The sequence below is a fragment of the Paenibacillus sp. V4I9 genome, assembly GCF_030817295.1.
In the GTDB taxonomy this organism is placed as follows: Bacteria; Bacillota; Bacilli; order Paenibacillales; family NBRC-103111; genus Paenibacillus_E.
Genome location: NZ_JAUSZE010000001.1, coordinates 1,267,001 through 1,382,343, shown reverse-complemented (window position 1 = coordinate 1,382,343; position 115,343 = coordinate 1,267,001). Strand labels below are relative to the sequence as shown.

At 45.0% G+C, this 115,343-nt stretch carries 108 protein-coding genes, 1 tRNA gene, 1 pseudogene, 2 riboswitches and 2 other annotated features (2 of these 114 running past the window's edge); of the genes and pseudogenes, 20 read left to right on the top strand and 90 right to left on the bottom strand.

All coding sequences use genetic code 11. The annotated features are described in order from the left end of the window. From QFZ81_RS06695 to QFZ81_RS06675, 5 genes are all read right to left on the bottom strand, one after another. Positions 1 to 490, bottom strand: the 5' portion of a protein-coding gene (locus QFZ81_RS06695; protein ID WP_057306112.1) for a PadR family transcriptional regulator. Its footprint begins 65 nt before the window's first position; 490 of the gene's 555 nt are visible here — the first part of the coding sequence; it begins with the start codon at positions 488 to 490; its stop codon lies beyond the left edge, outside the window. A gap of 518 nt (positions 491 to 1,008) precedes the next feature. Then, entirely contained in the window at positions 1,009 to 1,764 is a 756-nt protein-coding gene (locus QFZ81_RS06690; protein ID WP_307446488.1) for a tRNA threonylcarbamoyladenosine dehydratase, read from the bottom strand. Positions 1,765 to 1,788: 24 nt separating this feature from the next. Then, positions 1,789 to 3,570 carry an aspartate--tRNA ligase gene (gene aspS, locus QFZ81_RS06685; protein ID WP_307446491.1) on the bottom strand — a complete coding sequence of 594 codons (1,782 nt, stop codon included), beginning with the start codon at positions 3,568 to 3,570 and terminating at the stop codon, positions 1,789 to 1,791. Between the two features lie 76 nt (positions 3,571 to 3,646). Next, positions 3,647 to 4,912 carry a histidine--tRNA ligase gene (gene hisS / locus QFZ81_RS06680; protein ID WP_307602000.1) on the bottom strand — a complete coding sequence of 422 codons (1,266 nt, stop codon included), beginning with the start codon at positions 4,910 to 4,912 and terminating at the stop codon, positions 3,647 to 3,649. A gap of 448 nt (positions 4,913 to 5,360) precedes the next feature. Beyond that, positions 5,361 to 5,666 carry a winged helix-turn-helix transcriptional regulator gene (locus QFZ81_RS06675; protein ID WP_029196913.1) on the bottom strand — a complete coding sequence of 102 codons (306 nt, stop codon included), beginning with the start codon at positions 5,664 to 5,666 and terminating at the stop codon, positions 5,361 to 5,363. Positions 5,667 to 5,788: 122 nt separating this feature from the next. Here QFZ81_RS06675 and QFZ81_RS06670 point away from each other — a divergent pair, with 122 nt between their 5' ends. Then, complete coding sequence (locus QFZ81_RS06670; protein ID WP_307446503.1) at positions 5,789 to 6,181, top strand: DoxX family protein; 393 nt, start codon at positions 5,789 to 5,791, stop codon at positions 6,179 to 6,181. Between the two features lie 290 nt (positions 6,182 to 6,471). After that, the gene (locus QFZ81_RS06665) at positions 6,472 to 6,765 is read left to right on the top strand and encodes a hypothetical protein (RefSeq protein WP_307446506.1); all 294 of its coding nucleotides are present in this window, start codon (positions 6,472 to 6,474) and stop codon (positions 6,763 to 6,765) included. Positions 6,766 to 6,870: 105 nt separating this feature from the next. On the opposite strand, the gene QFZ81_RS06660 is transcribed toward QFZ81_RS06665, so the two are convergent. The 10 genes from QFZ81_RS06660 to QFZ81_RS06615 form a co-directional block, all read right to left on the bottom strand. Next, positions 6,871 to 8,817, bottom strand: coding sequence for an FAD-dependent oxidoreductase (locus tag QFZ81_RS06660; RefSeq protein WP_307446509.1), 1,947 nt, complete (start codon positions 8,815 to 8,817; stop codon positions 6,871 to 6,873). A gap of 205 nt (positions 8,818 to 9,022) precedes the next feature. Continuing rightward, the gene (locus QFZ81_RS06655) at positions 9,023 to 9,196 is read right to left on the bottom strand and encodes a hypothetical protein (protein WP_154669611.1); all 174 of its coding nucleotides are present in this window, start codon (positions 9,194 to 9,196) and stop codon (positions 9,023 to 9,025) included. Positions 9,197 to 9,270: 74 nt separating this feature from the next. Beyond that, positions 9,271 to 9,711, bottom strand: a complete 441-nt coding sequence (gene dtd / locus QFZ81_RS06650) for a D-aminoacyl-tRNA deacylase (RefSeq protein ID WP_307601998.1) — start codon at positions 9,709 to 9,711, stop codon at positions 9,271 to 9,273. A 34-nt stretch (positions 9,712 to 9,745) separates the two neighbouring features. Beyond that, positions 9,746 to 11,932, bottom strand: coding sequence for a RelA/SpoT family protein (locus QFZ81_RS06645; RefSeq protein ID WP_307446517.1), 2,187 nt, complete (start codon positions 11,930 to 11,932; stop codon positions 9,746 to 9,748). A 193-nt stretch (positions 11,933 to 12,125) separates the two neighbouring features. Further along, the gene (locus QFZ81_RS06640) at positions 12,126 to 12,638 is read right to left on the bottom strand and encodes an adenine phosphoribosyltransferase (protein WP_307446522.1); all 513 of its coding nucleotides are present in this window, start codon (positions 12,636 to 12,638) and stop codon (positions 12,126 to 12,128) included. Beyond that, a complete protein-coding gene (recJ, locus tag QFZ81_RS06635; RefSeq protein WP_307446525.1) occupies positions 12,635 to 15,082 on the bottom strand; it encodes a single-stranded-DNA-specific exonuclease RecJ in 2,448 nt (815 codons plus the stop codon). The genes QFZ81_RS06640 and recJ overlap by 4 nt, the downstream gene beginning before the upstream one ends. Before the next feature lie 109 nt (positions 15,083 to 15,191). After that, on the bottom strand, positions 15,192 to 16,145 hold the full coding sequence (locus QFZ81_RS06630) for a cation diffusion facilitator family transporter (RefSeq protein WP_307446528.1): 954 nt from the start codon (positions 16,143 to 16,145) through the stop codon (positions 15,192 to 15,194). 65 nt (positions 16,146 to 16,210) lie between these two features. Next, on the bottom strand, positions 16,211 to 17,137 hold the full coding sequence (gene secF, locus QFZ81_RS06625; protein ID WP_307446533.1) for a protein translocase subunit SecF: 927 nt from the start codon (positions 17,135 to 17,137) through the stop codon (positions 16,211 to 16,213). Further along, positions 17,127 to 18,359: a protein translocase subunit SecD gene (gene secD / locus QFZ81_RS06620; protein WP_307450032.1), complete on the bottom strand. Its 1,233-nt coding sequence runs from the start codon at positions 18,357 to 18,359 to the stop codon at positions 17,127 to 17,129. The genes secF and secD overlap by 11 nt, the downstream gene beginning before the upstream one ends. A gap of 99 nt (positions 18,360 to 18,458) precedes the next feature. Further along, a complete protein-coding gene (locus tag QFZ81_RS06615; protein WP_307601996.1) occupies positions 18,459 to 18,809 on the bottom strand; it encodes a post-transcriptional regulator in 351 nt (116 codons plus the stop codon). 165 nt (positions 18,810 to 18,974) lie between these two features. On the opposite strand from QFZ81_RS06615, the gene spoVB reads away from it, so the two are divergent. Further along, entirely contained in the window at positions 18,975 to 20,540 is a 1,566-nt protein-coding gene (spoVB, locus tag QFZ81_RS06610) for a stage V sporulation protein B (protein WP_307446541.1), read from the top strand. An 8-nt stretch (positions 20,541 to 20,548) separates the two neighbouring features. Here the strand turns inward: spoVB and QFZ81_RS06605 are convergent, their stop codons facing one another. Then, the gene (locus QFZ81_RS06605; protein ID WP_307446544.1) at positions 20,549 to 21,229 is read right to left on the bottom strand and encodes a DUF421 domain-containing protein; all 681 of its coding nucleotides are present in this window, start codon (positions 21,227 to 21,229) and stop codon (positions 20,549 to 20,551) included. Between the two features lie 109 nt (positions 21,230 to 21,338). Beyond that, complete coding sequence (locus QFZ81_RS06600; RefSeq protein ID WP_307446547.1) at positions 21,339 to 22,679, bottom strand: ArsB/NhaD family transporter; 1,341 nt, start codon at positions 22,677 to 22,679, stop codon at positions 21,339 to 21,341. A gap of 109 nt (positions 22,680 to 22,788) precedes the next feature. On the opposite strand from QFZ81_RS06600, the gene QFZ81_RS06595 reads away from it, so the two are divergent. Beyond that, entirely contained in the window at positions 22,789 to 23,169 is a 381-nt protein-coding gene (locus QFZ81_RS06595; protein WP_307446552.1) for a TIGR04086 family membrane protein, read from the top strand. A gap of 95 nt (positions 23,170 to 23,264) precedes the next feature. Beyond that, positions 23,265 to 24,101 (top strand): phosphatase PAP2 family protein, encoded by an 837-nt coding sequence (locus QFZ81_RS06590; RefSeq protein ID WP_307446555.1) that lies wholly within the window; start codon positions 23,265 to 23,267, stop codon positions 24,099 to 24,101. Between the two features lie 71 nt (positions 24,102 to 24,172). Here the strand turns inward: QFZ81_RS06590 and yajC are convergent, their stop codons facing one another. The 8 genes from yajC to QFZ81_RS06550 all read right to left on the bottom strand — a co-directional run bounded on the left by yajC (position 24,173) and on the right by QFZ81_RS06550 (position 32,706). After that, complete coding sequence (gene yajC, locus QFZ81_RS06585; protein WP_307446558.1) at positions 24,173 to 24,481, bottom strand: preprotein translocase subunit YajC; 309 nt, start codon at positions 24,479 to 24,481, stop codon at positions 24,173 to 24,175. Positions 24,482 to 24,496: 15 nt separating this feature from the next. After that, entirely contained in the window at positions 24,497 to 25,636 is a 1,140-nt protein-coding gene (tgt, locus tag QFZ81_RS06580) for a tRNA guanosine(34) transglycosylase Tgt (RefSeq protein WP_307446561.1), read from the bottom strand. A 42-nt stretch (positions 25,637 to 25,678) separates the two neighbouring features. Further along, a complete protein-coding gene (gene queA / locus QFZ81_RS06575; protein WP_307446564.1) occupies positions 25,679 to 26,764 on the bottom strand; it encodes a tRNA preQ1(34) S-adenosylmethionine ribosyltransferase-isomerase QueA in 1,086 nt (361 codons plus the stop codon). A 9-nt stretch (positions 26,765 to 26,773) separates the two neighbouring features. After that, a complete protein-coding gene (locus tag QFZ81_RS06570; protein WP_307601995.1) occupies positions 26,774 to 28,972 on the bottom strand; it encodes a SpoIID/LytB domain-containing protein in 2,199 nt (732 codons plus the stop codon). Between the two features lie 683 nt (positions 28,973 to 29,655). Beyond that, on the bottom strand, positions 29,656 to 30,663 hold the full coding sequence (gene ruvB, locus QFZ81_RS06565) for a Holliday junction branch migration DNA helicase RuvB (protein WP_307446573.1): 1,008 nt from the start codon (positions 30,661 to 30,663) through the stop codon (positions 29,656 to 29,658). Between the two features lie 110 nt (positions 30,664 to 30,773). Then, positions 30,774 to 31,403 (bottom strand): Holliday junction branch migration protein RuvA, encoded by a 630-nt coding sequence (gene ruvA, locus QFZ81_RS06560; protein ID WP_307446575.1) that lies wholly within the window; start codon positions 31,401 to 31,403, stop codon positions 30,774 to 30,776. Next, a complete protein-coding gene (gene ruvC, locus QFZ81_RS06555) occupies positions 31,400 to 31,903 on the bottom strand; it encodes a crossover junction endodeoxyribonuclease RuvC (RefSeq protein WP_307446577.1) in 504 nt (167 codons plus the stop codon). Before ruvC ends, ruvA begins: the two co-directional genes overlap by 4 nt. A gap of 122 nt (positions 31,904 to 32,025) precedes the next feature. After that, positions 32,026 to 32,706: a BofC C-terminal domain-containing protein gene (locus QFZ81_RS06550; protein WP_307446581.1), complete on the bottom strand. Its 681-nt coding sequence runs from the start codon at positions 32,704 to 32,706 to the stop codon at positions 32,026 to 32,028. Between the two features lie 596 nt (positions 32,707 to 33,302). Between QFZ81_RS06550 and sigW the strand changes: the two genes are divergently transcribed. Next, entirely contained in the window at positions 33,303 to 33,914 is a 612-nt protein-coding gene (gene sigW, locus QFZ81_RS06545; RefSeq protein WP_060648579.1) for an RNA polymerase sigma factor SigW, read from the top strand. A gap of 72 nt (positions 33,915 to 33,986) precedes the next feature. Here the strand turns inward: sigW and QFZ81_RS06540 are convergent, their stop codons facing one another. The 5 genes from QFZ81_RS06540 to QFZ81_RS06520 all read right to left on the bottom strand — a co-directional run bounded on the left by QFZ81_RS06540 (position 33,987) and on the right by QFZ81_RS06520 (position 39,144). Further along, positions 33,987 to 35,249 carry a LysM peptidoglycan-binding domain-containing protein gene (locus QFZ81_RS06540; RefSeq protein WP_307601994.1) on the bottom strand — a complete coding sequence of 421 codons (1,263 nt, stop codon included), beginning with the start codon at positions 35,247 to 35,249 and terminating at the stop codon, positions 33,987 to 33,989. A gap of 229 nt (positions 35,250 to 35,478) precedes the next feature. Continuing rightward, the gene (pheA, locus tag QFZ81_RS06535; RefSeq protein WP_307446589.1) at positions 35,479 to 36,342 is read right to left on the bottom strand and encodes a prephenate dehydratase; all 864 of its coding nucleotides are present in this window, start codon (positions 36,340 to 36,342) and stop codon (positions 35,479 to 35,481) included. After that, positions 36,339 to 37,316: a homoserine kinase gene (thrB, locus tag QFZ81_RS06530; RefSeq protein WP_307446593.1), complete on the bottom strand. Its 978-nt coding sequence runs from the start codon at positions 37,314 to 37,316 to the stop codon at positions 36,339 to 36,341. Before thrB ends, pheA begins: the two co-directional genes overlap by 4 nt. A 27-nt stretch (positions 37,317 to 37,343) precedes the next feature. After that, on the bottom strand, positions 37,344 to 38,630 hold the full coding sequence (locus tag QFZ81_RS06525) for a homoserine dehydrogenase (protein WP_307601991.1): 1,287 nt from the start codon (positions 38,628 to 38,630) through the stop codon (positions 37,344 to 37,346). A gap of 31 nt (positions 38,631 to 38,661) precedes the next feature. Beyond that, the gene (locus QFZ81_RS06520) at positions 38,662 to 39,144 is read right to left on the bottom strand and encodes an ACT domain-containing protein (RefSeq protein WP_307446599.1); all 483 of its coding nucleotides are present in this window, start codon (positions 39,142 to 39,144) and stop codon (positions 38,662 to 38,664) included. Positions 39,145 to 39,311: 167 nt separating this feature from the next. Between QFZ81_RS06520 and QFZ81_RS06515 the strand changes: the two genes are divergently transcribed. After that, positions 39,312 to 39,821, top strand: a complete 510-nt coding sequence (locus tag QFZ81_RS06515) for an NUDIX domain-containing protein (RefSeq protein ID WP_307601989.1) — start codon at positions 39,312 to 39,314, stop codon at positions 39,819 to 39,821. Between the two features lie 60 nt (positions 39,822 to 39,881). Here QFZ81_RS06515 and QFZ81_RS06510 read toward each other — a convergent pair whose 3' ends face one another. From QFZ81_RS06510 to QFZ81_RS06415, 20 genes are all read right to left on the bottom strand, one after another. Continuing rightward, the gene (locus QFZ81_RS06510; RefSeq protein WP_307446605.1) at positions 39,882 to 40,670 is read right to left on the bottom strand and encodes a C40 family peptidase; all 789 of its coding nucleotides are present in this window, start codon (positions 40,668 to 40,670) and stop codon (positions 39,882 to 39,884) included. A gap of 229 nt (positions 40,671 to 40,899) precedes the next feature. Next, a complete protein-coding gene (locus QFZ81_RS06505; RefSeq protein WP_307446608.1) occupies positions 40,900 to 41,973 on the bottom strand; it encodes an anthranilate phosphoribosyltransferase in 1,074 nt (357 codons plus the stop codon). Between the two features lie 419 nt (positions 41,974 to 42,392). Next, complete coding sequence (gene obgE / locus QFZ81_RS06500) at positions 42,393 to 43,694, bottom strand: GTPase ObgE (protein ID WP_307446612.1); 1,302 nt, start codon at positions 43,692 to 43,694, stop codon at positions 42,393 to 42,395. Positions 43,695 to 43,746: 52 nt separating this feature from the next. Further along, positions 43,747 to 44,346 carry a Spo0B domain-containing protein gene (locus tag QFZ81_RS06495; RefSeq protein WP_307601986.1) on the bottom strand — a complete coding sequence of 200 codons (600 nt, stop codon included), beginning with the start codon at positions 44,344 to 44,346 and terminating at the stop codon, positions 43,747 to 43,749. Between the two features lie 345 nt (positions 44,347 to 44,691). Then, the gene (rpmA, locus tag QFZ81_RS06490) at positions 44,692 to 45,003 is read right to left on the bottom strand and encodes a 50S ribosomal protein L27 (RefSeq protein WP_029194675.1); all 312 of its coding nucleotides are present in this window, start codon (positions 45,001 to 45,003) and stop codon (positions 44,692 to 44,694) included. Positions 45,004 to 45,007: 4 nt separating this feature from the next. Beyond that, positions 45,008 to 45,361 (bottom strand): ribosomal-processing cysteine protease Prp, encoded by a 354-nt coding sequence (locus QFZ81_RS06485; protein WP_029194674.1) that lies wholly within the window; start codon positions 45,359 to 45,361, stop codon positions 45,008 to 45,010. 11 nt (positions 45,362 to 45,372) lie between these two features. After that, positions 45,373 to 45,684 carry a 50S ribosomal protein L21 gene (gene rplU / locus QFZ81_RS06480; RefSeq protein ID WP_307446622.1) on the bottom strand — a complete coding sequence of 104 codons (312 nt, stop codon included), beginning with the start codon at positions 45,682 to 45,684 and terminating at the stop codon, positions 45,373 to 45,375. Between the two features lie 12 nt (positions 45,685 to 45,696). Next, positions 45,697 to 45,785, bottom strand: a sequence feature (ribosomal protein L21 leader region). A gap of 52 nt (positions 45,786 to 45,837) precedes the next feature. Continuing rightward, entirely contained in the window at positions 45,838 to 47,001 is a 1,164-nt protein-coding gene (locus tag QFZ81_RS06475) for an Rne/Rng family ribonuclease (RefSeq protein ID WP_307601983.1), read from the bottom strand. A gap of 23 nt (positions 47,002 to 47,024) precedes the next feature. Then, a complete protein-coding gene (locus tag QFZ81_RS06470; protein WP_307601981.1) occupies positions 47,025 to 47,900 on the bottom strand; it encodes a M50 family metallopeptidase in 876 nt (291 codons plus the stop codon). Then, on the bottom strand, positions 47,893 to 48,786 hold the full coding sequence (locus tag QFZ81_RS06465) for a M23 family metallopeptidase (protein ID WP_307601979.1): 894 nt from the start codon (positions 48,784 to 48,786) through the stop codon (positions 47,893 to 47,895). The genes QFZ81_RS06470 and QFZ81_RS06465 overlap by 8 nt, the downstream gene beginning before the upstream one ends. A gap of 111 nt (positions 48,787 to 48,897) precedes the next feature. Further along, positions 48,898 to 50,046, bottom strand: coding sequence for an FtsW/RodA/SpoVE family cell cycle protein (locus QFZ81_RS06460; RefSeq protein ID WP_307446634.1), 1,149 nt, complete (start codon positions 50,044 to 50,046; stop codon positions 48,898 to 48,900). A gap of 7 nt (positions 50,047 to 50,053) precedes the next feature. Then, positions 50,054 to 50,848 carry a septum site-determining protein MinD gene (gene minD, locus QFZ81_RS06455; protein ID WP_057306153.1) on the bottom strand — a complete coding sequence of 265 codons (795 nt, stop codon included), beginning with the start codon at positions 50,846 to 50,848 and terminating at the stop codon, positions 50,054 to 50,056. 40 nt (positions 50,849 to 50,888) lie between these two features. Beyond that, on the bottom strand, positions 50,889 to 51,548 hold the full coding sequence (minC, locus tag QFZ81_RS06450; RefSeq protein ID WP_307446638.1) for a septum site-determining protein MinC: 660 nt from the start codon (positions 51,546 to 51,548) through the stop codon (positions 50,889 to 50,891). Between the two features lie 72 nt (positions 51,549 to 51,620). Continuing rightward, complete coding sequence (gene mreD / locus QFZ81_RS06445) at positions 51,621 to 52,148, bottom strand: rod shape-determining protein MreD (RefSeq protein WP_307446641.1); 528 nt, start codon at positions 52,146 to 52,148, stop codon at positions 51,621 to 51,623. 13 nt (positions 52,149 to 52,161) lie between these two features. After that, a complete protein-coding gene (gene mreC / locus QFZ81_RS06440) occupies positions 52,162 to 53,022 on the bottom strand; it encodes a rod shape-determining protein MreC (protein ID WP_307446644.1) in 861 nt (286 codons plus the stop codon). 21 nt (positions 53,023 to 53,043) lie between these two features. Then, positions 53,044 to 54,078, bottom strand: coding sequence for a rod shape-determining protein (locus QFZ81_RS06435; protein WP_307601977.1), 1,035 nt, complete (start codon positions 54,076 to 54,078; stop codon positions 53,044 to 53,046). Between the two features lie 36 nt (positions 54,079 to 54,114). Further along, positions 54,115 to 54,804 (bottom strand): RadC family protein, encoded by a 690-nt coding sequence (radC, locus tag QFZ81_RS06430; RefSeq protein WP_047675978.1) that lies wholly within the window; start codon positions 54,802 to 54,804, stop codon positions 54,115 to 54,117. A gap of 111 nt (positions 54,805 to 54,915) precedes the next feature. Then, positions 54,916 to 55,365 (bottom strand): RrF2 family transcriptional regulator, encoded by a 450-nt coding sequence (locus QFZ81_RS06425; protein WP_307446648.1) that lies wholly within the window; start codon positions 55,363 to 55,365, stop codon positions 54,916 to 54,918. 120 nt (positions 55,366 to 55,485) lie between these two features. Beyond that, entirely contained in the window at positions 55,486 to 56,088 is a 603-nt protein-coding gene (locus QFZ81_RS06420; RefSeq protein WP_307601976.1) for a Maf family protein, read from the bottom strand. A 57-nt stretch (positions 56,089 to 56,145) separates the two neighbouring features. Beyond that, entirely contained in the window at positions 56,146 to 56,388 is a 243-nt protein-coding gene (locus QFZ81_RS06415) for a DUF4321 domain-containing protein (protein ID WP_047675969.1), read from the bottom strand. A gap of 146 nt (positions 56,389 to 56,534) precedes the next feature. Here QFZ81_RS06415 and QFZ81_RS06410 point away from each other — a divergent pair, with 146 nt between their 5' ends. After that, positions 56,535 to 57,779 carry an N-acetylmuramoyl-L-alanine amidase gene (locus QFZ81_RS06410; RefSeq protein ID WP_307601973.1) on the top strand — a complete coding sequence of 415 codons (1,245 nt, stop codon included), beginning with the start codon at positions 56,535 to 56,537 and terminating at the stop codon, positions 57,777 to 57,779. Positions 57,780 to 57,828: 49 nt separating this feature from the next. Here the strand turns inward: QFZ81_RS06410 and QFZ81_RS06405 are convergent, their stop codons facing one another. From QFZ81_RS06405 to QFZ81_RS06380, 6 genes are all read right to left on the bottom strand, one after another. After that, positions 57,829 to 59,178 (bottom strand): SPOR domain-containing protein, encoded by a 1,350-nt coding sequence (locus QFZ81_RS06405; RefSeq protein WP_307601971.1) that lies wholly within the window; start codon positions 59,176 to 59,178, stop codon positions 57,829 to 57,831. Between the two features lie 160 nt (positions 59,179 to 59,338). After that, on the bottom strand, positions 59,339 to 60,727 hold the full coding sequence (gene murC / locus QFZ81_RS06400) for a UDP-N-acetylmuramate--L-alanine ligase (RefSeq protein ID WP_307446668.1): 1,389 nt from the start codon (positions 60,725 to 60,727) through the stop codon (positions 59,339 to 59,341). Between the two features lie 7 nt (positions 60,728 to 60,734). Continuing rightward, positions 60,735 to 62,111, bottom strand: coding sequence for a bifunctional folylpolyglutamate synthase/dihydrofolate synthase (locus tag QFZ81_RS06395; RefSeq protein ID WP_373463646.1), 1,377 nt, complete (start codon positions 62,109 to 62,111; stop codon positions 60,735 to 60,737). Positions 62,112 to 62,181: 70 nt separating this feature from the next. Continuing rightward, the gene (locus QFZ81_RS06390; protein ID WP_307601967.1) at positions 62,182 to 64,851 is read right to left on the bottom strand and encodes a valine--tRNA ligase; all 2,670 of its coding nucleotides are present in this window, start codon (positions 64,849 to 64,851) and stop codon (positions 62,182 to 62,184) included. Positions 64,852 to 64,950: 99 nt separating this feature from the next. Next, positions 64,951 to 65,203: a binding site (T-box leader), on the bottom strand. Positions 65,204 to 65,380: 177 nt separating this feature from the next. Beyond that, the gene (locus QFZ81_RS06385; protein ID WP_307601965.1) at positions 65,381 to 66,403 is read right to left on the bottom strand and encodes a LysM peptidoglycan-binding domain-containing protein; all 1,023 of its coding nucleotides are present in this window, start codon (positions 66,401 to 66,403) and stop codon (positions 65,381 to 65,383) included. Between the two features lie 117 nt (positions 66,404 to 66,520). Further along, entirely contained in the window at positions 66,521 to 67,408 is an 888-nt protein-coding gene (locus QFZ81_RS06380; protein WP_307601963.1) for an RluA family pseudouridine synthase, read from the bottom strand. A gap of 281 nt (positions 67,409 to 67,689) precedes the next feature. Between QFZ81_RS06380 and QFZ81_RS06375 the strand changes: the two genes are divergently transcribed. Then, complete coding sequence (locus QFZ81_RS06375; RefSeq protein WP_307446682.1) at positions 67,690 to 69,168, top strand: phosphodiester glycosidase family protein; 1,479 nt, start codon at positions 67,690 to 67,692, stop codon at positions 69,166 to 69,168. Positions 69,169 to 69,228: 60 nt separating this feature from the next. Here QFZ81_RS06375 and hemL read toward each other — a convergent pair whose 3' ends face one another. The 16 genes from hemL to lonB all read right to left on the bottom strand — a co-directional run bounded on the left by hemL (position 69,229) and on the right by lonB (position 88,259). After that, complete coding sequence (gene hemL, locus QFZ81_RS06370) at positions 69,229 to 70,527, bottom strand: glutamate-1-semialdehyde 2,1-aminomutase (protein WP_307601961.1); 1,299 nt, start codon at positions 70,525 to 70,527, stop codon at positions 69,229 to 69,231. Between the two features lie 130 nt (positions 70,528 to 70,657). Further along, positions 70,658 to 72,124, bottom strand: coding sequence for a protoporphyrinogen oxidase (gene hemG, locus QFZ81_RS06365; RefSeq protein WP_307446687.1), 1,467 nt, complete (start codon positions 72,122 to 72,124; stop codon positions 70,658 to 70,660). After that, positions 72,121 to 73,068 carry a ferrochelatase gene (gene hemH, locus QFZ81_RS06360; protein WP_307446690.1) on the bottom strand — a complete coding sequence of 316 codons (948 nt, stop codon included), beginning with the start codon at positions 73,066 to 73,068 and terminating at the stop codon, positions 72,121 to 72,123. Before hemH ends, hemG begins: the two co-directional genes overlap by 4 nt. A 1-nt stretch (position 73,069) precedes the next feature. Beyond that, positions 73,070 to 74,134 carry a uroporphyrinogen decarboxylase gene (hemE, locus tag QFZ81_RS06355; RefSeq protein ID WP_307446694.1) on the bottom strand — a complete coding sequence of 355 codons (1,065 nt, stop codon included), beginning with the start codon at positions 74,132 to 74,134 and terminating at the stop codon, positions 73,070 to 73,072. A 197-nt stretch (positions 74,135 to 74,331) separates the two neighbouring features. Then, entirely contained in the window at positions 74,332 to 75,324 is a 993-nt protein-coding gene (gene hemB / locus QFZ81_RS06350; RefSeq protein ID WP_307601959.1) for a porphobilinogen synthase, read from the bottom strand. 68 nt (positions 75,325 to 75,392) lie between these two features. Next, a complete protein-coding gene (gene cobA / locus QFZ81_RS06345; protein WP_307446701.1) occupies positions 75,393 to 76,925 on the bottom strand; it encodes a uroporphyrinogen-III C-methyltransferase in 1,533 nt (510 codons plus the stop codon). Positions 76,926 to 76,930: 5 nt separating this feature from the next. Then, positions 76,931 to 77,878: a hydroxymethylbilane synthase gene (gene hemC, locus QFZ81_RS06340; RefSeq protein ID WP_307446704.1), complete on the bottom strand. Its 948-nt coding sequence runs from the start codon at positions 77,876 to 77,878 to the stop codon at positions 76,931 to 76,933. Positions 77,879 to 77,880: 2 nt separating this feature from the next. Then, positions 77,881 to 78,648, bottom strand: coding sequence for a precorrin-2 dehydrogenase/sirohydrochlorin ferrochelatase family protein (locus tag QFZ81_RS06335; RefSeq protein ID WP_307446708.1), 768 nt, complete (start codon positions 78,646 to 78,648; stop codon positions 77,881 to 77,883). Next, on the bottom strand, positions 78,639 to 79,469 hold the full coding sequence (locus QFZ81_RS06330; RefSeq protein WP_307446710.1) for a cytochrome C assembly family protein: 831 nt from the start codon (positions 79,467 to 79,469) through the stop codon (positions 78,639 to 78,641). The genes QFZ81_RS06335 and QFZ81_RS06330 overlap by 10 nt, the downstream gene beginning before the upstream one ends. 33 nt (positions 79,470 to 79,502) lie before the next feature. Next, on the bottom strand, positions 79,503 to 80,906 hold the full coding sequence (hemA, locus tag QFZ81_RS06325) for a glutamyl-tRNA reductase (RefSeq protein WP_307446713.1): 1,404 nt from the start codon (positions 80,904 to 80,906) through the stop codon (positions 79,503 to 79,505). A 190-nt stretch (positions 80,907 to 81,096) separates the two neighbouring features. Further along, entirely contained in the window at positions 81,097 to 81,633 is a 537-nt protein-coding gene (locus QFZ81_RS06320) for an S-adenosylmethionine decarboxylase (RefSeq protein ID WP_307601957.1), read from the bottom strand. A gap of 126 nt (positions 81,634 to 81,759) precedes the next feature. Then, complete coding sequence (speD, locus tag QFZ81_RS06315; RefSeq protein ID WP_056836369.1) at positions 81,760 to 82,167, bottom strand: adenosylmethionine decarboxylase; 408 nt, start codon at positions 82,165 to 82,167, stop codon at positions 81,760 to 81,762. Positions 82,168 to 82,422: 255 nt separating this feature from the next. Then, positions 82,423 to 83,010 (bottom strand): non-ribosomal peptide synthetase module, encoded by a 588-nt coding sequence (locus QFZ81_RS06310; RefSeq protein WP_307446720.1) that lies wholly within the window; start codon positions 83,008 to 83,010, stop codon positions 82,423 to 82,425. A 244-nt stretch (positions 83,011 to 83,254) separates the two neighbouring features. After that, entirely contained in the window at positions 83,255 to 83,914 is a 660-nt protein-coding gene (yihA, locus tag QFZ81_RS06305) for a ribosome biogenesis GTP-binding protein YihA/YsxC (protein WP_307446722.1), read from the bottom strand. Between the two features lie 23 nt (positions 83,915 to 83,937). Beyond that, a complete protein-coding gene (gene lon, locus QFZ81_RS06300; protein WP_307446726.1) occupies positions 83,938 to 86,283 on the bottom strand; it encodes an endopeptidase La in 2,346 nt (781 codons plus the stop codon). Between the two features lie 257 nt (positions 86,284 to 86,540). Beyond that, on the bottom strand, positions 86,541 to 88,259 hold the full coding sequence (lonB, locus tag QFZ81_RS06295; RefSeq protein WP_307446729.1) for an ATP-dependent protease LonB: 1,719 nt from the start codon (positions 88,257 to 88,259) through the stop codon (positions 86,541 to 86,543). Positions 88,260 to 88,460: 201 nt separating this feature from the next. Here lonB and QFZ81_RS06290 point away from each other — a divergent pair, with 201 nt between their 5' ends. Continuing rightward, positions 88,461 to 89,156 carry an N-acetylmuramoyl-L-alanine amidase family protein gene (locus QFZ81_RS06290; protein WP_307601955.1) on the top strand — a complete coding sequence of 232 codons (696 nt, stop codon included), beginning with the start codon at positions 88,461 to 88,463 and terminating at the stop codon, positions 89,154 to 89,156. Here QFZ81_RS06290 and QFZ81_RS06285 read toward each other — a convergent pair. The 6 genes from QFZ81_RS06285 to QFZ81_RS06260 all read right to left on the bottom strand — a co-directional run bounded on the left by QFZ81_RS06285 (position 89,149) and on the right by QFZ81_RS06260 (position 95,854). Then, the gene (locus QFZ81_RS06285) at positions 89,149 to 89,967 is read right to left on the bottom strand and encodes a divergent polysaccharide deacetylase family protein (RefSeq protein WP_373462697.1); all 819 of its coding nucleotides are present in this window, start codon (positions 89,965 to 89,967) and stop codon (positions 89,149 to 89,151) included. The genes QFZ81_RS06290 and QFZ81_RS06285 overlap by 8 nt on opposite strands. Before the next feature lie 291 nt (positions 89,968 to 90,258). Then, positions 90,259 to 91,356: a flavodoxin-dependent (E)-4-hydroxy-3-methylbut-2-enyl-diphosphate synthase gene (gene ispG / locus QFZ81_RS06280; protein ID WP_307446734.1), complete on the bottom strand. Its 1,098-nt coding sequence runs from the start codon at positions 91,354 to 91,356 to the stop codon at positions 90,259 to 90,261. A gap of 97 nt (positions 91,357 to 91,453) precedes the next feature. After that, positions 91,454 to 92,722, bottom strand: coding sequence for an ATP-dependent protease ATP-binding subunit ClpX (gene clpX, locus QFZ81_RS06275; protein WP_057306183.1), 1,269 nt, complete (start codon positions 92,720 to 92,722; stop codon positions 91,454 to 91,456). Positions 92,723 to 92,734: 12 nt separating this feature from the next. After that, positions 92,735 to 93,325, bottom strand: a complete 591-nt coding sequence (gene clpP / locus QFZ81_RS06270; protein WP_307446742.1) for an ATP-dependent Clp endopeptidase proteolytic subunit ClpP — start codon at positions 93,323 to 93,325, stop codon at positions 92,735 to 92,737. 199 nt (positions 93,326 to 93,524) lie between these two features. Next, positions 93,525 to 94,826, bottom strand: a complete 1,302-nt coding sequence (tig, locus tag QFZ81_RS06265; protein WP_307446745.1) for a trigger factor — start codon at positions 94,824 to 94,826, stop codon at positions 93,525 to 93,527. 110 nt (positions 94,827 to 94,936) lie between these two features. Continuing rightward, positions 94,937 to 95,854, bottom strand: a complete 918-nt coding sequence (locus QFZ81_RS06260) for a hypothetical protein (protein ID WP_307446747.1) — start codon at positions 95,852 to 95,854, stop codon at positions 94,937 to 94,939. A gap of 157 nt (positions 95,855 to 96,011) precedes the next feature. Here QFZ81_RS06260 and QFZ81_RS06255 point away from each other — a divergent pair. The 5 genes and pseudogenes from QFZ81_RS06255 to QFZ81_RS06235 all read left to right on the top strand — a co-directional run bounded on the left by QFZ81_RS06255 (position 96,012) and on the right by QFZ81_RS06235 (position 98,784). After that, a tRNA-Arg gene (locus tag QFZ81_RS06255) sits at positions 96,012 to 96,085 on the top strand. A 122-nt stretch (positions 96,086 to 96,207) separates the two neighbouring features. After that, positions 96,208 to 96,401, top strand: a riboswitch (cobalamin riboswitch). Between the two features lie 149 nt (positions 96,402 to 96,550). Then, a pseudogene (locus tag QFZ81_RS06250) lies at positions 96,551 to 97,272 on the top strand (energy-coupling factor ABC transporter permease). 53 nt (positions 97,273 to 97,325) lie between these two features. Next, positions 97,326 to 97,610 carry an energy-coupling factor ABC transporter substrate-binding protein gene (locus QFZ81_RS06245; RefSeq protein WP_307446751.1) on the top strand — a complete coding sequence of 95 codons (285 nt, stop codon included), beginning with the start codon at positions 97,326 to 97,328 and terminating at the stop codon, positions 97,608 to 97,610. Next, positions 97,607 to 98,410, top strand: a complete 804-nt coding sequence (cbiQ, locus tag QFZ81_RS06240; protein ID WP_307601953.1) for a cobalt ECF transporter T component CbiQ — start codon at positions 97,607 to 97,609, stop codon at positions 98,408 to 98,410. The genes QFZ81_RS06245 and cbiQ overlap by 4 nt, the downstream gene beginning before the upstream one ends. After that, on the top strand, positions 98,407 to 98,784 hold the full coding sequence (locus QFZ81_RS06235; RefSeq protein WP_307601951.1) for an ATP-binding cassette domain-containing protein: 378 nt from the start codon (positions 98,407 to 98,409) through the stop codon (positions 98,782 to 98,784). Before cbiQ ends, QFZ81_RS06235 begins: the two co-directional genes overlap by 4 nt. 128 nt (positions 98,785 to 98,912) lie before the next feature. Here QFZ81_RS06235 and QFZ81_RS06230 read toward each other — a convergent pair whose 3' ends face one another. From QFZ81_RS06230 to QFZ81_RS06215, 4 genes are all read right to left on the bottom strand, one after another. Continuing rightward, complete coding sequence (locus tag QFZ81_RS06230) at positions 98,913 to 99,284, bottom strand: (2Fe-2S) ferredoxin domain-containing protein (RefSeq protein ID WP_307601949.1); 372 nt, start codon at positions 99,282 to 99,284, stop codon at positions 98,913 to 98,915. A gap of 32 nt (positions 99,285 to 99,316) precedes the next feature. Further along, positions 99,317 to 99,525: riboswitch (cobalamin riboswitch) on the bottom strand. A 133-nt stretch (positions 99,526 to 99,658) separates the two neighbouring features. Beyond that, on the bottom strand, positions 99,659 to 99,790 hold the full coding sequence (locus QFZ81_RS06225; protein ID WP_307446760.1) for a hypothetical protein: 132 nt from the start codon (positions 99,788 to 99,790) through the stop codon (positions 99,659 to 99,661). Between the two features lie 165 nt (positions 99,791 to 99,955). Then, a complete protein-coding gene (locus tag QFZ81_RS06220; RefSeq protein ID WP_307446763.1) occupies positions 99,956 to 100,069 on the bottom strand; it encodes a DUF4023 family protein in 114 nt (37 codons plus the stop codon). Between the two features lie 46 nt (positions 100,070 to 100,115). Continuing rightward, on the bottom strand, positions 100,116 to 100,472 hold the full coding sequence (locus QFZ81_RS06215; RefSeq protein ID WP_056836396.1) for a hypothetical protein: 357 nt from the start codon (positions 100,470 to 100,472) through the stop codon (positions 100,116 to 100,118). A 177-nt stretch (positions 100,473 to 100,649) separates the two neighbouring features. Between QFZ81_RS06215 and asnB the strand changes: the two genes are divergently transcribed. Then, entirely contained in the window at positions 100,650 to 102,494 is a 1,845-nt protein-coding gene (gene asnB, locus QFZ81_RS06210; RefSeq protein WP_307446766.1) for an asparagine synthase (glutamine-hydrolyzing), read from the top strand. Between the two features lie 53 nt (positions 102,495 to 102,547). On the opposite strand, the gene QFZ81_RS06205 is transcribed toward asnB, so the two are convergent. The 3 genes from QFZ81_RS06205 to QFZ81_RS06195 all read right to left on the bottom strand — a co-directional run bounded on the left by QFZ81_RS06205 (position 102,548) and on the right by QFZ81_RS06195 (position 105,148). Continuing rightward, positions 102,548 to 103,195 (bottom strand): XTP/dITP diphosphatase, encoded by a 648-nt coding sequence (locus tag QFZ81_RS06205; RefSeq protein WP_307446769.1) that lies wholly within the window; start codon positions 103,193 to 103,195, stop codon positions 102,548 to 102,550. Continuing rightward, positions 103,179 to 103,937 (bottom strand): ribonuclease PH, encoded by a 759-nt coding sequence (gene rph, locus QFZ81_RS06200; RefSeq protein ID WP_171644825.1) that lies wholly within the window; start codon positions 103,935 to 103,937, stop codon positions 103,179 to 103,181. The genes QFZ81_RS06205 and rph overlap by 17 nt, the downstream gene beginning before the upstream one ends. Before the next feature lie 197 nt (positions 103,938 to 104,134). Further along, the gene (locus QFZ81_RS06195; protein WP_057306195.1) at positions 104,135 to 105,148 is read right to left on the bottom strand and encodes a GerMN domain-containing protein; all 1,014 of its coding nucleotides are present in this window, start codon (positions 105,146 to 105,148) and stop codon (positions 104,135 to 104,137) included. 292 nt (positions 105,149 to 105,440) lie between these two features. Here QFZ81_RS06195 and QFZ81_RS06190 point away from each other — a divergent pair, with 292 nt between their 5' ends. Then, the gene (locus QFZ81_RS06190; RefSeq protein WP_171644827.1) at positions 105,441 to 106,403 is read left to right on the top strand and encodes a phosphatidylglycerophosphatase A family protein; all 963 of its coding nucleotides are present in this window, start codon (positions 105,441 to 105,443) and stop codon (positions 106,401 to 106,403) included. A 450-nt stretch (positions 106,404 to 106,853) separates the two neighbouring features. Here QFZ81_RS06190 and QFZ81_RS06185 read toward each other — a convergent pair whose 3' ends face one another. From QFZ81_RS06185 to QFZ81_RS06175, 3 genes are read right to left on the bottom strand one after another with little or no spacing between them, the layout of a single operon-like run. After that, entirely contained in the window at positions 106,854 to 107,834 is a 981-nt protein-coding gene (locus QFZ81_RS06185) for an MBL fold metallo-hydrolase (protein WP_307446778.1), read from the bottom strand. Between the two features lie 10 nt (positions 107,835 to 107,844). Further along, the gene (locus QFZ81_RS06180; RefSeq protein ID WP_307446781.1) at positions 107,845 to 108,576 is read right to left on the bottom strand and encodes a class I SAM-dependent methyltransferase; all 732 of its coding nucleotides are present in this window, start codon (positions 108,574 to 108,576) and stop codon (positions 107,845 to 107,847) included. 19 nt (positions 108,577 to 108,595) lie between these two features. Continuing rightward, the gene (locus tag QFZ81_RS06175; RefSeq protein WP_307446783.1) at positions 108,596 to 109,297 is read right to left on the bottom strand and encodes a DUF6483 family protein; all 702 of its coding nucleotides are present in this window, start codon (positions 109,295 to 109,297) and stop codon (positions 108,596 to 108,598) included. A 194-nt stretch (positions 109,298 to 109,491) separates the two neighbouring features. Between QFZ81_RS06175 and QFZ81_RS06170 the strand changes: the two genes are divergently transcribed. Both QFZ81_RS06170 and QFZ81_RS06165 read left to right on the top strand, forming a co-directional pair. Beyond that, complete coding sequence (locus QFZ81_RS06170; protein ID WP_028556998.1) at positions 109,492 to 109,713, top strand: helix-turn-helix domain-containing protein; 222 nt, start codon at positions 109,492 to 109,494, stop codon at positions 109,711 to 109,713. Positions 109,714 to 109,914: 201 nt separating this feature from the next. After that, positions 109,915 to 110,100, top strand: coding sequence for a hypothetical protein (locus QFZ81_RS06165; RefSeq protein WP_307446793.1), 186 nt, complete (start codon positions 109,915 to 109,917; stop codon positions 110,098 to 110,100). Positions 110,101 to 110,742: 642 nt separating this feature from the next. Here the strand turns inward: QFZ81_RS06165 and QFZ81_RS06160 are convergent. Further along, positions 110,743 to 112,764, bottom strand: coding sequence for an S-layer homology domain-containing protein (locus QFZ81_RS06160; protein WP_307601946.1), 2,022 nt, complete (start codon positions 112,762 to 112,764; stop codon positions 110,743 to 110,745). A gap of 161 nt (positions 112,765 to 112,925) precedes the next feature. Beyond that, entirely contained in the window at positions 112,926 to 113,702 is a 777-nt protein-coding gene (locus tag QFZ81_RS06155; RefSeq protein WP_307446801.1) for a hypothetical protein, read from the bottom strand. Positions 113,703 to 113,876: 174 nt separating this feature from the next. Here QFZ81_RS06155 and QFZ81_RS06150 point away from each other — a divergent pair, with 174 nt between their 5' ends. Further along, positions 113,877 to 115,343, top strand: the 5' end (the start) of a protein-coding gene (locus QFZ81_RS06150) for a DEAD/DEAH box helicase (RefSeq protein WP_307601944.1). Its footprint extends 2,907 nt past the window's final position; 1,467 of the gene's 4,374 nt are visible here — the first part of the coding sequence; it begins with the start codon at positions 113,877 to 113,879; the stop codon falls past the right edge of the window.

Here is a 115,343-nt window from a genome sequence, read left to right as displayed (position 1 = left end):
ATGTTCGCAGCGTACTTTCCATATTTTCGATACCAATCTGAATACAAATTTCCTGTGTCTGAGACATTAATGAATTTGACTTACCGTTCTCATACATTTTCCTCAAACGTTCAAGATCATCTTTCGTACTCGATACGCCATATTCCAAATATTCAATAATGACCTCGACCTCAATAAATTCACCAAAAAACAAGCGAGTCATCGCATCAGACTTGAACTCATTGGCTTGCATGGGACTATACATGTAGGCTTTGAAATGCTTTTGGCCTTCCTCCGTTATGGAATAGACATTCTTATTCGGTCTTCCCTCCTGAATCACACTTTCTTTCGTGATGAGACCTTCCTTCTCCATCTTGCTAAGCGTAGGATAAATCGTGCCAAAACTTGCATTGTAAAAATAAGAAAATACCGTCTCAAACATATGCTTGATGTCGTATCCCGATAGACTGCGCTTCATTAAAATACCTAAAATGACATCCTGACTAGTCATGCTGTAAATCCTCCTTTTTCTTGATTGTGCTTCTTAATTAACAATTTATCAAATTATATATATCGAGTCTACATATAAATAAACGATATATACTTTTTCGATATATGGACAGGTTCATCGTGTTTGATTAACCCTCATAAACAAGGACTTTATAAGGTGTGGGTTTCTTACCAACCATCTAGAAGCCTGAAAGGGAACAACGATGCCTTATTTCCTCTAAAACTGCATATTTCACGTTTTCGCTGAACGTGGATCCTCTATTTCCCAGTTTCGAGGTCTATAAACTGCCAAAACACCCAAATAGCGCACACATGTTCCGCATACTGGCCCAACACTGACATATTAGCCGAAATAGCGAATCCTCGTTCCCTCTAGCCTTAAATTAGCAGCAAATTTTGCCGATTCCACTCCTGTGAATCCTTTTGCTTCGTCCGTACTCGTAGGAAGTGCATAAATAGGATGCTCCAACCATTAGGCAAATAAAAAACGGATGCCCGCTTTCGAGGGCATCCGTTGTTCTATTTCTTCTTCAAACCAATTTCCAATAGTTCTTTCACAGCCACACTCACCATGATCAATCCTGCCACAGGCGGAACGAAGGCATTGCTCGCCGGTGGTTGTTTTGCCTTGCGAATTTCAGGTGCGTTCGCGGGAACGATTTGCTGCGTTACATCTTCGCGTGGTTTCATCGGCTCTTCGGTCGAAAATACGACCTTCACGCCTTTTTTGATCCCTTCCTTGCGCAGTTTTTGACGCACTACACGTGCAATAGGATCCATGCTCGTTTTGGAGATATCCGCTACTTTGAACTGTGACGGATCCATTTTGTTGGCTGCTCCCATGCTGGAAACGATTGGAATCTTCCGTTCTAGACACTGCTTGATCAGATGGATTTTATAGGAGATGGTATCACTTGCATCCAACACGTAATCAATTGGATATGAGAATACTTCCTCGTACGTTTCCTCTGTGTAAAACATCCGGAGGGCGATGACATCGCATTCTGGATTAATTAATTTGATTCGATCGCGCATCAGATCAGCCTTTGGCTGACCAACCGTTGTCGTGAGCGCATGAATCTGACGGTTAATATTCGTGATGTCGACAACATCTTTGTCGATCAGAATAAGACGTCCAACCCCTGTACGTGCTAGTGCTTCAGCAGCGATTGAACCTACACCGCCGATGCCTAGTACGGCAACCGTGCTATTCTTCATGATTTCAAGCCCCTCAGGGCCAATCGCTAGTTCAGTTCGTGAAAATTGGTGAAGCATAGAAACACTTCCTCTTCTATGTTCTTAGGCTTTAGCAGCGGGCTGCTTAAGCGCTAAGCGAATCGACAGTTGTTCAAGCTGTTTGTCATCTACGGTACCCGGTGCGTCGGTTAACAAGTCTGTTGCACTTGCCGTTTTCGGGAATGCAATCGTTTCTCTGAGGTTCGTGCGGCCTGTGATCAGCATCACCAAACGGTCGAAACCAAAAGCGAATCCGCCATGCGGAGGTGTTCCATATTCAAAGGCTTCAAGTAGGAAGCCGAATTTCTCAGCAGCTTCTTCTTTGGAGAAGCCAAGCGCACCGAACATTTTCTCCTGTACTTCACGTTGGTAAATACGCATCGAGCCGCCGCCCACTTCATATCCGTTCAAGACAAGATCGTATGCTTGTGCACGAATTTGACCTGGGTCTGTATCGAAGTAATGAACATCTTCTTCATTAGGACGCGTGAACGGATGATGCTCAGCTACATAACGTTTGGCTTCTTCGTCGTACCCAAGAAGTGGGAAGTCCACAACCCAAGCATATTTGAACTTCGAGTCATCGATAAGGCCAAGCTCACGACCGATTTTCAGACGAAGGTTACCAAGTACATCAGCAACAACTTTTTTCTTATCAGCAGAGAATAGAAGCAAATCCCCTTCTTCTGCGCCTAAACGCTCTGTTAATGCAGCGATTTCGGCCTCATTGAAGAATTTCACGATAGGCCCTTTGAATTCGCCGTCTTTCACTTGAATCCAAGCTAAGCCTTTGGCGCCGTAACGTGCTGCGAACGGTAAGAGGTCATCGATCTCTTTACGACTCCATGTGCCGCAACCTTTAGCATTCAAAGCTTTTACTTGACCGCCGCCTTTAACGACGTTTGCAAACACTTGAACACCAGAAGTTTCAACGATATCAGAAACATCTTCGAGTTCTAGACCAAAACGTAGATCCGGTTTATCCGAACCATATTTCGCCATGGCATCCGCATACGTAATACGTTGGAATGGACGCGGGATTTCAACTTGAGCTGTTTCTTGCATTAATTTGACTACGAGTTCTTCCAAGATTTCAAGCAGTTGATCCTGAGAAATGAAAGAAGTCTCAATGTCGACTTGTGTAAATTCAGGCTGACGGTCTGCACGAAGATCCTCATCCCGGAAACAGCGTGCTATTTGGTAGTAACGCTCTAAACCACTAACCATCAACAATTGTTTAAAGATTTGCGGGGACTGCGGAAGCGCAAAAAATTCGCCCGGATGCACGCGGCTTGGCACCAAGTAATCGCGAGCGCCTTCCGGTGTGCTTTTCGTCAAAATCGGTGTTTCAACTTCAACAAATCCTTGATCATCTAAGAAATTACGGAATACTTTGGACGCTTTGGAGCGAAGCATTAATGTTTTTTGCATTTCCGGACGACGCAGGTCCAGATAACGATATTTCAAACGAACGGCTTCATCCACATCCACGCCGTCTTCGATGAAGAACGGAGGTGTTTTGGCTGCATTCATAATTTCGATTTCAGTCACCTGAATCTCAATCTCACCCGTTGTAATATTTTTGTTAACCGTTTCGGCATCACGTTCTACAACTTTCCCTTTAACAGCAAGCACGTACTCATTACGAGCGCGGTCAGCAATAGCAAGTGCATCCCCTGAGAAGTCTGGGTTAAATACGGTCTGGACAAGCCCGCTGCGATCGCGTAGATCGATGAATAGAACGCCACCTAAATCACGTCTTCTTTGCACCCAACCGTTTAGTGTAACTGTCTGTCCTACCTGAGCTTTAGTAAGCTGCCCACAATGATGTGTTTTGAGCATCATGATTATATTTCCTCCTAATATAGGGATCTTTGAGCGGAGCTCAAAATCTCTCCTTGTTATATGTTTCCTAAGTTTTCTATTCGAAAAGTGTCTTTGCAGCGTTTGAGGCAAGATCGGCTAAACTCACAGTCAATTGACTGCCTGTATCCATGTTCTTCAAAGTAATTTCGCCACGCACCAATTCGTCATCTCCAAGAATCGCCACACAGGTGGCCTGAAAGCGGTCAGCTGATTTCATTTGAGCTTTCATTTTACGGCCTTGGTAATCCTTCTCCGCCTTCAACCCTTGAACTCTAAGCTGGTGCAGCAGCTTCGTTACTTCCTTCTCCGCCGCGTCTCCTAGACCGATCAAATATACATCGAGCGGCTCTGGCTTCGGAATTTCGACACCTTGTGCCTGCAATACGAGCAGAATACGCTCAAGGCCAAGCCCCAAACCAACTCCCGGCTGATCGGTGCCACGGCCGCCAATCTGCTCAACTAGACCATTGTACCGTCCGCCTCCGCCAATCGTATCAATAGCGCCGATTCCGGCTGCTTTGTACTCAAAAGCAGTATGCGTGTAGTAATCAAGACCGCGAACGAGGCGCGGATTAATCCGATACGGGATTTCCATCGCTGTTAAATGCTCTTGAACTAGAGCGAAATGCGATGTACACTCCTCATCCAAGTAATCTAAAATTTCTGGAGCTCCTTCGCCATACTTTTGATCCACTTTGCAATCAAGAATACGCATCGGATTACGATCAAATCGGGACTGACAATCCTTACAAAGCAAATGCTTCACAGGTGCGAAAAACTCCTGCAGTTTCTCACGGTAAACCGTTCTAACCGCTGGTGTACCAACGGAATTAATTTCAACGGTTACTTCCTTAAGACCAATTTCTTTATAAAACGTATAACCAAGCGCAATCACTTCAGCATCAATGCTTGGATCAACGGACCCGAAAGCTTCAATACCGAATTGATGGAACTGGCGATATCTCCCAGCTTGCGGCTGCTCATAGCGGAACATTGGTCCTACGTAATAAAGCTTCGTTAAATCGGGAATCCCGTAAAGCTTATTCTCTACATAAGCCCTAACAACACCGGCTGTGCCTTCGGGACGAAGCGTCATGCTGCGGTCACCTTTGTCGAGAAAGGTGTACATTTCTTTACCCACGATATCTGTCGTTTCACCGACGCCTCTAATGAACAGATCGGTTTCCTCAAATATCGGCGTACGAATCTCTTTGTAATTAAACCTTTGGCACAAGTCTCTCGCTTTGCTCTCTAGGTACTGCCACTTCTCCACCTCACCGGGAAGAAGATCTTGTGTGCCTTTTGGCTTTTGTATGCTCATGCGCTCAACCTCCTATTATCTGTCGTTCCAGTCAAATAACAACAAAAAAATCTCTCACCCCCGACTGACGTCAGGGACGAGAGATTTGATTAACAAATTCACCCGTGGTACCACCCACATTTCAGAAATGCTGCTATCGTTTGCCAGTGGCAACGAAACAGAATTCTGCTCTTTACGGATAACGCCCGCTACACGCACAGCTGCTACTAGGCAAGTTGACATCAGCCAATATGCATTTCCCAGCCGGTCCTCGGGGAGGTCTTTTCGTTCGCTCATCATTAGGAAGCTTGCAGCCTAGACTTCCTTCTCTGCTTATGTGGGGGCGACTTACTTTGTCCCTTCAACGGATCACAAAAGTATCGAATTACATTATTGTTTATTGTAAACATTGGTAGATACAAAGTCAAGAGACAGAGGTACTAATCCTCCTATATCTCCACTATATTAGTTAATGTAAGTCCGCCCATTTTTGCAACTCGTCCATAACGGGTTTTAGCCCTTTTCCTTTGGGGGTTAATTCATACTCAATCCGAACTGGCGTTTCTGGGTATACATGACGGATGATGATCTCTGCAGCCTCGAGCTCCTTGAATCTCTCCGAAAGCATGCGATCACTCATACTCGGGATGAGAACTGATATATCTTTAAAGCGCTTCGGTCCAGAAAGCAAGACATGAACAATAAGTCCTGTCCAACGCTTTCCTAGAAGTTCAAAAGCATTCTCGAATTTGGGACACAGTTGATAGTCTTCCATATAAATCATCTCCTTATAAACAATTTTAGCATAGTCGCTTGACAAAAGTAAGTGCTTCGTAATAATATACTAACATAAAGTAAGTTATTAAACAAAATATATTAAAAGAGGAGTTATTAGTAATGGCATTGGGTCTACTTATTATTCGTTTAGTGATCGGTTTATCATTCGCTGCGCACGGTTCACAAAAAGTATTTGGATGGTTCGGTGGCTATGGTCCCAAAGGTACGGGAGGTTTCTTCGATTCTATTGGAATCAAACCAGGTGTGCTCATGGCTGTTCTTGCAGGTTTAGCGGAAATTGTAGGTGGCCTGCTCTTCGCCGCGGGTCTTTGGACACCATTTGGTGCTGCTCTTATCGCACTGATTATGCTTGGTGCTATTATTAAAGTTCATGGCAAAAATGGTTACTGGGTAACTTCCAATGGTTATGAATACAATTTAACGCTGCTCGCTATCGCTGTTGGTGTTGCACTTATCGGAGCCGGTGAATTTTCCTTAGATGCTTTGATGTAAAAATGATGTTAAGCCGTCCAGCCCAAGCTGAGACGGTTTTTTTGTGTAAAGAAAATAGCCTGCAGCACAATGGCTGCAGGCCTCAAGTAAATATATTTTAAAGGGGGTCGACTATTATTATATCCGCTCTTGATTAAAGGGATATGAAAAATAAATTACAATTTCATTACAGCATTTTCTCCGTATTTTCAATCATTTTCATTTATTTTCACCGTATATTCAGACCATTTTCACATATACATGTACAACAAGGCAAATGGCCTTGAATTTATCATCAGGAGGCTGTAACAATGACAATACAAAACGAGTTTCAAGAGGAACGGCAAGATCTAGTGGTGCTCTTCTCTGAAGATTCCGAAACCGAAGCCGAAGTTGAAGATGAAGTAGCTGAAGAAACAGCCGAAGAAGAGGCCATTGAAGAGTCGGACGAAGCTGACGAAGCGGAAGAAGAAGCATCTGAGGAGGAAGAAATAGAAGCTGAGGATGTGTCCGAGGAGGATGCCGAAGCGGAAAGTGAAGAATCAGCCGAAGAAGATTCGGAAGATTCCGTGCAAGCAGAAGAGGATGCTGCTGACGCAGACTGATCCAAGTAAGAATGTAAGCGTAGTCACAAAAACTTCTTTAGCTTCGAAAAGTTAAGAGCCTTAATGCCACATCTACAAGCGGCACTAAGGCTCTTATTTGTTGTTCTATGGCTTACCTGTAACGCCAACTTTTAAATCTTTAATAAGCAAATACGTGTCGGCATTCGTTAACTTTTGCTTGTCGGCAATAAGTTTAACGGTCGTTTCTGTGAGCAGCTTATTCTCCAATAATTTGGATTGCGCTTCCGCAGATGCAGCTTTCAACCCTAAAGCTTGTGTGATTGTATAACTGGCCTGTTCTAGTGTCAGCGGTATTTTATCTGCGTTTTGCAGATTCGCAATAGCCTGATTGACATCGCCAACCCAGGCATCAGGTTTCATCTTCTTCGCTCCACCGACTAGATTAACCATCCGCTTGGGATTAGCCGCGTCATCCAAGTGAAAGTTATTGTCATAAGCACCTGAAGCTAAGCCCAGCATCAGAGCGGATTTCAAACCTTCATAGGATTTATGCTCCATAAAAGGTTGAGGCTTGAGCGCAATAGGCTGAAGCTCCATGCCTTGTTTAATCAAATGATCCTGCAATTTAGCAATAACTTCTTTTGATCCAGCTAACTGACGATATGTCATTTTTTCTTGCTTAGCGAACATAGCAGCAGCCCCTGCCGCTTCGCCTTCCGCCATCCCAGTTGGCATTACTCGAGCACTTCCATGCGGAAGCGTATCGTAACTAGCCGCTCTCCCGACAACAAGTAATCCATCCACTTTTTGTGGGACGATACTGCGGAAAGGAATAGCGTACTGCTTCGGTTTACAGACCACATTACCAGAGTCCGTAGGCGCTATCCTTTGAATATCTACGGGATAAGAACCAAATCCAATGCGGTCCCACTGATCATTGTTCGTACAAACATCAACAATGTTCAAGCGGTACTCCCCTTGCATATGGCGCGTTTCTCTCACATATAGTTCTGGTGCTGTTCCAGCAAGTTCGAGGCTCGCGAACTCTGGAAACGTCTTTTGCATATAGGCAACGACGTTGGGCAGTTCCTTTTTGCCGATCTCAAATGCTTCTTTCACAGATTCAGGATCAAACGTATCCACACCAAAAATTTGCAAGGAATTTATAAGTACCGTATTATCATTTTCTCTTCCCATATTGAGGCCTCTCATTTTGGCTCTATCTTTGTTCAGAGGTGGATAATTGCTCATTTCTTTATACCCGTACACGCTTACTTCGGTGACACCTGAACCATCATCATTATCGCCATTCAATCTTTTGGCCATTAAGTTCCACACTTCTGGTGTTACGTTTTTAAGACGAAACGCGAGTGTCACAGCCATTTTAGATTTTGGATCACCAATATCTTCATGCCCCATTGTGAACGGAACGCCCGCTGCTGCTGCGAAGTCTCCATCCTGAGTAGCGTCTATCACAGAGGTAGCCTTGACCACTTGCGTGCTGCCATTTTCAAGTGTAATCGTGGCACCTTGTACAACATTTTGACCTTGTGCAAGTAGTGGATCTATCTTTTTAGTTTTAAGCAATACGTCAATATTCTTCTCATTTTTAACTAGGTCATTGAAAACATTCGCAGCCGTATTGACATCGAACGAATCACCTTCAACTTTGGCATACCACTCTGAGAAAATTCCTTTATTAAACACATCGTCTTTCCCTAGGAGGTTTTTATTTGGCGAATAGTTCATATCAAGGGAATTAATCCAACCAAGCGTCATCAGCCCCCCTAGGATCTGACGATTCCGGCCGTCAACGAGCAACGTACTGAGTCCATTACGAGCAGCCGAAACAGCAGCAGCAACCCCTTCAGGGTCCGTACCCACTACAATGACATCGTATGCCTCTTTGGCTTTCTTTACTGATTTCACTTCTTGAATAGCTTGCTTAACTAAGCTATGTTCACCATGTGAAAGGTGTTTATATTGATAATACAGGGATGCTGCAGCTGCCAGCACCGCGAGTAGAATCAAAGTCACCATCAACCAAATCCATCCTTTGGATGTGGAGTTGTTACGATTCAAATTTGCCATTAGAACGAAAGCACCCACCTTGTCTTCTACTTTTCATACGGCTTACCGAATACAGGTTTTGATAAGCTTCTTTGAACCGATAATTAATTTCTAGCCAAAAAACATCACTTGTTAGTTTATCACATTTTAAACGTGTAGAGAAATATTGCGGCATTAACAAATAAAGCCGCGCATGGCTGAACGAACAGCACGCGTGGCTTTATGGTTACCGATAGGATTTTTTGGGAATGCTTTTCATCTTTTCTTGTTCGGATGTGAATTCTGCACTAATTTCTACATCAGCGAGCGCAGGTGCTTGACTCATCCGCTCAGCAAGTGTGGTATGGAGCAGTTGCTGCTCCGGTGCCGTCATGGCTCTGTGTTTGATCGATTGACGCATCTGGGTGCTCCTAACCGCTAGTATATACGCAATTAGTATAACCAGACAGCTAGTTTATTATCCTTCAGAGCAACCTATTTGCTGTCGATAACCAACGTAACAGGTCCCCAATTCGTCAAAGATACATCCATCATTTCACCAAAAGCACCCGTTTCCACATGTATGCCTCGAGACCTTAGCAGCTCATTAAACTTATCATATAGCGGCTCAGCAAGTTCTGGTCTTGCCGCTGACATGAAATTGGGGCGCTTCCCTTTACGGCAATCGCCATATAAAGTAAACTGCGAAACGGATAAAATTTGTCCTGCCGTCTCCAGGACGGAAAGATTCATTTTACCGGTTTCATCTTCAAAAATACGCAGCCCAGCCACTTTATCCGCCAAATACTTCGCATCCTGCTCTGTATCGTCATGGGTAATCCCGACTAGGAGCATCAACCCATGTTCAATACGACCAATGGTTACATCATTCACAGTTACATCGGAACGTTTACAACGTTGAACAACTACTCTCATTGCCTTCTGGATCTCCTTAGCATTGTAACATTGGCTAGCTTTGCATAATGCGCTGAACGGAATAAACATCTTTGACACGTTTAATTTTCTCAACAACGGACTGCAGATGGTCTATATTTTTGATTAAAATGGTCATATGAATCGTAGCCATCTTGTTCTTATCAGATCGCCCGGATACAGCTGAAATCATCGTTTTGCTTTCTGAAACAGCCTGGAGTACTTCGTTTAAGAATCCACGGCGGTCATGACCTGTGATTTCAATCTCTACATTGAAATTGGATTCTACAGCTTCTGCCCAATCGACCTCAATGACCCGTTCCTCTTCGCCCATACTCGAAGGAATGTTCGTGCAATCAGAACGATGCACAGACACGCCGCGCCCTCTCGTGATGTACCCAATAATCAGATCGCCTGGTACCGGATTACAGCAGCGTGCGAAGCGGACAAGCAGATTGTCGACGCCTTTAACACGGACACCGTTGGTTGGACGGCTTTTGCGCTCGGATGATGTCGGAGCTTTGACCTCCTTGACCTCACTAGTAAGCTTCAGCACCTGAGCTTCTTCGGCTTCCTTACGCAGCTTCTCTGTTAACTTCGTACATATTTGTGCAGCTGTAATACCGCCAAATCCGACGGCTGACAGCATATCTTCTATATCGCTAAAATTAAATTTCTTCGCGGCTTCAAGCATTTTATCGTCACTCATCAATGTCGGTGGATCGATCGCCAATCGTTTGAGCTCGCGCTCAATCATGTCTTTCCCTTTTTCGACGTTTTCTTCGCGCTTCTCTTTCTTAAACCACTGCTTGATCTTACTTCGAGCATGGGAGGACTGTGCGATTTTAATCCAATCCTGACTAGGTCCGTAAGAATGTTTAGAAGTCAGAATTTCAATAATATCCCCTGTTTTCAACTTGTGGTCCAAGGGAACGATCCGGGAATTTACTTTGGCACCAATTGTGCGATTACCGACTTCAGTGTGAATCCGATAAGCAAAATCTAGAGGCACAGAACCGGCAGGAAGCTCGATAACTTCCCCTTTTGGCGTAAAGACGAAAACAAGGTCTGAGAAGAAATCCATCTTCATGGATTCCATAAATTCTGAAGCGTCATTGGTCTCGTGCTGAAGCTCCAGAATTTCCCGGAACCAGCTCATTTTGTCCTCGAAAGTGCCTGAAGGTACAACAGAACCGCCTTCTTTGTAGGCCCAATGCGCAGCGATACCAAACTCTGACGTCCTGTGCATCTCCCATGTACGAATCTGTACTTCTAACGGCTCTCCCTTAGGACCTATTACCGTCGTGTGCAAAGACTGATACATATTCGGCTTCGGCATCGCAATATAATCTTTGAAACGTCCAGGCATTGGTTTCCACAAGGTATGAATAATACCTAAAGAAGCGTAACAGTCCTTGATGCCATCGACAATAACACGAAGCGCCATGAGATCGTAAATCTCATTGAATTGCTTACCGCGGGAGCTCATTTTTTTATAAATACTGTATAGGTGCTTAGGTCTTCCGGAAATATCTCCCTGAATGCCCATTTCATCCAGTTTTTCTTTAATGCTGTGAATAACGTCTTCAATATATTGCTCACGCTCTGTACGCTTCTTCTGCATGAGGTTAACGATCCGGTAATACTGCTGCGGATTCAAATAACGGAGAGCAATATCCTCCATTTCCCACTTAATCGTGGAAATACCGAGCCGGTGCGCAATAGGACAGAAAATCTCCAGCGTTTCCTCCGCAATACGGCGCTGGCTCTCTTCGGATTGGTACTTTAATGTACGCATATTGTGCAACCGGTCCGCCAGTTTAATGAGAATAACGCGAATATCCTGCGCCATCGCCACAAACATTTTGCGGTAATTCTCGTTCTGCTGCTCCTCTTTGGACTTGAACTTGATCCGTTCCAGCTTCGTCAAGCCATCCACAAGCATCGCGCAAGTTTTCCCGAATTTATCTAGAACAGTTTCCAGTGAAACTGTTGTATCTTCAACGACATCATGCAGAAGCGCAGCAATGATGGATGTGACATCCATCTGCATATTCACCAATATATCTGCAACAGCGAGTGGATGCAGAATATAGGGCTCACCCGATTTGCGTACTTGGCCATGATGGGCTTCATCCGCGAATTCATAGGCCTCCCGAATCCTCTGCAAATCATTCTCTTTCAGATAGGTGGCGGCCTTCTCCAGCAGCTGCTCTATACCCATGCATCTACCCATTCCCTTTAATCGATTTTTATTCATTATGCCTGCAAGGCAGGCTCCACGTCAACTGTTCGCTCCATGCATTCGACAAAAAGCAGCATTTTCTCTCAATTCACTTGAAAGTATTCCTGAAATTGTTAGCTTTCATTGTATAAAAAAGAATCGAACACTAACATTCGATTCTGGGTTTTTAATTTTAATATTGAACTAAGGAAACCACGTCAATCCCATTAAACTTACTTCTACCGTCTAAGTAGGATAACTCAATCAAGAATGCAGCCCCTACAACTTCTCCACCAAGCTGCGTAATCAAGTCAATCGATGTTTGTATCGTTCCGCCTGTTGCAAGTAAATCATCCGCAATCAGTACCTTTTGACCTGGTTTAATAGCATCTTTATGCATAGCTAACTTATCCTTGCCATATTCAAGAGCATAGTCAGCCTCAATCGTCTCACCAGGCAATTTGCCACTTTTACGAATTGGAATAAAGCCTACTCCAAGTGAATAAGCGAGCGGAGCGCCAATTACGAAGCCACGTGCTTCAGGACCCGCAATAACATCGATTTGTTTCTCTTTTATTAATGCTTTCATCTGATCGATAGCTTCTCTATAAACCGGCCCATTTTGTAATAACGTTGTGATGTCCTTGAAACGAATGCCTGGTTGTGGAAAGTCCGGGATGACGCGAATGTGTTCTTTGAAATTCATATAATTTCCTCCATAATGTGATTTTCTTGTTTTATTTGATCGGAAATCCATTCCTCCAGCTCTTTGGCCGAGGAGTACATGACAATGGATTCAACTTCCTGACGATGCAATCTATGTTGATACAAGCGGGATGCTGTTAGATCTCTCTTTGCCGGTGATGCATGCAGTTTAACGAGGCCGCCTTGTTTCTCAACAAAACCTAGCTCCTCAAAAACAGATAAAATAAATTGAATCATTGCAGGAGAAAGACCCGATCTTTTACTAAAAGAGGTCATTAATCGTACATCCTGAACATTCAGCGATCCTTCTTTTTGCAAAGTGCCATACAGCATTTTAAACATGTCTCGAGATGGCAGAGTACTGCCGCTGTCAGGCCCTAGCTCTGCAAATACTGGATAACAGCGCATCATTCCACTGGCTTGATGTAGCACACTCTGCAAGCTCGCAACGCTGCGTGGAATCGTGTACAAGATAATGTCCTGCATGTTAGCAAATTCCAATTGCTTGGCTGATTCATTACCCGGCCGTAATTGTTCACTATCTTGAATAACCCAGTAAGGCACTGAGCCACCTAACTGAAACGCTGTTGAAGTGAACAAGGCTGCATCTGCTTCGTCGAACAGAACGATAGCAGGAGTGAGTGTGCGGTTTCCATTCCCCGCAGCAATCGTGTTCTGAAGTACGCTAAGCTTAGTGCTCAATTGTCCCGCTCCACGCCAATCAAACAGCTGCATATGCGTTATACGAAGATCCTGCATCATGATTTGAGGCTTCCTTACACCGTTCCACTCGTTAATTGAAAGCTCTCCTAGCACATCTACCTTAGCGGCAGGCGCGATCAGACCAGCCAAGCTTCCTTTGCCGAAACCGACAGCTTCCACGGAGCAGCTTACTTCTTCTTTCATCTGGGAAAGGGCTAGCTTGAGATGCTGTTTATCCTTGCCCATCGTCCGGATATCGCCGAGCGATAAGTCGGTGAACATGAACCTCGGCGCAGGATTACCCATACCGAAGGGCGCGAGCTTCTCTAACTGCTCAATACTTGCAATCGGAACATCTGATAAGCTGCACGCCGCATCGGCTTTCAGAAGAGGAATGAAATCCTGTTCCGTTAGTGCAGCAGCTGCTAGTTCGTTCAGCTTATGAGCGAATGCCTCTAAATGACTGCTATTCAAACTCATACCCGCAGCCGCTTGATGGCCACCATAGTGGTCGAGCATCTCTTCACAAGCCGTCAGAGCTTTGTGTAAATCAAAGCCGGTAATCGAGCGAGCAGAACCTTTGGCCATACCCGTCTGTGGATCTATGCTTAACACTAAGGTCGGTCGGTAAAATTTCTCTACGATCTTAGATGCAACAATACCGACAACACCGACGTTCCATTGTTCCTTAGCGACAACTATCACTTTATCTAGACCTTTGGCTTGCTGCTGTTCGGCTAGAACAAAAGCTTCTTTCACCATGTCTTCTACGATAAGTTGACGTTCTTTATTCAGCATATCCAGTTCAAAGGCAATTTGCTCCGCTTCTTTTTCATCCGATGTTGTGAGCAGCTTCACCGCAATATCCGCAGCTTCCAATCGCCCGCTTGCATTAATTCTGGGTGCTAACGAGAAACCAATATGAGATGCGGTCACTTCCTTATTTTCAATACCGGATACACCAATGAGTGAACGAAATCCTGCGTAAGTAGAATCCTGCATTCGCAGCAGCCCCTGCTTCACGATTAAACGATTCTCCCCCGTGAGAGGCATTAAATCAGCAACCGTACCGAGCGCTGCAAACTCTAACAGTTCTTCAGGTAATCGATCAAGTATTGCATGTGCCAATTTAAAAGCAACGCCAACGCCTGCAAGATGTTTATAAGGGTAATGGCAACCTGGCTTCTTCGGATTAATGACGGCTAAAGCTTGAGGCAGTATCTCAGGAGGCTCATGATGATCCGTTACGATAACATCTAGGCCTAATTCCTGACAATAGGCTACTTCTTGAACGGCACTAATGCCTGTATCAACGGTGATTAATAGCGTGACGCCTTGCTCTTTGGCTAATTTGATCGCAGAGCGATTCAGCCCATAGCCTTCTCGAATGCGATGAGGGATATACGTATCGAAACGAGCGCCTAGGCCTTTTAACAAATGAGCCATCAATGAAGTGCTGCTTACACCATCTGCATCGTAATCACCATATACACGAATTAATTCATCGTTCTGAAGAGCCTTTCGGATGCGTTCTACAGCTGGGAGCATACCGTCAAGCAGATACGGGTCATTATAATAGTGGACTCCGCCATGCAAGAATTGTTCAGCATCTGGCACGGTGCGTATATCTCGAAGAACAAGCATCCTAGCAACGAGCGGGTCGATCTGCAGCTCGCGCACAAACGTTTCAACGAGCATTTCATCCGCATTTCCTATGCTCCATCTTGCCTTCGGTGCTAGCACTCGGTGTGTCCTCCTTAGAGTTTTGCTGTGCAAAACTTTCTTCGTAAGCATAGTCTTAGAGTTTTCCGTAGGGAAAACTTTCTTCGTAAGCATAGTTATTGCGGCTTATTTAATGAATAACGGATGGAAATTCATTTAACTCGGTATCCGTATTATTTTTGTAAGGATATCCTGCATCATAAGGGTTTACTTGAACAAAAACATCGGAAACATGATGGAATCGTTTCATCAACTGCTGCTTGATCTTTTTAGAGACTTCATGCCCTTCCCATACAGATACCCTTGGATTCACGCTAATTTTGATATCAACAACGACATAATGGCCATGTTCCCTTGCCTGCAAGTCATCGACGGTAATTACACCTTTTATCATCTGTACGGCAGCAATCAATTCAGCGGCATCTTCCTGCAGCAGGACATAATCCATTTTCGTATGTAAGGTTTCCTTAAGTAACGAATACCCCATCTTCAGCACCATTAGAGATATAAATAATCCCGCAAGTGAATCCAAATAATAAAGAAAAGATAGGTTTAGGTAATTGCCCATTAAAGCTCCTAGCACACCAAAAAGAGCTACAATAGAAGAGTATATATCGGAACGGTGTCCCCAGCTATTGGAAATTAATTCCTGTGATCCTAAACGCTTGCCCATCCTGTATGTATATTGAAACATAATCTCTTTTACCAAGAGAGAAATCACAATTGCAACAAGTGCGTACACCTTAGGAGCATGCTCGACGTCAACCCATATGGATTTGATGGTAGAGATGCCCAATTCAACACCTATGACTAGAATAACAATCGACAACAGAATAGATGTAATAGATACCTTCTTATCTTGACGATTGGGATAAGCTTCTTGAGGCGCTGCTTCAGCTGTTCTTAGTTTAATTAATGCATTAGCAGAACTTACTGCCTCAGATGCTGAATGTACCGCGTCAGCGAGAAGTGCTTTACTCTGCGACAGAAACCCAACAATAACCTTGAGACAGGCAAGAGCTACATTGCCGGCAATACCTACCCAGACAGTGAGTTCTGTCTTTTGAAAACGCTCATCATTCACGTTGACACTCCCCCTGAACGGATACAAAGGCCGCGCAACATTCACGCGGCCGGTTATTATGGTTATTACGCTGCAGCTTTCTTTTTAGAACTACGTAAAGATTTTCTTTTCAATAAATACCAGAGTGAACATGCAATGAAAATAGACGAATAAGCTCCACTTGTTAAACCGATTAATTTCGCAAGAGCGAAAAGTTTAATGGACTCACTACCGAAAATATACAAACAACCTGCGGCTAACAATACCACTAATACGGTATTGATATTACGCGCCATTGTCTGCCAGATACTATCGTTGACCAATGCAACGAGATCTTCGTCCGTTTTGAGTTTAGCAAATCGCAGATTTTCACGAATTCGGTCAAAAATAACGATTTTATCATTGATAGAATAACCGATTGTCGTCAAAACTGCCGCTAGAAACGGTAAGTTTACTTCAAAGCGGAAAATCGCAAACATAGCAATAACCATAAAAGCATCATGAAGTATAGCAATAATCGCTGCTAAGGCAAAGCGCCACTCGAAACGAATACTGACATACAAACAAATCAACACGCTGGAAATGGCAACAGCATATACCGCTTTCAGCAACAATTCCTTCGCTAATTGTGGATCAACTGTGTTGATTTCTTTGGAAACCTCAGTACCATAAGCGGTTGCGAATGCTTTTTGGATCTTATTTACCGTATCATCATTAAGAACATCATCGAATCGAATGGAGACACGATCACTGTTATTGCCGCCGATTGTTGGATCCGCAAAGTTCGATTTTACATCGCCATTCGTTGTAAGAGTATGCAATATCTCTTCAACCTTGGCCTTGTCTAGCTGTTTGCCAACGACAAGATCAATATTCGTTCCTGCTTTGAAATCAACACCGAAATTCATGCCAGAAAACAGCATAACGGACAGACCAATAACAAGAAGAGCAATCGAAATAATGAAAAACTTATTGCGATTTTTCACAAAATCATACTGTTTCTTAAAGCCCACGGATATCTGCCTCCTTCACACCGAAATAACTTGGCTTTTTCAGCAAGTTGCCCCGTATGATAAGATGCAGCAGCCATCTGGAGAACAATACGTTCGTTAAGATACTGATAATAATACTCATCATCGTAATAACCGCGAATCCGCGAATAGCGCCGTTTCCGACGTAGTACAGAACAATACCAGCAATTAAATTCGTTACGTTAGCATCCATAATCGTACGGAAAGAATGTTTCGAGCCTGATTTCAAAGATGAAAGAATGCTCTTACCGGCACGTATTTCCTCACGGATTCTTTCATAAGTAATAATGTTCGCATCGACCGCCATACCTGCTCCTAAGACGAGGGCCGCAATACCTGGCAGCGTAAGTGTTGCATTCATAAAGTCGAATATGGCCAACAATACCCATACATAAGTAATCAGTGTAAAGGCAGCCACAAGACCCGGTGCGCGGTAGTATAGTACCATGAAGATAAAGATTAAGATCGAAGCAATCAAACCAGCTCTAGCTGTTTGGTGCAGCGATGCTTTACCTAAAGTGGCATCCACACGCTGAATATATTTCTCTGTTAATTTCAATGGCATTGCACCCAAGTTAATCATCTTGGCTACTTTAGTTGCTTCCGTTACACTTGTTTGTGTAATGATTGCTGAATCACTGTCAATTGGGAAATTAACCGATGCTGTCGACTGCACTTCATCATCTAAGAAAATGGACAAGGTACTGCCAACTAGCTTAGTCGTAACTTCTTTAAATTTCTCTCTGCTTTTCATCTTGATTTCGACAATCGGTTGCTTCGTATTCGGATCGTAGCTTAATTTAGCCGCGTTTTCTACGAAATCTGTTCCGTTCATATAAACCGTTCCATCCGGACCTCTAAAGGTAAGAACTGAAGGCTTAGACATTAAGGCCCTAACTTCTTCCTCATTTTCCACACCCGCAAGTCGCACACGAATGCGATCAGATCCTTCTGTATAAACCTCAGGTTCGGTTACACCAAGGGAGTCAGCTCGTTTCGCAAGACTTTCTGCTGCTTGCGTAAGCGTTTCCTTCGTCAATGGTTGACCTGCTGCCAAGGGCTCTGCGGTGTACAAAATTTCAAACCCGCCTTTTAAATCCAATCCAAGCTTAATTCGTTCTACAAGACTAGGGCTTGTTGCTCCGATTGCTCCGAGAACAATAACTACCGTTAGAAAAAAGAACGATATTCTTTTCCAATCCACCATCTCTTGCTTGTCTCCCTTCCATACTCAATATGCCTATTATACTCAGGTCTGAAAATCGAGTCAATTTAAGTCGTTTCATGAAAAATAAGCCCATTCTTAGAATTGGGCTCCTTTATACATACTAATCGTCATCCAGTTCATGAATGCCGTTGATTTGAGCGACAAAATGTCATTTACAATTTGATGAAGCGAAGGGACACCCGTTTTGCGGTATTTGTCGCTAACACAATCCCATATATCTTTACCACTCACGTGTTCGTAGCCAAGCATAACAAATTCTTCAACTTTGCTTAAACATAAACTTTCGATAAGCTCGTTAAGTTCTATATCCGTAAGGGAAACCTCTTCTTCCTCAGAGTCTATGGATGCTGTCTCGCTAGCCTCTGCCTGTTCATTCTTCTTGTCCTCAGGATGATGAGGTACTTGATCGTTATCTTCTCCGTTCATTGGGAGAACCTCCTAAGGTGTGATTTACCTTTACTCATTAGAATAATTCGATGTACATCCACCATTTTCCTGCCAAACTGTGACCTGTCCACAAAATGTTAGCATGAGCTTGGCCAGCCTTCGCATAGTCATAGGATATGACACGTATCGGAAGAGGGAATGGCAGTGACCAAGCAGTCGTTTATTAGAGGCACGATGATCCTGTTAGCCGCAGGCATTTTGAACCGTATTCTTGGCTTCATACCTAGAATTACTTTACCGCGTGTCATCGGTGCTGAAGGTATCGGTATTTATCATATGGGCTGGCCATTCTTGTCCGTCATCTTAACCATTATAACAGGCGGAATACCTGTCGCCATTGCCAAGTTGATAGCAGAAGCAGAAGCTGAACACAACGAAACGAGAATCCGCAGCATTCTAAAAATTTCGTTAGCCATTACCATCTGTCTCAGTGTCGTATTTACGATCGCTTGTGTCGTAGGAGCTTCGTGGATTACATCACATTTATTAACAGACTCACGAGTTTACTACACTTTTCTGTGTATGAGTCCAATGATCCCGATCATCGGAATCTCTGCTGTTTATCGCGGCTATTTTCAAGGAAGACAGAATATGATCCCTACCGCTACATCTCAAATTATGGAGACACTCATCCGAATTGTCATGGTTCTCGTTTGTTCGTATGTAATGATCCCTTATGGGATCGAATATGCAGCAGCCGGTGCAATGATGGGTGTCCTAGCGGGAGAAATTGGCGGCCTGGTCGTCTTAGCCATTCATTTTAAGTACGACAAAAAAACATCTCCAAAAGCCCCTATCGCACAAATTGGTACGAATAAAACGAATGGCAGACTTTCTAATTTTCGTAGAATTATGCGAATAGCAATCCCTATAACAGGAAGTAAATTGATTGGGGCAAGCTCCTACCTGCTGGAATCCATTCTGATTGCACAAAGTCTAGCGATAGCGGGTATCTCAACTTCATTGGCTACAGCCCAATACGGCGCCTTACAAGGGATGATTATCCCCATCATACTTCTGCCTAGTGCTCTTACGATGTCATTGTCGGTCTCGCTCGTACCCTCCTTAAGCGAAGCCCTTGCCCGCAAAGATATCAAAACGATTCACATGCGGCTGCATCAATCCTTGAAGTTGGCTTTAGTAACCGGTGCTCCGTTCGCTGTCCTTATGTTCGTTCTTGCTGAACCGATTTGTACTTACATGTACAATCAACCAGATGTAGGGGTCATGCTGAAAATGATGGCTCCTATCGCCATATTTATTTACTTTCAAGCTCCGTTGCAGTCCGCCTTGCAGGCTTTGAATAAACCAGGAGCCGCTTTAATCAATACCTTGATTGGCTCATCTGTTAAGCTTATTCTCATATATTGGCTAGCCAGCAAGCCGGAAATGGGTATTCACGGAGCTGTTTTCGCAATCAATGTGAACATCGTCTTAGTAACGCTTCTGCATTGGAATAGTGTTGTACGCCTGCTAAAATTCCGTATGGAAGGCAGTGATTTTGGTAAAATAGGAGCGGCTATGGCGCTTTCCGGGCTTTGCAGTTATTTCGTCATGTATACGTCTTGGACTTCAACCGATTGGCTTCGTTTTGTAACCTCTTTTCTCATTGGATTTATTGTATATTTATTGTTCATTACTGTATTTCGTCTGATTAGCTTAAAGGATATAACCCGGCTTATGAACATGGGCAAAAAAATCATACGCTGATGAGCAGCTTATCTTTTACGATCCAAAAACATTCGCCCTCTATGATCAATAGAGCAATAAAACACCTCTTTAAAATCGCGGGCTCCTTTAACTTGAAGTTGATTTTTCAGCCAAAATCTAGTTTTTCCTATTTTCTCCAAATTCTCATCCTGTACTTTACCATCCATAATGAGAGGCAGCGGAAGACCTTCATAGCGAATCGTCCCCTTCATTCCATCATTGACTTCGGCTGTCTCTTTGACTTCTCTCTCCACTACACTTAATTTCCCTGAAGGTTCTAACACTGCGAACTCCACGTCTGCCACATTCATAATCTTATTTTGTCTCAGCTGCAGCATCAAATCATCTAAATTATATCGATGTTTCTTCATTTCCTCTCGGTCAATCATTCCCTTGTTGATTAAGACGCTCGGCTTTCCGTCAAAGAGAATTCGAACCGCTCTACTTTTTAACGTAATAAACGCAATGAAGATTTGGATCAATACCAGCGTTACCATCGGGACAAGCCCATCCATAAGTGGTTTGTTGGAATCCTCAAGAACAAAGACCGCAATTTCTGCAATCATAATTGAGATCACAAGATCAAACAGCGAAAGTTTACCAATTTCACGTTTCCCCATGATCCTTAACATGAGAAAAACGACAAAGTAGATCAGCACAGTACGTAAAAAAATGGTCAGAATATCCATTGTTAGCCTCCCCTGATCTAAGCTCTTGCTTGTTCTCGGAGTTCAATGGTATTCTGACCGCTCATGCACTTCATCATGCAGAATTTACGTATTCAATTGTTGCCAATTCCTACAGAAATAACTTGAAATAAATTGTAGCTGCTATGAATAAAAGCAGGGATATCGGAGCTGCCACGATAATATATCCACGTTGAGTTAGCCCTCCCCCCTCCTGATCAGAAAGGCCAGCTGCATACATGCTAGTCATAGAACTAAGTAGAGTTACCCCGCTGCCAATGGCAGTTCCAACGATTAAGGACCACCATAATGTAGAAACTGTTGAGATACCGGCTGTATTTTGCAGCGTGCTACCCATATGCTCTACGACTGGAATCATGGCAGCTGTATAAGGAATGTAGTCCATCATGGCAGAGCCAAAGCCAGTAAGCCATAGCAGAAGAATGGATAAGAAAGGGATGTTTCCTTGACTGATTTCTAAACCTTTGACTGCAATAAATCCGCTAATCCCGGCATATGTTAAACCACCAGTCATGATGAATAATCCAAAGAAAAATAGCAATTGTGTTTCTCTTACGCCTTGCCATACAGAAAGATAGTCTCTTCGTTTCACCAGTTGGACTAGTTCTTTGTAGTTTATTGCCAATAATGTCACTGCCCCACATACAGCAATATACGAGGCTTTCCATCCAAGAACACCTTGAAGCAACAACGCCAACAGCGTAAGTCCGGTGATTAAACAGCTCCCAGTAAGAAATCCTCGATCTGAAGCTAAATAGGAGGCGGGTTGTAAAGTAAGCAGCTCTCTTTTATACGATTCTGCTACGATCATCTTCTTCCCGTAAATTAACCATATCACGAGATATACAATGACCAGCAAGATGATTACAAGAGGCCCAAGCTTTATTAGCATTTCCCCAATTGATATGTTCTCTGCAACTCCAATCATTCGGTTAGGCAAATTCCCCATGAGCGTTGCAGCTCCGCCAATATTCACGGATAAGAGAATGCTAATCAGAAAAGGAACTGGAGATAATTTCATCATTTTTGTCGTCTTCAGCAAGATGGGTACCAGCACAGCTATTGCTAGCAAACCGTCCAGAAGCGCTGATACTATCGCTGCAAGGACTGACAAACTAAGTAGAATCGTAATTGGTTGTATTCGAAATTTCCGAAGGATATGAGCAGCCGAATAAGCGATAATTCCTGTTTTCTGAAAAACGCCAGAAATAACAAATAAGCTAGTGATTAGTAAAAGAACATGCCAGTTCGCGTAACTTGTAACTGCCTTGCCAAGAGGAACAATCCCCATAATGATCATCAGAAGGGCTCCACCTAATGCTGTATATATCCGATCCCATTTCTCAATCAAGATACAAACATAAGCCGCGGCAAAAATGATCAAGGCAACGATAGCTTGCCATAAAGCTGGACCTTGAGAAAATTCCGTCATAATTATCCCCTTCCCTTTGAACAGTCTGTACTAATTCTATGTGCTTGGCCATACAATGATGTTAATGAAAAGAACGAATATACGAAAGGATTGGTGGCCTGTGAACCCTATGAAAACGGTCAGTCAGGTTCGAATAACGTCTCCTTTATTTTCCGGACTTGTTTATTCATTAAGTATGATGACAATTGGAACAATAGTGACGTCATTATTTCTTCTTTTAACCAGCACACAAGAAAGCTCTCTGCATATGTTAACTACGATTATTCATGCAGTTTCTCTATTTATTGGAGGCTGGGTTTCAGGCAAGAGAGCTGGAAACCGCGGCTGGTATCACGGGGGTATTGTAGGCTTAGTCTATTTTATCCTCATTTTTTTGGTTGGTTTTCTTGCTTTCGATGCAGGTTTGAATCTTCAATCCCTTCAATTACTTAGCATTCTATTCGTGTCAGGAGCATTGGGCGGAATACTCGGCGTTAACACGCAAAAATAAGACGTTTCCGTGAAGATATCACTTTCCCCCTTTGATTGTGGTATAATATCATAGTTATTGCCGCAAATAATTTCCAATATTAGGGGGAAAACACCATGAGCCCTTTTCATTCTATGACACATGCAACGGTCTATATAGTCATTACTGTTTTATTTTTTCTGATCGCTGCGACACGTAAAAGTCCATTTAATATTGCTGGAAGCTTTGTTCAAGAAATATTTACTTCTCGTAAGTATCTCCTTCACTTTGTGGCACTGATTACCATCCTATTTTTTAATAAAGTCGAAATGTGGGTTGAAAAAGGGATCGATATCAAAACCGATTTCACCAAGTCAATCTATGGCATTGAAGGCAACTTTGTTTCAGCCATTCAGCACTTTTTCCATAATGATACTTTGACTTTAGTTAGCAGTTATTTTTATGTGGTCGTTTTTCCTGCTGTAATGATAACATCGATTGCGCTTTATACGTACCAGAAAAATTATAGACTCTTTTACGCCATTTGCTACGCACTCATGTTCAACTATATGATCGCTATTCCATTCTATCTGTTTTTCCCAGTTAACGAGGTTTGGTCGTTTCATCCTAATGTTAAGCTTTTGATACTAGATGTGTTCCCAACCTTTGAGCAAGATTATCGACCACTTTCCGGACTTGATAATTGTTTCCCAAGCTTGCATACATCGATCTCGGTTTCGATGGCTGTAATTGCAGTGAAGAGCCGCAGTACGTTTTGGAAAATATTTGTACCCTGTTCTTCGGCCTTCATCATCTTCACGATCTTTTATCTGGGCATCCACTGGTTATCTGACATGTGCGCAGGTGTTGTGCTTGGTGTAGTAGCAGCCAGAGTGGGCTTACGTATTTCCGATGGCCGTCTCGTTCTTGGCGAACAAGTTCTGCTGAAACGGTTAAAGAATAATGAACTATAATCCTAGCTTTATCTCCTTGTAGAAAACCAAATAAAAAGCGAGAACCTGATTGAAGGATCTCGCTTTTTTATTTATTCTTTTGCTGTAGTTTGAGAAACAGCATTGATAGCAGAACGATCAAATGTCATTTTCGTCGCATCGTTGACACGAAGTACACAAATGTCATCTGTGATTTCCATAATCGTTCCGTGAAGCCCACCAATCGTAACGACCTTATCCCCTTTTTTCAATCCTCCAAGCATTTGATTACGGTTTTTCTGTCTTTTCTGCTGTGGACGAATAAGTAGGAAGTAAAGAACGACAAACATGAGCACTAAAGGTCCGTATGTATACAAATACCCAACTGCACCTGTATTCGTAGTGTCTGCTGATAGTAACATAGGTATCCTCCTTTCTTAAAATCCTCTTTCATTATCATTCAGCCCATAAGCGGCAAAGAATTCATCACGGAAATCAAGTAAACGATCTTCCTGGATGGCTCCTCTTACATCACGCATGAGCTGTAGTAGAAAGTGAAGGTTATGAATCGTAGTCAATCTGATTCCGAAGGTCTCATCCGCTTTTATTAAATGACGAATATAAGCCCGGCTGTAGTTTGTACAAGTATAACAGGTACATTTGGGATCCAGCGGACCAAAGTCGGTCGCATGCTTAGCATTACGAATAACAAGCCGGCCTTCGCTAGTCATACATGTCCCATTCCTGGCTATCCTTGTTGGTAGTACGCAATCGAACATATCGATACCGCGGATAGAACCTTCAATTAGAGCATCCGGGGAACCTACACCCATCAAATAGCGAGGTTTGTTCGCAGGCATCAGAGGTGTTGTGTAATCAAGCACATCATACATCAAATGCTTAGGCTCTCCAACACTCAGTCCACCAATAGCATACCCCGGGAAATCCATGGAAGTCAACTGCTCGGCACTCAACCTCCGAAGATCTTCATGCATGCCTCCTTGAATAATGGCGAACAATCCTTGATCATTCGGTCTACTATGACTTTGCAGACAGCGCTCAGCCCAGCGCGTCGTACGCTCCAGTGATTTCTTCACATAATCGTACTCTGCCGGGAAAGGCGGACATTCGTCAAAAGCCATCATAATATCAGAACCAAGCGCATTCTGAATCTCCATTGCCTTCTCTGGGGAGAGAAACAGCTTGTCCCCATTCAAGTGGGATTTAAACTGGACGCCTTCTTCTGTAATCTTACGCATGTTACTTAGACTGAATACTTGAAACCCGCCGCTGTCTGTCAAAATAGGTCGGTCCCAATTCATGAATTTGTGCAAACCGCCAGCGGCTTTCACAATATCATGACCCGGCCTGATGAAGAGATGATAAGTATTACTTAAAATAATATGAGCATCCATCGTTTTTAATTCTTCAGGGCTCATCGTCTTCACTGTCGCTTGTGTGCCAACTGGCATAAAGGCAGGCGTCTCAATGACACCGTGAGGTGTGTGAACGCGTCCAAGACGTGCTCCGGATTGTTTACATGTTTTGATTGGTTCGTAAGTAACTGCTGCTGCCAATACATCCACTTCCTATTCTAAGCGTCTTTCTGACTACTGATCTTAGTAAATTAACATAGCATCTCCAAAACTAAAAAAGCGATATTGCTCTCGAACAGCTTCTTCATAAGCTTGCAACACATTCGTTCGCCCAGCCATTGCGCTTATGAGCATAAGCAGGGTTGACTTAGGTAAGTGGAAATTGGTTAACAAGGAATCCACCACACCAAACGTATACCCCGGATAAATAAAAATTGAAGTCCAGCCCTGGGAAGGCTGAATAACTAATTTTTCGTTAGCGTCGTTACCTGCGTGCTTACGGCTCAAGCCCGCTGCCGTTTCTAACGTACGTGCAGATGTAGTCCCCACAGCAATCACACGCTTACCATTCATTTTGGTTTCATTAATTAGTGCTGCCGTTTCAGCTGACAGCATGTAATACTCCTCGTGCATTTGGTGTTCTTCAATGGTGTCCACAGATACAGGACGGAATGTCCCGAGCCCGACATGCAAGGTGACAAATGCAAGACGAACACCCTTAGCTTGCAGTTTATCCAAGTAGGCTTCGGTAAAGTGCAGCCCTGCCGTTGGTGCAGCAGCTGAGCCTTCATGCTTTGCATATACGGTTTGATAGCGTTCCCGCTCGGACAACTGCTCCTTAATATAAGGAGGAAGCGGCATCTCGCCCAATCGGTCTAGAATCTCATTGAAAATGCCTGTATAACTAAATTGGAGTACACGACCACCCATATCTCCAACTTCCACAACTTCCGCCGTCAACAAAGGTTGTTCACCACCGGTTGAGTTTGCGTTCACGCCGAAAACCGCCACGGCACCTAATTGCATGCGTTTCCCAGGTTTTACCAAGGCCTCCCAGCGATCCTCGCCCAGGGGTTTCAGGAGCAAAATCTCCACTTTGGCGCCGGTGTCTTTCTTCGCACCAAAAAGCCGCGCTGGAATGACTCGTGTGTCATTCATCACGAGTAAATCCCCGGCTTCTACATAATCAATTAGCTGCTCAAAAGTCCGGTGATGTATCTCACCTGATTCTTTGTTCAGCGTAAGCAGTCTAGACGCCGTGCGATCAAGCAGCGGCGTCTGGGCAATCAATGATTCAGGTAGTTCAAAATCGAAAGCTTGTACATCCATGTTGTGTATTCATTCCTTAGTTATGTTGACTCCAGCATAATAAGACTGAAGTATTTTCTTATAATCGTAACCTAATTCGGCATAGCCTCTTGCACCCCATTGAGACATGCCAAGTCCGTGTCCAAAGCCTGTTCCACGGAAAATGAACTGATTGCCTTGACCTGATGTTTGTGGATTAGGAGGAGTCACAGGGGTTACTAGAGAAGACGTCGGCTTCGACTGTCCCGCTGTGCCTAGAGCAGTTAAATCGGTTATCTTCAAGGCTGTAGGCTGTGATTGACCACCCGACAGCACATAGACCGAATCAGAGCCAGCGTTACTTGTCTCACTACTTCCTGCACCAGCAATCGCTAGGCCAATAGGATTTGGGGTATTACCAGTATAACTTCCTGCTTGTACAATTTCAAACCGGGTGCTGGGTAATCCTCCGAGTGCCGCACGTAATGCATCGGGATAAGGCACCTTCACCACAACTCCGTTCGCTTTAAGTTCGGTCACCCTCCCCGAAGGTCCTCGCTTCGATATTTCAAGTGATTGCAGATCTCCGCTTACAATTACATTTGCTGCCGCTAATTTACTTTTGATCTCATTACCTGTGTAAGGACCTCTAATCCAAGAATAGGCATTCGATTCTTTTTCTTGGCCCAGCACTAACACTTTCTCTTTATTGGAAAGCTGAGCGATCGAAGGATTAGCTGTATTATCTACATAAGGTGCTGTCCGGACATTTACACCTTGTTCCGTTGCCTCGTAGTAGGAAGCGCCCTCTTTACCCTTCTGTCCACTGTCTTTGAGATACATGCTGTGTACGTAGCCCGTTCGACCATCGGTTAACTGAATGCGATACCAGATGGCTTTCCCTTTTTCAGCACCATCATCCGGACTTGGTACACTACGCAAATAAGCTAATGGATTCCCCCACACTTCAGAGGGATCCGCAGTCATCCCGCCTGAATTCGAAGAAAATACAGGTGAAATCAGTCCATTTTTATCTGATAATACTTCATCTTTCGTCGCATCAACAGCTTGTATTCCAGCAGCAAATTCCTTTTGTATCCCAAAGTAAACCTGATCTAACGTTGTATCCGTAACTTGTGCTATCTCATACTTATTTCCCTGTTTGATTGCAAACGTACGGGCAGCTACAGCTTGTGCCTTCAACGCTTCTGTTGGCCAACCGGAACTAAGTTCAGAGCCTACGACAGCATATAAATATTGCTCCATCGGTACTTCATTCACCAAGGCTAACTTACCATGATACGTACTTATTTCCATGTCTCCGCGGTAACTGAGGTTAGCCCGCTCCTTGATTGCAATTCCCTGACTCTTCGGATGGATCACCGTCTTTTGATCACCTGCTGCCGCGGCATAATGAAGCACCGAAGCGGAGCCATTCGAGGAAGCCGTCACATCCGACCTGCGAAGTAAATAGGATGATTTCGTATTCACGGGTTGTAAAGGCAAGTTGGGGGCTGCGCGTAACGCCGCCTGTTTTACTGCTTCTAACTGTCCTGTAGTAGCTTCATTACCTACCCATACGCTATAGGTTAGTTTACCTGCCACATCTTCTTGCAGCGCAATATCTGCCTCGAGTCCCGTTTGGTTAAACACAAGCAACTGCTGCAAAGCAGAAGCCTCATCAGCAAACGTACCCGCATTCCAATGCAGTGGACCTTTAGATACAGGAAGAGCCGATTTCGTTAACGTCGAAACAGTTGTATCTTTAAGCGCCTGCGCCGCAGCGCCCTCGGCTTCTTCCTTAGAAGGGAAGCTGCCGTAATAAACTTGGTACACCGTTCTGCCTTGTTTCACTCTACTTAACACATAGCTATCTTCGGGCATCGCAGCTAATTTAGCATATAAGGCTTTGGCTGCTATATAGTCTATCGTTTCGAGCATAATTACACTAAACTGATCAATTGATAGTCGAATCGAAGCATCCGGAATCGAGGCCCACGGTTTAGCAGCAGTCCCGGCTGAATTACGCACAGCAATATCCAGACCGCCAGATGCAGTAAGGGTAACTACGGGTTCTACTTTCTTATATTTGGTTGAATCTATCAAAAGTGCAACACGAATCTGATCCAAATGTTTGATCCCCTCTGCATTTGCATGGGGCACCAGCGCAGGGAATGTTCCAAAAGTCAAAGCAGCCGTCGTTATCAAAGCAATTCTCTTAGGGATAAGCAGCTTATTTTTCCAATTCATTCGACACAATTTCCTTTCTTTCGCAGCATTCTACTAAGTTAGACTCTAGAAATTGGAAGAAGTTTTGGTTGATAGAATTTTACATAGGCAAAAAACAATCATGATCCAAACTATCTTATGTATTTAAACTCCTATGCGATAAAATCTATAGCTACGCCTTAGAGGACCTCGATTGTTGCAGAAAGTACAACATTTCGTCCGGATTTCCGCCATTCTCCTCCTCATGTTGTAAAAAATACAACAATTTTCACTGTTGAAGACTAAATGGGGAGGTGTTGGCCTTAAACTATTGTACTTTGTACAACAATCGCTGAGTAAAACCATATTAAGCCCCGAAATTGTTGCAGAATGTACAACATAGCTCTAAATTGCGCTTGGGCTTCAGAGATTCCCTCTCTTACACCTCCAATTTGTGGAAAGGGCAATCAGCTTTCTAGTACCAGAACACTCTAATGAAACAAAAAACTTTCTTGTACTGCAATGCTCAACTGAACACAAAAAACTTTCTAGTACCAGCAAAGCTCTACTGAGAACAAAAAACTTTCTTGTACCTCTACTCTCGAGTAATTCAAAGAAACTACTTGTATCACTAAGCTCGACTGAAAAAAACACTCACTAGCACCAACTAGACCGAAACAAAAAAATCTTTTGCCCGCCTTACAGCTGCGGCAAAAGATCGCGAATTACCGTTGTTCCGGCACCGGTAAACCTAAATGATGATAGGCCTGAGGCGTTACCATCCGGCCTCTTGGGGTACGCTGCAAGAATCCAATTTGCAGCAAATAAGGCTCGTAGACGTCTTCGATCGTCTGACTCTCTTCGCCGATGGTGGCGGCAATCGTTTCGAGCCCTACTGGGCCGCCCTGGAAGCTTTGAATGATGGCGCGCAGCATCTTATGATCAATCTCATCAAGCCCTAGGTCATCGACCTGTATAAGCTTGAGTGCCTCTTTGGCGATGTTCAGCGTGATAATGCCATCGCCCTTCACTTGCGCGAAGTCGCGCACCCGCTTCAGCAAGCGGTTCGCGATTCGCGGTGTTCCCCGTGAGCGCATGCCGATCTCGCGCGCAGCTTCACCGACGATGCCGACCTGTAGGATGTCGGCCGTTCGGCTGACGATGTAGGTGAGCTCCTCCACCGTATAAAACTCCAGCCGACTGACGACCCCGAAACGGTCGCGCAGCGGCGCAGAAAGCAATCCGACGCGTGTCGTCGCGCCGATCAAGGTAAACGCCGGCAAGTCTAGACGCACCGAGCGTGCGCTCGGCCCCTTGCCGATGATAATATCAAGGGCAAAGTCCTCCATCGCCGGATACAGCACCTCTTCCACCGTACGGTGGAGGCGGTGAATTTCGTCGATGAAGAGCACATCGCCCTCCTGCAAATTCGTCAGGATGGCAGCTAAATCGCCCGGCCGCTCGATAGCAGGGCCGGAGGTTGTTCTTATGTTCACGCCAAGCTCGTTGGCGATGATGTTGGACAGCGTCGTTTTGCCGAGCCCAGGCGGTCCATACAGCAGCACATGATCAAGCGCTTCCTTACGCAGCTTGGCAGCTTCAATATAGATCTTGAGGTTCTCCTTCGCCTGCTTCTGGCCGATATATTCGGCCAAATAACGAGGACGTAGGCTGTACTCAATCGTGTTGTCCTCCATCATTAAATTAGCCGATATAATCCGGTCATTGTCCATGTTGATCCTCCTAAGAGTTTTGCTTTAGCAAAACTGACTTCGTAAGCATTCGCTGAGTTTTGCTTTAGTAAAACTGACTTCGTAAGCATTAGCTGAGTTTTGTTCTTCCACTACATCGAATACAAAGCTTGCAGCGCAAGCTTCATCAACACATCAACAGAGTCCGACACATTCGCTTTTGGCTTCACTTGCAACCAAGCACGATCAGCTTCAGCTTCCGTATAGCCAAGCGTCATCAATGCTTCCTTCGCTTCGCTCCAGGCATGACCGCCATCGCTCAGCTGAGCCGATCCAACCACGCTTAAAGCTACCGCAGCTTCCGGGCTTGAGAAGCTTACCGAGCCCAATTTGTCCTTCAGATCCAATATAATACGCTGCGCTGTCTTCTTTCCGATGCCGGGGAGCTTCGTCAAGAACGCTAGATTCTCCTGGCTAATTGCCAGAATCACAGCCTCCGGTCTTCCGCCCGCAGCAAGAATGCCCAGCGCCACCTTTGGCCCAATACCCGTTACATCAAGCAATAAGCGGAACAAGGACTGCTCATCCCGTGAAATAAAACCAAATAGCAAATGAGCATCTTCACGCACATGATAATGAATGAACATCGTCACTGCTTCATCTTCCTTATGCGGCAGCGCATAGGGATTCGGGCAGAATACACGATACCCTACGCCATTCACATCCAGCACAGCATAATCGCTCTCACGCTGTGCAACTTTTCCTCTTAAGAAATCTATCATCGTTTCACGACCTCGTTTATCCTGGATTGTAGAGAGGAGGAATGGGCATGGCAAATAGCAATAGCAAGCGCATCGGCCACATCATCAGGCTTAGGCACTTGGGACAGTTTAAGTAATATTTTGACCATTTCCTGTACTTGGTGTTTCTCAGCTTTCCCGTAGCCAACAACGGATTGTTTGACTTGAAGCGGAGTATATTCAGCAATCGACAACCCAGCCTGAACACCCGCAAGAATCATGACACCCCGCGCTTGTCCTACTGTAAATGCCGTCGTCACATTCCGATTAAAGAACAATTTCTCTATCGACATCGCGTCCGGTTTATACTTCTCTATTAATTGCGTCGTAGCATCATAGACATCTTTCAGCCTGATCCCAGGGTCCGTATGCGCTTCGGTTTGAATTGAACCATACTGCACAGGAATGAGCTTACTTCCGATCTTATCAATAAAGCCAAAACCAACAATCGCGATCCCCGGATCAATACCCAGAATACGCACAGCAATCTTCTCCCATCTTTAAAAAAGCGAACATATGTAGTCATTTCATTATAGCAGATAACAAAAAAAAGAGATAGACTCAGGAATCTCCCGATCTACCTCTTCATCCTGCTATCACTTAATTAAGGTCTTGTCATTGCCCGTTCAGTCTCTTGTGGCGGCATGGCATAATCGCTGAAAGTTGATAATACGCTATTATACTCCTCTAAATCAGTGACGCGGATCCCCTCATGGAGCTGCTCCACCGTTTCGCGTGGAAGACTGCTTTCTAAATGCTTAATATTCAATTGAAAAAATGTTCGAATCACATTATCCTTGGCCGGCGTTCCATTAAATAGGGACAGATTGCTGCTGCCGTCGATGCCGAATACCGCCTTTTCCTTGCATGCCGGCGACAAATCATCAATATTTTCGGTAAAAGTGACCTCTCCATTCGCCCCTATGCTCAGCAACCAGTTAGGGTGCTTCATTTGCATTTTCAATAATTCTTGAGGGGGCTGCAGGCCCAACTGACTGCGCTCTTCGCCACAAACATAAGTCTTAAGCAAATAGCTCTCCCTGCTATCCGTTATACTTTTCAGCGTTGTCGTCGCTTCTTGAAGACGTTGATCGTCTACCGGTGTAAGACCAGCAAAGGTCGATCTAACCGCTCCTCCTGGGCTATCACCAGCACTTGGAAGGCTCCCAGTTGCATATAATATATAGCTAACTAGAACGACGGCAAAGAACATTCCTAAAGTCAACCAACTACGTTTCCAACGCAGCTTTCTTTTCAAATGCTTCAAAAATAGTTGTACATTCACCGATATCCCCTTCTATTCTCGTTTTTCCGTATTGTTTCCATTTGCATGAGACACTATACATCATTTACCATAGAGGGAGAGTATGAAACCAATCAAGACGGACGGTGAAGCCCAATCATGAACGGTAGAAAACGAATCAAACGTACAACACTCCTAATTATAGGAGTTGTCCTGTTATGGGGGGCAGTCGCTATTTGGAATGAAGTACAAAAAAGTGAATCAGGTGTAACCTCACCGCGTTCAACTTCAGCCTCATATCCATCTCCAGCTCAGAAAAGTCACCAAACATCCATGAATTCGGTAACAAATGGGTATAAATTGAGCTCTCCCTAGCTTTAAAATTTGACTGTAGCCACAGAAATGATATAGTCAGAAGTAGATGAAATATTCTCATACTTATCCAGGGAAACCGATATATATTTGAAAAGGCAAATGCTAAAGTTTGATACCAGTTTTCTTACGAAAACTATAACGGTGAGACTTTGAGCTACGCTCAAAGATCCCAAAGCAGAGAGACTTTGAGCTACGCTCAAAGATCCCAAAGCAGAGAGACTTTGAGCTACGCTCAAAGATCCCTATATTAGGAGGGGAACAGCATGAATGTGGCAGAACTTCAATTAATTCAATTATCCAGACGGGGCGACCGCAACGCTTTCGTGGAGCTAGTCGAGTTATACCGTAACAAAATACAGAAACTTGCTTTTCGTATGCTGCATAACAGACCTGATTCAGAGGACATTGTTCAAGAAACATTTATTCGTGTTTATTTGAACTTAAACCACTTTGATGAAAGTCAGAACTTCTCTACTTGGATTTATCGAATTGGTAAAAATGTCGCCATCGACTTGCTGCGCAAAAAAAGACCCGTACAATCCTTAGATGCCGAGCTGAACGATTATGACGATGACTACAGCTATTACAGTAAGCTTGCAAGTCAAGATCAATCGCCTGAGCACGTTGTTCTCCAAACAGAAGTTCAAGAGCATATGCATACATCCATTAATAAATTAGCTGATAAATATAGAAGTATCATTACGCTATACTATCTGGAAGAGCTCTCTCTTCAGGAAATAAGTGATAAACTGAATTTACCGATTACAACGGTGAAAACTCGTTTACACCGCGGTCGTGAACTGCTTCGCAAAAAATGGGGCATGAATTTCGTTGTCGGCTTAATGACCTTTTTCACACTTGGTATGATTGCCTAATCCTTAGCATATCGAAACTAAGAAGCCTCCTATTCCACAAATCCTGTGGTTTAGGAGGCTTCTTATTCATTTTCAGAAGTTAATCCAAGGTGCATTTTGCTTGGCATCCTGCTTTTCAGCAGCCCTCTGCTGCCGTTTCAAGAAAGCATTGAGTGCTGCTGTTCCTGACAATCTCGCTTTTTTTGAAGAACTGCCGCTACTTGACCTATCTGCCTTTTTATCCGAACGGATGTCAATTTCAACAATTTCTTCTGTATCAGTCTCTTTCGCAAGCTCATGCGTGTGGACTTGTGGCATCATAGGCGACTCATAAGGAGCTTGGTAATGAGCTCCAGCATAAGGAATCCCATAAGGTGCCTGCTGATAGTCATACGGATTATGTGCAGTCTGTTGCATATCATAGGGAGAAGTTGGTGGATATAACCCTGGAATTGTAGGAAATCCATGCTGATATCCATCCCACGGACTTTCAACGGTTCCGGTTGGATAACCCGCCGGGAATGTCGTCCACGGCTGTTCGATCATCGAATGGCCTCCACAGCCACAGCCATCTTGACTCATCGGATAGGAGGTTGGCTCTGCATGATACGGAAATTGCTCATAGGGAGACTGCTGATACGGTGAAAAAGCTGGATATGTTGGCACCTCTTGTTGCTCAGAACCTGGATAGGCAAATACCTCAGTCGCTGAAATGTGAAACTGTTGGAAGGGATGAACCGCTTGCTGCTCATACGGTGCATTGAGACCAATAACCCCAGGCTCAGGTGCAGGAATGACTGGCGCAGAGGCCATCGGCGAAGGTACAAACGGTTGTTCAGCCAACGGCATTGATTCTACATAAGGCGCGGGCTGCACTTGACTTATCGGTTCTTCTGCAATGGGCATAAATGGTTGCTGATACGATTCTGCAACAGTCCATGGCTGATCTGAAGGGACTGGAGCAAATGGTTCTGTCGATGGTTTAGACATCGATAATGGCTTAACTCCTACGTGCTCATGATGCATCTTGGGCACATAAACAATTTCTCCCGTCATAAGGACATTGGGATTCTTCAGATGAGGATTCGCTTTAATCATCTCTTGAAGGGGGACATCCCAAGCTTTACCGAGCTTCCATAAGCTATCCCCCTGCTCCACAACGTGTTTATAGACGTAATCTGAAGCAGGTGGATCAACTGGCTTCGGTTTGGAAGGTATTTTCACCTTCATCCCGATGTCAAGATGATCCGGTTGTGCAATTTGCGGATTAAGTGCGATGACTTCGTCCAACGTAGTTTGATATTTTTTTGCAAGCTCGTACAGGGTGTCGCCCTTTTTGACAATGTGGATTTTCAACACCATACCTCCTTAGAGTTTTCGTTAGAGAACTTACTTCGTAAGCACAAACTCGAGTTTTCGTTAGAAAACTTGCTTTGTAAGCATAATCTCGAGTTCTCGCAAGAAAACTTGCTTCGTAAGCATTCGCTTAGTCACAATGATATTACAGTTTATGCAGGTTCCTAGGCTTTTGCCCCTTTTGGACAAAAAAAATCCCTCGCGTTATGAACGCAAGGGAAGAATGGTATTAACTCGTGTACGAATAACTCGGATAACAACCCAAAATTCGAACCTGACAACCAATCGCCTCAATCTCTTGAATGGCAGATGGCAGGAGAACGGAATCCAGGGAACCAGCAATATCGATATAGAAATAATAAGTACCAAGTTTCTTCTTCGTCGGCTTAGATTCAATCTTCGAAAGATTAATTCTGCGCCACGCGAAGGCAGAGAGCACCTGATGCAGGGCACCTGGGTAATCTTCAGGCAGTGTGACAAGAATAGTTGTTTTCATGTCTTCCGAGGACTTCAGTTCTGACGCCTCAGTACCAACCAGCAAAAACCGGGTCATGTTGTCTTTATGATCCTGTATTTCCCTTTGCAGCATAGGAACACCATAATTTGTAGATGCAATTGCCGTTCCGATAGCAGCCACGGTCTGATCCTGAAGCGTCGATACAATACGTACTCCCTCTGCCGTGGAGCTTACTTGCTCAAACTCTGCTTCGCTCAAATACTGCTTCATAAATCTACTGCACTGTGCAGGGACGACCTGATGAGATAATACCTTACGAATATGTCCATATGGATTCGAAGCATCTGTTTGTCCGGCAGGATTCGGATACCCTATGAGATTCATATCAATGGGAAAAACCCACTCTGCCCGAATGGGCAGATCAACCTCGTGAACGAGCCAGTCGACATGCAAATGAACGGAACCTTCAAGCGTATTTTCAATGGGAATAACACCTAATTCTGTTTCGCCTGACGCTGTCGCATTGAACACTTCAGAAATTAGCTTATATGAAACGTAAGTAAAGTCTTCACCCAAAAAATGACGGGTGGCTTCTTCCGAAAAGGTACTTGGTCCTAGGATGGCAACCCGCTTCATGCAAGAACCTCCCCTTCAACGAAGGATAACAGATCCCCGTCACCTTCTTGCAGCAGAATGGCCGCCACGCCTTCTCCACTCGGCCTTAACCATAGCGTCTGCGCTTCAATTCCTTCCTTAGCAAGCGTGTCTTTCAGGAATGACTCCAGCTCCTCTTTCTGGCTGCTTCGTGCATCCACTAGCGCAAGCATCGTCGGTCCGGCTCCGCTGAGTGCAACCCCTAGCGCACCATGGTTCTCCGCTTGCTCGAGCAGCGTCTTCATGCCCGGAATGAGCTCTGCACGGTAAGGCTGATGCAGCGCGTCCTTCATGGCATGGCGGATCATTCCCAGGTTGCCTGTGCTTAGCGCGGCAACAAGCAAAGATGAATGGCTGAGGTTGAACACCGCATCCTTCATGGCTACTTGCTTCGGCATGACGCTTCTCGCCTTCTCTGTAGAAAGCTGGAACGCTGGTATCGCCACCAGCACTTCCAAATTAGCGTCCGGCTCTATTCGAATAGATTCGGCTTTCTCGCCGTCCCAGAACGCAACCACGATCCCTCCGAACAAGCTGGCCCCGACATTGTCCGGGTGCTTCTCGAGGCGGCTCGCGATTTGGAACAGCTCATATTGCGTGAGCTTGTTCCCGATTAAGGCATTGGCGCCAGCAAGCGCACCTACAATGGCTGACGCGCTGCTGCCTAGACCGCGTGTGAGAGGAATATCGCTGTACATAGTAATGTCCAGTTCAGGGTGAGAAACGTCCGCCTGTTCAAATACCATTTGCGCGACTTTATAAATTAAATTGGACTTGTCCGTTGGAATTCCGTTCATCTGATCACCGATTAAATGAATCGTCGTTTGATCCGAGATCGCCATGTCAATCCAGGCATATAAGTTCAAGGCCATCCCCAGTGAGTCAAAGCCAGGACCTAAGTTTGCCGTGCTTGCCGGCACTTTCACTCTTACCTTTTGCACTGCCTTATAACTCATTTCGAAATTGCGCCTCTTTTCAATAATTTAGCCTTCTACGCGATAAACGCTTTTGATGGCGTGAATAACATCCATAGATTCGAATTGTCTCAGCACATTTTTCATACTGGCTTGGTTCGCATCATGTGTGATAATAATAATTTCAGCCTTCGGATTGGACTGGTTCGGGTGCTGGAACACAGACTCCAAACTAACTTCGTGCTGAGCAAAAATTTGCGTAATTTGTGCAAGTACACCCGCTTTATCTTCAACGTGCAGAAGAATAAAGTTTTTGGAAGCAATCTGTTCGTCCGTCTTCAGCTTCATTTCTTTATAAGGTGCTAGCACCATACGTCCATTCACGCCCAGCCTCAAGTTGCGCACAACGGCAACCAAATCTGCTACGACGGACGTTGCCGTCGGCAGCTCGCCTGCTCCAGCACCGTAGAACATCGTTTCACCTACCGCTTCGCCTGTTACATACACAGCATTGAATACACCATTCACAGAAGCAAGCGGATGCGAGTTTTTCACCATAGTAGGCTGTACACTCACAGAGATATGACCATCATGATTTTCAGCAATACCAAGCAGCTTCACTTCGTAGCCTAATTTTTTGCCATATTGAATATCTTCTTTGGATACTTTCGAAATGCCCTTCACTTCAACATCACTCAGAGCAACATTGGCGTGGAAGCCAAGTGTTGATAAAATGGTCATTTTACGAGCAGCATCCAGCCCCTCAACATCAGATGTTGGGTCTGCTTCTGCGTAGCCAAGATCCTGTGCTTCTTTCAAAACATCGGCATAAGCAGCGCCTTCTTGACTCATTTTAGTCAAAATGTAATTGGTTGTACCGTTCACGATGCCCATAATCTTCGTAATGCGGTCAGAGGAGAAGCCCTCCACGAGTGCACGAATGATCGGAATGCCGCCGGCAACACTAGCTTCGTAAAATACGTCGCAGCCATGTTCAGCTGCTTTTGCCAAGATTTCAGCGCCATGCATCGCCATAAGATCCTTATTCGCCGTCACAATGTGCTTGCCGTTGCCTAGCGCAGTTAATATATGCTCTTTGGTAGCTGCAACGCCGCCCATAACTTCAACGACAACATCTATCTCACTATCACCAATAACGTCCCATACTTGTTCAGTCAGTTTATTTGCGTCTACTGAGATGTTACGAAGCTTAGATTTATCTTGTACTAAAATTTTTGAGATTTCAATGGACGAGCCTGTTTGACGCTGTAAATCCTCTTGATGTCCTTCAATAATGCGGACTACACCTGTTCCTACTGTACCTAATCCGAGCAAACCAACCTTGATGGGTTTCATGTATTGTTACCTCCTGAATATTTTTTCTATCTTAACTGCCTTGACCGATGACCATGGCACGCTTAACTCCTTCTTGCGCTTGAAGTCGATTAATCATTTGACGGATCTCTTCCCCCATTGAGGAGGTCTCTACCGAAATGACGACATTTGCCATACCCTGCAGAGGGATTGTCTGATGTATCGTTAATACATTCCCATCCAAATTAGCAATGAGTGCCAGTACACGAGACAGAATCCCGGACCGATGCTCCAAATCCATGGATATTGTGATAATGCGCTCTCGTTCCAATTTGCTGAGCGGGTGAATACCATCCTTATACTTATAGAAAGCGCTGCGGCTGAGTCCGACTTGTTCAACGGCATCGTGAATCGTTTTCACTTCACCCCGTGCAAGCAGCTCCTTAGCTTGAGCTGTCTTGAGTACTCCTTCTGGCAATATATCTTCCCGGACTAAGTAGTACCTCTCAGGACCGGTGTGCTTGATCGTTTGTAAAAACTCTTTGCTTTCCGGCACTTCACCACCGTCCTCTCTGGAAAGACCAATGTTCCTCTATAGAGGACATTATATCGAATCGCAAGGTTTGAAGCAATAGGCAATTCACATCTTATTCTTTCATCTTTTGCAGCACCTAACTTCACTATGATAAGCTGATAGTACTAGATTAGAAAGGGATCGCCTCCATGATTACATTACGCATGATGTCTACGGCTCTCCTATGGAATAGCCAGAACGAATTACTAATGATGAAACGCTCCTTAACGCGTTCGCTATCACCAGGATTATGGGCAGCTATTGGCGGTCACCTGGAGCCAAGTGAATTGAATAACCCGCGGGCAGCCTGTTTGCGCGAAGTGTGGGAGGAGACTGGCATTGAGCATGATGAAATCCAAGGGCTGCACATGCAGTATGTTTTACTTCGATTGAATGGACATGAAGTTCGCCAGCAATTTTTTTATATCGGAACGACGGATGTGAACCCGCGAATCGTCACACCTGAAGGGGATCTACATTGGATTCCTAAAGAGCTTGTGTTAGAGCGCCCAATCCCTTATATTTTCCACAGCTTGCTTGAACATTATTTCACCGTAGGCCTTACTGAGCACCCATGGGTAGGCTCAGCAGGAATTCACATGGACACAGGTAAACCTACTATTCACTGGAACCCATTAGTAGATCCCCTGCAAATTTAATAAGAATAGCAAAAAAAGGCAGACATCGATTTCTCGAGTTCTGCCTTTTTGAACTGCTAGTTATAACGCACTGCCTCCAAATAAGAAACGATACTCCCAATGGCGATTGTCGATGGAATCAATTCGAACACCACCACTGTCTTTGGAGTATGTTGACAAGATTTGTCCATTTCCTAAGTACATCGCCACGTGCGTAATGGTCTGTGTAGACTTATTAATACCGCTGTAATTCGATTGGCTTGTCCCTTTGTAAGACATGAAGAACATAAGATCGCCAGGCTTCAGATCGTGCCAATTTGTTTTGGCATGCCCGAGAGATTTCACATAACTCCCTTGGCCTCTAGAGTCACTTGGCAGCTTCTTTCCAATGCCATCCAAGAAAGCTTGTCGGACAAAGTCTGAACAATCAAACGTTCTTGTATTATCACGACTTGATCCATATTCATAAGGCGTGCCTATATACTTTTTACCCGCAGCAATAATTTTTTGAACATTGGCACTTGTTGAACCTCCAGAACCACTGCCGGAACCACCATTCGTGTTGGAATCGCCAGGCGATGTAACACCTGATGCTTGTATGTATTTCGCGCTTGTGCTTATGTAACCCTCACGGCCGTCAGAAGCTTTCACTTTGTACCACCAACTATTCACTTTGGACAGGATGGTAACTTTCTCGCCTTCCTTCAAGTACCGGATACGCGCAGAATTCTCATCTGCACTTTGGCGAAGACTGACACTGTTTATAATTCGACCTGTTGATGCAGCCGAAGCTTCTTTAGGTAAAGGAATTGTCACAGCGCCAAAGATAAGGGCTGGAACAAGAACGAGGGTCAGCAGTTGTTTTTTCATGATGTTGGCCTCCTAGCATTTTTGTGTTGCAGAACGAGAATCATTAGCATCTTCTTCCATTACGCAGACTATCTGGTTCGAAAGCTGCTATCCTTCATATCCATTCGTAATATAGGCCTTCTTTTAGTGGGTAGGAGCACAATTAATTGGCAATATACCTCTAACTTCTCAAGTTGATGGAAATAAAAAAGCCTTCCCTTAGCTGAAAATACAGCACACAGGAAAGACTTTATCCAATTTTGGCGGAGGAATCACGGATTTTCGGATGATCTTGAAGCGTAAAGTGATGACTCTGATCCACCCATCGCTGCATGACTTTGTGGGCTTCTTTCCTTTGCAGCAGCGATTCCGCTAGTTGAAAGCCTTCTTCATAACTGCCCACTTTATCAAACCAAGTCAATCGAAGTCCCGTATTAAAAATGACATGATCGCGTTCCCGTTTCAATTCCTCTGTATCTTCTCCAGCAATAATGCGCCGTACCATGGCAACCTGATCATCTTTACTTAAAGGCAGCAAGGGCTCACTCAGAAAGCCAAACTTTTGCGGTTCAACCACTCGCGACTCATCTCCCCAAGGGGTTACGATCCTTATTGTACTGTTCTGGTAGATCGGCAAATCCTCAGATCCTTCAATCCCATTGACAATATACACATTTTGAAAGCCAGATCGGATAGATATAGGAATCAGAGATTCCATCGCTTTTCGCTGATTGACGCCTATAATCATATTCATTGAACGTACGGGATTTATGACTTTCTCAACGATATTCATCACTGTTCGCAATCCTAACTGCTCGCGAACCTGTTTCAGCTTCCCTAGCGGCGGACAAAGCTGTTCGGTGTGAAGAAATCCAATATGCAGGTGAAACAACATCGTTTCCCATGCTTTAACTGACAAATCTATCGCAACACCGAAGCTTTCTAATAGTTCTTTCATTGCGGTCCCCTGTCTCGGCGGAAGCGAATCACCTCCATGCAGTACCTGGGAGAAACCCACTGAAGCAAGAAGGAGGCTAACTGGCAGTGTGATAGGAAAATATTGGCGGCCTTCCGTTGGTCCCGCACAATTGAGTGAATCCGCAAAAGTGTGATAATTCAAAGAGTAGCTGCGGAAAACATCAATAAATGCCATCAGCTCTTCGTCAGCTTCCCCTTTCATACATAGGGCCATTAAGAAAGCTGCACATTGAGCATCTGTGGAATCTCCTCTGGCCATCTCATGTGCTGCTTCCACAGCTTCCTCATAAGATAAATCACGTGATCCTTGCATTCCGGTTCCCATCGCTTGAATCCATCTTTTCATCAAAATTCCTCCTTCCTCATCTCGTTACACTTCATTTAGTGTTATATTTATTGACATAAAATTATGTTTATTAGTAAAATCGTAATCTTTTTCTTTATATGTGTCAAGTTTTATGACATTAATCAGCGTTTGAACGCAAAAAGAACGACTTACGCCGTCCTTAGGTGATAGTATTTATACAGGTTGAAGCCCACAAACCAGAAACCAGAAAACAGAAATCAAAACACATAATAACCGAATACAGAAAAACATAGTTATTTACCGAAACATTATGCAACTATCCTTAATCTCATCAGCTCAGCAAAATCTATAACCATGCTAAATAAGGAGTAAGCCCTGCCCCCCTAACCCCCCCAAAAAAAATTTAACTTCTTAAACGCAAAAAAACACTCATCCTTAGGACAAGTGTTTCTATCGTTCTAATGCTTCTCATCAAATTCGAAGTCAAAATCACCAATTTGGATCGTCTGCCCATGGACAGCTCCACGTTTACGCAATTCGTCATCGATTCCTATACTACGCAAAATACGAGCAAAACGAGCGATGCCGTCCTGTGTGCTGAAGTTCGTTCGTTTGATCAACTTCTCAATGGAAGGACTTTCAACAATGAATACATCGTTCTCTCGACGAATCGTGTAATCATTCTCCTCGCGCTTCTCGAAGCGATACACTTTTCGTTCTTCTTTATCAGCTACACCCTCTACTTCAGGAGCATTCGGGATACTTTCTACAATATCCGAGATCTTGTAGAGAAGCTCCTGTACGCCACCTCGCGTCAAAGCAGAGATTGGATAAACCTCAAACTCTTTGCCATCTGCCGCCATCTGCTCCTTGAATAAAGTCAGATTGTCCTCTGATTCCGGCATGTCCATCTTGTTGGCAACAACAATTTGCGGACGCTGTTCCAGCTTGGCATTATAGAGCTTAATTTCCTCATTAATCTTGAGGAAATCTTCGTAAGGATCACGGCCGTCTGCAGCAGACATGTCCACGACATGCACAATCACTCGCGTCCGTTCTACGTGACGCAGGAACTCATGACCGAGTCCCACGCCCTCGTGGGCCCCTTCAATAAGACCGGGAAGGTCCGCCATAACGAAGCTTCGTCCATCACCAACATCCACAACCCCGAGGTTCGGGGTAAGGGTTGTAAAGTGGTACGCCGCAATTTTTGGTTTTGCGGCAGAAACAACCGACAATAGCGTGGATTTCCCAACGCTTGGGAAGCCTACTAAACCGACGTCGGCCATGACCTTCATCTCTAGCACAACCCAACGCTCCACGCCTTCTTCGCCGTTCTCAGCAATTTCTGGCGCTGTTACGCGTGCTGTTGCGAAGCGTGTGTTGCCTCGGCCGCCTCGGCCACCCTTAGCCACAACAACCTCTTGACCATGACGCGTCAAATCGGCGATAACCTCTTGCGTATCATCATCGATGATGGTTGTGCCCGGCGGGATGCGAACAACCATGTCCTCTGCGTTAGCGCCATGCATCGACTTGTTACGACCCTTCTCGCCGCGCTCCGCTTTAAAGTGCTTCTGATAACGGAAATCCATCAATGTACGCAGACCCTCGTCTACACGGAATACAACATCGCCGCCGTTTCCACCGTCGCCACCTGCTGGACCGCCCTCTGGTACATATTTCTCACGGCGGAAAGCAACTAAACCGTCGCCACCGTCGCCACCTTTAACAAATATCTTCGCTTTATCAACAAACATTTCTACACCTCAACTAAGGAGAGACTTTGGTCTTGGACCAAAGAGCCCTTTATTATGTACGAAACGGTAACCGCAATGTTATGACCGCTTCTTCCTCTTGCCAATCATTATGCTCCAGTGAATAAGAATTTACTTTCGAAAGGAGGGTTTCCTTCACGGCTTTTTCAAGTTGCTCCCGGTTATAGGGGCCTTGATATACAAAATCAAGCAGTAAGCCATCTTCTTGAACATCAAATTCCAAGCTGAGTGTACCACTTTCACCGTCACTTGCCGCAGCATGCTCTTGAACGCATTCCACGGTTTGACGTACCAATCTTTCGATAAGGCCGTCATGCAGAGGAAGTTGTCCAAGATTGATTTCTTGATCTAATTCAACCTCCAGCTCTAATGATTTCGACTGGACGCGAAACAGCAGTAAGAAAGCAATTAACGATGGAATACCTAACTTGGAGAGATTACTTTCCTGCTGCATAGTCATTTTTATTTTTTCCATATAGGGCTGTAAATTATCAAACTTCTTTAATTGAATATAACCAAACAAAATTTGGGTATCGTTCATCCAATCGTGACGTAGGCGATTTATGACCTGAATTAACTTCTGTTGAGACAGTTGTTCCTGTTGACGGAGCTCTTGGCTCCATTTCTCTTCCAATCTACTCGCTTCCAACTTGAAGGCGGTATAACCGCAAAAGACTATGATCAATAGTAATGCGCCCCTGACAATCCAGGGTTCCACAAACATCATTCCCGTTAATCCTATGAGCACAAGTGCTAATAAATAAACTTGCGTACTGCCCGCTCGCTTCATTCCCCGTTCGCTCCGTTCTCCCTGCTTTGTAACCGTTCATCCAGTATATCATGATGTACTAGCAAACTTCACCAAACAAATGAGAAAACCTCTGCCCTCGGCCATTCGAGATGAGTGACCGCGTTTAGAGGTTTGTTCGTACTAGGAAAAAAATCCCTGGGCGGGCTTATCGCTCGCCAGGGATTCAAATTATGCTTCTAAAGCTGCAGCCACAGGAGCTACATCAACTGGGTATACGCTCACTTTTTTGCGATCGCGGCCCCAACGCTCGAATTTCACTACGCCTTGTACCAAAGCGAAAAGTGTATCATCCGAACCGATGCCTACATTCGTTCCTGGGTGAATTTTCGTACCGCGTTGGCGGTAGAGAATGCTTCCAGCAGTAACGGTTTGACCGTCAGCACGTTTAGCGCCAAGGCGCTTAGAGTGTGAGTCACGTCCGTTCTTTGTGGAACCCACCCCTTTTTTGGAAGCGAAAAACTGGAGATCCAATTTCAACATGGTGTTATCCTCCTTTGTGATAGATTGTTTCAATCGTTATATAGTCACCGTAATTGTCTGCAATGGTTTGTAGCATGACGACCATTGATTCTAGAATCAATTGGACCTTATTCCATGTCTCCGGAACAGATCGTGTACTTTCTGGGATTGTAACATCCATCAAGCCTCGTTCCATCTCGTGAATGGGAATCACGCCCGTCAGTGATTCAATCGAATTATAAGTACCAAACGTTACCGCCGATACTGCAGCGCAGACTAGGTCTTTGCCGGGTACGTCATATTCAGCATGGCCTTCCACTACAAAAGATGAGATCTGAGGTGAATCCGGTGCAAGACGCTCTATGGTCACATAGATCATAAGGCTGCCTCTTACGCTTGGATTTTCTCAACTACTACTCTTGTATACGGTTGACGATGACCTTGCTTTTTGTGATAGTTCTTTTTCGGCTTGTACTTATAAACGATGACTTTAGCGCCTTTGCCGTGTTTCTCCACTTTCGCGGAAACTGTAGCACCAGCAACCAACGGAGCACCTACTACTAAGCCACTCTCTTTGGAAACCAAGAACACACGATCAAAAGAAACAACTTCACCTTCAGCTGCGTTCAATTTCTCGATGTAAAGAACATCGCCCTCTTGAACTTTGTACTGTTTACCACCTGTTTCAATAATTGCGTACATTTTCATTACCTCCTCATGTCTCAGACTCGCCTTGTCCAGGTGACGGTTAGGATAAAATCCAAATCCGTGCTTAGACCCGATTCGTGCGGTTACAGCATGCCTAAACAACACACTCCGAGTATTATATCACAGAAACATTTTGTAATGCAATTGTTATTTCCGTTTACGCGTCATCTCAAGCAGGCCTAGCTTGGTCCAACCGACAATGATCGTTTTGGAGCGATCCTTACGCACGGCTTGTGTGATGTTCTCCATCACGGCTGCTCGATTCATTTCCGAACTCATGTCTATAAAATCAACAATAATAATGCCTCTAATATTACGTAGACGCAGCAGCCTTGGAATTTCACTCGCCGCTTCTCGATTGATATCAGTGACTGTCTGTTCTAAATCAATGGATCCAGTGTACCTTCCCGTATTCACATCAATCACGGTAAGTGCTTCGGTTTGATCAAATATTAAATATCCGCCGCTAGGCAGCCAAATTTTACGCCTAAAGCTCTGATTCAGCTCTTCCGTAACACCAAATTGATCAAACAACGGTATCTTGCGGTCATAATAAGCTACGCGTCCACGCCAACTCGGCTGCTGCTTACGGAGTAACTGTTTCATCTCTTCATACACTTTGGCGTCATTTAGCCAAACTTCATGAACGTCATCCGTGATGACATCTCGGGCTAATCTAGGCAGGAGATCAAGATCCTGATATAGCTGCGCTGGCGCATGTGCCTCTTCCATTTTTGACACAATGGCACTCCATAATTCTCGTAAATTTTGCAAATCATCACGAATGGCTTCTTCGCTTTGACCAATAGCACCCGTTCTTACAATAACACCTTCACCAGGAAGCAAGCTGCCTTCAGCAAGCTGTTTGAGGCGCTGCCGTTCTGCGTCCAAATCAATTTTACGGGATATAGCAATATAATCGGCGTCTGGCATATAAACAACCCAGCGGCCAGGAATGGAAACATGCGTTGTTACTCTTGCGCCTTTAGTACCTTGCGGATCCTTCGTCACCTGCACCATCAGCGTCTGACCGACTTCGGCGAGCTCCGTTATTGAGGGTTTAATCTTAGGCTGTTTATCCAAGTGGACGGGTAGGAGGTCGTCTATATATAGAAAGGCATTCTTCGCAAGACCGATATCGACGAATGCCGCCTGCATGCCGGGAAGGACGTTGACGATGCGACCCATGTAGATGCTGCCTGCTCTCTGAGAATCAAGCGGATACTGCGTATCATACTCAACAAGACGACTTTCTTCAAGCAATGCCGCTTGTGTAAGATCAGGTGCGCAGTGAATTATAAGTTGCTTCATACACGTTCACCTCAACAGTTATTTTACATGAAAAGATCGGAAACTGCACTCCCCGGTTTTTTCCCATCCAAATAACCGCTGACTAATTGTTGCTCCGGCAATACGGCTTGTATGCGCCCTGTTTCTCCTACGACATAGATTAAATGATATTTTTCCCGCATAAAAAGTTTCAGTGTTTCCGCCATTGTGCGGTGTCTTGTAATGACAATTGGCTGTGCTAATGTCCCGCGGCTCAATAGCTGACTCATTCGGTTCCCGCGACCAATAAGAAAGCGAAAAAAGTGGTAGGGCAGCTGCCGATAGGCAAACCAATTGGATACAAGTAAGAAAATACCAATGACCAATATATTGAGCGGGAGGTGTCCGCTGATCAGTTGGATAATGGCTATTACAATAATAGCCAGACTTAAGATCATACTGATCCATGCTGTATATAAAATCGTGTTATGGTAGGACAATAAATACCCTAACAATGACTGCATCACTTTGCCGCCATCGAGCGGCATGACGGGAATGAGATTAAATAAACCAATCATCAAATTAGCTTCAATGAAGTAATCCCACCAGCTGCTTGCGCCCACATCCACCCATTTCATCAGCAGCGCAACGAGAATCATCCATACGTGCTGAAGCGGCCCAGCTAGGGAGACAATGAGCTCTTCACGCGTCGGAGCCGTTCCAAGCTCATCAACGATCAAGACTCCGCCAAAAGGCAGAAGCTGCACTTCCCGCACCCTCCACCCAAAGCCGTTGGCAGCAGCCAAATGACCAAATTCGTGAACCAGTACGATGCCAAATAACGTAACGGCCTCCAGGAAGTAGCCTGTAATGGCAGAGCCAATCATAATGAGCGTAAATAAAGGGTGGAATCGATACGTAGTTCCGGCCCATTTAATCAAAGCTAATCACATCCGATGGATTGACGGGATGCCCGTCCTTCGTAACGGCAAAGTAAAGCGTTCCCTTCGCAGGATCCTTCTTGGATGCCTTACCGATGGGTTCACCGACTTTCATCCAGTCACCTACCTCAACATTGGCCTCACTCAATCCGCCGTACAAAGATTGAAGACCTCCTGGATGGCGTATCACAATCGTTAGGCCCGTTTCTGCAGCTGTACCGGAGAAAATGACTTGACCTGTATCCAGCGCATATACTGGTGCAAATTCAATGGTGTTCAAATTAACTCCTATGTGGGAAGTTCCATCATATCGCGTAAGAATACTTCCCTTTGCAGGAGAAAAAAAGGTACGCTTAGAGGCATTCACTCTTATGGCCTCATTCCCTTCACGGTTGAAACTGGGAATGAACGAAGGTGACCCACCAAACTTATCGCTATACCAAGCTGACAATGACGAGAAATCATATGACTGTGTAAGAGAAGCAGTCACGATTTGCTTCCCTTTATTAGCCCAAGGCTGATTAAGCTGGAACATCCCGTATAGCGCTGCAAACAAAACACAGCTAATGAATAGCTTGACCGCAATCTTACGAGGCGAAGGCGGCGCTAATAGCCCTCTTTCACCATCCCTCAGATAATCTCGCCCGACTAATGCTGTATCCATTAATAATTTTTGCTGCCATGCATACTCAGGATCCTCCATTCGCCGTTTCCATTCGGAATCCACATAAAGAGGTGCTTCGGAATGCTGATGTATGGGCAACGAATTACCCCTAATTCGAGAGGATCTCACCGGACTTCCACTCCCGTTAGATGGATCTGACGTTTCACGCAAATTGCGAAGTCGTTCTATCCTTCGCTGTTTCACTTTATCTTTGACTTCCATGGAAGCCCCTCCCCATCCTTTACCTTTGTACAGCCTATGAGAAGAGGGACAAGATTATGTGGACAAAAAGAGCCCCTGACCAAGGTCAAGGGCTCAAAATTTCATATACGTTTAGAAAAATTCTGGCTCACGTTCCTGATGCAGCCTTACGCTCATCACGAGGCCTAATGAAAGCATGTTAATCAGTAGAGAAGTTCCCCCATAACTGACGAAAGGAAGTGTGATTCCTGTTAACGGCATGATACCAATCATCATCCCGACATTTTCAAAAATCTGAAAGACGAACATGGAAACCACACCGACCACAATATATGCTCCGCTAAGCTGAGTACTCTGGATCGAGATGAGAATCATGCGGTAAATGAGTAAAAAATAGATCAACAATAGAACCGCTGACCCGCGGAAACCGAATTCCTCACCAACTACGACGAAAATCGAATCGGAATACGCGAATGGAATGAAATTACTATGAACAGAAGTACCTTTCAGAAAACCTTCGCCTTCCAAACCTCCTGAACCGATCGCCCTTACCGCATTACGGACCTGATAATTATCATCATCAGACACATCTTGCGGATAAAGGAACGTATCAATACGATCCATCCAATGACTAAAACCATAACCCTTAAGCATATCAAACAGGGATTGATGGAAATACTTATATAACGTCAACAGCAAGAATCCAGCGCCTATGATTACGACTGTGCTAAGTAAGACATGCGAATATTTAATATTACCAATCCAAATCATACCCAAAAGTATGATCACAAAAATGATCGCATTCCCTAGATCAGGTTGAATGAGGACCAAGAAAAACGGGATCAACACGGCTACGCCGACTGGAATAATATCATTCTTAATTTGCAGTAAATCACCTTTGCGCCTTGCCAACAGTGCAGTAACAGCAACGATTAGAATTAATTTCACTAACTCAGCCGGTTGAAAGGTTAAGCCGCCCGGGAGCTCAAACCAGCCACGCGCCCCATGAATTTTCGTCCCAAAAAAGTAGACAGCGACCAAAGAAAAGATCCCGATACCATAAAGATAGGGAGCGATTCTGATTAGTATTCGATAATCAAATAAACTGCTTGCAACAAATGCTGCTAGACCAACGCCATATAAAATCAGTATTTTTGTGATACTAACGTTAATTTTAGGATGATCGATAGATGCACTATATACAAGCATCGTACTAATGACCATAAAGGCAATCAAAATGACAACAATAGGAATATCTATGTTTTTCAGTTTGGCAAGCACAGATCTATCATCCTATTCCGATAAACTTTTTCATTCGTTTGACCCAGCCGCTTTTGTCCTCCAATTGCATGAGCGGCACCGTGTCACCCAAAATACGACGAGCGATATTGCGGTAAGCAATAGCAGCGCGTGACGACGGGTTCATCACGGTGGGTTCCCCTAAGTTGGCTGCTTTGATCACATGCTCGTCATCTGGAACTATCCCTAACAAATCTATGGCGAGTACCGAGCATATTTCATCAATATCCAGCATCTCGCCTTTTTTCATCATCAATGGACGAATGCGGTTAATGACTAACTTAGGCGAGGAAATTTTCTCATTTTCCAGCAAACCGATAATGCGGTCAGCATCACGTACAGCCGCGTTCTCCGGGGTAGTAACAACGATCGCTTTGTCTGCTCCGGCTACGGCATTCTTGAAGCCTTGTTCGATGCCAGCTGGACAGTCGATAATGACAAATTCAAAATCTTTTTTGAGCTCCAAAATAATATCCCTTACTTGCTCTGGCGATACGGCATGCTTATCCTTCGTTTGAGCAGCTGGCAAAAGATAAAGCTCATCAAAGCGCTTATCCTTAATTAAGGCTTGGGGCAAACGGCAGCGGCCTTCTGCAACATCGACAAGATCATAAATAATACGGTTTTCCAGACCCATGACCACATCAAGATTGCGCAGTCCAATGTCGGTATCTACCATGCAAACTTTTTTCCCTAAAAGCGCTAGTGCCGTTCCAAGATTCGCAGATGTCGTTGTTTTACCAACGCCACCTTTTCCTGAAGTGACGACGATTGCCTCTCCCATATTTTCTCACCCCACACGCTATTTTCACATATACAAACGATTATTTTACATTCGATTCTGGCCAAATACGATGAAGTTGGTGCAGCTTGTCGATTTCCATTTTACCTTCTTTGACATAAGCAAATTCCATGAATGCCTCGTCGATTCCCCATTCATCTGGTGGACGACTAATGATTCCGGCAATCCTCAGTTGCGTGGGACGCATATGAGAAGCAGCAATAATCGCTTTCTCATCGCCATCCACCCCCGCATGCGCCATGCCGCGAAGAGACCCCATTATATAAATGTTCCCTGTAGATGTAATCGTTCCGCCAGGATTAACATCGCCTAAATATAATAAATCACCCTCGTTGTGTAGGGTTTGTCCCGATCGAATCATTCCTTTGAGCGTTGTCATAGAAACCGCAGATTCTTCTGCAGCTTCCTCTTTAGGCGACTCACTTTCGATTGATTGGATAAGCAGGTTGCCTTTTTGTCTGATGACGGACCGAATTTCTTCCTTCTGTTCATCGGTCGCTTCTCGGGTGCCTAATTTAACGTGCACATGAATAATCGGTCCAGTCAATATTTGCTGATGCGTTTTCTCAAGCTTGTGCTGCAGCTCTTGCAGCAAAATTTGCCATTCGCATGCGTCGTTTAGCAAAAAAACAAGGCCATCCTTGACCCCTTTTATCATCACATGGTGCTTTGTTACAGACATAATTGCGCTACGACCTCCCAACCTATACATTTCGGTTCATGTCCCGGATTCTCCTGCCTAGAGCCTGGAAAATTAATCTTCGTTTCCGGACGTCACATTCCGCTTTCCTTCAAGCAGCTTGCGGATGGGAACGTAGCAAATCAAGGCGATTAGCAGATTAAATAGAACACTTGGAAGCATGTAATGGGTGAGAGCAAACTTCAAATCAATATCAATAAGCTTGAACAACCGATTGATACCATAATTAATAAACTCAAACAAGAGTAAACCAACGCCTGTTATGAGTAAGTTATAAAAAATCAAATTAGGCTGCCTTCGCTGCGCCAATCCGGCCAAATAGCCAGTAAGCCCCATGCCGAAGGAGTATACACCTAGCATCGATCCATAATAATTAAAGTCGTGCAATAGTCCGAACAATAGCCCATAAATTAATGCGGTATGACGATGATGAAAAAGTCCGATAAACAAAATGAATACAAGTGTTAAATGGGGTGTAACATTAACGCTAGATTGCCATGCTGAAGGGATCAGCCAAATAAGCAAGGTTCCTTGCAAGATAAACAAACCGAGTAGAATGAGCCACAACAGATGTCGAGTCACTTAAAGGCTCACCTCATTTCACTTCCGGGACTTCGACAACAAACACTTCACGAATATGGTTGAACGAAGCTTTGGGCTTCACCATAACCTTGTATGTAATGCCGAATTCCCCTGGACCGATGGAAGAGATTGTCCCAACCTCAATGCCCTTAGGAAATACTTGCCCCATGCCTGATGTGATGATTGTGTCTCCGACCTTCATATCGTCAGCATTTTCGACCTTATTCATCACAAACTCGCCCGTTTTGGAATAGGACTCAATCACCCCGAAAGGTGGATTCGCACTTCCTTTCACAGTAACAGCAATCGCCTTAGAGTTATTGTCGGTATCATTCATTTCGGTGAGTAATTGAACATTAGAGTGAAAACCAAACACCTTACTCACCCTGCCGACCAACCCATCTACGGTCATGACCGCCATATTCTCCTTGATACCATCTTTATCGCCTAAATTAATCGTAACCGTGCTATTATACGGATCCGGATCAATGGTTACAACCTCAGCAATACGATACGTATACACGTTAGCCTGACGCTGTCTTTCTGTAAAGCCAAGAGCCTCCATTAACCGCTTGTTTTGTGATTCTAGCTCATTCAGCCGCTGTGTATCTCGTGCATACTGCGTAAGAGTCAGTTTCAGCGTCTTATTTTCCTCGTAGATGACTCTTAGCTGCCGGATATCTTCGAAGAAACCCGCTACCTGCGCAGCGGGCTTGTAGAAGAGTCCTTGTGTCCATGATACCGAGTCTTTAACAAATTTCTCCGGCCACGTCATGGGTGCCCGGTTCCCGAGTGTCAGTCCCATCAATATAAAGAAGCAGACTAGACCGAACATCAGAAAAATCAACCTCTTGTTGCCCATAAATTTAAACAAATTAGCACCTTCTAACGAATATTAACGCTTATATCTCGAACTGGATCCTGATCTGTTCTTGAACAAATGGATATTTTCCAAAGCGCGACCCGTTCCAATCGCCACACAATCTAGCGGATTATCAGCGACGAGTACTGGCATTCCGGTTTCTCTGGCAAGCAGACGGTCAAGATTACGCAATAAGCCGCCGCCGCCCGTAAGAACAATCCCCCGATCCATGATATCCGCTGATAATTCAGGCGGGCACTTCTCGAGAGTAACCTTCACAGCCTCAACGATCGCATTCACCGTGTCCATCAACGATTCCGTAATTTCATGCGAAGTAACGCTTAGCGTTTTCGGTAATCCGGAAACAAGATCGCGTCCTCGTATTTCGAGAGACTCTGGCTTGTCCATCGGAAGTGCCGACCCGATTTCCATCTTAAGCGTTTCGGATGTACGTTCCCCGATCATCAAATTATACGTTCGTTTAATGTATTGAATGATGGCTTCGTCCATTTCATCGCCTGCGATACGGATGGAACGGCTCGTTACAATCCCTCCAAGAGAGATGACAGCAACCTCCGTTGTTCCTCCTCCAATGTCGACAACCATGCTTCCAGTTGGTTCCCAGACGGGAAGGTCGGCACCAATCGCTGCTGCGAAAGGTTCTTCAATCGTGTAAGCTTCGCGTGCTCCAGCCTGCTTCGTCGCATCTTCAACAGCACGCTTCTCAACAGCTGTGATGCCCGAAGGCACACAAACCATAACATTGGGGTGACGCGGGAACAACCAACGCTGCTTCTGTGCTTGTCTTAAGAAGTAACGAATCATCGTCGCGGTCGTCTCGAAATCAGCGATAACCCCATCCTTCATCGGGCGAATTGCACGAATGTTGCCTGGTGTACGACCGATCATTTTTTTAGCGGCGTCTCCGACAGCCTCGATTGTTTTTGTATCAGTACGTAGAGCAACCACGGACGGCTCCCTAACGACAATTCCTTTGCCTTTTACATAAACCAGTGTATTCGCTGTACCTAAATCAATTCCTAAGTCTTTCGTAAAACCACCGAACATGGCAGTTGCTCCTTTCCTATTGCGTTATCTATTATATTACATAAAGCCTTGTTCCTTCAAACTTATGAATCTCTGATCACCAATGATAACATGATCAAGCACTTCAATACCAATTATAGTTCCTGCCTCCATAAGACGATGCGTGAGCTGAATATCCTCCGGACTTGGAGTTGGATCACCGCTAGGATGATTGTGTACACAAATGATCGAAGCACTGCTGCGCTTGATTGCCGCGCGAAACACTTCACGAGGATGAACAATGGACGCATTTAGGCTGCCCATCGATAATGTTTCCTGTGCAAGCAAATGGTTCTTCGTATTGAGAAATAAGCAAACGAAATGTTCTTTCTGCAAATAGCGAAGATCTTCACTTACCAAATCTGCGATATCCTTGGGAGATCGAATCGTAACTCGCTCCGCAAATGTACTCTTAGCCAGTCTGCGTCCGAGCTCAATCCCGGCTTGAATTTGTAAAGCCTTCGCATCGCCGATTCCCTTGATTTGCGTAAGCTGGTCTTTGCTCATGTCAACAAGGCTGCGCAGCCCGCCGCTTTCACTTAATATACGACCTGCTAGACGCAGTGCTGACTCCGACACCGTCCCTGTTCGAAGTAAAATGGCTAGGAGTTCTGCATGACTTAATGCACCAGCTCCATATTGGAGCATTCGCTCTCTAGGTCTTTCCTCCTGCGGTACTTCTCGTAGCATCAAGCTTGTGACTTCCATGAATTCCCCTCTTTCGTTATGTAGGTTGTGTTACTTAAACGCATCCCATTCATATGGATAAGTGCTCATAAAACAAAATAAAGCCCGCAGATTTGTAAGATCCGAGGGCTTCTAGGACAATTGCTCTTTATTCGATTGTGGACACTCGAACGCTCTGATTTGTTCCAGCATACTGCCGATGGTATGTCCATCAAAGTATATTTCCATCTGCTTCTCTGCGTCAATGAAAACCTTCCCCATCAATAGATCCATTTTGGATGATATGACGCAGGGCTTATTCTCATCACCAGAGCACCAGCTCGGTTTCAAGGAACCTTGACAAGTTAATCGGTAAATTTCGCCGAGTGTCACCTCGTTCGGGTTGCAGCTAAGTATGAATCCGCCACCGATTCCTTCTTTGGTCGAAACGTAACCTGCTTTTCGTAGAAAGCCCATAACTTTACGTATACGAGCAGAATGGGTAGATACATTCACAGCAATTTCTTCGCTGGTTGCCATATGATCCGGTAAATGAGCCAGAAATACGAGACTGTGGACGGCTATTGTAAATTCGCTGTTCATGGCCAATACCTCCCTGAAGAATGCGAAGTCATGTCGCTTACTGTCATTGTAACCGTTACAGATTACACAGTCAATGTATGAGTCCTACTTTGGACATAAATTCCAGCTAGGATCTGATAACTATAGAACTTGAATTTCAAAGCTTAGTAACAGATCACTGAGCAGAGAAAGCGGCAAACCAACAACAGTAAAGTAATCACCTTCAATAGATTCTACGATCGTTGCTCCGATCCCTTGAATCGCATAGGAGCCTGCTTTATCCTTAGGTTCGCCTGTGGCAATATAACGTAGAATTTGTGCGTCAGACATGATCTTCATCTTCACATGTGTCACACGATGACAGACAACCTGCTTACCTGTAGCCGCATCCACACAAGCAACTCCACTGTAAACCTGATGCGTACTGCCTTGCAATGCTTTAAGCATCCTGAAAGAATCCTGTTCATCCACCGGTTTACCTAAAACTTCATCTTGATAGACAACAACGGTGTCAGATCCGATGATGATTCCTTCTTTTTCACTGGCTTCAAGCATTTCAAGAACAGTTAAGGCTTTACGCAAAGAGAGCACTTCTACGAGCTCAGCAGGCGATATTTTTTCTTCGACGGTCTCATCTGCGTCACTCACTCGAATGATATAGGGTAAACCAAGTGATTGAATAAGTTCCTGCCTCCGAGGTGAAGACGAAGCAAGAATAAGTCTTTGTTTAGGGGAATGACTCAAAAGAAACAACTCCTAGCTGATTGTAATATTTAATAAGGCTTTCCAAATGCAATCCAGTTACACCTTACGATACAGGAGGTACGCCCCCACTAATCCAAGAATACTGCACAGGTTTAGTTTCACCAAAAGATGGAACTCATATTTCACGACTTGTAAATCGGCTTTGGGCTCCCATGAAATTTGCGCCGATTTGGTCAAAAATGCGAGAGCAGGCACTGCAGCCAGCAGCTGGCCTATGATAATCCCGGTAATTAAACCGACGATTAAAAATACGATCAATGTGAAGGTACCTTTTTTCATTCCTGTCATCCTCTCTTTATGTACAAGCCTTATTATACGGGCAGACTCTTCTTTTTTCCAAGTAAAAATATGATAGGATGGTGATTCTTACCAGCTTACAACGTAAGCCTATCCTAGTAAGATAGTTAGCGGAGGTATTTCAACTTATGACTCTACTTAAAAGACTTATCCTTTTATCCTTATTACTTACATTTGCATTTCCTTATCAAGCATTCGCTTACAAAGTTGTCCTCGATGCCGGACATGGTGGAAGTGATCCTGGAGCAACCGGTATAAACGGTCTGCGTGAAAAAGATGTCAATTGGGACATCACCCAGAAGGTACGGGACGAGCTAGTCGCAAAAGGTTATGAAGTTGTCTTAACAAGAACAGATGACTCCTATTGGTCACTCGCACAGCGCGTCGAATTTACAAATACGCTGCAAGCGGATTTATTCGTATCTATCCACGCCAATGCGCATCCGGACGGCAAAACGAAAGGAACTATGGTTCTCTACTACGACAATGATTATCCACAAGAAGATTATCCAGCAAGTGATACGATGAAACAATTAACTCCGTATAATAAAGACCTCGCACAGCATGTTTTGGATTCTCTACTAGCTGCTGCCGGCACCAAAAACTTAGGTCTCATTCCAAGTGCCGTTTATGTAGCCCGAATGGGAACGATTCCGAGTATTCTCGTGGAGACGGCCTTTCTTAGCCAAACAAGCGACGCTGCTTTGCTTGCAAGCGATTCCGTTCGGTCTAAAATGGCTGCAGGTATTGCTGATGGTATCGCTGCCTACTCGCCGCCCCTGTTCACAGATTCACTTGATCATTGGGCAAGAGAAGCGATCATGCGGATGAAAAATAAAGGTATTATTGAAGGTATTGCTAATCGTTATGAACCGGAACGTGCGTTAACAAGAGCAGAATTTCTCACATTAATGGATCGGGTATTTACGTTCAGCAAGTTGAAAGCCGTCTGTGAGCCGAGCAATACTGTGACATCCATCGTTTACGGCTGCCAATCTCCGGCTGAGCAAAGTTACATAGACTTGCCGTCTTCCCATTGGGCGAGCCCTGTATTTACTAAAGCCAAAAACTTAAACCTCCTGCAGGGCTACTCCGATGGAACGATTCGACCGAATCAATCGATTACGAGAGGTGAAGTCGCTTTTCTCTTCGATCGTCTTTTACAAATGTCGTCTTCCACAACAAATAACCAGCCTGCTGTAGTATCATCCGCATCATTCAATGATGTACCTGAGACATTATGGAGTGCTAAGGCCATTTATGCGCTAAGAAATAAGGGCATCATTGATGGTATAACGGATACCGCGTTTAAACCTAGTCAAACCATTACCCGTGCAGAGATTGCGGCTATGCTCAATCGCTACTACAAATAAAAAGCAGTGTGTCCAAACTCCTGAGAGTTTTGGTCACACTGCTTTTTTATTAGGATACGCTGATTTTCTTAAGCAGCTCTCTTTGAGCAATAATGTACTGCATCATGGATGATTGAGCTTGCCAAAGCATAGCCGTAGAAGGACTCTTCTTGTACTCTTCCATCGATTGAACCGCGCTGTTGATCGATGTAGTCATTTTTTGCACGAATAGCTTCGTGTCATCACCTACCCCCTCGCCCATCGAGGCCGACAATGTCGTAAGCAGCTGATGCGAAGAGCGAATCGATTGCAGCGACGTTTCAGCAAGCGGGGTTGGCTTCGTCTCAGCCAAATGAACAAGCGCTAATCCATTGATCGTATTCACTAATTTATCACCTTCGGCAATGAAGGTTGGAACCGACTCCGGTTTCGGGCCGCTCCAACGAATGCCTGTAGCCGCGGGGATATCCACATTTTTCATATAAACCTCAATGGTTTTATCTGTTGTTTGCAGTTGTTCTCTTAATGCGAGAGCGTCATCTCGGTTTTTGGCAAATCCGACGAATACGGTTAGCTTATCTGTCGTGTCAAGGGCAGTGGCTAACCCTTTCTTCTTCAGGGTTTCTTGGATAGCTTGAGCTCCCTGTAAGGTACTATATACACCATTTTGAAGGAAAGTATACGATTTTGCAGGAATTTGAACCGCTGTGACAGCTGAGGCAGAAGCCGGAATGGCAGGCGCTTGATCTGCAGTCGTTTTAGTTGCTCCTGTTGGCGCTTTCGATGGGACTGCTGCTTGTACATTGGGCGAAGGAACTGTTATCGTATTTTTAATCGATGCCGTATCTTTGGTATCACGATCGCTTGAAAACATGGAGAGAACAAAGAAACCAAACGCAATACCCGTCACCACCGCTCCTGCCACTGATGTTGCAATTCGAATCCACGGTGTACCAGATGATTTCGCGTATCTGGCACCTGTCCCCGGTTCCTTATAGGGTTCCTTAGACGTCCAGGTTGACCACTCATCCCGATGTCTGTCAGAAGTAGGCTCTGCTCTCTCTGTTGACGGATTTCTAACAGCTGAATTCTCACGGGCTTCCTGTGACTCACGAATGATCCGTTCCACTCGCTCACCTTCCGACTCAATCGGACTGTTCCAGCTTCCAAAATCCGTCGTGAACGTATTTAAAGCATGAGGTTCAAATAAATGTTCGACTTGCTCCCTCTCCGCTTGATGATAAGGAGTAACCTCATCCGACGTATGACGGTCTATCGTAGAATCTATAACCTTAAACTCTTCCTGATAGAGTGGTATCACTTTCTCCTCTTGATCGGGTACTCGCGATGCTCTACGGTTTGATTCCGACCTTTCCTGTGGATCGAAACGGTAGGTTATTCTTGCTTTATTCTTGTTCATCTCTCAATCACTCCTCGTAATATTTATTTGGAAACGGGCATAGCGCCGCGTCGTCTTGTCCAAATCTTCTGTTACTAGATTATGATAGAGAGAACCCCATTATGTTTCTTTCATCAAAAAAAGACCGCCTCCAGCCGTTTGGCTTGCAGCGATCTTTTTTCTAACTAGTCGGTTCGTACTTTTTACGCAGCGATTTCGCTAAACCATCAGCTGCTTTCCAGATGTCGCCCGCTCCCATGGTTAATACCAAGTCACCAGGCTGCACATGCTGAATCAAATAAGCGAGTACCTCATCCCGAGTTGCAATATGCTGAACATTCGGGTTGCTGTTACTGCGGATCAAATCAACCAGTTTGGCTGAATCTATGCCCTCAATTCGCTGCTCGCCGGCAGGTGAGTAAATATCGGTAATAATAACCTCATCAGCTTCATCGAATGAGCGGCTGAACTGTTCAAATAAATAATAGGTTCGCGTATAGCGTTGCGGTTGGAATACAGCTATGATGCGTTTCCCTGTTGCTTTTGCTGCAGAAATAGTTGCTTGAATCTCCGTAGGATGATGTGCGTAGTCATCAATAACCAATATGTTCGCAACTTCTCCCAGCACTTGGAACCTACGCTTTGCACCGCGGAATTCCTGAATAGCTTCTGCAATTTTCTCGAAAGTGAGCCCTGCTTCCAAACAGGTGATAAGTGTTGCTAGTGCATTATATACGTTGTGTTTACCAGGTACGGACAAGCTAACCTGACCGAGTGCCGCCCCTTTGAACTGTACAGTAAACGTAACCTTACGATCACCTAACGTAATATCGCTTGCGACATAATCAGCCTCAGTATCTATGCCATACGTAATAACTTCGCTTTGAATATGCGGAATCATTTCACGTAAGAACGTATCATCATGACAAACAATAGCTCTCCCGCCAGGTCTAACTTGACTGAGGAATTGCTTGTAAGCCTTCTTCAAATTCTCGAAATCACCATTGTAATTCTCCAAGTGATCCGCTTCGATATTGTTCACAAGTGCGAGGGTTGGGTGATATTGAAGAAAGGTTCCATCACTCTCGTCCGCTTCTGCCACGACGAATTCACCCTTGCCTGCTTTGGCATTACTGCCCACATTCATGATCTCGCCACCAATGATATAGGTCGGATCTATTCCACAAATCTCCATGACTAAAGCAATCATTGATGATGTTGTTGTTTTGCCGTGTGCACCAGCTACCGCAATGCCTTTACGCTCATTCATGAGCCGAGCAAGCATTTGTGAGCGATGAATAATCGGAATATTCAATTGTTCCGCAGCTTGCATTTCTACATTGTCTTTGGCCAAAGCGGTTGAATACACAACCAAATCAGCCCCTGACACATTTCTAGCTTCATGTCCGATGAAAACTTGCGCACCCTTCGCTTTCAGCTTTTCAGTAAGCTCTTGCTGTGCCAGATCGGAACCAGATATCCGGTATCCCATTTCCAGCATGACTTTGGCAATGGCACTCATGCCGTATCCGCCGATGCCTATAAAATGTACGTGTTCTGCTTGACTCACGCCGTTCTCACCATCCTTTTTCAGAATCGGTTTGATAGGTAATCCAAGAACGAACATCAGAGATTAAATACAGCGTGCCGGATACGACCGCCAGATCATCCTGCTCAGTTCTACTTGTTAGTGCTTCCAAAGCTCGCTTCCAGTCTCGCTCGACAATGATATCTATCTCACGGTTCATCTCGCGCAGCAGCTCTCTTGCAATCTCAGCAAGCATAGAAGCGTCGCCTTTTTTATGAAAATCGGGTTCCGTAATAACAAGAGTATCCACCAATGGTAGTATATGCCTCAGGTAGCCTGTATGATTCTTCGTCGAAAGCATTCCTACCATCATATGAAGCTTACGGTAAGTATATACATTTTGAAGCGCGGCAGCCAACGTTGCGGCCCCTTCTGGGTTGTGAGCGCCATCAACTAATATACGAGGCTCGCTCGAAACCATCTCAAGCCTGCCTGGCCAACGTGTCTCCTTGAGTCCTTTGAACAGATCTTCATCATCTACGATGCAGGCATAATATTGACGAAGAACTTCAAGCGTCATTACGGCCACAGCTGCATTCTTCAATTGGTGCTCTCCGTTTAACGTAATCGGCACACCCTTAATATTTCGAAACGGCCCACTAAAATCAAAAGTTTGGCTATCTAGCTCACTTTTCACATTCGTGAAATTGAATTGTCCACCAAGTGAGTAGAGTGTTGCTTTTTTGGCCTTGGCTGTTTGATCGATCACACTCCAAACCTCATGCGGCTCAACAGCGGTAATGACGGGTACTCCCGCTTTAATAATACCTGCTTTATCTGCTGCTACTAATTCGAGTGTATCCCCCAAGATTTCCATATGGTCATGGCCAACATTCGTAATGATGGTTACGACAGGATTCACGATATTCGTGCTATCCAGCCTTCCCCCGAGACCAGTTTCCCATACTACGTAATCTGGATATGCTACTTTGCCAAAATACATTATCGCGAGCGTAGTCGAAATTTCAAACATAGACGGAGGACCGACCTCAGTCTCCGCAATTTCGTCAACCATTGGCTTCATTTCATTCACCAGTCTGAGCAGCACGTCATCTGGAATGTCGGCTCCGTTCACTTGGATACGATTCGTATACTTCTCCAAATAAGGAGAAGTGAATGTACCCACGTCATATCCACAAGCCTGCAAAACAGAAGATAGATAGGCACATGTAGAACCTTTGCCATTCGTCCCAGCCACATGAATGAACTTCAGCCTACGTTCGGGGTGACCTAGTTTCTCCATTAGCATCTGCATACGTTGAAGTCCCGGTTTCATGCCGAGCTTCTCCATCCGGCCGACAATCCAGGCAATGGCTTCTTGCGCTGTCTGGAATTCAGCCGAAGGGGTGTCTTTGATTTTATCCATTGATCTCATCCTCATTTACTATATGAATCAGCTTGTTTTCGTAACTAGGCAATCGTTTGATTTTCTGCGATTATCCTTTTAACTCCGTCAATCGAGCAATCACTTTGTCTCGCTTGTCGGCATAATCGGCAAGCTTTGCTTTTTCTTCCTCGATGACCTTGGCAGGTGCCTTGGCCACAAAGCCCTCATTGCCCAATTTCTTCTCGATACGCTCTACTTCACCGTGCAAAGATTGTAATTCTTTATCCAAGCGCGTGAGCTCTTGCGCAATATCAATAAGACCAGCCAGCGGCAAGAAAAGTTCAGCTCCTGTAATGATAGCTGTCATGGCTTTCTCCGGAGCTGCCATCTCTGCGTCGATTTGGAGCAGGGATGTGTTACAGAAACGCTTCAGGTATTCCTCATTGTTGCTGAGAATACTCAGCGTATCGCTGCTAGCCGGTTTTACAAGCAGTTCAACTTTCTTACTCATTGGCACATTCACTTCGGCCCGAATATTACGAACGGAGCGAATAACGTCCATCAAGAGTTCCATCTCACGAACAGCGTCAGGCGATTCGAAAGCCTGATTCTCTACGGGCCAAGAGGCAAGCGTAATCGTCTCACCCACATGCGGCAGATGCTGCCAAATCTCTTCCGAAATGAACGGCATGAATGGATGAATCAAACGTTGGGTTTGGTCAAGTACATACGCAAGTACGGACTGCGTTTTACTTTTCGCAGCAGCATCTGTCCCGTATAAGCTTAATTTACTGAACTCAATGTACCAATCACAGAGATCATCCCAGATGAAATTGTACAGTAATCGGCCAGTTTCACCGAATTCATAGCTGTCTATTAGACGAGTCACGTCACGAACAGTTTCGTTCAGACGGTGTAGAATCCAGCGGTCTGCCGTACCTAGTTGACCCGTAAGATCAATATCTGCTGCGGTTACACCTTCGAGATTCATTAAAGCAAAGCGAGATGCATTCCAGATCTTATTCGCAAAATTCCGCGCTTGCTCCACACGTTCCCAACGGAAACGTAGATCTTGCCCAGGTGTGCTGCTCGTCGAAATCATATAGCGCATAGCATCAGCGCCGTACTTCTCAATTACTTCAAGCGGGTCGACGCCATTGCCAAGGGATTTTGACATTTTGCGGCCTTCGGAATCCCGTACAAGACCATGCATCAATACATCTTTAAACGGAATTTGATCCGTAAATTCAAGAGCGGTGAAGATCATCCGAGCTACCCAGAAATAAATGATGTCGTAACCCGTAACCAGTACATTCGTCGAATAGAAACGCTTCATATCCTCAGTCTCATTCGGCCAGCCAAGTGTAGAGAACGGCCACAATGCGGAACTAAACCATGTATCAAGCACATCGTTGTCTTGGTTCAAATTCGTGCTTTGGCAGTGCGAGCAAGCCGTAGCGTCCTCACGCGTTACCGTGATTTGGCCACAATCCGCGCAGTGCCAGGCAGGAATGCGATGTCCCCACCACAACTGACGGGAAATAACCCAATCACGCACGTTTTCAATCCAGTTTAAGTATATTTTCTCGAAACGATCCGGAACGAAGTTAACACCTTTGCCTGTTTTTTGTGCATCAATCGCTTGATCAGCAAGCGGCTGCATTTTCACAAACCATTGTGTTGATAAATAAGGCTCGATCACTGCGCCGCTGCGCTCGCTATGACCTACTTGATGAACGTGTTCCTCTATTTTGATAAGAACACCTTGCTCCTTCAAGTCAGCGACAATTTGCTTGCGGCATTCAAAACGATCTTTCCCCTGGTAAGGACCCGCATTCGCGTTCATCTTGCCGGTTTCGTCCATAACCAGAACTTGCGGTAGGTCGTGACGCTTCCCAACTTCGAAGTCATTCGGATCGTGAGCCGGTGTAATTTTTACGGCGCCGCTTCCGAACTCTTTTTCAACATACTCATCCGCAATGATCGGAATCTCGCGATTCACGATAGGGAGAAGCAGCGTTTTGCCGATGAGATGCTTATAGCGCTCATCCTTCGGATGAACAGCAACCGCTGTATCGCCAAGCATCGTCTCAGGACGAGTCGTGGCAACAACGATTGAATCTGTTCCATCCGTCGTTTTGTATTCTAAGTGATAGAGAGCGCCTTGCACCTCTTTATATTCTACTTCAATGTCAGAAAGCGCTGTACGAGCCGCTGGATCCCAGTTAATAATATAATTCCCGCGATAAATCAGGCCTTTCTCATAAAGGCTTACGAATACTTCACGAACGGCTTGTGATAGGCCCTCATCCAAGGTGAAGCGTTCACGTGAATAATCCAACGAGAAACCCATTTTGGCCCATTGCTCACGAATCGTGTTTGCATATAGTTCCTTCCACTCCCATACCTTCTCCAAGAACTTCTCGCGTCCAAGATCATAACGTGATTGTCCTTGCTCGCGGAGCTTTTGCTCTACCCTAGTTTGGGTGGCAATACCTGCGTGGTCAGATCCAGGCAGCCAAAGTGCGTCATAACCCTGCATCCGTTTGGTACGAATTAAAATATCCTGCAGTGTAAAATCAAGCGCGTGCCCAATATGCAGCATACCTGTAACGTTCGGAGGTGGAATCACAATGGTGTAAGTTTCCGCATCAGGACGTGTGCCCGCTTTGAAAAATTCATTTTTAATCCAGTAATCATACCACTTGCGCTCGGCATCTTTAGGATCGTACGTAGTAGGCATTTGCAATTGTTCTTTGGTTTCATTAGCTTCTGTCATAAGATTACCTCCATTACTATTATCTCTGTTAAACAGGCTTATGAGGCCTGTAAGTCATCTCACATCGGCGGCCATTCAAACAAAAAAAGCCCTCCGCCCGCAAAGGACGAAAGGCTTGCTTCCGTGGTACCACCTTCATTCCGCGCAGCTTCAAAAGAAGCGCGTGGCTCTCAAACAGATAACGGCTGCGGCCGGCGAATGCTAATGCTGCTCACCGCATAAACGGGCGCATACAATCACATTCACAACTCCAGGGCGACTTCGTTCGGTTGCTTCCTATGGAACCTTTCAGCGCTACCAGTTCCACTCTCTGAAGGGCTTACCGCCTACTACTCCCTATCAACGTTTCCAATATTACTCAAAATGGTTTACATCATATGATATCGAACATTTGAAATAGAGTCAATATATCATTCCAGTATTACCGTTTATGCATATATTATGCTTGCTTCCGAAAGATGTTACGAAAACGAATAAGAGCCCTCAGCCGCTATAAGCAGCCAAAGGCTCTTGCCTATGTATCTGTTATTTATCTAGGCAGATAAATAACCTGCCCAACTGAAATTTCTTGATCACTCATACGATTCAAGAGTTGAAGCTCACGCGGGTTGAGTTGATAGCGTTTGGCAATCGATTCCAACGTATCTTCTTTTTGAACAATGCAAAGTTTTAGTTTCCTAAACTCTTGCGTTCCTGCGTTGCTTTGAAGAAAGAGTCGCTTCCACTCCACAGCATCTATTCGCGTCTCTTCCGCAAGCGCAGCTTGCGCTTCTGCTTCTGCATTCCTCTTATCGGTAAGATACGAGCCCGCCTTAGAAAGAAGCGATTTAATACCATACGGGTTGATGTCCACAGCCTCAGCCGCCTTTTTGCCAAAGGCGACTTTGAGCTCTTTCTTGTCTTCCGTAACCACCGTGCTTTCTTGATGGGGTGTCACCTTTAATTCGGTTTGTTCAATCTCCACTACAACTACACCATCGTCAGAACCAACCTCATCTTGAATGGGAGCCACATAAGGAGTAACAGCTGCATAAGAAGCTACATTTACGGGTTCTCGTATGGTTGGAACTGCCTGAGGTTCCTGTACGGGCTGTGGTTGATAGGGCATAGGCGGCTCGAAACTTGGGATGTTAACCTCATGAACGAAAGTAACTTCCTCTTCTTCCCGCCAGCTCTCCAGCGGAGCCGACACAATTTCGACGCCTTGTAGGGAAAGAACACCTGTAACGTTCAAGCTTCTGGCTGATAAAAGATCAATATCAAAATTTTCAATCGCGACCTGAATATCTTCGACACGATGAATGCGATTTAAAGGTAATGTGATCTCGACTGGAATCAGGTGCTCAAGTGATCTGGGTGTACTCCCTTCCTCACTGAAATAATTGCCCGTGAGCAGCAAGTTTCCTTTCAGGATTGCCTGATCATCCAAAGTAATTACCTGAATATGAGGAAGCAATTCTACATCATTTAATTCTTGTATCCCCGCCAAATCTTCTTGCAAATGAACGCGTTCATAGATATCGAATCTTAAACCTGGTTGTTGTTCAGACACCGAATTAATCCTCCCTTCCATCAAATCCAAATGCTGGACAGCATTCGGATTGTTTGGCCATTTACTTGTTTGTCTCTAAAAGTATATGGGTGGGAAGGGCTAGGCATGACTACATTTTTACAGGGCTGAAACTTCTTCTAGCAAAAGTTTGAAATCTTGCGGCAGCGGAGCATGCACGATGACTTGCTTTTGAGTAACAGGATGATCGAACAAAAGCCTCTCTCCATGCAGGGCTTGTCGATGAAACAATCGCGATGAACCCCCATAAAGGGAATCCCCTACTAAGGGGTGGCCTAAATGACTGAGATGGACCCGAATTTGATGGGTTCTCCCTGTTTCTAGCTCCAATTCTACGAAAGCCGCTTTCTTCATTTGCCGTAAAACCCGATAATGTGTTACCGCTTGATCACCGCTAGGCGAAACTCTTCGCTTGCCTGAGATATAACGATCTTTACCGATAGGTTCATCTATCGATCCTTGTTTTATTCGGAATACGCCTTCAGCTAGCGCTACATAGCGTCTATCAATTCGTTTGTCACGCATTGCTTCATCAAGAAGCACATGCGCCCACTCATTTTTGGCATATAGTACAGCTCCGGTCGTATCTTGATCTAAACGATGTATATGCCGAACCCCGCAAGCCTGGCCTGTCGATTCAAAATAGAAGGCTACCGCAGAAGCCAACGTACCGCTTTGCCCTGCTTCTGCTGGATGAACAGACATCCCTGCCGGTTTATTAACGACAAGGCAAAAGTCGTCCTCATATAAAATGCCAAGATCATAAGACTCAGGTTTGAAAGCAGCCTTCTCTTCAGGAAACGCATGAAGTCGAATTTTATCATCCTGAATCTTAATAAGGCCTTGAGAGGCTAGTCGAAGAAAATACTTTCTAGGAACTGGCAGTATAGCTATTAATTCTTCTATAGCCCCTGGTTTAAGAGGTTTCCATAACGGATTTGGAACGGGGAGCTCCAACCATTCACCGCTGCGTTTCCACTCTGTCATATTCGAGTACCTTTACGAAAGGATAGATAGATTACGAGCAGAATGACTAGAAATACCAAAACAACCGCCATTAAATCTATTGGAAAATCAAAAAAGTAATATCGTTTCATAGAATTCATTACTCCTCATGAAAATAGGGATTATGTACACTTTATTTTAACAATTACCAATAACAATTGCATGCTAAAATATGATAATATAAGTCTTGTATTGTTTTTTTTCGACATTACTAATCAAATATTAAATACCAAATAGAATAATAGAGCAGGAGAGGAACAACCTTGGGTAGTTCAATATTAGAACATTTTCGGAGTTATAGTTGGCTGAAACGCACTTTTCTCGTTATAGCTGTTTGTACTTTTCTTAGTTCAAGCTTCTTATTTCTAACCCCACCTGGAGAATATATACGCGAATATTTGGCTAAAACGGTTATTACGACGCAGCATCGTGACTGGGCCTGGATTTTCGTTGGTGCTGAGCGTAGAGATCAGATGGTTCTCGAAATGCAAAATTTGACCGAAATCAACTCTGTTGAAAAACAAGATTTGCGGGCGGTTCAATTCAATAAAAATCGTTCTACGGAAAGTCTTGTGAAAGTCGAGGATATTTCTGGCCAGTTTTGGAAGGGCAAGAAAATGTATGTATATGACCCACGAACGATTCGTGTTGTTGTCCCCGCAAAGCAAGGTGAAGGGGAAAGAATTACATCCATGGTAGAGCGTACTGGCGCTGTCGCAGGCGTAAATGGCGGAGGCTTCAACGATCCAGACGGACTTGGAAACGGATTTGCGCCAATTGGTGCTATTATGTCCGGTGGAGAAATTCTTTATACAGACCAAGAAGGCAGCATTCCTCAACATATTGTTGGATTCACAAAAGAAGGCACACTCATTATCGGGAAGTATACGATTGACGAACTTCTTAAACTTGGTGTCACTGACGCCGTATCCTTCTATCCGCGTGTTATTGCTAACGGAAAACCGCTCATTACTAGCGGTGACGGAGGCTGGGGACGCGCACCTCGTACAGCTGTGGGACAAAAAGCCGACGGAACGGTTATTTTCATCGTGATCGACGGCCGACAAACGCACAGTGTAGGCGCAACACTTAAAGAGGTTCAGGATCTGTTTCTCGCAGATGGCGTCATTAATGCTGGCTTCTTGGATGGCGGAGCTTCCTCCGAGATGGTATACAACGATGAGCTGATTACGAAGCCCTCAAGTCGTTACGGGGAGCGTCGCTTACCTTCTGCTTTCCTAGTTTTTGATCATCCTGACCAAGTAAAGGTGAAGAATGTTTGGGAAGGACTTAAGACTATCGATCCAGGTGGTGCTTATGACCACCCTGATTTCCTGAGAGAACAAGCGACTAAAAAAGCGAACCCGCCTAAAGCAACACCTACACCGAAATCAACAACGTCAACCAAGCCTGAATCCAGCAGTGAAGCAGGTAAGAATGGCACGTCTAATCCACCTTCAGGATCAGATAATGGTACTGTCAAACCAAGTCCGTCAGTGAAGCCAGAAACTTCACCGACACCTTCTACGAAGCCAAGTCCTTCACCGAGTACAGGTACAGGCAATGGCAATACCGGCACAGGTTCTGGCACAGGCACAGGAAGCTCCTCACCAGGAGCTTCCACATCATCAAAGCCAAGCCCGACGCCTACACCGAGTACAAGCCCTATCCAAGGGCAAACAAACAATGGGAATAGTGCACTGCCATCTTCAAGTGTTGCTCCAACCATAAAAACAAACTAAAACTTACATAAGTAAGCAAAAGACCTGGCCATGTTGGCCAGGTCTTTATATATTACAAACTTATAATCGCTTCAACGCTTCACGATGAGCATCGATTGTAGCAGCGATATCTTCATCGGAATGAACCGTAGATATAAACATCCCTTCGAATTGCGAAGGTGCAACTGAAACTCCCAAATCGAGCAAATGGCCAAAATAAGCATTAAACTTAGCTAGATCAGACGTTTTGGCTGTATCGTAATTCGTGACAGCCTGCTCAGTGAAAAATGGACATATCATGGACCCTACTCGGTTAATTGTGCTTGCCACGCCAAATTCAGCGGCATTCCCAGCAAATCCAGCTTCCAGCTTCGCGGATTTGCGTTCCAGTTCCTCATAGACATTGGGCTCGCCCAATAAGGATAACGTTGCGAAGCCTGCTGCCATCGCTAGTGGATTACCGGATAAGGTTCCTGCTTGATAGATTGGACCTGCAGGAGCAATCTGCTCCATGATGTCCAGTCGGCCTCCATAAGCGCCAACAGGGAGTCCTCCGCCAATGACCTTACCTAGACATGTTAAGTCAGGTGTAACGCCGTACAAGCCCTGTGCGCAGTGTTTATGCACGCGAAAACCAGTCATCACCTCATCGAAGATTAGCAAAGAACCATATTGTTGAGTAATGGAACGTAATCCTTGTAAAAACCCTTCAGCTGGAGGCACAACTCCCATATTCCCTGCAATCGGCTCAACGATTAAAGCCGCAATTTCTTCCCCAAACTTTTCAAACACTAATTTAACGGATGCCAAATCATTGTAAGGCACGGTGATCGTATTCGAGGCCACGCTACTCGGGACCCCTGGACTATCTGGAAGGCCAAGTGTGGCTACACCGGAGCCAGCTTTGATCAGTAAGGCATCTGCATGGCCATGGTAGCTTCCTTCGAATTTCACGATCTTGTCGCGCTTCGTAAAACCGCGGGCTAACCGTAGGGCGCTCATAGTCGCTTCTGTCCCTGAATTCACCATGCGAACCATATCAATGGACGGCACCCGTTCAATGACCAGCTTTGCCATTTCCGTTTCTAGAAGTGTCGGCGCACCGAAGCTTGTCCCTTTTTCGGCCGCTCCTTTAATAGCTTCCAGCACGACAGGGTGAGCATGTCCTACGATTAATGGACCCCAGGATCCTACATAATCGATAAAGGTATTCCCGTCAATATCCGTTACGCGAGAACCTGAGCCTTTCTCCATGAACAAAGGTGTTAAACCAACTGATTTAAAGGCGCGAACAGGACTGTTCACTCCACCGGGAATGATCTTCTTAGCTTCTAGAAAGGCGGCCGAAGAGCGCGTGTCGATTCTACTCGAATTTCCCATAATTTCATACCCCCAGTAGTCTATCTATGATTAAGTTTTTCCGAAAAAGAAGTCGGCTCCGTTTTTTATATGGTCCTCAGCGGTTCTGTATTTCAGCATCAGATTTCAAATTAGATCTGGCCAAGCTTCGTTAAATCGAACTGGCTGTTTCAGCGGCTTCCTGTGACTGGTTTTGGATCAGGTCCGCAAGCTGCCACGCAGCCTCTTTACCTTGCCTTATACAATCAGGCAGACCCACTCCATGGAACCCCGCACCCACGATAAGGACTTGAGGCATAGCTGCAGCAAGCTCTTCACGGAACTGCGCAATCTGCTCCAGATGACCCACAGGATATTGCGGCATAGAATGCATGAGACGAGTTACATCCGTAAAAAGCGGCTCCGCCTTTAGTCCTAATAATTCCCGCAGATCATGGCGGGCTTTGCTAATTAGTTGTTCATCCGACCACTTCGGCCACTCTTGCTCACCTGCACGACCGATATAACAACGCAGAAGCACCTTCCCGTCTGGGGCTGTATGCAGCCATTTAGCAGATGTTAAGGTACACGCAGTAATCGTCCTGCCTTCGGTTTTCGGCACTAGAAAGCCCGAGGCATCCAGTGCAAAAGGGATGTCTTTGCGATCGAAAGCCATAATAACATTCGCCACGGAAATGTAATCAATCTTCTTAAGCTGATTTGCTGCAGGTAAATCTGCTAGCATCTGCGCTGCCTGATAAGCAGGCGTAGTTAGGATAACGCCATCTACCATTTCACTATGTCCATCCTCAAAGATAACCTCAGTTTGCTGCTGACCCATTTTACGAACGGATATAACCCCGACGCCATTTCGTAGATCCACAGTCTTCAAGGCGTCTTCTAAGCCCGAAACCAACGTCTGAAGCCCCTTCTTGAACGTCACAAAAACCGAGTTACGTACCGCAGAAGGTAAGTGAGCACTCTCTTCACTCACGTTTTTGCGACTGACCATCATCCCTAGAATTAAACTGCGATGCTTCTGCTCCATCGCTCGAAACTGTGGGAACGTTGCTTTTAAACTAAGCTTAAACGTATCACCAGCATAAATCCCCGCTAGAAGCGGTTCCACGATACGTTGAAGCACTTCTTTCCCTAAGCGGCGCTCCAGAAAATGCCCAAGAGATTCATCCGTTGATAAATCACGCTTCGGCAGGATCAAATCAAGTGCAGCTCGCATTTTACCTAATGGGGAAATGAGGCCCGTCTTCATGAACGGTGTCATTTGTGTTGGTATGCCGAGCACTAAGCCAGGTGGCATGCGGTGCAGCTTACCTTGACGCACAATATAGGTCTTTTTCGCCCCAGGATTCGTTCCTGTAAGCTCATCTTCTAGCCCAAGATCATAAGCCAGATCAATAATAGGGCGCTTCCGTGCAAGGAAGGAATCCGGCCCTTTTTCAATGACGAAACCCTCTCGTTCTATGGTATGAATTTTCCCGCCAAATGTCGGGGACTTCTCCACCACAGAAAGACGAAAAGGAGCTCCCGCTGACTCCAACCTATTCTTTAAGTAAAAAGCTGCGCTAAGCCCCGTAATCCCCCCGCCAACAATCATGTAGTGAGGAATCCTAGTACTCATGATAAACGGGTGACCTCTTTCCATTTCTTGTATACAACATCACTCAATGTTTCCAGATACAGAGGGTCTGTATTTAGCGATTCTGTTCGTTCCAAATGCAGTCCAAGCTCCTTGGCTAGGGCCTGTGCTTCTATATCGATATCGTAGAGAACCTCCAGATGATCCGAAACAAAGCCGATCGGACATAGGAGAACATTCTTGACGCTTTCCTCTTGATTGATCTTACGTAAAACATCCAAGATATCCGGACCAAGCCACGGCATCGCTGTTTGCCCTGCGCTTTGCCAACCGAACTGCCAATTCGTCAGACCTACACGCTCAGCAATGACTTTGGAAGTGGCAAGCAATTGATCTGGGTATGGGTCTTTCAATTCAAGTATTTTCTCAGGCAAGCTATGCGCAGTAAAGATAACACGTACATCATTTCGATTCACACCGGAGAATTTCTCTAAGGCTTTGTCAACACGTGTGCTAAGGGCATCAAGCAGTTTAGGATGAAGATGATAGTCAAGAACGAAATCAATCTTCAGACCAAGTGCCTCTGCCTTATCTTTCGCTCTTTTCACGTACCCGCCAACGCTCATAGTTGAGTAGTGAGGGGCTAGAACGACTCCCACAGCCTCAGTAATACCGTCCTTAACCATTTGCTCCACACCGTCTTCTACGTAAGGCTGAGCATGCTTCAGACCTTGATAACAGACGAATTCAACTTCTGGGTGTTCTTGACGAAGTGTATTTTCCAGGCCCTTAACCTGCTTGTTCGTATTTTCACGCAGCGGGAAGAACCCTCCTACAATTGCCTCATAACGAGCAGTTAATTCATGCAGCTGCTCAGGCGTTGGAGGATGCCCACGTCTAATATGTGTGTAATAAGCTTCAACTTGATCCAAACTTTCCGGAGTACCATAAGACATGACTAAAACACCAATACGCTGATTCGCCATGCTAAACACCACTCTTTTCTGCTTGCTGCGTTAGTACGGAATGTGAGTAAGTATGAATGAATGTAGTCAAATCCTTTAACTTCTCAAGCGATGCTTCCGGGAATAGCCCATGACCAAGGTTAAAGATATATCCTGGTTGCTGGATCCCCTCATCTATAATGGCTTTCGCCTGTTGCTCAATAACGCTCATCGGAGCTGTTAAAATATAGGGATCCAAGTTTCCTTGCACGGCAAAGCGCTCGCCAATTCTTCCACGGCCTACAGAAATTGGAATCCGCCAATCTAGACCAATAACATCCGCTTGGATGTCTTTGAGATAAGGAAGTAACTCCCCTGAACTCACGCCTGGGAAATAAATCTTTGGTTCCTTCAAGTCCGCAAGTTCTTTGAATATTCGCGTCATTGTCGGCAGCACATACATTTGAAAATCCGCAGGAGAAAGTGCGCCAACCCAGCTATCAAATACTTGAACAGCCTTAGCACCCGCTGCGATATGCGCTCTCAAGTACGTAATGACCATATCACCAAGCTTCTCCATTAAGGCAAACCAAACGGTTGGTTCGGAGTACATAAGCTGCTTCGTGCGAATATAGCTTTTGGATGGCTTACCTTCAATCAAGTAGCTCGCAATCGTAAATGGCGCACCCGCAAATGAGATGAGGGGAACCTCAAGCTCCTTGTCTAAGATACGGATCGTTTGAATAATATGCGATAAATCTTTCTCCACGTCTATAGGACGCAGGCGCTCAACATCTTGCGCTGTCCTAACTGGCGTATGAATCACAGGACCCACATCTTTGACAATATCAAAATCGATTCCAAGTGAAGCAACGGGATTCATAATGTCCGAATATAAAATGGCTGCATCAACACCCAACTTTTTAATGGGCATCATGGTAACTTCCGCGGCTAGCTCTGGTTGCTGACAAATTTCAAGCAGTGAGTACTTTTCTTTGATTTTGCGATAATCCGGATCATAACGTCCAGCTTGGCGCATATACCAAACGGGCAGCGTATCCACCTGTTCTTTTCGGCATGCTTTAATAAAATTATCGTTGTAGGTCATGAGGCACCTTCCTCTGGGTTTCCATCTATTCTCATTCATTATGCCCTAATTATACCCCTGTCACAACTGAGGTAAGCTTATGTTTTGCGACAAAAGTATGACAAAAGAACCATCCGCACTAAGATTACATGCTGATCGTTTCCTCCGGAAACTGCTCGCCTTTGCATCTTAGGTGAATGGCTCTATTTGGAAATTTGCTATTTTTTTAAATAACGAGCAATATCTTTGGCAAAATAAGTCAAGATGATATCCGCACCGGCACGTTTGAAGCTTGTCATTGTTTCCATCACGATAGCCTCTTCATTAACCCATCCCTGCATGGCTGCAGCCTTAATCATCGAATATTCCGCACTCACATTATAGGCAACTATCGGCAAATCGAAGTTATCTTTCAGCATCCGAATGATGTCCATGTAAGCAAGAGCCGGTTTCACCATGAGGAAATCAGCGCCCTCTGCAACGTCACTTTCCGCTTCACGCAAAGCTTCGCGCCCGTTAGCTGGATCCATCTGATACGTTTTGCGGTCACCGAATTGCGGTGTTGAATCCACAGCATCTCGAAATGGACCGTAATAGGCTGATGCATATTTAACGGAATAAGCCATAATCGGTGTATTCTCGTAGCCAGCTTCATCTAAACCTGAACGAATAGCATGTACATAACCGTCCATCATATTGGAAGGAGCGATAATATCAGCACCCGCTTTGGCCTGCGATACAGCCGTACGAACCAACAGCTCCAAGGAAGCATCATTTGCCACATCCGCTTGTCCCGTAACCGGATGATGATGAATAACACCACAATGACCTGTATCCGTAAACTGACATAGACATGTATCGGCAATTATAAGTAAATTCGGGTTCAATTCTTTAATAAAGCGAGCCGCTTGCTGCACAATGCCATCATCCATAAAGGCGGAAGTTCCTGTCGCATCTTTATGATCCGGAACACCAAATAAAAGAATAGCTTGAATGCCAAGCTTTGTAATTTCTTCGATTTCTTCTTGCACTCTGTCTAAAGAAAAATGATAAACACCTGGCATCGAAGCAATTTCTGACTTGATGTTCGTACCATGTGTAACAAAAATCGGTTGTACAACATCGTAAACGGTCACTTGATTTTCACGTACCAGATTACGAATAGCTGCATTGCCGCGTAAGCGGCGATTACGAACGATAGGGAAACTCATGAAGAATTCCGCCTCCTTATTGGCGATCAGATGCAGCTCCTTAAGAAGCTGCAACTGAGGCATTTTTATTATTTAGGTTGAGTAATACTTTGGACTAATGAAGCAACGGTAGCCTCTTTAGCCATATACGTAACCGGCAGTCCACATTGACTTGCTGTCTCTGCCGTTTTGGGTCCAATACAGGCAATTTCAACCCCTTGCAGCAAGGATAGCGGATCTTCCACACCCAGCTGACGCAAGGCTTCAAGTAAATTTGTAACCGTAGATGAACTTGTAAAAGTTATGATATGAATGCTTTGATTTTGCAGAAGATGAATGATTTCATCCCCATCGTCTGTTATGAGTACATTTTCGTAGACGTCAACTTCGGTTACTTCAAGACCGAGCTCTTTGAGCTTACCAGGCAAATAATCACGTGCCAAGTCAGCCGTAGGTAATAGAACCTTCTGGCCGGCTTTCAAATCTGCTTGAATAGCTTCCAGGATACCCTCGCCTTGATATTTAGCCGGGAGTACATCCGCAATGATGCCACGCTCAGCTAGCGCTTCGGCTGTCTTCGGGCCTACAGCTGCAATGCGAGCTTTCCCCATTTTGCGAACATCAATCCCTTTTTCACGCAGCCTACGGAAAAAATACTCAACACCGTTTACGCTTGTCAGCAACACCCAGTCAAATTCATGAAGCTTGTCTAGGGCCAGGTCCAGTGCTTGAATGGCCTCTGGGCGACTTGGCGGTTGTAATCGAATCACAGGGAATTCAACCGCTTCTCCACCCATGTCATCGATTAAATCCACAAGCTCACTTGCTTGACTTCTAGCTCTTGTTACCAGCACTCGACGCCCGAAGAGCGGCTTCTTCTCAATCCAGGCCAGCTTCTCACGCAGCTTAACAACTTCACCAATAATAATAACGGCTGGTGATTTGAAATTAGCCTCTCTTACCTTCTCCGTAATATCGGCCAAGGTTCCCGTAATGGTTTGTTGATCCGCCCATGTTCCCCATCTGACGAGCGCAACAGGCATTTCCGGCGGTTTGCCGCACCGAATCAATTCACGACAAATTTGTTCAAGATTCGCCACACCCATCAAGAAGACCATGGTGCCGATCGCCTTAGCCAAATGCTCCCAGTCCAAACTGGAATAAGTCTTATTCGGGTATTCATGACCAGTAATAATCGCAAATGACGAAGTGAAGTCGCGGTGGGTGACTGGAATACCCGCATAGGCAGGAACAGCAATCGAGGATGTGATACCTGGAATAATATCGAAGATCACATCGTTATCTGCGAGCAGCTCCGCTTCCTCGCCCACTCGACCGAAGACACTGGGATCGCCGCCTTTGAGACGAGTCACAACTTTCCCCTGAAGGGCCAGATCTACGAGCAATTGATTAATTTCTTCTTGCTTTAGTATATGTTTATCCGGAAGCTTACCGACAAAGATCAGCTCAGCTTCCGGTCTACGATGCTTGAGTAGACGAGGGTTGGCCAGCCGGTCATAAACGATGACATCGGCTTTCTGAATGGCTTCCATACCGCGAACCGATATGAGTTTAGGATCTCCGGGACCCGCACCAACGAGATAGACTCTTCCTTTGTTCACGATGCTCACTTCCTTACCTCAGCCAGGATACGTTCTGCGCCTTGCGCGATAAGTTTATCGGCGACAAGCAAACCTAATGCTTCCGGATCGCTCCCGGAAGCTGTTTCCTTGAGCATGGTGACGCCGTCCGGCGTACCAACCATGCCCGTTAAAGTGAGCAGCGGCACCTCTGATTCGCTGCTGTCTTCGCTTATGCTCGCGTAAGCGCCGAGCGGCACTTGGCAGCCTCCATTGAGTCTGCCAAGGAAAGCCCGCTCCGCTCGCACCGCGAGCGCGGTTGGCTCATGCTGGAACCTGCTCAGCAGGTCCAGCATGAAGGCGTCGCCGCCCCGGCACTCGATGCACAGCGCCCCCTGCCCTACGGCAGGGAGGCAGATCTCGGGCGGCAGGTACGCGCTGATGCGATCCTGCCAGCCGATCCGGTGCAAACCGGCCGCGGCAAGCAGAATCGCATCGAAGTTCTCATCATCGAGCTTGCGCAGCCTCGAATCAATGTTCCCGCGGACCGACTCGATTCGGAGGTCCGGGCGGAGGTGCTGCAGCTGGCTGGCGCGCCGCAGCGAGCTGGTACCGACGAGCGCGCCTTGCGGCAGCTCGTCCAGGGAGCGGTGCCCGCGTGTGATTAGCGCATCGCGCGGATCCTCACGTTTCGGCACCGCTCCAACGACCAGCCCTTCGGGTAGCTCGAAGGGCATATCTTTCATGCTGTGAACGGCCATGTCGATGTCGCCGTCCACCAGTGCCTGTTCGATTTCCTTGACGAACAGCCCCTTACCGCCTACCTTGGACAAGGTGACGTCCAAAATGCGGTCGCCCTTCGTGACAATTTTCTTTATTTCAAATTGACAAGCGATCCCATGTTCAGCTGCAAGCTGTTTTAAAAGCTCCACAACTTGCCCCGTCTGAGTTAGTGCCAATGCGCTTTGCCTAGTTCCTACTATGATTGTTCTCATCTCTACCCGCCTCCCTGTACTTGCTGCCCGATATCCTTGATAGCTGCTAACCAAGCAGATAGATCCGTACCTCTATCTCGAACTTGCCCCTGCATCCAAGGTTCTTTCTCTAAGGTTATGTAGAGCTTCTCTTTCCAACTCTCGAATGTGCCGCTCCGTATTTTGGCAAGCACGTCCCATTCAAGCATCTCTTTAAAAACACGTTGTCTAGCTTGTTTATCGGCCACTCTACTCTGAATCAATAACCGCAAATCACTAAGGAAATCGAGGTACGTTTCATACTCTTCACCATATGCGTTGTCTAATTCTTGAGCAATTTTACGAGCAGCTGAAGGACTTGCTCCACCTGTTGAAACGGCAATAACTAACTTCCCTCTTCGAACAACAGAAGGCGCGATGAAGGAGCTCAATTGAGGTTGATCAACAACGTTGATTAGTTGACCCTGCCGTGATGCTATCTCATGCACGTGAGCATTCACTTCCGCATCATTCGTTGCAGCTACAACCAAGGTGTAAGGCGCAAAATCTGAACTTTCATCGATCATGATTGATGGATGAAACGTTTGCCTATACAGAACCACTTCAGACTTGTTCTCCATCTCCATAAGTCCCTCAGTAAATTCTGTGCCTACGATCGTTACACGGGCACCTGCTTGCAGCAGTGATTTCACCTTTCGTTCAGCCACAGCCCCTCCGCCGATAACTAAACATCGGCGTCCAGACAGATTCAGCATAATTGGATAGGGATGATTTATCGTCGTTAGCTCCATATCCACCCATGAAAACCTGAAACCAGATTAGAAACCACGAAATTGAGAACTACAATTAAGAATGCTGCGAGGTTCCATGCTGCCAGCTTATTTCCCGAAATACGCATAGAATGCTGCTGAAATAAATAGAAAGCGTACGCTGCTAACACAAAAAATGAATTAATCACCTTAGGATCATAAAGTAAATTACGATCTCCCTCCAGTACAACCCAGACCACACCCAGACTTAAAGCCATAAGAAGCAATGGTGCTCCGATAATAACGGAGAGATAGGTATAATGCTCAATTTTCTCAAGTGAAGGTAATCTCATAACCGTTTGAGAAAATTTCTTCGCTTTCAACATTTTGTGTAAAAACACATACATGCCTGAGAAAATAGCTGCAATCGAGAATGCCACGTAACTGCCAATCGCCAGGGTAATATGGATAAATAATAGCTCATCATTGATGTCCCAATCGGGCTTAATTGGCGTTACATTCGGATTACCGAATACATTCAAAGCCAAAATGGCAAAACCAAGCACATTCACAAAAAATACAAACAATTCAATCCGGATAAATCGATTAATCAACAGTGAAATCGTGACAATCAACCACGAAAACATAAAAAGTACATCCGATCGGGCAAACGCCCATTCCGTCAAATGACCATACAAGTTAATTCCTAAGTAAGCGGTTTGCAGAACCCATACAAACAAAAGCAGCCCCGTCCCCATCCGTTTCGCGCTTCGGTTCGCATTAGCGAAATCCGAAAAGTAAAACAATAGGCTCAGGGCATACATATAAATCATCGCATCAAACAACCAGCTACGTGTTACCATGGCACCTCTCCTAGGCGATTAGCGCCCTTTTCTTCAAGATTGGGCTAGAATATCAGCGTTCTGTAAATTAAGCACGGACAACTTATCATCCAGCATCTGCTTAGCTTCAACTGCTTTATGCCCGGCTTCTAGTTCTTGTGCTAACTGATTGGCTTGCTCTTGTTGTTCAAGGGTCTCTTCTAGGGCAAACAGTTTCGTGAATAACTCAAGCGCTTCATCACCATGACGCTCTCCCGCCATTTCCTTAATGCGAAGGATCGGGTCTCGCAGCACTTGATTCACAATGCTTTTCGTTAATTTACGAATAACTTTAATTTCACGTTCATCAAGGTCAGGCAGCTTCTTTAACATGTTATCCATCGTCTCTTCGTGGATCTGACTCGCTTTTGTTTGAAGAGCGCTAATGACTGGACTTACACCTAGCGTCTTCGTCCATTGTTCGAAAACACCCATTTCAGACTCAATCATTGTTTCAATCTTCGCTGCTTCTTTCTTTCTCTCTTGTAAATGTTTATCTACGATATTCTCCAGATCATCGATATCATAAAGAAAAACATTAGGTAAGCCGCTAATTTGTGGATCTAGATCACGAGGGACAGCAATGTCCATCATGAAAAGCGGACGTGACTTTCTCTTTTGAACATAGGACTGAATATCATTCTTCGTAAGAACATATCCCGGAGCGCCCGTCGAGCTAATAATAATATCCACTTCCGCTAAATGCTCCAGCATGTTATCCATGGTACATGGAATGCCGTTAAATTTCTCCGCCAATTCCACAGCACGTTCAAACGTACGATTAACCACGATAACTTTGTTAGCTCCATTCGCGTAAAGATGCTTAACGGTCAGTTCGCTCATCTTACCAGCACCAATAATCATAACCGTTTTGTTCATGTAAGAGCCGAATATTCGTTTACCAAGTTCCACTGCGGCGTAGCTGACGGAAACTGGATTATTGCTAATGCCTGTTTCGGAGTGTGCTTTTTTGGCAAGTGTCACGGATTGCTTAAACAACGTATTGAAATAAGCCCCGGTTGCTTTCATATTTTGAGATGATAAAAAAGCATCCCGCACTTGTCCTAGAATTTGGGTTTCCCCAATGACCATGGAATCTAAACCGCTTGTTACGCGGAATAAATGTTCAATCGCTTTTTCATTTTCATACATATATAAATGCTTTTGGAATTGATCCTTGCCGACTTGGAACCAACGTTCAATGAAGTGTGTCAAGTAATGACTGCACATCTGCGGTCGATCCACAACAGCGTAGATTTCCGTGCGATTGCAGGTGGCGACAATTACACACTCCAATATACTTTTCGTTTCTTTCAATTCTGCCAATGCCTTAGGTAAATCCTGATCGGAGAAAGCGAACTTCTCCCGAATTTCTACCGGGGCCGTACGATAGTTCAAGCCTAGTGCGATAATATGCAAAGGTACCACCTGCCTTTCCGTCTAATTCTATGTACTATTATAGCACAGCAAAACATGCAATCCGACAAATTTTTTGTATAATTTATGAATGCTACATTCTGCTCGTTAGTTTTAACAGCATTTCGTTCCTATATACCTAATATAGCGATCTTTGAGCTCCACTCAAGAAAAGATCCCTATATTGACCATTTTATTGAAGTGCTTTTTTTCGTATAAAAGAGGTTAAATTTCGATCTAGTTCCGCCAGCTTCGTATTTTGGGACGAAACAATATCGCCATTCGAAGCCATGATTTTCTCATACAGATCGTACAGACTCTTGTACTGAAGCCAAACTTCCTTCAAAACCTGGATCTCATCAGGCTTTAATGTTCGCTCTCCCCCCACCTGCAGACGCTTCAAGTACTGCGTTAGCTGGGTCATACTGTCCAGTGAAGTCAGATATTCGCTTCCTCCCGCAGCAAGCACCAGGCGTTCATGCGTATAACTTGCCGAGTAAAGGGCTTGTTGGACAGCATTCAATCGTTCGGTATCTTTGCTTTGAGCAGCTTCTTCCAGATAGCTCTTCAGAAGTTCCATCTGAAACAGAGAAACTTGATACAGTAGATGGGTAGCATCATGCTCTTCTTTATGAGGACCTAATATTTGAATGAGTTGATAAATAGGCCAGATGATGAGAAAGAGAACAATACTATAAATCACTGCTTTTCTAACTATTTTCTGTTTCAAATCTGTTCCCCCATTTCATGTTTGCTTCATGTTTGGACATGTGTCGCAATAACATTGTATGGGTATCTGGACAAACAAATAACCACGGATTTCTCCGTGGTTATCGTTATTGTTATGCGCAGATTCTTATTTAACAAGCTCTGCATGCTTTATTTCAGGAGTTTCTACTTGTAGTTCACCCATTCCGCGAACTAATTTCTTCGCATAGAATGTTTCTGGTTTCAATACGGATACCATAAAGTCGATCGCTAATTGAGGGTCCACTGTCTCACCGCATGTATAACAGTCAAGCGCGGCAAAACCTCTCTCAGGATAAGTATGAATGGAGAGATGACTCTCGGACAACATAACAAGTACAGTTGCTCCTTGTGGTTCAAATTGCTTGGATTGTACAGATAGTACGGTTGCTCCGCATACCTCGGCAGCTTCTACCATCTGAGCTTGCAGCCAATCTGCATTGTTCAGAAGTTCGAAATCTACCCCCCAAGTATCTACAGCAACGTGTCTTCCGAAAGTTGAGTATTCTGTTTCCATCTTTCGGTTCCCCCTTCCTAGGAATAAAATGTCTGAAAAAAAATTTCATCCGCTAGGACCTACGTCATTCACTTCCCGAGGGTATTATCTCTCGCAACATTCAATGTCCTGAGTGAATCCTGGTTCCTATATTGTTTTCAACGAGAATAAAAATAACATCTATCGACGAGAAATGCAATAGTTTTTTTTTGCTAAATGCCTTAAAACAAAAAAGACCCTAAAAAGGGTCTATTATAATTGTAGGTATATGTGTAGTTAAGCCTCCAATATAAACAAACGATGCGTTAGCTCATTGAGGCGAGTGTCGATCTGTTGATGTTCTTCCTGTTGCTGCAGCATATTACGCAAATCTAGAAGATGGTTAATTTGATCGTAGATCATTTCAATCTCTTGCTCGACTTCTCTCTTTTGGAACATTTGCTGCATGAGACCAATGGTGTCTTTGTACTCATAGATAACGGTCAACAATTGCCCTTTGACTTCCTCGATTTTAACGACGGTTCCACGTTCATAGTAGTAAACCATTGTATAACTAGGGTAAATTCGGTTTACTGTTGCGCTTCCTTTAAACTCTGACACTGCTTTACGCATCAAATTAGCAAGTAAGGTGTTACTTAATCTGCAGGATCCTGTGCATTCATATAGGCCCGATTTCTTCTCAAATGAAAGGACGATTTCCTGACCTGCTCCATCTTGAAAAACAACCTCTTGGTTGCCATTTTCTAAGACTTTCACTTGCAATGTCACTTGATGATCCACAAACATTTGAAAAAACTTGAACATCTCGGCTTCTGTTAACTGGAGGCAGGTTTTGACATATTCAGTCGCTAACCTTTGTGCCATAAAAATCCCTCGATTCTTTGTTTTCAAGCCATTAACTATTACCTTGTTTATTATTATACTACATGCGTCTCTAATATTCCTGCGTGCATTTCATTATAATCAGCCAAATATTCTGAAAAAACCAAGGAATTACGGAATGCCAGCAAATTTTCCCCAGTAAACCTCGCTTTCCCGTGTGCTTCTTCTTGATTTTCTCTGTCTTTTGACGTCCTTCTTATCCTTACACAAAAAACCGCCCTATGAATCAGGACGGTTCTTGTTCTTTATCTTGTTCTTGCTGGGTCACGAGTTCATTTGCTTCTTCAGGCTCTGGTTCTCCATAAGCGATGGCTTGCTCTAGAATCCCCCACAGCTCGTCCTTGCCGAGCCCAAGCTCCGAGGAAAACATCAACGGTTGGACACCCTTATCCATACCCAGTGTTTCTCGAACAATCTTGATATGCTTCGGCCATCTGCTTTTCGGGATCTTATCGGCCTTGGTTGCAACGACGATGACTGGGACATCATTATGTCTTAGCCACTCGTACATAGCTTGATCATCTTTGGAAGGAGGATGCCGCAAATCAACTAATTGCATAACAAGGCGCAGTGTTTCTCGATTCATTAAGTAGCTCTCAATGAATTTCCCCCACTGCTCCCGTTTCGTTTTGGAAACTTTGGCGTAGCCATAACCTGGAAGATCTACGAAATATAAGTCCTGATTGATCTTATAATAATTAAGCGTTTGGGTTTTGCCGGGCTGTGAGCTGGTTCTGGCCAAATTTTTGCGGGAGATCAAACAGTTAATGAGTGATGATTTCCCGACATTAGAACGCCCTGCCAGAGCAATCTCTGGCAAGGCATCCTCTGGATATTGGCTAGGTCCAACCGCACTGATAATAAACTCAGCTTGATTGACTTTCATGGATGTTCAACTACTTTCTATCGTTATCCGACTTGCACGGGAGGCTTATTTTTGACAAGTGCATGTTCAAGCACTTGATCCATATGGCTAACTGGAATGAAGGTCATCTCGGCGCGGACACTTTCTGGAATTTCGATGATGTCTTTCTCATTATCCTGAGGCAGCAGGATGGTACGGATACCAGCTCGATGTGCAGCGAGCGCCTTTTCTTTGAGTCCTCCGATTGGAAGTACCCGGCCGCGCAATGTAATTTCACCTGTCATAGCAACCACACGAGAAACAGGAATATTCGTCAAAGCTGAAATCAATGCCGTTGCCATCGTAATTCCTGCGGATGGACCATCTTTTGGAATGGCGCCTTCAGGGATATGAATATGGATATCGTTCTTCTCATGAAAGTCAGGTGCAATGCCGAGCACGTCAGCCCGTGAGCGTGTATAACTGAAAGCAGCTTGAGCGGACTCCTTCATCACATCACCGAGTTTACCCGTCAAAGTCAATTTGCCTGTTCCAGGCATTACGGTGACCTCAATGACTAAGGTATCCCCGCCAACTTCTGTCCAAGCAAGGCCTGTCACTGCACCTATTTGATCTTTCTCTTCAGCTACATTATAGCGGAACTTGCTCGGTCCTAGATAGTCCTTCAAGTTTTCTTCCGTAACATGTACCGGTGTAGTTGGGTCAGATACGATCTTTTTAGCCGCTTTTCGATTCATACCTGCGACCTGCTGCTCTAAATTACGAACGCCCGCTTCACGTGTATATTCACGAACGATTTTCATTAAGGCATCTTCATCCACAACAAGTTGGTCTTCTTCTAGACCATGGTCACGCTTCTGCTTAGGCAGCAAATACTTTTTCGCAATTTGAAGCTTCTCAATCTCTGTGTAGCCAGGAATGTAGAGAACCTCCATCCGATCTAGCAGAGGGCGAGGAATATTGTGAACAGCATTCGCCGTTGTCACGAACATGACATTGGACAAGTCAAAGGGAACTTCAATGAAATGATCACTAAAAGTGCTATTCTGCTCGGGATCAAGAACTTCAAGCAATGCCGAAGCCGGATCGCCGCGGAAATCCATTGCCATTTTATCAATTTCGTCTAGTAAGAAAACAGGATTATTCGTTCCAGCATTCTTCATCCCCTGGATAATCCGTCCCGGCATAGCCCCAACATACGTACGACGATGACCGCGAATCTCAGCTTCATCCCTAACCCCGCCAAGCGAGATACGAATGAACTGTCTTCCCATGGATCTAGCAATCGAACGAGCAATGGAGGTTTTACCAACGCCCGGAGGACCAACTAAACAAAGGATAGGTCCTTTCAGCTTCTTAACAAGCTTCTGTACCGCTAGGTACTCGAGTACGCGTTCTTTTGGCTTATCGAGACCGAAGTGATCCTCATTCAAGATTTCCTCGGCTTTATCCAAATCCAAGTCATCATCCGTATTTTTGGACCAAGGCAATCCAAGCAGCCAATCAATATAGTTACGGATGACGCCTCCCTCGGCAGAAGTCGCTGGCATCTTCTCTAGTCGGTCGATTTCCTTCTCAACCTTCTCGCGGACTTTATCTGGCAATTCGGCTTCCGTCAACTGGCTGCGTAGATCATCCACTTCGCCAGCGCGGCCTTCCTTATCGCCGAGTTCCTTCTGGATTGCTTTCATTTGTTCGCGAAGGTAGTACTCCTTCTGCGTTTTCTCCATTTGTTTCTTAACACGTTGACTAATTTTACGTTCAAGTTCAAGCACTTCTCGCTCATTGTTCAAGATATTGAGCATTTTCTCGAGACGCTCACGCACATCTACGGTCTCCAGAATCTCTTGTTTATCCTTAATTTTGAGCGATAAATGGCTGCATATGACATCTGCTAAACGGCCTGGTTCATCAATGTCCGATACCGCAGCAAGCGTTTCTGGTGTAACTTTTTTCGACAAATTAATGTAATGCTCGAATTGGCTTAGTACACTTCGCATGAGTGCATCGATCTCAGGATCGGTGATTTCTTGCTCCGGTAATTCCTTAGCCGTGACTTCATAATATTCATCATTCATAAGGTATTCAACAATCTCAGCACGCAAAACGCCTTCTACCAATACACGAATGGTTCCATTCGGTAGTTTCAGCATTTGCCGTACCTTAGCAATTGTCCCGATGCGATAAATATCCTCTTTGGCAGGTTCTTCTATGTTGATCTCTGATTGAGAGCAGAGGAGAATCATGCTGTCATCCACCATTGCCCGCTCGAGTGCTTTAACCGACTTTTCTCGCCCTACATCCAGATGTAGAACCATGCTCGGATAAACCAGCAGTCCCCTTAGAGGCAATAGCGGCAATCTGCGCACCTTGATTTTTCCGGGTCCCATCCTCTGCACCTCCTAATATATGGATCTTTGAACGGAGTTCAAAGTCTCTCCGCTTCATGGATCTTTGAACGGAGTTCAAAGTCTCTCCGCTTCATGGATCTTTGAACGGAGTTCGAAATCACACCGTCTCGGATCTCTGTACGATATTCAATGTCATTTATTTCTGTACCCTCGTTGCCCTTTACATTTTATCAAAACTGCAAACAAAACACCAACTGGCACTCTGACGCGTCATGTGAGGTCTTCTTTACTCTGATTTAGGAGTCAATTGTATGTTGTGAATTTGCATGTAAAATGGGTAAAGACGAAGCTGGAATCGTCCTTTCCGTGGCAAAAGGCAAGTGAATCACATTATCATGGAGTTCTAAGCCTAATGCAACTTCCAGCACTTCTTCGATTGAGTCAGCAGCAAGCACCTCTACTCCCGGCAAATTAGCAAACATTTCTTGCCAGTTTTCTTTAGGGATAATAACTTTGGTAGCTCCCGCTTGGAATGCAGCTTCGACCTTCGCTACAACGCCGCCAACGGGTTTAACTTTACCATGGATACTCATTTCCCCCGTCATTGCCAATTTATTATCCACAGGTATTTTATGTATCGCAGATGCAATAGCTGTCGCCATGGAAATGCCTGCAGAAGGTCCATCGATAGGCACTCCGCCAGGGAAATTAATGTGTAGATCATAATCTGACGTATTAAATCCAAGTTTGCGAAGGACTGTCAGCACATTTTCCACTGAGCCACGCGCCATACTCTTTCTGCGAATGGTTCGAGAGCCTCCTCCCATTTCCTCTTCATCTACAACACCCGTAATATTAAATTTCCCAGTACCCGCAGTTGCAATTGGTATTGCGGTCACTTCGATCTCAAGTAGTGTACCCAAATTAGGTCCATAAACAGCTAATCCATTGACGAATCCAATTTGCGGTTGTGCAGGTATTTTTCGTTCTGGTCTAGGTGGGATCTGCGATGAATTGACAACCCACTCAATGTCGGCTGCGGTAATCTCATCTCGTTTATCCGTTAAGGCAATACCCGCGGCAAGCTGAATCACATTCACAGCCTCTCTGCCATTGGTTGCATATTTCGTTACCACTTGAACCGCTGCTTCACATTTCTTGAAGCCAATCTTATCCAGAGCTTTCCGAGCAATTTCTCCTACCTCACTCGGTAAAAGAGGACGGAAATAAATTTCCAAGCAGCGCGAACGGATAGCTGGAGGAATCTCGCTAGGTGTACGTGTTGTAGCCCCTACTAAACGGAAATCAGCAGGGAGACCATTTTGAAATATATCATGAATATAGCCTGGAATATTCGTATCCTCGGAGCTATAATATGCGCTCTCTAGAAATACTTTGCGATCTTCCAGCACCTTTAATAATTTGTTCATTTGTGTGGGGTGTAATTCACCGATTTCATCGATAAATAAAATACCGCCATGCGCCTTCGTTACGGCACCTGGTTTAGGCTGTGGAATCCCCGCAACCCCCATTGCACCTGCACCTTGATAAATAGGATCATGAACCGAACCTATCAACGGATCGGCAATTCCTCTTTCGTCAAAGCGTGCAGTCGTGGCATCGATCTCTGTAAATTTGGAATCCGGCCGGAAGGGTGAATCCTGATTTTTCTTAGCTTCTTCTAAAACAACACGAGCAGCAGCCGTTTTACCAACCCCAGGCGGACCATAAATAATGACATGCTGCGGATTGGGACCGCATAGCGCTGCTTTTAGGGCTTTCAATCCTTCAACTTGGCCAACGATATCCTGCATGGAGGACGGTCTTGTTTTCTCTGAGAGCGGTTTTGTTAGCGAAATGGATCTCAGCTTTCTTAATTTCTCCAATTCTTTCCTGGACTCTCTATCGACAGCAGACCGATTCGTCTGTTGATTACGCAGCAAATTCCAGAAATACAACCCAATCACAACAGCAAAGAAAACTTGAATTACCATAAGAATAATACTTAAACTCATTTGTCATACCTCCTAGGAGCTTTGCTTTGGCAAAACTGTCGTCGTAATCATAAGCTTCGGTTTCGAAATAAAACTAATTTCGCTCAAACTTTTGTCATAGCTTCCATTATTCCCGTGAAAAAGAAGGTTAATCCAATACATGCAAACTTTTGCGTGACGTATGATAGCCCTCTTACAGAAGAAGGATAAGAGTAGATATTCATGCAAAAGGACGTGATTCGTTTGAAGCAAAGCTTGATGATTTTACTTGTTTTCCTCTGTCTTTGTAAGACCTCTGATGCATCCGCTTTAGCTGATGATCCCTTACTGCCTAATGCTGATATCATTATCGACGTAGGACATGGAGGCATAGATAGCGGTGCTTTACATGGTAAATATCAAGAAAAAGATATGAACCTAGCCATATCCAAAAAAACGTACAAGCTCCTTAAGAAAAAGGGTTATCGCGTCATTATCAACCGAACGGAAGACTACGCATTAAGTGAAGACAATAAGTGGTCGTTCGGTGGAAGACACCGCAAGGATTTAGCCCAGCGTTCCGGACTCGCCAACACCATTAAGCCCAAAATGATGCTAAGCATGCATATTAATTGGTCCGGCAAATCCGATCGAAGAGGCCCACTTGTCATTTATCAAAATCAATCGGATAGCATTTTGCTTGCTCAACTTTTGCAGGAATCCCTAAATCGTATCTATGGTACGGAAGAAAAGCCTGTTCTCGGTAAAAAGTATTATGTGCTTAGGCACACAAAATGCCCAGCTGTCATTGTTGAACTTGGATTTATTTCAAATAAATCAGACCGCAAGCTGCTGAATGATTCTCATCATCAGGCCAAGCTAGCAAAAGCCATTACTCAAGCGGTAGATCAATACTTTGCCATGATTCATCCTAATTAGTATTTAGCTTCATTGTTTGTGAAATCGGAACAAAAGTAGCTTCCTTTTGAATGATCGGAATAGCCTCTTTGATAACTTGAGCTGTCTTTTTCCCTGGTGGACCCACATGTCCGATCGCGATGACCATGTCTCGTTGATGGATTAATTTTTTAAACTTTACCATTTGCTTGCTGATGTGACTGTACGTATAAAGATCATCGAAGAAAAGTTGATTCTCGGAATAAGGAACTCCATTTTGCCCCGCTAGCTTGCCGATTAGGCTTTTTGAAGTCGTACGGCTATCTAATAAAATGAGATTTTTCTCTTTGCAGATTTCAACGAGAATTTTCATCACTCTCTCATCTGCGGTAGCCTTGGATCCCATATGATTATTAATTCCTATTACATAGGGAATATCTTCGATTGCCGCTACGATCCTTTTGTGAATCTCATCATTCGATAAGTCCGTAGTAATGGCCCCTGGGCCTAACCAGCTCTTCTTACCCCTCACAGGCTCCATCGGCAGGTGTAGAATGACTTCATGTCCCTTATCGTGTGCTAATTGAGCATCTTGTTTGGAAGAGGGCAGGAATGGCATGACAGCGACAGTTAAAGGGATGGGGAGATCCATCATCTCTTTGGTGCCGTCCATATTGTTGCCAAAGTCATCAATGACAATGGCCACCTTCTTCGTCTTGATCTCAGCTGCAAGCTGTGAAGGCATTGCCACATTTGTGGCACCGGTATGCATGGGTAAAAGAAGCAAAAAAATCCCTGCGATTACCGAAAGGGTAATGTGACGAGCAGTCCTATACTTGCTTAGCAAATTCATAGCATCTCCTTGTTTGCATGTAAGCGTTAGAAAAACTTACTTCAAATGAACAAGCTTTCCAGTTTTACTCATTATGCTTCTCTTGTGCTACAAATATGCGTGAAAGGAATTAAATGGCGCACATACGTTGCTCTAATTCAAATTTTTACCGCATATTTCAAAAATAGAGCCCTGTAGTTACCAATTCCGTACAGTCATAGGCTCTGAATTCCAACAGACAACACAAAAAAGCCGTTAAAAGCACCTCACTCGAGGCACATTTAACGGCTTTCTTTTTTAACATATATGCTATTAGTGCTTACGTCCTGGAATAACACCCGTTTTTTCATAAGAATCTACGATGATATCAATTTCTTTCTTCAACTCATTGAGCAGTTCTGCTTCAGGAACCTTACGGATCATTTCTCCATAACGGAAAAGCATGCCTTCACCACGAGCTCCTGCAATCCCAATATCAGCTTCACGCGCTTCCCCTGGACCATTTACTGCACAGCCAAGTACAGATACCTTAATCGGCACTTTGATCTTTGCAATATAATCCTCGACTTCGTTGGCTATCGAGAACAAATCAATATCTAACCGCCCACAGGTAGGGCAGGAAACGAGAGTTGCAGCATTGGTAATCAAGCCAAATGTTTTGAGCAATTCGCGAGCTACTTTAATCTCTTCTACTGGGTCCGCGCTAAGCGAAATACGCAGGGTGTTACCGAGTCCCATATTGAGCAGAGTTCCGATACCTGCCGCACTCTTTACGGCCCCTGTAAAGAGCGTTCCAGCCTCTGTAATCCCGAGGTGAAGTGGGTAGTTGAATGCTTTAGCTGCCTGGGAATAAGCTGCAATCGCCATAGGAACATCGGAAGCTTTGAGTGAAACGATAATATCGTGGAAATCAAGCTCTTCCAGAACGTTAATGTGGAACAAGGCACTTTCTACCATAGCCTCAGGCGTTGGGTATCCATACTTTTCAAGAAGATGATTCTCTAGTGAGCCAGCATTGACCCCAATACGAATTGGAATACCACGTTCTTTACAAGCTTTAACGACCGCTTCTACCTTCTCGCGGCGGCCGATATTACCTGGATTAATACGCACTTTATCGATGCCATTCTCAATAGCAGCAAGCGCTAAGCGATGGTCAAAATGAATATCCGCAACAAGTGGAATATGAATTTGTTTTTTGATTTCTTTGATTGCCTCAGCGGCTTCTTTGTTATTAACCGTAACACGAACGATTTGGCAGCCTGCTTCTTCCAAACGAAGGATTTCTGCTACTGTCGCCTTCACATCCGCTGTCTTGGTTGTGCACATACTTTGCATGATGACTTCATTACTGCCACCGATCGTCAAATCGCCTACACGAACGGCCCGCGTATCTTTTCTATGGAACATTATGGTTTCTCTCCCCATGACACCAAACATCCTCCGCTCCAATGCCCTTTAGCAGGGTATCGGATTGGAGGCTGTGTGTAATTTGTGAAATTATGGGTTACGCGCTTTCTTCTTTTTTCTTACCAGTCGCCTGCGCGCCATCTTTGGTCGTTAAAACAGGAGTGATCTTGTTTTGAACCGTCTCCTTAGATACCACACATGTCGTGACGTCTGTTCTCGAAGGGACCTCGAACATCACATCAAGCATAATGCTTTCAATAATAGCTCTCAGGCCGCGCGCGCCAGTATTACGTTTGATTGCTTCTTTGGCAATGGCATCAAGCGCCTCTGCGTCAAATTCGAGTGAGACATTATCCATCTCAAGCATCTTCTGGTATTGCTTCACGAGCGCATTTTTAGGCTCCGAAAGAATACGCACAAGGGCTGGTTCATCCAGCGGCTCTAGTGTAGAGATGACCGGTAAACGACCAACGAATTCCGGGATTAAACCGAATCGTAAGAGATCTTCCGGAAGCACCATGGATAAGTACTCGCCTGGTTTCAAATCAACTTTTGCACCATCCGTGCTAAAGCCAATCACTTTTTTACCGATTCTGCGTTTGATAATTTGCTCAAGGCCATCAAAAGCCCCGCCGCAAATAAACAGAATGTTGGTTGTATCAATTTGAATGAATTCTTGATGCGGATGCTTACGTCCACCTTGAGGAGGAACAGAGGCAACTGTACCTTCAAGAATTTTGAGTAAAGCTTGTTGAACACCTTCGCCGGAAACGTCTCTAGTAATAGACGGGTTCTCGGATTTACGTGCCACTTTATCGATCTCGTCAATATAGATAATGCCGCGTTCGGCTTTTTCTACATCATAATCTGCAGCTTGAATCAGCTTGAGCAAAATATTCTCGACGTCTTCGCCCACATAACCAGCTTCTGTTAATGAAGTGGCATCCGCGATTGCAAAAGGAACATTCAGAATTTTGGCAAGCGTTTGCGCTAGCAACGTTTTACCGCTTCCTGTAGGTCCTAGTAGCACGATGTTACTTTTTTGAAGCTCAACATCTTCCAATTTGTTTTGCGAATTAATACGCTTATAGTGGTTATAAACCGCTACAGCCAGCGATTTTTTCGCTTGATCCTGCCCGATCACGTACTGATCCAAAATATTGCGAATTTCCTTTGGTTTCGGAACATCTTTCAGATCTAGCTCTTCTTCATGCCCTAATTCTTCTTCCACAATCTCCGTGCAAAGCTCTATACATTCATCACAAATGTAAACTCCCGGACCTGCAACAAGTTTGCGAACTTGGTCTTGGGATTTTCCACAAAAGGAACATTTGAGTTGGCCTTTTTCATCGTTAAATTTAAACATGGGATCACTCCTTTATTTCAAGTCGTTTCGAGTGATAACCTCGTCGATTAACCCGTATGTCTTCGCTTCATAAGCGCTCATAAAGTTATCCCGGTCGGTGTCTCTTTCGATCTTTTCAAGCGGCTGTCCCGTACGGTCCACATAGATCTGGTTGAGTTTTTGTTTCGTTTTGATAATCCAATCCGCGTGGATTTTGATATCGGTTGCTTGACCTCTTACACCGCCGAGCGGTTGGTGAATCATGACTTCTGCATTCGGCAGCGCGTATCGCTTACCTTTGGCACCTGCGGTTAATAGCAGAGAGCCCATACTTGCAGCCATACCCACACAAATCGTAGATACATCTGGTTTAATAAACTGCATGGTATCGAAGATACCCATTCCAGCTGTTACAGATCCACCTGGTGAATTGATATATAAGTGGATATCCTTATCGGGATCCTGAGCTGATAAAAAGAGCAGCTGGGCAATGACCAAATTAGCCACATCGTCATCAATAGCGCTCCCAATGAAGATAATGCGGTCCTTTAATAAACGCGAGTAGATATCGTAAGAACGTTCCCCACGAGCCTCTTGTTCAACAACCATAGGAATAAGACTCATTGTACCAACTCCTTTTGCGGCAATAGCCAAGTTCTCTCAATTGAGATTCAGATACAGTTTAACACGTTTGAACAGCAAAGTCATTTTTTCAGAGAACTGCTATGTATGAGGGTATTTCTTATGGTCTTGGGCAGTTTGGGGGCTAAAATAGGGTAAAAGAAAGGCACGTTGCTTACGTACGTGCCTTTACTTACCTTATTTATACTGCTGCGGAAACATGCTTGCTATTTTCAAGCAAGAAATCAACCGTTTTTCTAATCACAAGATCGTTGCTCAGACCTTCTAGGCTGCCGTTAGAAGCAAACAGTTCACGAAGTTCTGCCGTTGTTTTTTGGTAGGATTGTGCATATTTCTCAAGCTCCGTGTCAACTTCCTCATCGGAAACTGTGATTTTTTCTGCAGCTGCGATGGCTTCAAGAACAAGGTTGTTACGAACACGCTTATCAGCATCTTCTCTCATTTGTTCTTTCAGCACGCTCTCGTTTTGACCGGAGAACTGGAAGTAGATCTCAAGTGTCATGCCTTGGGAGCGAAGACGTCTTTCGAATTCCTTCACCATAACATCTAGCTCTGCTTCTACCATGGAAGCTGGAATTTCAACTTCAGCGTTAGCTGCAGCTTTTTCAACAACAGCTGTTTCCAGAGCAGCCTCTGAATCTTTTTCTTTGCGCTCTTGAAGACGTTTTTTTAGTTCTTCTTTGTACTCTACAAGTGTATCGTACTCACTCACATCTTTTGCAAATTCATCATCAAGCTCTGGCAAATTTTTGCGTTTAATGTCGTGAATCAGCACTTTAAACACAGCTGCTTTGCCTTTCAGATCTTCGGAGTGGTAGTTTTCAGGGAAGCTAACGCTAACTTCTTTCTCTTCGCCTTTACCAAGACCTACGAGCTGCTCTTCGAAACCTGGAATGAAGGAGTTGGAACCAAGCTCAAGGGAATACTTCTCCGCTTTACCGCCTTCGAACGCTTCTCCATCAACGAATCCTTCGAAATCAAGGACAACGACGTCACCATTTGCTGCTTGTCCTTCTTCAAGGACAACCAATTCAGCATGACGCTGTTGCAAACGTGTAAGCTCTTCATTCAATTCTTCATCCGTAACATCTGCGCTTACCGCTTCAACTTCGATACCTTTGTACTCGCCAAGTGTTACTTCAGGCTTAACAGTTACTTTAGCTTTGAACTTCAGTACTTGTCCTTTGCCGAATTGCTCAACGTCTACTTCAGGACGATCGACAGGCTCGATTTTAACCTCTTCAATTGCTTCCACATAAACTTCTGGCAAAATGATATCTAAAGCATCTTGATACAAGCTTTCTACACCAAATTTAGCTTCAAAGATAGAACGAGGTACTTTCCCTTTACGGAAACCTGGAACATTTACTTTCGCGGATACCTTTTTAAATGCTTTATCCAAAGCATCTGCGACGCGCTCTGCGCCAACTTCCACTTCAAGAACGCCTACGTTCTTCTCTATTTTTTCCCAACTTGCTTTCATTTTATGCTTTCCCCTCCAAAAATGTACGATGACATATTTTCACGTTACGCTCATTACAACCATTCTATTATACCATATAAGATTTTCATTTCAAGGCAGCCTTTCTTACCTTATGATGGGTCTGGATTAAACTGCTTCACAAACGCTTGCAGCACAAGGTTAGCTCGCTTCCACTGAAGCTTCATGGAATCAACAATCCCGTAATTGTCTAGTAATTCTTCACGATTCACCGAGCCAAATAATTTCTCTTGAAGTATAGCATGAAGGGCAGATGCCCACACATCAACAGCGCCTTCTTCCGCTTTCTGTAAATCTGTATAGATCGATGTCCCATAGGCATAGGCTAGAAATTCCTGCCAAGTCTGCTTGGCAAAATAAACAAAATCAGGTTGGCTTATTTCACTAATGTCCCCGACTCTGCGAATCATATCACGAATGCGTGATGGAAAGTCCTCTGGACACATCGGTGTCTCCTCGATCTCGACTAGGATCTTTTCCCCATTCTTGGGGAACTCGATAAATCCACGCTCACCCATCTGTTTAAGCGCCTGCAAAGCTTTGAATTGAATGTGAGGGTGCCGCGGTTTCTCACACAGCCACTCCTTTACACGTTGGCTTACGTCAGATTGATCGATGAACGCCAATTGTTCAAGGGCATTGACTTGCTGCTCCAACGTACCGTCTCTTAACATATTCAGAAGCTTAAGTGCAAAAGCGCCATCATCGGCTGTCTTTTCTTGTATATACTGCCGTAAAAGATCCGTTTCTTCCTCTGGGTCCTCTTCCAATGGAGACGTCATTGGGAACATGGTTTCCGGAAACATGGTATACAGCCAGTTCCTCAGAGCTTCCCATTGTTCGGTCTTGTGATGGTCTACTGTCGGAAATTGCAGTAGAAAGGTTAGCAATTGGAGTGCATCACTATACTGCTCTGTTTTTAGAAACCGAGTCAGCTCCTCTTCGTAATATTGCTCTGTTTTCGGAAAAAGAATTAAGTTATTGATGGATGGGTCCGTTATGATGATCACCTCAGAAATCTTGGTCTCGCTGGTGACAGTTTACTTGATTGTCAAAGTGATTGCAAAATAAACATTTAAAATAGGGTTGACTTCACTTGAAACTATATGATAATATAACTCTTGCTTCGCTAAACGGATCACATCCGCAAGGTAAGAAGAGGTCTATGTCTCAGTAGCTCAGCTGGATAGAGCACACGCCTTCTAAGCGTGCGGTCGGGGGTTCGAATCCCTCCTGGGACGTTCATGTACGGCAAAGGATCGCGAGAAATCGCGATCTTTTTTTGTTTATCTACATTTGTTAAAATAAAAAAATCACTACGCTACGAATCTTTCATATTGTGTTATACTCTTTTCAATTACATATTTTTTCGAATAAATGAGGTGCCCTTGCGTAGCAAGCAAGGGGTAACAGGGAATCGGGTGCAAATCCCGAGCGGTCCCGCCACTGTATTCGGGGAGTTTCTTTCTATCATGTCACTTGATGCATATTCAGGGAAGGCTGAAAGAATACGATAATCCGAGAGCCAGGAGACCTACCTTCATTTATGCACCCAGAAACCTTCGCGGAAAGGAGAGGTGTACGTCAAGTCTTTCGACATCTAGCTTATATTTATCGTTTATTCGTACATACCCACGACCAATCCATTAGGATTGGTCTTTTTTGTTCGATAATCAAACTTTAATTAGGAGGAATAAAAAAAGACCATGCAAACAAAAACACGAAAGACAAAGGTTACTAGCTTCTTACTTGTGGTCATAGGGTTAGCCCTCTATCTATTCATTAATGAGCCGCAAACCGTCTACGGCATGCACATTATGGAAGGATTTCTCCCCGTAGGTTGGGCTATATTCTGGTGGGCAGCCTTCCTTCCGTTCTTCTTTCTAGGTGTCCGAGCACTTATCAAAATTACGAAGGAACATCCAGAGCTCAAAATTATGCTCGGCCTTGCTGGTGCATTCACCTTCGTACTTTCAGCATTGAAGATCCCTTCTGTAACCGGAAGCAGTTCTCACCCAACAGGTACAGGTTTAGGAGCTGTAATGTTCGGACCGCTCCCTATGAGCGTCTTAGGATCGATTGTTTGTTATTTCAAGCAGTTTTACTTGCTCATGGAGGACTTACGACTCTCGGGGCAAATGCTTTCTCAATGGCCCTCTCCGGTCCAGTAGTTGGTTACTTCATATATAAGTCCGTGATGAAAACAACCGGCAAACAAAAATGGTCGATATTTTTGGCGGCATCTCTTGCCGACTTATCCACATACATTGTTACTTCTGTCCAATTAGCTCTTGCATTCCCCGCTGAACAAGGTGGATTTATAGCATCCTTCTTGAAATTCGGCGGCATTTTTGCCATTACGCAAATCCCTCTTGCCATTAGCGAAGGCATTTTAACCGTATTAATATGGAATTGGTTACAATCTTAAAGCCCTAAAGAGCTATCCATTCTACAACATAAAATGAAAGGAGCTTCTGAGCAATGAAAACTCGTACCGTGAATACCCTGATGCTAATTGCCGTTGTACTATTGGCAGTCTTACCCCTTATTTTCGCAAAAGGCGAATTTGGTGGATCGGATGATGCCGCTGAACAATTGATCCAAAGTATTGAGTCTTCCTATACGCCATTGTTCTCTTCTTTATTTGAGCTCCCAGCTGAGACGGAAAGTATGCTGTTCGCCTTACAAGCTGCCATCGGGGTTGGCTTCATTGGGTATGCCTTTGGCTTTTTCAAAGGGAAAGCATCTAAATCCAAAAACCAATGATGAAACGGATCAATTCACTCTCCTATAAAAATGCCTTACGCCCCCTATCACCGATGTGGAAGTGCGGTTTTGCAGTTACTATGCTGTTGTTTTCATATCTAACGCATCCAGCCGTCCAGATAGTGATCGCTATATGGATGGCCATATGGACGGTAGGCTACGCTCGTGTTCCATTCAAATATTATGTAACGATCATCGGTGCTGCATGTCTTTTTTTTGTAAGTAGTGTACCCGCATTAGTCGTAGAGATCCGTCCTCTGCAAGCCTTGCCGGATATTCATGTGGTGGCGGCTTTTGCATTCATGGACTGGAAGTTGTCCGTTACTTCAACAGGTCTTTTGCTAATTGGCAAATTATTCGTTCGTATTATAGCGAGCCTAAGCTGCGTGTCCTTAATAATGTTCAGCACTCCTTTTTCCGAATTGCTGCAAGTCTTACAAAAAGTTCGTGTTCCCAAGCTGGTTCTGGAAATTATGCTTATCATCTATCGGTTTCTGTTCATCCTATTTGAAATTGCTAATAACATGTATGTAGCTCAGCAATCAAGAGGCGGTCAAACCGGTTTCCAAAATAGACTAAAGGATACAGCCATTATTATTGTTCAAATGTTTATCAAAACGATGCAGCGGTATAAATCATTGTCAAATGGCCTTGTCTCCCGAGGTTTTACGGATGACATTCACATGGCGCCTTACCGAGCTAATCCTGTACCTTTTCGATATAAATTGGAAAGTTATGTAGGGTTCACGCTGCTGCTGCTCGAAATTTGGCTGCGTTGGAATTGGAGGAGTATCCGATGAGCACGATTTTAGAAACCTTAGAAGTGAGTTTCAGCTATCCCGCTTCACAGACTATAGCTTTGAACAAGTTAAAGCTCCGCATCCCCGAGGGAAAATTAACGGCCATTTGTGGTCATAACTGTTCTGGAAAATCAACTTTATTTCTTCATGCTATTGGCATTCATTCACCTTCATCGGGTCAAGTTTTATGCGAGAACGAACCTTTGACTTACACTCGCAAAGAACTTAAACAATTACGTCAAGACATTGGACTTGTCTTTCAAGATTTGGAACAGCAGATCATTCTGAATACTCCTTATGAGGATGTCACCTACGGTCTGCGGAATGCTGCCATTCCTAAGCCTGAGATTACTCGCCGAGCAGAAGCAACTTGACCGTATACATAGTCGTGGTATCACGTTAGTCATCTTTTGCATAAATGATAATCAACGACTCTACAATAAAGTTAAAACCCCATCCAGTTTGGATGGGGTTTTTGGTATTAGGACGGTATGTATGATAATTATTTATTACTTTGTATGCGGCTAATGCCCTTATTTCCTATGCCGGTTGGCACAAAACGTTCCTCAAAGCTATAAATCATATGTTCCTGGAGTGGTTTCCCCTCTAGTAAATGCTCTCTAACAAGCCTTCTCCCAGTCTCTGGTGTCATTTCCTTGTACCAAATCCCTTGCGGATACACCGTAACAACACCTGCGTCCTGACAGCGGCCATTACATCTAGTCCGAGTTGTATGTATAAGATGCTCGGCTCCGTTCTTCGAAATTTCATCTCGGATGGCTAGTGTTGTTTCATCTCCTGAATTTTTCAGGCAAGATCCCCCGTTACAGATAAGTACATGATGTTGGACTGTTGATAGATCCCACGTACTCATAAGAACACCTCCCTATCTCCCGTAGGCATATAACTGTGCTGCTGAAATAGGCAGGTCTCCTGGCTTCAGGATCTTCATCAAACGTCAGCCTTCCCAATCGGTCGATCAGTGGCATAGAGATAGAGACGTTGACTCCTCTGTTACAGTGGCGGGACCGCGTCGGCTTCTAACCGATCTTCCCTTTTAAGCTTACCCTGCGCTTGGAAAGCGGAACGTAAGCACCTATTTCGAATATGAAATTGTGTCCAAGTTTATTTAAATCTTTTAAACTTAAATCTCATCTTACCTCATAGTCTACTTACAAACAAGGAAAAAGCCCTACCAAATGGCAGGGGCTTCATCGAATGCTGTATTTACGAATTCAAATCACTCATTTAAACGGAAGGACGATTCGGTTGGTGATGTCCAGGCTCTGTTGAATCCAGATTGGCCTGTATGCGAGAAGATTGCTTCGAATGATCGATTGTGCTTTGAGTCCGCTGGTCCATACTTTTCTTTTTGCCCATAATGGATTAATCCTCCTGTAAATTGAAATAATGATCACTTGATTAGTATGGAGAAATATCGTATCAAATATGCTGTTTAAAATACCCATTAAAGCCGAAGGACGAAGGAAAAGCAAAAGCCTGTAAGGAGATCTCCTTACAGGCTCTTGATGGTGCCATTAGACTTTAGTGCTTCTTGTGCGGCAAATTACTGCCTGGCTGACCGTCACCTTGGGTCCTCAAATTCTTCGCGGCTTTCTTCTGCTTGTCGTGCAGCTTGCTAATGAAATGACTATCCATGAGCATTCGCCTCCTGAAGAAAGAATGGCACTACCTCTTTAGAATGTCACACAAGCTCTAAATTTAAACGCATGGCAAGATTAAGAATCGCGCCTCTTGCTTCTGCATCTGTTTTGACTTTTTCGTACAATTCCTCAAAATTAGTGCGGTTTTGAATAAATTCCGGTTCGGTTTTGATAGCCGTTTGTGTCCAGTTAATTAAGACATTCTCAGCTTGGGTAAGTTCATTGTAAGCACGATGCAAGCCTACACGCTCAATAATTTCTTCCATTTCTGCTTGCCCAACTTCTTTACCTTCCTCTTTTAATTCCGCAATTCGTTTATCCGCTTGGTTACTAATTTGCAGAAAATGCTCTCTTGAGGCCAGATAATCAATTTGTGCTTTGGAGTGTTTCTTTTTCATTGTCATCACCTTTGTCATTTAGTAAGTAAGAATTGGGTTTATTGTATCAGGCCTGTCAACAAAACACAAAATCCGTCCAGCGACTGCGCCCATCCACTTCTGGACAGACATTATATACCTTGAGTTTGCATACCTTTTATCATCATGCTCTCTTTATAAGGAAAGGAAGGAACGTCTATGTGCGGAATAACGGGTTGGATAGATTGGCGGAAAGACTTGACCGGGTACCCGTCCATTCTAGAAAATATGACGGAAACGCTCCATTTGCGTGGACCTGATGCTTCTGGTACTTGGATTTCACAGCATTGTGCCCTCGGCCATCGACGTCTTAGTGTAATGGATCCGGAAAACGGCGCTCAGCCTATGGTACGGAAACAAGGAGACTACACGTATACGATCGTATATAATGGCGAACTCTATAACGCACCTGAACTCAAAAAGGAGCTCGAACTTCGTGGACATCATTTCCGCACGACCTGTGATACAGAGGTGCTGCTTGTTGCCTTTATTGAGTGGGGGAGAGCTTGTGTAGATCGACTTAATGGCATTTTCGCTTTCGCGGCCTGGAATGATCAAGAACAATCTCTTTATTTGGTCAGAGATCGGCTTGGCGTAAAGCCGCTTTTTTATTCTCATCAAAATAGTGTGCTTCTATTCGGCTCTGAGCCGAAGGCCATACTCGCGCACCCCGACTTCCAAGCAGAGGTTGGTGCGGAAGGCTTGGCTGAAATCTTCGCAGTAGGTCCGGCTCGCACACCTGGTCAAGGGATTTATCGCAATATGTCAGAACTCAAACCAGGACAATGCGCTGTATTTGACCGCAACGGCTTATCCATTCGTACGTACTGGAAGCTCGAAAGCCACCAGCACTCCGACGATATCGCTGCTACTGCATTACAAGTTCAACAACTGCTCAGAGATACATCCCAGCGCCAACTTGTGTCTGATGTACCCATTTGTACTCTTCTATCGGGTGGTCTTGATTCTAGTGCGCTTACTGCACTTGCCTCTGCTCATTACAAGGAAAGCGGGCAAGGCGCTCTGCATACTTTTTCCGTTGATTACAAAGATAATGACAAACATTTTAAAGCAAACATATTTCAGCCAAATTCAGATGCACCTTGGATTAAACGGATGACAGAGCATCTAGGAACTGAGCATCACTATATTGAATTCGACACACCCGAGCTTGTGGAATCTCTGAAAACAGCGGTATTTGCCCGTGATACGCCAGGGATGGCTGATGTTGATGGGTCTCTTTATTTATTTTGCCGTGAGATCAAAAAAGAAGCGACGGTTGCCATTTCCGGGGAAGCAGCTGACGAAATATTCGGTGGATATCCTTGGTTCCACAACGAAGAAGCTTTGGCTGCGGGTACGTTCCCTTGGTCTTTAAAACTGAACAATCGCATCGACCTGCTGGCTCCCGATCTTGTGGATTGGATCAAACCAGTCGAGTATGTCAACAATCGATATCAGCAAGCACTCAGCGAAGTGCCGCGGTTAGCTGGGGAAACACAGCAGCAAAACCGTATGCGAGAAATGTCTTACTTAAACATTACTCGGTTCATGCCTACACTTCTGGATCGAAAGGATCGTATGAGTATGGCCGTCGGACTTGAAGTTCGCGTCCCTTTCTGCGATCACCGTCTTGTCGAGTATGTTTGGAATATTCCCTGGGAAATCAAAACATCGGGTGATCGGGAGAAAGGCATTTTGCGCAAAGCGCTCAAAGGTGTTCTTCCTGAGGATGTGCTAACTCGCAAGAAAAGTCCTTATCCAAAGACACACAATCCTAATTACTTGGCAGCTGTGAGAAAATGGGTGTTGGAAATTCTAGATGACCCCAGCTCACCCTTGCTCCCCTTCATTGATGTTAAAAAAATCCGTGCACTCGCCAGCTCAGAGACGAATGATTTCGATCTCCCATGGTTTGGTCAGTTGATGACAGGTCCTCAACTATTCGCCTATTTGGCGCAAGTAGATACTTGGTTACGTTCCTATAAAATTTCCATCCGATAAATCAAAAAAGCCTGCTACCCACCGATGAAGTGGAAGCAGGTTTCTTCATGAAATTAGCCGTTCTGATCAGGAAGTCTATCCAAAAACATGCGCAAAGCTTTGGCTCGATGGCTCATCTCATTCTTCTCTTCCATCGTTAATTCAGCCATCGTTCTCCCAAGAGCAGGGATATAAAATAACGGATCATAGCCGAAGCCGCTTTCGCCACGTTCTTCGCCAATGATGTAACCACGGCAAGAGTCCTCCGCTTCAATCACTTCATTCGCTACAGGATCGATGAGGGTAAGCGCACAGACAAAGGAAGCTTCACTAAGAAGCTTGGGGTGCTCTGCGTCGGCAGGCAATCCGTCTACTGAACCTACCTCGCTCAATGCTTGCAGCAGCTTAGCATTATTGTCTGCATCCGTAGCATTCTCTCCAGCGTACCTGGCTGAATAAACACCCGGTTCACCGTTCAAAACCGCCACACACAAACCTGAATCATCGGCAAGAACCGGCACATGGAGGTGTGCCGAAATAATCTGTGCTTTAATCCGTGCATTTTCTGCAAACGTCGTTCCGCTCTCCACGATTTCCGGAAGATCCGTGTAATCCGTTAAGCAGCGAACTTTGTAGCCTTTTGCTCCAAAAAGCTTTTCAAACTCTTTTACTTTTCCTTCGTTACGCGTCGCAATGACGACGAAATTACTTTGTAGCAGCATGATGTACACCTCGAATGCGATCAGCGATCGGGCCTAATACTTTGGACTGCTCTTCAATCATCGTATGGATGCCTGTTTCAGCAAGAGCGAGCAATTCATCGAGTTCCTTACGGGAAAAAGGAGCATCCTCGCCCGTTCCTTGGATTTCTACGAATTGCCCCTGCCCCGTCATCACGACATTCATATCTACTTTAGCATGTGAATCTTCTTCATAATTCAGATCCAGCCGTGGTGTTTGGCCAATAACACCAACACTCACAGAAGCCAGAAAGTCGTTAATCGGGAATTTAGCTAATTTTTTGTCAGTCGCCAGCTTATCGATGGCAAATGCCATAGCAACAAAAGCGCCGGTAATTGACGTAGTACGAGTACCGCCATCCGCTTGAATAACGTCGCAATCCAGTGTGATGGATCTTTCGCCTAATGCTTCCAAATTCACCACGGAACGAAGCGCACGGCCAATAAGACGCTGAATCTCCATCGTACGTCCACCAAGCTTACCTTTGGCAGCTTCACGCTGATTTCTAACCTGCGTAGCACGAGGCAGCATTGAATATTCGGCTGTAACCCATCCTTTCCCTTGACCCTTCATAAAAGGTGGGACGCGCTCTTCAATCGTCGCTGTACAAATCACTTTGGTATCCCCGACCTCAATAAGCACCGAGCCTTCCGCGTGTTTTATATAATGAGGGGTTATTTTCATAGGTCGCAGTTCTTGATTCGTTCTTCCGCCAATTCTCATAAATGTTGTTCTCCTCCTGTTGCTTCCATCAGAAGCTTTGTTCCTACGCCCCATTGTAACAAAGTAGCCAGCGAAAAGCATCCCAAGCCAAAAACAATGATGCGGAACATTGATTATAATGCTGAGAAAACCCCTATGCAAGCGCCTTGTTGAAGACAGCGTTTTTGCATAGAGGTCGTTAGAACCGGGCAAGCTTCTTAAAGCTTAGCCGGATTAATATGAGCTGTTTTAGTTACAGGCTTCACAGCTCCATCCACTTTAATTTGGACTTGTTTAAAGCTTGTATTCTCGGTCAATGAAAGAATAACGGACTGCATAGCCTCAGCGGATGCCTTCTGATCGGCACCAAGGAATTTATTGGAGAAGTCAACCGTTATAACGCCATCCGCCGGCTTAATGCTCTTCACTTCCGTTGTAGCATTCAGAACAGCAGCCAGACCCTTCTTCTGATCAGGCCCTTTGATCAACTGTTCGACAACCGCTTTCGCGACATCATCCGTCCTTTTGACGAGCCTTGTAACAGGTACATAATATTTGTAATTTTGATCATTTTGATTCAAGAAATAGAGTGTAACCGGTGTGGATTGACCAAATTCAGCGTCCTCAGCCTTCTCAATGTTGATCCCCATAGAGCGTGCAAGAGGAGTATCCAGCGGTGTCTTCCCTTTCGGCATCTCCTTCAGATCTTTCCCATCTACACGCAGCTGCACTTTCTCTACGGTTGGGAAGCTCGTCAGGTTCCAAGTGATAGCCTCCAAAATCTTTCTCTCATTCGGCCCATCATAATTGAGGAACTCCTTAGAGAAATCAACAATGGCACGCTTGTCTGAAGTAACATTCAAGCTTACGACTTTCGTACCTTTAGGCAACAGAGCTTGGAAACCAGATGGAAGCAAACTTGCAACTGGTCCTCCGTCCACCATGTACTCGAGAGTCGTTTTGGCGACAGACACCGTCTTTGGTAATCCAAGACTAAGTGGAGCTACGAAGCCTTTTGCATCTTTTACATATACCGTCATCTGTGATGAATTGTCTTCGATCATATCGATCGTAACGGCTGCTGATGTCGTCTTCGCGTCAGCTTCCGCACCCGTTGTCGGAGGTGCATCGATGTCACTTTTCTTCCCAGTGCCCAGAACCGAACATCCCGTGGTCAGCAAGGCAATTACCCCCGCGATAGCGGCTGAACGAATCCAATGTTGATGTTTCATTAGCTTATTTCCTCCTCCAAGTTTTTGCAGAAGCTTGCTCAAGAAGCATCTGCCCTGTATTTTCTTTGCATGGCCTGTACACTGCTTTTTCGTATTATTATGTATACGAGGCTTTGTCCGATTTATAACTACTTTTTGTCCCAATTTGAAAAAAAGTCATGCACCTGGATTTAAACCCTGCGCCTGTTGGACATAGCAACAAGTAAAATCTTGGGAGTTAACTTCCTTCGGCATCTTTTAAAGATATGCTATACTCAAAAATAAAGAATTGACTTAATTTGGAGGCGCTTCAATGAGAACATTCCTTAAAGAAAAAGCAAACATTTTCAACGAATTCCGTGAAGAGGTTTTTAGTCACTATTCCCAAGCCGTCATCGAAGAAGCCGTTGCTCGCTTACTCGTCGAAATCAAAGGAATTAAGAAAATTCCCTATGAAACGATCACAACGACTCTACTTGGTGTATTAAGTAAAACAGAAACCTATAACGTTATGTCCACGCTCATGGAGCTCCAAAAGAAGGTCAAACATGATTCCGAGCTTCTAGCTAGCATGAAGGACCCAGCCTATAATGTTCATCGCACCATTGCTATGTCCATCTGCGGACTATATGGCAGCGGGGCGATTTCTCTTTTTGGATTTATGGATTGTAAATTCCGTTTCTTCTTTCCGACCAAACGTCCTAAATCTTTTATTTCCAAAGGGATCTGTGCCATTGTTGCATCAACTGCAAGTTCAATCATTTCTGAAAATGTGAAAGAGGACTATACAGCGCGTAACCTGGCTCTGTTCGAGTCGAGAGGCGTGGCTTTGGAGGATATGGTGGATATTCTGGATCAGCTTCAACGCCCCTACAATCCGGATATGGAGCGCAGCCTTTGTGAAGAGCATGTGCTTGCCGTATTACGAAAACAACAAACGTTCCACGCCCTTCAATTGGCGATCAAAATTGATACAGCCGTCGAAGCAGGAGAATTCAACCCCCAATATAATCATATTGTCGGACAAGACGAAGGGCTTTTTGGGGTTGATGAAAGTATAGCAACAGCTGTCCCACTCATGTATGGGACCATTGCACTCACGAATTTCGGATACCTTGACAAAGAGAAAATCGGGATTATTAAAGACCTCGATAGCGATCATTCCGAGGGAAAATGCAATACATTTATCGATGATATGGTATGTGGAATCGTAGCTGCCGCCTGTGGCCGTTTGGCGCATAATAATATTCCTACCTATAGTAAGCCTTTGAAGTGAGTAAAATGCTTTATTGAAGAGTTGCCGTAGAGTGGTGAGTTGTTGGGAGAATTGAATTTAGTTTTGTAAGGAATCGAGCGACGGGCTTCAGCAATAGCCAAGGATACTGACTAGTGTTAGTCGGAACTCTATTAACGGAACGTGAAAGCCTTATTTGCCGTAAAACGCCTATTTTTATGAGTAAGAGGAACGAGGATTCGCTAATTCACTGTTTTTCATCCGAACAGCCTAATTTTCTTGGAAATAGCGTCCTCTAGTTCCGTTAGCCATCGAGATACGTAGAATTTCCTAAAAATAGCGGATTCTGGTTCCGCTAGAATAGAAATACGTGCGTTTCTCCAAATATAACGGATGCTAGTTCCCCAAAATGTAGTGGACTGGACGATGCACTTCCCCTGAAAGTAATAAAGCCTCCAACCACTAAATCTGTGGTTGGAGGCTTTTCGGCTGCTACTTCGATATCGCGATATATTGAATGAGCTCCGCGGTTGGGTCTACCTGCTGGATCCGGCCTTCTACTTCTAACAGGATGAGGTGAGCGATCGTCTCCGACAGCGCGAACCTCATCTGATGTATGCTCAGCCGGTCGCCGAACGTCGCCCGGCACACCTCATAAGCGCTAAGCGGCGCGCTTAGCTGCCCCTCCATGAGCGCAAGCCGCTCATGATGATGGCGCACAAGCTCCTCTGCGCGTGCGCCAAAGCCGGACCATGGCTCCCGGTGCCCCGGGTAAGCCATCTTCACAGGCAGCCTGCCAATCTCCTGCAGGCTGCTGAGGTACGCGCCGAGCGGGTTTTCTTCCACCTGCGGGAGGAAGGAAACGTTCGGCGATATTTGCGGCAGCACATGGTCGCCGCAAAAGATCACCTCCGCCGCGGCGTCATAGAAGCACAGATGACCCGCGGCATGGCCGGGGGTATCGATGGCTTCGTACACGCGGTCCCCGAGGCGCACAGGCCCTTCACGCAGCACCGTCGTCATCAGTGGCTGCGGCGACACCAGCGAGACGAAGCTCACCATGTGCTTCGTCATCTCGATCAGCCCGGCTTCCGGGAAGCCGTGCCGGGCAAAGAGCGTCAGGAGCAGCGCCGACATCGGCTGCTCCGGGCCCCACAGGAGCTGCACCTGCGCTAGTCCGGTCTCCGAGAGGAGAACCGGCGCGCCCGTGCGCTCCTGGAACCAACCTGCCATCCCATAGTGGTCGGGATGGTGGTGGGTGAGCACGATCTGTTCCACGTGCTTGAAACCGATCCCGCGCTCCTGCAGCACCTGCTCCCAGAGCGCTTCCGCATCCGGGGTATGAAGCCCCGGATCAATCACGGTATACCCGTCGCTACCTCGAACGAGGTAAGCATTCACCCACCGCAGAGGAAAGGGCAGCGGAACTTTCACTTGCGTGATCTCATCCGTATGTTCAGTCACGATGTTCATTTCCGAGTACTCATCCTTCCTTATGCCCCACAAAAATTAACCGGCTAGATGCTTCAGCATCATAAGCCTGTCCATCATATTCACCGTATACATGATCAATATGTAAACCAGTTTTTAACAGCATAGCTTCAAACGCCGTTCGATCATACAACTTAACCTGCTCCAGATAATGCCGATCAGCCGTACCCTTTTGCGAAATCACAATCCGTTTACGCACACAACCATCTTCAATGGTTCTTGCTTCACGAATCAATAGATCTTCTTCCGTTCGCTCCGATTGAGGAACGAGATTCGACTGAACGTAAACCGGATTCAAGAAATCGATGATGAAACGGCCGCCCTCTTTTAGAAGCCGATGAATTTCATGAAGCACCTTCTCATTTTGTTCATCCTCATCAAAATAGCCAAACGAAGTAAACAAATTCACGACAGCATCGTATTGCCGGTCGAGAGGTACCTCACGCATATCTCCGCGCAGCCATGTTACTTGCTTTCCTTCATCTAGCTTAACCGCCTCATTCAAAAGCACCTCGGACAAATCCACGCCCGTTACATCGTAACCGAACTCAGCCAGCGCCATCGAGTGGCGGCCCATCCCGCAGCATAAATCAAGCACTTCGGCCCCTTGCTTCAGTCCCAACCAATCAATCATCTTCTTCACTTCATGGTAAGCACCTTGCAAATCTCTGTGTTTATAAACAATTAAATAATCATTCCCAAAACTTTCCTGATACCAAGCCATTTCTTCACACCTTCAATTTCTACGATTTATACAGGTTAGGAATATCAAATGATTGCAATTTTTGCTTCACAATACGCAAACCATCAAACACTTCTTCTTTGCTAAAATTGCCTGCTTGCAGGAGTTCTTCTTCCATATCCATTAATTTCTCGTAAAAGATTACACCTTGTTCGAGTATTACGGATCGGCCCGGATGGTCTTCCATATAGTGGAATAAAACATCCTCTACTTTGGCGTAATTGCCCTGTTTTTCATAATGCGCGAAAAGAAGCCTCTTGATCTCCTCCGGGATGATCCATCCTTGAAGACGTTCCAAGCTCTGATTCAAACGGGACTTGATCTCATCGTTCACTTCATCCATAGGTTCAACTTCGGATGAGAGCGAAAGGTGAAGCAGCAAATCAACGGATTTCAGATAAGCATGATAAGCTTCATCAGTCTGGTCATGCCGCTGAAGCAGGTCACCTTGTCCTACAAACATATCGCTAAGCACCAGTGCTTTGGCGGTATCCAAGCTGCCATGATAGGACAATAATTCAAGGATATCCTTACTCGATAATGCTTGCAAAGAGCGAATATTCAACCCCAATAGATGGCGACTTGCTTCATCCAGCTGCTGCTGGGCATCTTCTAAAGGGATGTGTTCCTTATTAAAAAGTATGCGATGCAGCACCACGGTCATTTGCTCTATCTGCCGCATAAAATAATCACGCTTGAACATCTTTTGAGCCTCCTTTGTTCAAAGAAATGCTTCATTTTAGCTTACCACGCCTCGGAAAGAAACTCAAAAGCGGATATCGCCTATTTTTAAGCATATACCGCACCATTGACAACAGCCCTTCATAAACTAATTTTGACTGTATCCCTAAACCTTGTATTTCCCAATACCCGAGCAAGGAGGGGTGACACACATCCATGGGCAGCGACCACAAAAACAAATTTCTACTTACTAACCGCGAAAGAGAAGTATTCGAACTCTTAGTACAAGACAAAACCACGAAAGATATCGCGCAGCAGCTTTTCATAAGCGAAAAGACTGTGAGAAATCACATTTCTAACGTCATGCAAAAGCTGAACGTAAAGGGTCGTTCACAAGCGGTTGTAGAACTGATCAAGCTTGGGGAATTAAAGATCTGATTCCATCAGCAGAGGGATCCATGTAAGCCTTTGAGCCTCCTTATGGAGGATTCAAGGGCTTTTATGTTTGGCAGAATAGTTAAAAGCCATATATAGCACCAAATATTGAAATTTTTGTTAACCCGACATTTCGACAACAAGTGACTTCAAGCATGTACTATGATACATATACAATTCACTCTAAGGAGGTAATTATGCTAAATGGTTGAAGCAACCAATGATCAAAAAAACATTTTTTCACTTTCAACGCTTTTGAACATAGATCCCAAAATTCTGCTTAGACTCTGTAATTATATTGAATCTAGAGGATATTTCTTTACGAAAACAGAAGAAGGTACCCTTCAATTTAATGATAGAGATATCGCTGTTATCTTAGCCCATTATTGAAGGGCTTTTTTCGTTGTGCTTCCATGTAAAAAGAATATCGTAATCTTAATAGTCCTTCTTAAGGGCCAATTAGTTTCGCAATATATAGATTGAACATTCCAATCTAATAAAACTTATAGCACGAGCTGAAGCTCGTCGACAGAGTCTGAGAAGCCGGAAATCGGCTTCTCGGCAGACTGTCTCGCACGTCCATGCAGATTAAGCTCGGAAAACGCGCTTAATCTGGAGCGCCCGAACAATTAAGCGCGAAAACCGCGCTTAGAGTGAGAGCTCTGCGAGCCGATGCCCGCCCACAGAGTCCGAGAAGCCCGAAATCGACTTCTCAGCAGATCATCCTGCGCGTCCATGCTGATTAAGCTCGGAAAACGCGCTTAATCTGTGCGCCCGAACAATTAAGCGCGAAAACCGCGCTTAGAGTGAGAGCTCTGCGAGCCGAAGCCCGCCCACAGAGTCGAGAAGCCGGAAATTGACTTCTCGGCAGACCGTCTCGCGTGCCCTTGCTGATTAAGCTCGGAAAACGAGCTTAATCAGGTGCGCCTGAATAAATAAGGGGTAAGCTTTGCTTACCCCAAACCCAAAACATTAAATTCTTATATGTTAAAAAAAGAAGCCCCATTATGATGTGGGCTTCTTTTGTGCATATTATTTGATCGTAATGGAGGTTACGAGCCTATTAACACCTTTAAGCTGTATTAGATTCCCTTCCTTAAATAAGGCCAAGTTGCCGGAAAGCGTGACACCTGAGGATACCTGATAGATCGTTGTTTGTTCCCTACCATTAATGGTTTGAGTGATGGAAATCGTTGCAAGTTCACCTTGGGCATTGAGGGTAGTTCCTTTTAACTTTCCTAAAAGCTCAAATGGTAAATTCGCATCGATCATTTTGGTCACTTCAATGTAAATGACTTTATTATCAGAGGTGCGAATATCAACTTCATCGCCTACTTTTAAATCAACAGCTCTGACCTTCACGCCATTTCGATAGACAACGACATCCGGATGAAGTGTGAATACGGTTGTAACTCCCGACTTCGTGAGTTTCAGTTCATTGTTGCTCACCAGAGAGCTTACCGTACCGTTGTTTGTAATGGGTTGAACCATTTTGGTCACTTCAATATAAATGACTTTATTTTCGGTCGTGCGAATATTGACTTCGTCTCCAACTTTCAGATCTGATGCATTGACTTTCAACCCATTGCGATAGACGATAACATCCGCGTGAAGTGTTAACTCAAATGTAACACCTGACTTCTGCAGCTTAAGCACGTTATTGCTAACAACTGCGCTAACTGTACCGCTATTTGTAATGGCTTGTGCCGTTTGTGTTACTTCAATGAAAATGACTTTATTGTCGGATGTGCGAACATTCACCTCATCGCCAACCAGCAGGGAGGAAGCATTGACTTTCACGCCATTCCGATAAATGACCACATCTGGGTGCAGGGTGTATGAAGTTGTAACTCCCGATTTCGTAAGCTTCAGCACATTGTTACTAACGGTCGCGCTAACTGTTCCGCTGCTTGAAATAGGTACAATCGATTTGGTGACTTCGATGTAGATGACCTTATTATCCGAAGTGCGAATGTTAACTTCGTCACCAACTTTTAGGTCATACGCACTCACTTTAATGCCGTTACGATAAACGACGACATCCGGATGAAGCGCTAGTGTAGAGGTAGCTCCAGATTTGGTTAGCGTCAATGTATTATTCGTAACTGCCGCACTTACGGTGCCGCTGTAGATAATCGATTGCACGGCATTGGTCACTTCGATGAATACAATTTGACCATTAAATGTGCGTACTTTCACTACGTCCACAACTTGCAAAGCAGATGCGTTTACTTTGGCCCCGTTCCGATAAATGAAAACGTCTGGATGCAGCGGATAGGTTGATGTTGTGCCTGAACTCGTGATACTAAGCGTATTGTTGGTAACAACCCTGCTTACAGTTCCATTCATCGTGTTATTCCCTTGGTCTGGCAATTGACCGCCCGTACGATCAAGCAAAGCTGCGAGCTGAGCCCGTGTTACCGGTTGATTAGGCCTAAACGTGTTGTCTTCGAAACCATCGACCAAACCTTTCTCGATGGCAACCGCTACATAACCCACAGCGCCAGCAGGAATTTGTTTCGCATCTTTAAATGGCAGCGTCGTGTTCATTTTCGCCTTCGCCTGAGCATCCAACTTCAACGCTTTAACTAAAAGTGTCGTCGCCCAAAGCCGGTCACCTTCCTTTTGAGGCTGAACCATGTCGTCATTTTCCGAAAACAAATCATTTTCTAATGCTACAGCTACATAACCGACAGCCCAAGAAGGAACTTTATCCGCATCTTTAAAATTCAGATGAGTGCTCATTTCTGCTGATGATTCTGCTTGGCTGCGAAGTCCCATCAGACGAACGGCAGCCGTAATCGCTTCAATGCGGGAAACCGTATTATGAGGTTTAAAGGTACCATCCTCGTACCCTTCAAACACACGCTTCGATGCTAAGCTCGCGATATAGCGTATTGCCCATTCTGCCGTTTGCAAATCGTCAAAGGTAAGATGAATCTCAACCTTACTGTCATCTTTTTTATTTCCATTGTCTTTGGCTAGAACGGCTGTGCCGCTTCCCATGATCATAATGAAAGCAAGACCTGTCGCGATTATTTTTTTGAACGTCACGCTTTTACACACTCTCCTTTTTCACTTGAATTCTATATGTATCAGAAGAATTCGTTTGAATGGTTATTTTTAGGAGGGTGTACTTTTATTTTCCAACATTTTTTCTTTATCAAAAGAAACAGGATAAAGAAGCCCCCCCCGAGAAAAGAAGTGCTTAGGCATTATTTTTTTATTATCTTACTTAGATCATTGTTAATCTGATTGAAAATAAGGCGGTGAATATGAGCATCATCGTCAATCGTAACATGTGAAGCACGAAGGCGAACTCGGCCTTGACCTAAACAATTCACCGTTCTTATTGTCCCACCAGCAGTTCGCAGAAACTCTACAGGTTTACGTACCGCTCCCGGGACGTCTTGAAAACCACAGGAAATCCCATTTACTAGAGGCGTGCACGGTCTAGTCTTATCAAGACACATGCTAGGGATACTGATGCCATTATCTTGAAACCAATTCGTAATTACGCTCCCTCGGGGCACATCCCTAGGTTTCATCAAAGTATTACTAATACCAAATACAGGATCAACGAGTCCTATAAAATTTGGAGTTTTATTTGTTACTTTCGATAATCTACAAGCGGCCCAACCACCAAAGGAATGACCAATGATAGCCAAATAGCTTGGGTTCGAATTTCTTCTATTGATTTCCCAAATCAGATCGTTAACCAAAGGAAAAAACAGAGGATCATTACTATGATTGATATTCCAACTTCTATGAAATATGTTATCAGGATTAACTCCATAAGCTGATCTAAGCCTGTTTCTCAATGTATCCCGTAATCTGGTCATACCATTTTTAGTACCACCACGAAAACCACTAATGCAGACGATAATTACATCATTATTAGGGACTGGGAATTTCCTTGCAGCAGCGACTCGTGGATTTAGTAACGGCTTCCTTACACCCATGCGCCTTCGTCTAGCGATTAATTTTTTCAAAGAGCTTGCACCCCCCTTAATAATTGGATGCTGTATAATATGGGACATCCAAAAAGGGGGAACGGGGTACATGCGGAAAATACGTATGAAAAACAGAGGTCCATTGCTATTCATAACTGTCATATTCTGTATCGCTGGCGGTGACCCTCACAATATGCTATGTTGGAAGAAATTGTGAGCAAGGGAGCGAAGGTAATGACGGAAATAGCGCTGGATCTATCTCATTTTCATCCCATTCTGAGGGCTTGGTTTGCTTCTCGTTTCGGTGAACCTACGGATGTTCAGAAGCAGGCGTGGAAACAAATACGTTCTGGCACACACACTCTCATCTCTTCCCCGACAGGCTCAGGTAAAACACTGGCAGCTTTACTGCCTTGTTTGGACGGAGTTCTTAAAAAGAAGCAAGAACTTGAGGAAATTTACTCAGCAGGTGTTCGCGTGCTTGTCGTGACACCACTCAAAGCGCTGAATAACGATATTCATGATCATTTGATTCATTTTATGGCAGAAATAGAGGAGACAGCTTCCTCATTCGAAAAGGAAAACGCCTGGAGGGGACTCACGATTGGGGTTCGTACCGGCGATACCAAACAAAGCACTCGGGCATCGATGCTGAAGCACCCGCCAGATCTGCTGGTGACCACACCAGAATCGTTGTATTTGCTGCTTACTTCCCCGCGTGCGAGAGAAATGCTAAAGAGCGTGGAACAGATCGTCGTCGACGAAATCCACGATCTGGCAGCGGACAAGCGCGGTATGCACTTGTCGCTCACGCTGGAACGGCTGAACGCGTGGTGCGGCCGATCTGTCCAGCGGATCGGCGTGTCAGCCACGCAAAAGCCTATCGAGCGGGTCGCTCGGTATCTTGGCGGCTGGGAAGCTGAACAGCCGCGGCATGTAGCTATTATCGAGAGCAAAGCCGAGAAACAGTACGCACTTCAGGTGACGATGCCGGAACCTGCGCGTGCTGGGGCTGATCAAGAGGCGATATGGACGCCTCTTGTCGAGCGCCTGCTGCAGCTCATGGAAGGATGCAGCACAGTGCTTATCTTCGCAAATAGCCGCAGGCTTTGCGAACGCTTGACCTTGCGACTCAATGACCATGTCGGTCATGAGATCGCGAGTAGCCACCACGGCAGCGTTGCCCGCGAGAAGCGGCTCGAGGTCGAGCGCTTACTCAAGGCCGGCGAGCTTCGCTGCCTGGTTGCCACGTCGTCGCTGGAGCTCGGCATCGACGTCGGCCATGTCGATCTGGTGATCCAGATCGACTCGCCTTTCACCGCTGCCGCAGGCATCCAGCGGATCGGCCGGGCCGGCCACGCCGTCGGCAGCGTCAGCCGCGGCGTGCTGCTAGCGCGTAGCCGCAGTCTGCTGCCGGAGCTGGCCGTGCTCAGCCGGCGGATCGCGGCGCGCGACATCGAGGCCATCCGCATCCCGCGGGGCAGCCTGGATGTTCTCGCACAGCAGCTCGTCGCCATGGCAGCCATGGGCGACGAGCTGGATGTGCCGCGCCTAGAGCGCCTGCTCGCGCAGAGCGACTCCTTCCGCGAGATGCCGCGCGAGCGCTGGCTCGCAATGCTCGAGGTGCTCGCAGGGCTATACCCCTTCGTGCGTCCGCTCATCGCATGGGATCGTGAAACC

Coding starts and splice junctions, on each gene's coding strand:
- QFZ81_RS06690 (WP_307446488.1), bottom strand. CDS start 1,764: ATGCTTCACCAATTTTCACGAACTGAACTAGCGATTGGCCCTGAGGGG.
- aspS (WP_307446491.1), bottom strand. CDS start 3,570: ATGATGCTCAAAACACATCATTGTGGGCAGCTTACTAAAGCTCAGGTA.
- hisS (WP_307602000.1), bottom strand. CDS start 4,912: ATGAGCATACAAAAGCCAAAAGGCACACAAGATCTTCTTCCCGGTGAG.
- QFZ81_RS06675 (WP_029196913.1), bottom strand. CDS start 5,666: ATGGAAGACTATCAACTGTGTCCCAAATTCGAGAATGCTTTTGAACTT.
- QFZ81_RS06670 (WP_307446503.1), top strand. CDS start 5,789: ATGGCATTGGGTCTACTTATTATTCGTTTAGTGATCGGTTTATCATTC.
- QFZ81_RS06665 (WP_307446506.1), top strand. CDS start 6,472: ATGACAATACAAAACGAGTTTCAAGAGGAACGGCAAGATCTAGTGGTG.
- QFZ81_RS06660 (WP_307446509.1), bottom strand. CDS start 8,817: ATGGCAAATTTGAATCGTAACAACTCCACATCCAAAGGATGGATTTGG.
- QFZ81_RS06655 (WP_154669611.1), bottom strand. CDS start 9,196: ATGCGTCAATCGATCAAACACAGAGCCATGACGGCACCGGAGCAGCAA.
- dtd (WP_307601998.1), bottom strand. CDS start 9,711: ATGAGAGTAGTTGTTCAACGTTGTAAACGTTCCGATGTAACTGTGAAT.
- QFZ81_RS06645 (WP_307446517.1), bottom strand. CDS start 11,932: ATGGGTATAGAGCAGCTGCTGGAGAAGGCCGCCACCTATCTGAAAGAG.
- QFZ81_RS06640 (WP_307446522.1), bottom strand. CDS start 12,638: ATGAATTTCAAAGAACACATTCGCGTCATCCCGGACTTTCCACAACCA.
- QFZ81_RS06615 (WP_307601996.1), bottom strand. CDS start 18,809: ATGAACGGAGAAGATAACGATCAAGTACCTCATCATCCTGAGGACAAG.
- QFZ81_RS06605 (WP_307446544.1), bottom strand. CDS start 21,229: ATGGATATTCTGACCATTTTTTTACGTACTGTGCTGATCTACTTTGTC.
- QFZ81_RS06600 (WP_307446547.1), bottom strand. CDS start 22,679: ATGACGGAATTTTCTCAAGGTCCAGCTTTATGGCAAGCTATCGTTGCC.
- QFZ81_RS06595 (WP_307446552.1), top strand. CDS start 22,789: ATGAAAACGGTCAGTCAGGTTCGAATAACGTCTCCTTTATTTTCCGGA.
- QFZ81_RS06590 (WP_307446555.1), top strand. CDS start 23,265: ATGAGCCCTTTTCATTCTATGACACATGCAACGGTCTATATAGTCATT.
- yajC (WP_307446558.1), bottom strand. CDS start 24,481: ATGTTACTATCAGCAGACACTACGAATACAGGTGCAGTTGGGTATTTG.
- queA (WP_307446564.1), bottom strand. CDS start 26,764: ATGGATGTACAAGCTTTCGATTTTGAACTACCTGAATCATTGATTGCC.
- QFZ81_RS06570 (WP_307601995.1), bottom strand. CDS start 28,972: ATGAATTGGAAAAATAAGCTGCTTATCCCTAAGAGAATTGCTTTGATA.
- ruvB (WP_307446573.1), bottom strand. CDS start 30,663: ATGGACAATGACCGGATTATATCGGCTAATTTAATGATGGAGGACAAC.
- ruvA (WP_307446575.1), bottom strand. CDS start 31,403: ATGATAGATTTCTTAAGAGGAAAAGTTGCACAGCGTGAGAGCGATTAT.
- sigW (WP_060648579.1), top strand. CDS start 33,303: ATGAATGTGGCAGAACTTCAATTAATTCAATTATCCAGACGGGGCGAC.
- pheA (WP_307446589.1), bottom strand. CDS start 36,342: ATGAAGCGGGTTGCCATCCTAGGACCAAGTACCTTTTCGGAAGAAGCC.
- thrB (WP_307446593.1), bottom strand. CDS start 37,316: ATGAGTTATAAGGCAGTGCAAAAGGTAAGAGTGAAAGTGCCGGCAAGC.
- QFZ81_RS06525 (WP_307601991.1), bottom strand. CDS start 38,630: ATGAAACCCATCAAGGTTGGTTTGCTCGGATTAGGTACAGTAGGAACA.
- QFZ81_RS06515 (WP_307601989.1), top strand. CDS start 39,312: ATGATTACATTACGCATGATGTCTACGGCTCTCCTATGGAATAGCCAG.
- QFZ81_RS06510 (WP_307446605.1), bottom strand. CDS start 40,670: ATGAAAAAACAACTGCTGACCCTCGTTCTTGTTCCAGCCCTTATCTTT.
- QFZ81_RS06505 (WP_307446608.1), bottom strand. CDS start 41,973: ATGAAAAGATGGATTCAAGCGATGGGAACCGGAATGCAAGGATCACGT.
- obgE (WP_307446612.1), bottom strand. CDS start 43,694: ATGTTTGTTGATAAAGCGAAGATATTTGTTAAAGGTGGCGACGGTGGC.
- rpmA (WP_029194675.1), bottom strand. CDS start 45,003: ATGTTGAAATTGGATCTCCAGTTTTTCGCTTCCAAAAAAGGGGTGGGT.
- QFZ81_RS06485 (WP_029194674.1), bottom strand. CDS start 45,361: ATGATCTATGTGACCATAGAGCGTCTTGCACCGGATTCACCTCAGATC.
- rplU (WP_307446622.1), bottom strand. CDS start 45,684: ATGTACGCAATTATTGAAACAGGTGGTAAACAGTACAAAGTTCAAGAG.
- QFZ81_RS06475 (WP_307601983.1), bottom strand. CDS start 47,001: ATGAAGCAACTTATAATTCACTGCGCACCTGATCTTACACAAGCGGCA.
- QFZ81_RS06465 (WP_307601979.1), bottom strand. CDS start 48,786: ATGGAAGTCAAAGATAAAGTGAAACAGCGAAGGATAGAACGACTTCGC.
- minD (WP_057306153.1), bottom strand. CDS start 50,848: ATGGGAGAGGCAATCGTCGTCACTTCAGGAAAAGGTGGCGTTGGTAAA.
- minC (WP_307446638.1), bottom strand. CDS start 51,548: ATGTCTGTAACAAAGCACCATGTGATGATAAAAGGGGTCAAGGATGGC.
- QFZ81_RS06435 (WP_307601977.1), bottom strand. CDS start 54,078: ATGTTCGGTGGTTTTACGAAAGACTTAGGAATTGATTTAGGTACAGCG.
- radC (WP_047675978.1), bottom strand. CDS start 54,804: ATGGAAGTCACAAGCTTGATGCTACGAGAAGTACCGCAGGAGGAAAGA.
- QFZ81_RS06425 (WP_307446648.1), bottom strand. CDS start 55,365: ATGAACAGCGAATTTACAATAGCCGTCCACAGTCTCGTATTTCTGGCT.
- QFZ81_RS06415 (WP_047675969.1), bottom strand. CDS start 56,388: ATGAAAAAAGGTACCTTCACATTGATCGTATTTTTAATCGTCGGTTTA.
- QFZ81_RS06410 (WP_307601973.1), top strand. CDS start 56,535: ATGACTCTACTTAAAAGACTTATCCTTTTATCCTTATTACTTACATTT.
- QFZ81_RS06405 (WP_307601971.1), bottom strand. CDS start 59,178: ATGAACAAGAATAAAGCAAGAATAACCTACCGTTTCGATCCACAGGAA.
- QFZ81_RS06395 (WP_373463646.1), bottom strand. CDS start 62,111: ATGGATAAAATCAAAGACACCCCTTCGGCTGAATTCCAGACAGCGCAA.
- QFZ81_RS06390 (WP_307601967.1), bottom strand. CDS start 64,851: ATGACAGAAGCTAATGAAACCAAAGAACAATTGCAAATGCCTACTACG.
- QFZ81_RS06380 (WP_307601963.1), bottom strand. CDS start 67,408: ATGACAGAGTGGAAACGCAGCGGTGAATGGTTGGAGCTCCCCGTTCCA.
- hemL (WP_307601961.1), bottom strand. CDS start 70,527: ATGGGAAATTCGAGTAGAATCGACACGCGCTCTTCGGCCGCCTTTCTA.
- hemG (WP_307446687.1), bottom strand. CDS start 72,124: ATGAGTACTAGGATTCCTCACTACATGATTGTTGGCGGGGGGATTACG.
- hemH (WP_307446690.1), bottom strand. CDS start 73,068: ATGGCGAATCAGCGTATTGGTGTTTTAGTCATGTCTTATGGTACTCCG.
- hemE (WP_307446694.1), bottom strand. CDS start 74,134: ATGACCTACAACGATAATTTTATTAAAGCATGCCGAAAAGAACAGGTG.
- hemB (WP_307601959.1), bottom strand. CDS start 75,324: ATGAGTTTCCCTATCGTTCGTAATCGCCGCTTACGCGGCAATGCAGCT.
- hemC (WP_307446704.1), bottom strand. CDS start 77,878: ATGAGAACAATCATAGTAGGAACTAGGCAAAGCGCATTGGCACTAACT.
- QFZ81_RS06335 (WP_307446708.1), bottom strand. CDS start 78,648: ATGGAGCTAACGACGATAAATCATCCCTATCCAATTATGCTGAATCTG.
- QFZ81_RS06330 (WP_307446710.1), bottom strand. CDS start 79,469: ATGGTAACACGTAGCTGGTTGTTTGATGCGATGATTTATATGTATGCC.
- speD (WP_056836369.1), bottom strand. CDS start 82,167: ATGGAAACAGAATACTCAACTTTCGGAAGACACGTTGCTGTAGATACT.
- QFZ81_RS06310 (WP_307446720.1), bottom strand. CDS start 83,010: ATGGCACAAAGGTTAGCGACTGAATATGTCAAAACCTGCCTCCAGTTA.
- yihA (WP_307446722.1), bottom strand. CDS start 83,914: ATGAAAGTCAATCAAGCTGAGTTTATTATCAGTGCGGTTGGACCTAGC.
- lon (WP_307446726.1), bottom strand. CDS start 86,283: ATGGGACCCGGAAAAATCAAGGTGCGCAGATTGCCGCTATTGCCTCTA.
- lonB (WP_307446729.1), bottom strand. CDS start 88,259: ATGAGTTTAAGTATTATTCTTATGGTAATTCAAGTTTTCTTTGCTGTT.
- QFZ81_RS06290 (WP_307601955.1), top strand. CDS start 88,461: ATGCAAAAGGACGTGATTCGTTTGAAGCAAAGCTTGATGATTTTACTT.
- QFZ81_RS06285 (WP_373462697.1), bottom strand. CDS start 89,967: ATGAATTTGCTAAGCAAGTATAGGACTGCTCGTCACATTACCCTTTCG.
- ispG (WP_307446734.1), bottom strand. CDS start 91,356: ATGTTCCATAGAAAAGATACGCGGGCCGTTCGTGTAGGCGATTTGACG.
- clpX (WP_057306183.1), bottom strand. CDS start 92,722: ATGTTTAAATTTAACGATGAAAAAGGCCAACTCAAATGTTCCTTTTGT.
- clpP (WP_307446742.1), bottom strand. CDS start 93,325: ATGAGTCTTATTCCTATGGTTGTTGAACAAGAGGCTCGTGGGGAACGT.
- tig (WP_307446745.1), bottom strand. CDS start 94,826: ATGAAAGCAAGTTGGGAAAAAATAGAGAAGAACGTAGGCGTTCTTGAA.
- QFZ81_RS06245 (WP_307446751.1), top strand. CDS start 97,326: ATGAAAACTCGTACCGTGAATACCCTGATGCTAATTGCCGTTGTACTA.
- cbiQ (WP_307601953.1), top strand. CDS start 97,607: ATGATGAAACGGATCAATTCACTCTCCTATAAAAATGCCTTACGCCCC.
- QFZ81_RS06235 (WP_307601951.1), top strand. CDS start 98,407: ATGAGCACGATTTTAGAAACCTTAGAAGTGAGTTTCAGCTATCCCGCT.
- QFZ81_RS06230 (WP_307601949.1), bottom strand. CDS start 99,284: ATGAGTACGTGGGATCTATCAACAGTCCAACATCATGTACTTATCTGT.
- QFZ81_RS06225 (WP_307446760.1), bottom strand. CDS start 99,790: ATGGGCAAAAAGAAAAGTATGGACCAGCGGACTCAAAGCACAATCGAT.
- QFZ81_RS06220 (WP_307446763.1), bottom strand. CDS start 100,069: ATGGATAGTCATTTCATTAGCAAGCTGCACGACAAGCAGAAGAAAGCC.
- QFZ81_RS06215 (WP_056836396.1), bottom strand. CDS start 100,472: ATGAAAAAGAAACACTCCAAAGCACAAATTGATTATCTGGCCTCAAGA.
- asnB (WP_307446766.1), top strand. CDS start 100,650: ATGTGCGGAATAACGGGTTGGATAGATTGGCGGAAAGACTTGACCGGG.
- QFZ81_RS06205 (WP_307446769.1), bottom strand. CDS start 103,195: ATGCTGCTACAAAGTAATTTCGTCGTCATTGCGACGCGTAACGAAGGA.
- rph (WP_171644825.1), bottom strand. CDS start 103,937: ATGAGAATTGGCGGAAGAACGAATCAAGAACTGCGACCTATGAAAATA.
- QFZ81_RS06195 (WP_057306195.1), bottom strand. CDS start 105,148: ATGAAACATCAACATTGGATTCGTTCAGCCGCTATCGCGGGGGTAATT.
- QFZ81_RS06190 (WP_171644827.1), top strand. CDS start 105,441: ATGAGAACATTCCTTAAAGAAAAAGCAAACATTTTCAACGAATTCCGT.
- QFZ81_RS06185 (WP_307446778.1), bottom strand. CDS start 107,834: ATGAACATCGTGACTGAACATACGGATGAGATCACGCAAGTGAAAGTT.
- QFZ81_RS06180 (WP_307446781.1), bottom strand. CDS start 108,576: ATGGCTTGGTATCAGGAAAGTTTTGGGAATGATTATTTAATTGTTTAT.
- QFZ81_RS06175 (WP_307446783.1), bottom strand. CDS start 109,297: ATGTTCAAGCGTGATTATTTTATGCGGCAGATAGAGCAAATGACCGTG.
- QFZ81_RS06170 (WP_028556998.1), top strand. CDS start 109,492: ATGGGCAGCGACCACAAAAACAAATTTCTACTTACTAACCGCGAAAGA.
- QFZ81_RS06165 (WP_307446793.1), top strand. CDS start 109,915: ATGGTTGAAGCAACCAATGATCAAAAAAACATTTTTTCACTTTCAACG.